Below are 115343 nucleotides of genomic sequence, written 5' to 3'. Positions count from 1 at the left end.
GCAGGCGCTCCACGCTGGTGGCGACGGCTGCCAACATGTTTGGTCTCGGGCTGGGGCCTTTGCTGGCGGGTCTGACGTCTCAGCATTTACCGCATCCACTGCAACTGGTGTTCTGGCTGCACCTGGGGTTTCTGGCGATTGCCCTGGTGGGCGTTATGGTTGCCCGGGAAACGGTCAAGCGTCCGGAGGTGCCACGCTTGCGGGTCATGCGGCCTTCGATTCCCGCCGAAGTGCGCGGCCTGTTCATTCCGGCAGCCATCGCCGGGCTGGCAGGCTTTAGCGTTGCCGGGCTGTTCACCAGCATGGTGCCGTCGATCATGCGTCAGGTCATGGAGCAATCCAGCGGCATCGTGATCGGTGCTGTGGTCGGCTCGTTCTTCGCCGCATCGGTAGTCGGTCAGGCACTGTTGCAATGGTTGCCGTCCCGCCAGCACATGACCCTGGGTTGCGTTGCGCTGATTCTCGGCATGCTGACCCTTGGCCTGAGTATCGCGACCGAGCAGATGCTGTTGCTGATCGTCGCCGGCATCACCGCAGGTATCGGCCAGGGCATGGTGTTCCGCGCCGGTATGGGCGCGGTGACTGCCGCCAGTCCTGCGCATCAGAAAGCGGCGGTCGCGTCAGCGCTGTTTGTGGTGCTGTACCTGTCCATGTCATTGCCGGTGATCGCCGTCGGGGTCAGCGTGCCGGTGTTTGGTCTGCGTCATGTGGGTGAGTTATTCAGCGCCATTGTTGCGTTGATCGCTGTGGTTGCGATGTGGAGCATGAGAAGGGCGCAGGCTGCGGCGGTCTAGCCTTGACGATGATGCCTTGTGGTTGTGGTTGTGGGAGCTGAGCTTGCTCGCGATGAGGCTGGACACAATCTAACGTAAACCGCGTCAACCTATCGCGAGCAAGCTCTGCTCCCACAAGGTTCTCCACTAGCCGGTCAAATACCATCACCGCCCCAAGGCACATTTCTTGCTTTGCTAACAATAAAACTATTGATAGCTAGCAAAAATAGAGAGCCTTTGATCATGATCGCCACCTCAACTCGCGCCGTCATCTGTACGCCTCACGCCGAAGCCAGCGCCGCCGGGCTGCGCATTCTCGATGCCGGGGGCACGGCCATCGATGCGATGCTGGCCGCCAGCGCGATGCTTGCAGCGGTGTTTCCGCACATGACCGGGCTGGGCGGCGATGCGCTATGGATGATCCACGACAGCAAGGTGCGCACCATCGTGGGGATCGGTCGGGCCGGTCAGCATATGCCTCAGGGCGGGAAGATAACCGTGCGCGGTCCGGCCTCGGTAGCGAGCACTGCGGGCGCCCTGGCCAGTTGGCAGACCGCAGCGAACATCAGTCGCCATGAATGGGGGTCGACGCTGGGTTGGGGTGACTTGCTCGGAGACGCTGCCACGATGGCGGATCAAGGCACGCTTGTTTCACAATCACAATTGTTCTGGCAGACCTTGCGTCAACCCCTCATCGAGCAGCTACCGGACCTGCATCGCCTGTGCAAGACCGATGGCCGCTGGATGGGCGAGGGCGACACCCTGCGCCAGCCGGAACTGGCCAATACCCTGCGTCACCTGGCCAGGCATGGCGTCGAGGACTTCTATCGAGGGGAGTTGGCCGAGGCATTCGGTACGGCGTTTGACCGGCTTGGTTGTGGCCTGACGGCGGCGGATCTGGCGGCCACCCGGGCGCCTGAAGTTGCGCCGATTTCGGTGCGTTATCGTCAGGGTCGACTCTATAACGTGGCGCCGCCGTGTCAGGGGCTCTACACCTTGCAGGCGGTGGCCGCACTGCAACACAAGCCATTGGCGCACGTGGACAACGGCAGCGCGCAGTATTACCACTATCTGGTGGAAGCCATTAAGCAGGGGTTGCTGCGGCGTAATGCACAGCTGTGCGATCCGTTGAGCACCGCGTGGGATTTCGCTGCAAGCCTTGAGGATGCGCAAATCAAGGCCTACGCAGACGCCATCGACGATCAGCGTGCCGCACCCTGGAATGAACCGGGTCGACCTGCCGATACCATCTGGATGGCTGCCACCGACGCTCAGGGGCGAACCGCATGCCTGATCCAGAGCCTGTTTCACGATTTCGGTTCGGGCTGCATCCTCGGTGATACCGGCGTGCTGTGGCAGAACCGCGCTGCCGGTTTCAACGCTGATGCCAACCATGTCAACGGCTGGGCACCGGGCAAGCGTCCGGCGCACACGTTGAACCCGTCCTGCTATCTGGCCGATGACGGTCGCCGCTGGTTCTTCGGCACCCAAGGCGGCGACGGTCAGCCGCAGACGCAAATGGTTCTGGCCACGCAATTGGTCGACTATCAGCAACCGATTGATCTGGCGCTGGAGACGCCGCGCTTCCTGCTGGGGCGCAGCTTCTTCGACAGCACTGACAATCTGAAGCTGGAAGGCGACATGAGTGCCGCGACGGTCGAGGGGCTTGGCGCGCTGGGTCATGAAGTGGAAATCATCCCGGCACGCAGCCCCATGACCGGTCACGCCGGGATCATCGCGATTGATGAAACGGGACGTCGCAGCGCCATGCATGATCCGCGTGGCGAAGGCCTCGCGCTGGGGCAGCCCAACTGATCGCCCGACCCGTTGCACACGGGGTTTGCCGGTGTCGTGCGGCTGGCGGATAATGCCGCAGATTGCCCGCCACTGGCAGACCTGCTGCGATGGCGCCAAGCGTTTTGAAAATAGAGGAAAGGATGGGCCTGAGCACTGTCACTGCCAAACAGCTTGAGGTGCAACGTATCGTCGATGCGTTGTTCAAGGCTATCGCCCAACATCGTCTGCCACCCGGCACGCGACTGATCGAAGCGCAAATCGTCGAGACCTTGCAAGCCAACCGCAACCATGTGCAGGTGGCGCTGCAGCGTCTGGCGATGCAGAAGGTGGTGACCATCGAGGCCAACCGTGGCGCCATGGTTGCCCAGCCTACTGCCAAGGAAGCCCGGGATATTTTCAGTGCGCGTCGCGCCATTGAACGTGCGATTGTGGAGGGCATCACTCCAGCAATCATGCGCAAGCAGCGTCAGCGGATTGCGACGCACATGAACAATGAACGCAAGGCCACCAACGATACGGACCGTCGGGCTATCGTGCGGGAGTTGAGCGAGTTTCACTTGATGCTCGGCGAGATCAGCGGCAACACCGTGCTGAGTGACATCCTCGCCAACCTTATGGTGCGCAGCTCACTGATCGTGGCGCTTTATCAGCGTAATGACGTGCCGTCCTGCGCGTCGGACGAGCATCAGGAAATCATCACCGCGCTGGAAAACGGCGATAACGAGCGCGCCGTGGCGGTCATGCTTGAACACCTGGACGAGCTGGAGGGGCAGCTTGCTCTGGAGGAAAGCGCGCCGGAGGAATTCAACCTGCGGCAGGCGTTGAGTGATTGAGAAGATCAGTCCAACGTCATCGCGAAAAGATCCTGCGTGGCGCAGAACCTGTGGGAGCAGAGCTTGCTCGCGATAAGACTGAACGCGATCTAAAGTGAACCTCGTCCAGCCTTGTCGCGAGCAAGCTCTGCTCCTATCAAACAAGAAATAACTACATGATTTGGAATGCATTTTCTGTAGGAGTGACCGGGGTGGCGATCCACATTGCTCGCGATAGCTTCAGCACAGGCAATATATTCATCGACCAACAGATCGAATCGCGAGCAAGCTCACTCCTACAGGTCCCGTGTTTGCTGCGCGACAGCGTGGTGTCATGGACACCGGGGTATCTCCCACAGGGTTATGCGTACAGCATGCCTAATTATCCGGCTTCAGCAACACCCCAACCGGTCGGCTAAACGTCCGTCGCCCACCCTTGAAACCCATCAACGGCGCGCTGATCTCGGCAACCACTGCCGCAGGCGAGGGGGCGTCGAAGACGATGAAGTCGGCTCGGCATCCGGGTAGCAAACCGTAATCGGTCAAACGCAGCATGCGTGCTGATTCGCTGGACACCCACGCCAGGCATTGCAGCAATTGCGGCACGGTGCCCATCTGGCTGACGTTGGCGAACAGGTTGGCCTGACGGATCAGCGAGGCGTCGCCGTACGGCGTAAACGGGTTGCCGATGTTGTTGGTGGATACCGAGCACGTCACGCCGCAGGCGTGCAGATGTTCCAGCGGCGCGAGCCCGCGAGGCTTGTTGTGAAACGACTCACGGCCCATCAGAAACAGATCGGTGGACGGCAGACAGGTCACTTGCACGCCGACCTTGGCCAGGTGCAGGCCCAGCACGGTCATTTGCTCTTTGGGGAGTGTCGACAGCTTGGTCACATGGCCGATGGTCACGCGTCCTGCCCAGCCATGCAGTTGCGTGCAGCGCGCGACTTCCATGACCGTCATGCCTTCCGGATTCAGATCGAAATCCAGGTGCAGGTCAAGATCGCAGTCGTATTTGACTGCCAGTTCGAACAGACGCTGGATCTGCCCGTCCGGGTCGCTGTCCATGTACGGGCAGCCGCCGAGCACCGTCGCGCCTTTCTCCAGCGCCTCGCACAACAATGCTTCCGTGCCCGGATTATTCAGCAGGCCTTCTTGGGGGAACACACAGATTTCCAGGCTGATCGCCCAGGCGTAGTCAGCCTGCAAGCGGCGAATGGCATTGAAGCCGGTCAGGCCTATTTGCGGATCAAGCTCCACGTGGGTGCGCATGTGAGTGGTGCCTTGCAGGATCGCCTTATCCAGCACCTGCGCACCGCGTTGGTACACGTCTTCTTCAGTGAATTCCGCCTTGGCGGAACGGGTTTGCGCCACTGCCTCGGCAAGGGTGCCTTCGTGCAAATGACAGCGCTGCATGATGCAGGCTTTATCCAGATGGATATGGGTTTCGATCAGGCCTGGCATCAGCAGGCGACCCTGTAAATCGAGTGTCTCCCAGTCGATGATTGATGGGCTGAATGCCTCAACGTAATGGCCATTCTCCACATAGAGCACGGTATCAGTGTCGGCTTCACCCAGCCGCACATTGATGATCTTCAGTGCGGTCATACACTCACTCCTCGAACGCTATTGGCACTGGCGCTATCAGCACTTTCACCCAGATACGCCGCAGCCAGCTCCTTGTCGTCACGCAACTCGGCGGCGCTGGCGGATTTTATGATGCGGCCGGTTTCAAGCACGTAAGCGCGGTCAGCAACCTGCAGCGCGAGGTTGGCCATTTGATCTACCAGCAGGATAGTGACGCCTTCATCGCGCAGGGCGGCGAGTGCGTCGTACAGCTCGCCGATCATGGCCGGTGACAAGCCCAGAGACGGCTCGTCCAGCAGCAGGATTTTCGGTTTGGCCATCAGCCCGCGTCCCACTGCGACCATCTGTTGTTCGCCACCGGACAGCATGCCCGCCGGGTTATCGATACGGTCGCGCAAACGCGGGAAGCGTTTGAGGATCGCTTCGATTTCAGCTTCGGCATCAAACGCTTCTCGTCGGGAGTAACCGCCTAGCAACAGGTTGTCGCGCACGCTCAGATACGGGAACACCTGACGACCTTCCGGCACCAAGGCCAGACCTTTGCCAGCGATGCTGCTGGCGCTGGCCTGTTCGATGCTTTCGTTGTCCAGCAAAATGCTGCCCTCGGTCGCCCGATGCAGGCCCGCCAGACATTGCAGGATGCTGGATTTGCCCGCACCGTTGGCACCCAGAATCGCCACAAGCTCGCCGGGGTTGACCAGTAAATTGACTTTGTTGACCACTGCCGCGGCGCCGTAGTCGATGACCAGATCTTTGACGTAAAGCCGCGCATCGCGACTGCCATCCCAGGCCTGATCCCGTGGCGTTGCCTGATAATCGGTGCCGCCCAGATACGCGGCGATCACCTGCTGGTTCTGGCGAATTTCGGCGGGAGGCCCCGACGCGATGGGCTTGCCGGCATCCAGCACCAATAGGTGCTCGGACACTGCCATCACCAGCGACATGTCGTGCTCGACGAGGATTACCGTCAGGCCAAAATCCGCAAGCTTGCGCAGCAGCGCCGCCAGGTCGTCGGTGTCGCGGCGGCTCAGGCCCGCAGCCGGTTCATCCAGCAACAGCACCGCAGGCGCGGTCGCCAGCGCCCGGGCGATTTCTACCAGACGACGGTCGACGTGGGGCAAGTCCTCGGCAGCTATGTTCACTTCGCCGCGATAACCCACCAGCGCCAGCAGGTCCAGCGCGAGGCTGCGTTGCTCGGCGGTCGACAGGCTGAAGGGCAGGCCGAGGCGACCTTTCTGCATCGCCACCAAGAGGTTATCCAGCACCGACATCTCGCCGAACAGCAGGGTGGTCTGATAGGTGCGGGCGATACCGGCTCGGGCGCTTTTCCAGGCAGGTAAACCGGCCAGTGGCTGTTGCAGTTCGATCTGCCCGCTGTCCGGGGCATAGAACCCGCTGATCATGTTCAGCACGGTGGTTTTGCCCGCGCCATTGGGGCCAATGATGCTGGTGATGCTTCCGGCAGGCGCATGCAGGCTGACGTGTTGCGCCGCCTGTACACCGCCGAAGCGAATGCCGATATCGGTCACCCGCAAACCGGTTGACGGACCGCGGCTTTGCAGATGCGCGGCAATGCGTTGGGTGTTGATCGTGGTGGGCGGTAACAACCGGGTCGGCTTGATCCAGCGACGGGCGAGGGCACCCAGCAAGCCGTTCGGCGCGACCCACAGCACCAGCAGCAACAGCACCGAGAAAATCAGCAGGCGGTATTCGGCGAAGTCCGACAGTAGTTCCGGCACCAGCACGATCAGCAAAGCACCAATCAATGGGCCGAACAGCATACCGCTGCCACCGACGATCACCGCCAGGACGAACAGGATCGATTGGGAAAACGGAAAGGATTCCGGGTTGATGAACATCAGCAGGGGCGCAAGCAGGCCACCTGCCAAACCGGTCAACGCGGCGGAAACGGCGAAGGCCAGGGTTTTGCTCAGAACCGGATTGAAACCCAGCGAGCGCGCGGCAATTTCAGACGCCTTCACGGCGCGCATGGCCTTGCCCCAGGTGCTGTGACTCAGGCGCTGATAGAACAGCAATGCGCCGATCATCAACGCCCCAGCCAACAGCGCGAGCAGTATCGCTGGATCGAGACCGGCAAATTCCGGCAGCGGAATACCCATCAGACCATTCGAACCACCGGTCACGTCACGCCATTCGATCAGGCTGTGATGCACCACGAACGCAAAGGCAATGGTGATCATCGCCAGATAGGGACCACTGACCCGCAGTGCCGGGATCGCCAACAGGGCGCCAATCAAGCCAGCCACGATGCCCGCCAGCGGCAACGCCAGCCATAGCGGCCAACCGGCCATGGTCAGCAATGCCGACACGTACGCGCCAATGGCATAGAACGCGATGTGGCCGAATGAAATTTGCCCGCTCAGGCCAATCAGAATATTCAGGCCGACACCCACTACGGCCGCCAGAGCGCAGAGGGTAAAGACCAGCAGGGAATAGCTGTCCAGTGTGAACGCCATAACGCCACATACGACCGCGAGTAGCCCGATGAAAACCGGAGCTGCGAGGGTTTTGATATCTCTCATACTTTCACCAGAGCCTTGCTGCCGAACAGGCCGTTGGGACGAATCGCCAGGGCAACAATGACCAGCGCGAACGTGAATATCTGGGTGAAGGCGGAGCCGAAATACAGGGTGATCAAGGCTTCAGCCAGACCGAACAGCAGACCGGCTGCAAACACACCACCGGCGCTTCCGATGCCGCCCAGAATCGCCACCGCAAAAGCTTTCAGTCCGAACAGCATGCCCATCTCGGCGTTGACGCTGAACAGCGGCGCAATCAACAAACCTGCTACCGCGGCGAATACGGTAGAAACAGCAAACGCGATCGCCACCACCCGATTGACATTGATGCCCATCAACATCGCTGCCCGCGGGTTTTGCACGCAGGCTTCCAGTACCTTGCCCAGTCGGGTGTAGCGCCGCACCAGATAGAGAGCAAGGGCAATTGTTGCCCCCGCCAGAGGAATCAGTAGCTGCAACGCACCGACGCTGCTGCCGAACAGTTCGACGTTGAGGTTGACCAGACTGCTCTCGAACTGACGAGGCTCTTTGCCGAAGGTAAACAGCGCCAGGTTGTCCACCAGAATGCCGCCTGCCACCGTCGCCATCAGCCAGGCCTGTGAGCCACGGCTGTGGAACGGCCGCACCAGCCAGCGCTCTATCACCAGGCCATACAGCGCACAGAGAATCAGCGTCAGTGGCAGGGCCAGCCACAGAGACCAGCCCCAGGTGATGCAGAAGGTGTAACCCAGCACCGCGCCGACCATCATGGCGCTGCCCTGGGCAAAATTGACGGTGCGCGAGACGACGTAGGTCAGGTGAAAACCTAACGCCAGCAGCGCGTACATGCTGCCCAGGCCGAGGCCGGTGACAATGGCGGCGGTGAACATGGCGACTCCTTAAGGCTTCAACGGTACGATCTGGTCGTTGACGAAGTGCGTGAACAGATAGTCGTCCGGACCCAGTGCGTCGTGTTTCTGCACCGTGAACGGCTGCTTGTAGTGCTTGATCAGGCCGTCGTATTCGCTAATGGCGTAAAAGCCATCGCGCACGGCTTTGCCATCGGTGTTGCCTGCTTTTTCGATGGCCAGCGTAGCCAGATGCAGCGCGTCATAGGCGTTGGCGATGCCCACCGCAGGCGTCACGTCGGCCAGGGTTTTGATTTGTGGGTAAGCGGTTTTCAGCGCTGCGAGCAAAGCATCGCCTTTAGGGCTGTTGTGCTCGGTGAACACGTAGGTCTGGATGAAATGCACGCGGGAGGCATTCGGGCCAGCCAGTTCTCCGAAACGACCACCGGCCGGACCCCAGTGGGAAACCACCGGCACGTCCCAGCCCATGCGATCCAGCGATTTGACCACTTGCGCCGATGGGCCAACGTTACCGACCATCAGCAAGGTGTCGGCACCGGCGTTTTTCAGGCGGGTCAGTTGCGGTACTACGTCCAGATCGCTGTCCTGAATGCGTTCAACACCGGCGTTGGCCATGCCGCGTTTTTCCAGGGCGCGCTTGAAGCCGGCCTCGTTGGACTCGCCCCACGGGTTGTTGATGAGGATCATGCCGGGCTTTTTCATGCCGTTATCGACGCCGTATTTCACCAGCGCTTCGTCTACCAGCTCGTCGACTGCCGAAACCCGGAACACGTAGTTATCAGCAGCGCCGTTTTCGGTGATCTTCGTACCGGCTGCCCAGATGCCCATGAACGGCACTTTCATCTGGTTGGCCAGTGGCACAATTGCAAGAGACACCGGCGTATCGAGACCACCAAACAATACGGTGACTTTTTCCCGCTGGACCAGCTCACGTGCCGCCAGCATGCCTTTGGACGGGTTGCTTTCGTCGTCGCGGCGCACCAGCTCCAGTTGACGACCCAATACGCCGCCTTTGGCGTTTACTTCATTGATCGCCATGGTCAGGCCACGGCTCAGGGCTTCGCCGGATTTGGCTGACTGGCCGGACAGGGCAGCCACCAGGCCAACCTTGATCGGCGGTTCAGCGGCTTGCGCGCCACCGAACATAGCCATATTGAGTGTGACTGCCGCAGCCACGGGAAACAGCAGACGTTGCAGGTTTGGAAGCCGGATGGCCATAGTGTGTTCTCCTGATTGCTAGCAGTTGCATATTTATTGCTAGCAAGTAGGATGCCAGTCATAACGGCCTTCGAAACGCCGGTTTTTATTTGGAGCGCCCCGTATTTACGCGCCAAATTAAGGCGATCTGCACCATGTCGAGGCGTTCAGGCCATTTACTTAACCCGTGAGTCAGGAGATTCAGTGATGTCGGAAATAAACAGAGACGTACAGATTGTTAGCAATTTCCTTGAGGCGTCCATGGCCCCGGATCCGGTTCGGGCTGCGACCTTCATGAGTGACGACGTGAAAATCACCTTCACCGGCGGGCGTGTCATGCCTAGTCCGCAGGCCATTACCGCGTTCAACGGCTCGCGTTATGCGTGGGTCAAGAAGGCCTTGGGCAATTTCGACTGGATGGATCGCGGTGACCACACTGTGGTGTATTCCAACGGCACGTTGTACGGCGAATGGCCGGATGGCAGCAGCTTTTCCGGCAATCGTTATCTGGACCGCTTTGAAGTGCGCGACGGCAAGATCACTCATATGGACGTCTGGAATGACAGCGCCGAGTGGTTGCTGGCGCCGGAGATTGCCAAGGCTTGATTGGCTGGATCAATCCGCAGTTGAAATGCGTTTCTGTTGGGGATGTTTTACCTTTAGACCAAAATCCTGTGGGACCGAATTCATTCGGGAAGACGGCATTTCTAAGCACGCAACTCCTGCGGATGTACCTGCCTCTTCGCGAATGAATTCGCTCCCACGGGATTGTGCCCATCTCAGGTTCAACGTGATCCTGTGGGACCGAATTCATTCGGGAAGACGGCATTCCTGATCACGCAACTCCTGCGGATATGCCGGCCTTTTCGCGAATGAATTCGCTCCCACGGGAATTATGTTTGCAGGTGAACATAGAGTTTTCCATAAGGATCCTGCTTCCAACCACACTGGCCTTTCAGAAGAACGTCGCGGTATCGTGGCGTTTTACTCGTATTCGAGAGGCCGTGGTATGCGTTTTTCCCCGTTTGTTGAACGGATAGCCGGGCAGGGCGCTGCCGCCTGGGACATTCACTTCGCCGCCTGGCAGGCTCATTGCCAAGGGGAAGATGTCATTATCCTCAGCATTGGCGATCCCGATTTCGCTACCCCGGATTTCATCACTGAAGCGGCGGTCGGCGCACTGAGAGCAGGGGATACCCATTACACCGAAATTCCCGGAAGGCCTGCGCTAAGGGAAGCTATCGCCGAGCGTTACGCCAAGCGTCTGGGGCGGCCGGTAGCGGCCGCCAATGTGATCACCCTCGCCGGTGCGCAGAATGCTTTGTTCGCGAGCGCCCTTTGCCTGTTGCAAGCCGGTGATGAGGTCCTGGCTCTGGACCCGATGTATGTGACTTATGAGGCTACGCTCAGGGCAAGCGGCGCGACGCTGGTGCGCGTAAGTTGCGACGCCGATGCCGGTTTTCGTCCTGACATTGCCCGTATCAGCGCCGCCATTACCCCGCGCACGCGGGCCATTTTCCTCTCCAACCCGAACAACCCGACTGGCGTAATGCTCAGTGCCAAGGAGCTGCAAGGGATTGCCGAACTGGCCATCGCCCATGATCTGTGGGTGGTCGTCGATGAGGTTTACGAAAGCCTTTGCTACCAACGGGAGCACGTCAGTCTGGCCAGCTTGCCGGGCATGGCCGAGCGTTGCGTGATCGTCGGCAGTTTGTCCAAATCCCACGCCATGACCGGTTGGCGAGTCGGCTGGATCATTGCCGATGCGCAGTTGGTCAGGCATGTAGAAAACCTGTCGTTGAGCATGCTTTACGGATTGCCCGGCTTCGTCATGGCGGGCGCGATGGCTGCGGTGCATGCTCATGATGAAGTGACGTTGGGCATGCTCGATATTTATCAACGCAGACGCGATCTCGTGTTGTCTGGATTGAGTGACTGTCCGGGCATTGAAGTGCGCAGCCCGGATGCAGGGATGTTCGTCCTGCTCGACGTGCGCGGCACCGGATTGAGCTCGCTGGATTTCGCCTGGCGACTGTTTCGGGAAGCGGGTGTGTCGGTGCTTGACGCAGCAGCCTTCGGTGAGCCTGCCCAGGGTTTTGTGCGGCTTTCATTTACCGTAAGCGATGAGCAACTGGCGCGAGCATGTGTGCGAATCAAGTCGTTCGTCAGCACGCTCGCCACGTCTCGAGAGGTATTTTTGTGAACCAATTTATTGCCCCGGTGGACCCGGCCAAGGCCTATCGCTTGCTCAACCACGGTCCGACAGTTCTGGTTTCGGCCCGGCACGAAGGGGTCGACAATGTCATGGCCGCTGCCTGGGCCTGCGCGCTGGATTTCATGCCGGCAAAACTCACTGTGGTCCTCGACAAAATCGCCAAGACCCGTGAGCTGGTTGAGCAAAGCGGAGTGTTCGTGATTCAGGTGCCAACCGCAGCGCAGCTGCAACTCACCCACGAGGTGGGCACGCGCAGTCTGTTCAACGAAGCGGACAAACTGCAGCGTTCAGGCGTGAAGTTGTTCCGCATCCCCGATCATGATCTGCCGTTCGTGGCCGGTTGCTCCGCCTGGCTGGCGTGTCGCCTGATACCCGAGCCGCACAATCAGTCGACCTATGATCTGTTCATCGGCGAAGTCATTGGTGCCTGGGCTGATACGCGAGTGTTCAAGGACGGGCACTGGAACTTTGAGACGGCCGACCCGGCGTGGCGCAGCTTGCACTACATCGCGGGTGGACACTTTTATGCGATTGGTGAAGCGCTGGATGCTGGCGACGAAAAGTGATGCGGGCGTCACGCCATTCTGAAAAACGAATGGCGTGATTTACAACGGTCCACAGCGACTGCCGGTTGTTACTTCTTCACGACGTGGCTGGTGGAAAGACTGGTGTAGGTGACCTTCCCGCCTTCAGTGGGGTAGCCGACGTTGTCCAGGGTGTACACCCCGGCCTTGAAGTAAAAGGCGTAGCCATACCAGGCAGGGTTGAGAGTGGTCTGCGCCGCCACGTTATTGATCATCACGGTGAGTTTGCCGGTGGGTGCCATCTGAATCGAATAGGTGAAGGGCTTGTTCAGGGCCATGGGGGTGCTGTACATCACCGGGCTTTTAGCGTCGGCTGGCTTCACGCGATATTCGAGGTCTATGAAGCCGCCTTTGGCGGTATAGCGGTACACCATCTTCAGCAAAGGCGTCGGCGCATTTTTGGCGTGGATTTGCGCCACCACAATTTTGCCCGTCGACGGTACCTGATTGACCATCAGCGCACCGATCATGGTGTTGGTGCCGCTGTTATACAACCAGTTCATGGCGTTGCCATTGGAGAGGGTTTCGCGTAACTCCGTGCGAGGGTAGTCACTGGTGCCAGAGTGCGAGCCGGTCACGGGAGCCCACATCACAATGCCGTTGCTGCTGACTTTGAAGTAAGGACTGTTGAGGCTGCTGACACGTGCAGTCGCCACGGTGACGGCTGGCGTTTCAATGGGCAGGGTAAGGTTCCAGACACTGAGGTCGATCATGGGGCTCTCGCACGGGGGATGCGCCCGACCAGTCCCGGGACGCTGAGTGCTTTAACGGCAAGCCAGGCATTTGGTTGAGAGCCGTCTGGCTGCCGGCGAGTAGGCAGGCGACGGACGGCAAATGTCCCGCAGACCCATGCAATCCATGGGGCCGGATTTATTCAGGAAAGCGGTGTTACAGGTTGACCGAGTCGCCCTTATCGCGGGCAAGCCCGGCTCCTATCAAACAAAATATAACTATCTGATTTGGAATGCTTTTTACTGTAGGAGTGAGCTTGCTCGCGATAGCTCCAGTACAGGCGATATATTCATCGACTGACAGGCCGAATCGCGGGCAAGCGCGCTCCTACAGGGTCCGTGTTTGCTGCGCGACAGCGGTGTCAGGGACACCGACTCCCACAGAATCGCATTTATCCAGAGGTATGCTGGGTAAAGGACGTCCAGCAAAGGGCACGGCCCAGTGGGAGCCGAGCTTGCTCGCGATGAACGATAACGCGGTATACCTGCCTGCTGCGTCGCCCTTATCGCGGGCAAGCCCGGCTCCCACAGAATCGCATTTATCCAGAGGTATGCTGGGCAAAGGACGTCCAACGGAGGGCACGGTCTTGTGGGAGCCGAGCTTGCTCGCGATGAACGATAACGCGGTATACCCGCCTGCTGGGTCCCCCTTATCGCGGGCAAGCTCGGCTCCCACAGAATCGCATTTATCCAGACAGGCATGCGGGGCAAAGGACACTCAGCGGGTTTGCACCAGCTCCAGGATCACATTCCCGGCCGCTTGCGGCTCGACCAGCAGGCGCTGTGAACCCGCTAGATGCGGCACTTTGTTGCTTTCGATAATGGCTCGCGCCGCATCCAGGTTTTTAGTGTTGATGCGCAGCGCTATCGCATGGGGGCGTTGACTGGCCGCCTCAGGCAAGTTGACTCCGGCAAACTCGGTTTGCGCGGTAGTCAGGGACATGGCGCGTAGCAAACCGCAGCCAGTATCAGCTTCCAGCACATCGCCGTGGTAGCGAACCGCATCGCCGTACAACGCTTTCCACCGGCTTTCGAGCTGGGCAGGGTCCGCCAGGTATGTCACCGCGAGGATGCCGTCAGCGCCGTTTGGGTGGTTTTGCCATCCTGGCACCCAGATCAATTCCGGGCGGTGCTGATGGCAAATGAAGTTGGAAACATCCGGGTGCTCTTCATCCATGAACAGTCCCAGCGACACGACGGCTTCGTCCGGACGGCCATCGGGCAGGGTCATTTTGCGCCGGAAATCAATACGGCCCTGACTGGCCAGCCCGGCGTTGGTCAGGCGTGCATAGTCTGCATCTGCGTCTTTGCTGTGCAATGCCACCAGCGAGATGCCCTCTTCACCGCGATCCAGAAATGTGCCCAACTGACGGCCGAAACAGAAGCCATCGACCGAGTTAGTGCCAAACTTCGAGGCATCATCCACTGCGATGATTTCGATGAAATTGCTCGGGAACATCACCAGTGTCGTGACTGTGCCCCACGGGTGATAACTGATCGGCGAGGGTTCAAAGCCCATTTTTCGATACAGTGCCAGTGTCTGCGGATGGTCGCGTACGGTTACCAGCGGGTGGTCAATACCTTGAGTGGATTGGGCGGCTGCGGCCATGTTCATTGCTCCCGTTGGGTAAGGGTTTTCGAGGTCAGGGTGGCCAGCGACTGCGGTGCGCTACCGACAATTTTTGCCGGAGTGCCTGCAACGACAGCGCCCGCCGGTACGGGTTTGAGCACCACTGCGTTGGCCGCCACGATGGCTTTGGCACCGACTTCGATGTTGCCCAGTACGCTGGCGCCTGCGCAGATCAATGCGCCGCGGCGAATCTTCGGATGACGGTCGCCGACTTCAGCCAGAGTGCTGCCCAGCGTCACGCCGTGCCAAAGACTGACTTCATCTTCTACGACGGCGGTTTCGCCAATCACCAGGCCAATCCCGTGATCAACAAACAGTGCTTTGCCCAGTCGCGCTGCCGGGTGGATATCGATGCTCCAGGTGTTGGCTGCCCAGTTCTGCAAGAGCACTGCGCTCTGAATATCGCCATCGTTCCACAAGGCATGGCCAATGCGGTAAGCCTGAACGGCCTGAATGCCGCGGAACGTCAGGAAAGCGGTGAGGTGATCGGGACAGGCCGGGTTGACGATAACCAGGTGGTTGATGTCAGCCGCTGCGTTGGAGGCGATGTCAGAGTTACCCCGGATGATTTCCGTAAACCAGCCGGTCAGATCGGTAGTCCCAGCCTGCTCCTTGAGTTGCCGAGCCAGGTTTGTTGCCAGGGCGGCGGCGAAGGAGGGCTGTGACAGAATTCCAAACTGCACGTAATGACTCATTACGGGGTTACGCTCTGCGAGCTGATGAGCCTGTTCTTGCAGACGCTGCCAAAGGGAATCCATGACCTGCTCCTTTTTGGGGGGGGGCGAGTATGAGCAGGCAAAGGCGGCGGTATCAATCCTTGCAGGAAGGCAGCTTTGTTGCTTTTTGCGCAACGCAGGAGGGTGGTTGATTGTGGTGCTGCTCCGCAAGCTTGCTACTGCGCTGTTTAATCTCGTAGGGCCGGCTTTAGACGGGAGAGCGGTCTGTTTGCCGAAGCAAATCATGCGCCTGTCTTGACGCTCTCCCGGCTGAAGCCGGTTCTACAGAATGAACTGCCAGGTCCAGCCGTTTGAGTGGTGAGATTTCTGCCAGGCATCAAACCAGATACTTGTTGAACCACTCCAGGGTCCTGTCCCATGCGAGCTTCGCCGCCGCTTCGTCGTAGCGCGGGGTGGAGTCGTTGTGAAAGCCATGGTTGGCACCGGGATAGACATATGCCTGGTAGGTTTTGCCTGCGGCCTTCAATGCCTGTTCGTAGGCGGCAGCGCCTTCGTTGATGCGGGTGTCCAGTTCGCCGTAGTGGATCAGCAGCGGTGCCTTGATTCTTGGCACATCTTCAGCTTTGGCCTGACGTCCGTAAAACGGCACGGCGGCGGCCAGTTCGGGGTAGGCAACCGCTGCTGCGTTGGCAACTCCACCTCCATAGCAGAAGCCGGTGATGCCGACTTTCCCGGTCGTTGCGTCGTGCTTCATCATCCACTCGATGGCGGCGAAGAAGTCGTTCATGAGCTTTTCCGGGTCGACGGTCTGTTGCAGTTCGCGGCCTTTGTCGTCGTTGCCGGGATAGCCACCGACTGACGTCAGACCGTCGGGGGCGAGGGCGATGAAACCGGCTTTTGCCACGCGGCGGGCAACGTCTTCGATATAAGGATTAAGCCCACGATTTTCATGCGCCACGACCACAGCGGGCAACTTGCCGGTGGCTTTTGCCGGACGTACCAGATAGCCGCGCACCTGACCGTGGCCCTTGGGCGAAGGATAGTTGACGTACTCGGCGACGATATCCGGGTCAGTGAACTCCACTTGCTGTGCCATCGCGTAGTTGGGGCTCAGCGAAGCAAGGACGGCACTGGCGGTCAGTCCAAAGACAGTGAAAGCTGCCGCGCGGTCAAGAAATTCGCGCCTGTTGATCTTGCCGTGGGCGTAGTAGTCGTACAGCTCAAGCAGTTCAGGGGAAAAATCTTTCGCGGTGAGACGTTCCATCTGTTCGCTCCTTCTTCGGTGAGTTGGCTGATTAAAGCAGTCTTTGCCATCGAGGCAAATGGGCCTCGCTGTAAGTCTGGGGTATGATGGCGCCCCTTCGTACCGAGCATGCCGGTCCGGGGATGCCTTAAAGTCTGGAGTCACCATCTCGATGTTCACCGTCACCCGCTTCGAAAGCCCGCCCCCCGAGTTGATCAAAAGCCAGATCATGCAGATGGTGGTCGATTACATCACCGATATCAGCATGGTCAATATTGCGCCCAGTAATCCGCTCTACAGCCTTTATCAATATGGCGTCGGTTTCGAAGTTCATCTCTACATCGAGGCCATGGATGGATCAAAAGGGATTCCCGTTGAATTGATTGTCGCGCTGGATGCTGACGAACCGGACACGGTGATCGGCTTCTTGCTGTATTTGCCGGTCAAGGACGATCCCGAAGCCTGCGCGGTAGCGTTTATGGCCGTGCAGGCCAGCAAACGTCGCAAAGGCGTGGCGCGCGCAATGCTGGCGCAGATGACCGAACGCTACCCACATGCCGAACTGGCCTGTCGCGCCGCCGCGGTTCCGCGTTTCGAAGCAATGGGTTTTCAGGTGTTGGCCGCTCGCGGTCCGCAGGTATTGATGAATACGCGGGATCACGGCATTGACGGTCTGGTGGCAGTACTGGATGTAGCGCCGATCTACAATTCGCTGGAGATTCGGCAAATTCATGCTTATTTACTTCAGCAGCACGGAAAGCGGCCGATGATAGAAGCCGAGAAGCAGCGTGATCGGCATCTGGATCAATTAACCCGGCAAGCCAAAGCACTGGTTGATGCGCGCCAGAGGCCCGCGTCGAACGAGACTATCGACTAAGCGCACACGCTAATATCGGTAAAAGTTCGCTCCGCAACCTGTATCCGATTACAATTACCGTTTGCGGTTCCCGATACACGTGTACATAGATGCTTTACCACGCATGACTTTTTGTTAAGCAAGTAGCAGATGTTGTTCCGTGAAAGACCTGGGTGCTGGTTGTAACGAGGTTGTCGGAGCCGTTTTGTTCTGACGATGTACCAAGAGATTCAATGTCACTCAGCAGCTGAAAACAATGGCAAACAAGAAGTCAGCTCAGGAGAGACAAGAGAGTGAGGTTGATAGCAGTGCATCAGCCTTGAATGTCCAGCCGTCGGTCCTGCCGATTGCCGCTGTTCACGATATGCCTGCAAGCATGCGTGGAACCGGTCATCAGATGCGTAGATTGACGGAGGGATGACGTTCTATCCTGGAAAAATCACAGTATGTTAAAAAAAGTGAACACAGCCCTCCTGGGCCTGGCGCTGTCGATGGGACTGACGCCTTTGCATGCAGAAGAAACCAAGAAAGTCGATGTGTTGCTTATCGGTGGCGGCATCATGAGCGCTACCCTTGGCACGTGGCTGAACGAGCTTGAGCCGACCTGGACCATGGAAATGGTCGAGCGTCTCGACAAAGTTGCCGAAGAAAGCTCCAACGGCTGGAACAACGCCGGTACCGGTCACTCTGCCCTGGCCGAGTCCAACTACACCCCGTACGGCAAAGACGGCAAGATCGAGATTGCCAAGGCAATCGAAATCAACGAAGCGTTTCAGGTCACCCGCCAGTTCATGGCGTGGCAGGTCAAGAATGGCGTCCTGAAAAACCCGCATTCGTTCATCAACTCGACGCCACACATGAGCTTCATGTGGGGCGACGATAACGTCAAGTTCCTGAAGGCCCGCTACGAAGCGCTGAAAACCAGCCCGTTGTTCGCTGGCATGCAGTACAGCGAAGATCAGGCTCAGATCAAGCAGTGGGTTCCACTGATGATGGAAGGGCGTGATCCAAACCAGAAAATCGCTGCTACCTGGACGCCACTGGGTACCGATGCGAACTGGGGTGAAGTCACTCGCCAATACGTTGCCAACCTGCAGACCAAGCCTAACTTCGACCTGAAGTTGTCGAGCGAAGTCAACGAAATCACTCGCAACAAGGACGGCAGCTGGCACGTCGAGTACAAAAACCTGAAAGACGGTACTACCCACGGCACCGACGCGAAATTCGTGTTTGTCGGCGCTGGCGGCGGTGCGTTGAAGCTGCTGCAAATCGCTGACATCCCCGAGGCTCGCGAATACGGCGGCTTCCCGGTTGGCGGCTCGTTCCTGGTAACTGAAAACCAGGATCTGGCCATGCAGCACATGGCCAAGGCCTACGGTATCGCGTCGACTGGCGCGCCACCCATGTCCGTACCGCACCTGGACACCCGTGTTCTGGACGGCAAGCGCATGATTCTGTTTGGCCCGTTCGCTACCTTCTCCACCAAGTTCCTGAAGGAAGGTTCGTACCTTGACCTGCTGTCGACCACCACGACCCATAACGTGTGGCCGATGACCAAGGTTGGCGTCGAGCAGTATCCGCTGATCGAGTACCTGGCAGGCCAATTGATGATGTCGGATGACGACCGCTTCAACGCGCTGAAAGAGTACTTCCCGCACGCCAAGAAAGAAGACTGGCGCTTGTGGCAAGCCGGTCAGCGCGTTCAGATCATCAAGCGCGATGCCGAGAAAGGCGGTGTGTTGAAGCTGGGTACTGAGGTTGTTTTCTCTCAGGACCGTTCTATCGCTGGCCTGCTGGGCGCGTCCCCGGGTGCCTCGACTGCACCTCCGATCATGATCGACGTGCTGGAAAAAGCCTTCAAGGACAAGGTTGCTACTCCAGAGTGGCAAGCCAAGATGCGTCAGATCGTTCCGAGCTATGGCACCAAGCTCAACGGTTCTCCTGAGCGCGTTCAGCAGTCGTGGGATTACACCGCTGAAGTCCTGCAACTGACCAAGCCACCGGTAATCGACCCTGCAGCTTACCCGGCTGCCAGCGCTGCACCGGCCAAGCCTGCGAAGCCACAGCCAAGCAATCCTGCTTCGGATATGGCTCTGTAACACGCTTATCGTCAGACGCACGGGGCTCATGTGGTCAATAATGACCACTTGAAACCCGAACAAGAAACCCGGCCCTGCTTAAACGCAGTGCCGGGTTTCTGCGTTTCAGGTCGGTGAATATTTATAGGCGAGTGCTAAAGCCACTATTATTTATAGGTTTAAGGAGTTAATACCGCTGGCGTGAAAATCTCGTTTGCCTGTTTTGATAAATAAGCTATGTTGTAAGACGTCGTATAAGACAGCTCGGTCTTTTGCGCGTTTTCCTCCATTACCAATAAACAATAACAAGGAATAAACATGAACAAGCGTTTCAAGCTGCTCGTTGCGTTTCTCTGCCTGTTCGGCGGTTACACGGCTACGGCTCATGCCTCAGATCAAGCCGATGTTGAAAAGGCTGTCGACAAATTGACGCAAGCCATGTGGCACAAGGATATTGCGCAACTGCAGGCACTGACTGCCGACAACCTCACTTGTGGGCACTCCAGCGGCAACATTCAGGACAAGAAAGCCTTTATCGCAGATATCGAAACGGGCAAAAGCGCGTTCAACAGGCTTGAAATGCAGAAGCAGCAGATCACTCTGTCGGGTGATACCGCGCTGGTTCGCAACCACTTTTCCGCCGAGGCCGTAAACAGTGGCAAGGTTGTCCCGACTGAAATCGAAAACTTCCAGATCTGGCAGAAGCAGGACGGCAAGTGGCTGCTGATCGGGCGTCAGGCGTTCAAGTTCTGATGTGAGGGTAAGCACCGCTCTCATGACTGCACTGTCCGTTGGAGCGAGGCTTGCCCGCGAAGAACGATGACGCGATCTGCCTGACAGACCTCATCGAACGCTTCGCGGGCAAGCCTCGCTCCAACAGGGCAATTGGCTTCGTAGCCTGCGGCAACTTCTATAACGTTTGCGTGCTAGCCACAATTCGACTTGCTCCCCACACTGGACTCAGCCCACAGCTCATCCAGGTTACTGAATCCCCATTCCTTCGCTGACTCACGACCCACGATGCGATCCTGGCCCACCAGTGCGGCGAGGTTGAGGGTGGTGTGCGCAATGTGCTGATTGCTGTTGGCGCAGAAGAACACCCGGACCTTGGGCGTGAGCAGTGATTTTTCATGCTGTTCGATCACTACACCAATCCGTCCGCTTTGCAGGCGGACCAGTGCGCCGACCGGGTAAATGCCTACGCATTTGACGAAGGCCTGAAAGACCTTTTCGTCAAAATGTCCCTGCCACTGGGCCATGCGGTGGATGGCTTCAGCCGGGCCCCAGGCTTCTTTATAGGGGCGGTCCGAAGTTACCGCGTCATACACGTCACACACCGCGCCCATCCGTGCAAACAGGCTGATCTGGCTTCCCGCCAGCCTGTGTGGATAGCCGGTGCCGTCGATTTTTTCATGGTGATGCAGGCAAACGTCCATGACCCTGGGGCTGAAATGGTGGCTTTGCCTCAGCATATCGGCTCCCGACTGCGAGTGGCTGCGCATGGTTGCGAACTCCTCATCGCTAAGCGCGCCCGGCTTGTTGAGGATGGTCAGCGGGATCACGACCTTACCGACATCATGCATCAGGCCTGCGACACCCGCTTCGTGAACCAAAGCAGGCGGAAGTCCAAGCTGGCGGGCGAGGGCGACCATCAGTGCGCAGACTGCGACCGAATGCATGTAGGTGTATTCATCACAGGTCTTCAGTCGAGCAAGGCTGATCAAGGCATCGGGATGCCGGGACAGCGAGTCGGAGATTTCCTCGACCAGTTCGCTGACCTTCTCCATTTCAATGACCTGACCCATGCGTAAATCACTGAACATCTTCTCGACAGCCGCTCTGGAATGAGCACACAGCTTGAGGGATCGGGAAATTTCCTGATTCAGTGCAACACGATGGGGAACAGGTTTGTTGGCGATGTTTTGCAGGCAGGTCGGCAGTGCTGGATCTGATTGAACAGGCGCGGCGGGTACAGGGCTGACACCGCGGCTGTCATCGATCCAGAGCTCTGCGACTTTTGCGTCGAGGATGCGTTGCAGATCATGCTCATTCGAAAGCATGAATCCGTTTTTCCAGAATGACTGCTCTATCCCTGAGCCACAGAATTCGTGTACGTACATGCCGAGGCGTAGCTCGGCCACAGAGATATGTTTCAGCACGATAATGACTCGCTTTTTGTTATGGCTGAAGTTCGCAATCAGGCATTCGGAACTGATCGCGCTTTTCCCGCAGTTGCTATACCGAAAACCTCGCTACCAGACGATTAAGGCCTACGGCCAGTTGCGACAGCTCATTGCTGGCCAGTGAGGTCTGACTGGCTGCGGATGAGCTTTGTGAGGAAAGGTCGCGAATACTCATCAGGTTCTGGTCAACCGAACGGGCGACTTGCGCCTGCTGTTCTGACGCGGTGGCAATCAGCATATTCCTCTCGTTGATGTGGGAAATTGCTGCGGTAATCTCTTTGATTGCGACACCGGCTTCATGGGCGATCTGCAAGGTCGAGCCGGCTTCAAGCGTGCTTTGTTTCATGGACTGCACTGCCAGGGTCGAGTCTTTTTGAATGCCCTGGATCATCTGCTCGATTTCCCGGGTAGACGTTTGCGTTCTGTGGGCCAGTGCGCGGACTTCATCCGCCACCACGGCAAACCCGCGGCCTTGCTCGCCCGCCCGGGCGGCTTCGATAGCGGCGTTCAAGGCCAGCAGGTTGGTTTGTTCGGCGATGGAGCCAATCACGTCCAGTACTTTGGCGATGTGCTGTGCCTGGTTCGCCAGGCCTTCGACTTCAAGGCCGGTACGTTCGACTGTAGTACTGAGTTTTTCCAGCGAGGCGATGGTCTGGCTGACGCGCTCCTGCCCTGTCTGTGCCGAGCGTTCTGATGCCTGGGTTGACTGAGAGGCAGCGACCGCGTTGCGGGCGACTTCCTCGACGGCGGCAGTCATCTGGTTGACTGCGGTGGCCGCCTGCTCGGTTTCCATGCTTTGCCGTTGGATACCGGCATTGGACTCTTTGGTGATCGAGCTCATTTCTTCCGCCGCTGAGGCGAGTTGTCCCGAGGAGTCGGAGATATGCTGAATCGTCCCTTTGAGATTCGCCAGCATGGTCGCAGTAGCGGTCTGCAACTCGGTCATCTCATCCGCGCCGCTGATTTCAACCGTAGTGCGTAAATCGCCGTCGGCAATTTTCCGGGTGGTGATCAGCAGGGTTTGAATAGGCTGGGTAATACTTCGGGTAAAGGCCACGGCTACAACTACAGTAACGATGACGGCGATAACAATGAATATCATTGAGATATAACGGCCGCTGATAAAACTTTCATCCGCGATCGATCCGGATTGCTCCGCCCCTTTTTCGTTAACGCCAATCAGCTCTTCAATAGCGCTTTGCAGCGCCACTGCCTGAGGCTTGGAGGTGTCCTGGATGAATACCGCCATTTCCTGATAAGTGCGAGTTTTACTTAACTCCATCAGTTCGTCGATTTTGCCCTGATAGGCACTGACGTTGGCCGAGACCTTATTGAACAGTTCTCGCTCGGCGGCGTCGCCGACCATAGGCGCATAGTCCTGTGTGGCTTTGCTCAAGTTGGCTTTGAGTTGATTGATTTTCTTGATCGACGCTTCGCCCAGGCGTGCGTCGTCCATGACAAATCGTCTGGCGTCCAGACGATACAGAAGCATCGCGGTCTCGATCCGACCGGCCTGTCTGACGCTGGGCAGCCAGTTTTTCTGGAGGTCGGAGGCTGAGTCGTGAATGTCATCCATCTTGAACAGCGAGGCGGCGCCAAGGCCGATCAAGAGAAGACAGATGATGCCGAAGCTGAACAGGGCTCTGGTGGTCAGTTTTATATTTCTTGTTTTCATACCGAGATACCTCGAATCGCCACGCTGCGATAGCTGAGATTCAACTGATCTATCTGCTGGCGACTTGACATCACTGTAGGCGCCAATGTGTGAAAAAACCATCACCTGTGTAGAAAAGTTTTGTTGTTTACACAGGTCTGGTTATTCAAGTCCATCGGCGTTTAAAACTGAAACTTTAAGGGCGTAAACAGTTGGTTATTTGACGCCATTAAACATTGACCGAATCCTTTTTGCTGCGCTTAACGTTGTAAAGCTAACTAATTAATAAAAAGTTATCTTATATCTCTGCAGTTTCAGACACGTCCGTAAAGAGCAGTGCCTTTAATCCACCTTCGACCTCAGCGTCAGGGAACTCCGGTGGATTGTTTAGACGTTGTTCGAAACGCAGGTTTGGCGCTTCAACGGCGGTGTGGTGGATCAGGAAACTGGAGCCCAGGCTTGGTTCATTCATGCAGGCCAGCACCTGACCGCCCGGCACCAGCAGTTCGGGCATGCGTCGCAGTACTTTCTGGTAATCCTTGTCGAGCAGGAAGCTGCCGCGCTGGAAGGAGGGCGGGTCAATAATAACCAGGTCATAAGGCCCGGATTTTTTCACCTTGCCCCATGACTTGAACAGTTCGTGATCCAGAAAGCTGACTTTGCGCAAGTCGTGTTGATTGAGGCGGTGGTTCTCACGCCCGCGGGTGAGTGCGGCCCGGGACATGTCGAGATTGACCACTTGTTCGGCACCGCCTGCGATGGCCGCGACGGAAAAGCCACAGGTGTAGGCAAACAGATTCAGTATCCGTTTGCCCTGCGCGTTGGCACGCACCCAGTCGCGCCCGTAACGCATGTCCAGAAACAGGCCGCAGTTCTGCTTCCTGCCCAGATCTACTTTGAAGTGCAGGCCGCTTTCAGTGATCTGCCATTCTTCCACCCGCTCACCCAGCAGCCACTCAGTGGTGCTTTCCGGCAAGTAGCGGTGTTGCAGCAATAAGGTATGTGCCTGGCTGTTCAGCCATTGCGGTGTGCGGGTCAGTTCCAGCAGCAGACGGGTCAGCGCTTCAAGCTCGGTCTTTGCGGGCTCACGGAACAGCGAGACCAGCACCACGCCTTGCATCCAGTCGACCGTCACCTGCTCAAGTCCTGGCCAGACACGGCCTCGGCCATGAAACAGACGGCGGGTTTCATCGGGCGCGGTTTGCAGGGCATCCAGCAGATGCTGGTTGAGGATGGCGAGTGCTTCTGGGGTCATGACGGCAATCAGTGGCGAAAGGGCGCGACATGTTAAACGTTATCGACGCCTGACGGGCAGCGACGTCACCCCGGATGACTGATCACGTACAGGCAGATCGACAGCGTCACGAGCGAACCCAGGGTCGACACCAGAATCGTGCTCGATACCAGTGACGCTTCGCGCTTGTAGTACTCAGCCAGCATGAACGGGCCTGTGCCGGTGGGCAGTGCGCTGAGCAGCAGGGCGGCATTGGCCCATAGCAGCGGCACATCGAATACATGGAACACCAGCACCCAGGTCAGCAGCGGGTGGCCGATCAGCTTGATCAGGACCAGCAGCGACGTTCCTTCACGTGTGCCTTGCTGTTTTTCGGCGAGGAACAAACCAAGCGCGACCAGTGCGCAGGGGCTGGTCGCCGCACCCAGGAGGCTGAGCAGTTTTTCCAGTGCCCCGGGTAAGGGCGCGCCGCTGCTGGCCCATAACGCGCCGAGGATCGGAGACACCACAAGAGGGTTTTTCGCCAGCGCCAGAAACACTTTCAAGGCAATGCGGTGCGGCTTGCGCTCGGTTTGCAGTCCGACTTCCACACAGACCAGCGCCAGGCCAAATAACACGCAGACCACCAGAAGTGCCCCGACCAGCGCCGGTTGCAGTCCTTCCTGGCCGAGCACCATCACGCACAGCGGGATACCGATATAACCCGCATTGGCATAGGAGCCACCGAGTGCGTCGATGCTCGCATCGGCCAGATGGGTGCCTTTCTTCCAGCGCAGCAGGAGGGTGATGACGAACACCGACAGGGTGCTCAACGTAAAGCCGATGACGAAGCCCGGATGCCAGATCTGCTCCCAGGTCGATGTTGCCGTAACGCTGAAGAGCAGTGCCGGTAGACACAGCCAGACCACCATCCGGTTGATTTCCGACGCGGCGTTCGGGCCAAGGCGGTTCGTGCGGCGGCAGATGAACCCCAACAGGATCAGGGCGAAAATCGGTAGCAATATATTGAGAACAGCAAACATTGAGGGCCGTCCGTTGCGCGCAAACAGGCGGGCAAGGTTAAGCACGAAAATCGTTAGCGTCCAATCTATTTTCCTGAGTGCTCGGGCCGTCCATCTGCTCGCTGTCCGCAGTAAGCAGATCGTCACAATCGGGCTTTAGCCTTTAAGTCCGCACATTGCGCTGGTCCAGGTGCTTGTCTGACGGACCGCAATGGTCTCCATTCGAAGCGAGTGCCCGCCATGACAATCATAGAAACCGACTTCAACGTATTGGATGAGCAGCAAATACGAGCTGCGCTAAAGCGTCTGTCTTTTTTGCGAGTCAAGATGGAGGCCGCTGCCCGGACGCCCATCGAAAGCATGCAAGTGCACCCTGATTATCTGGACAGTGCCCGCAACTTGCTGGGCTACCTCGCGTTGCGCCGCCATGATATTCGCCCTCTGCAACAGCAGTTGTCCGGGCTTGGCCTTTCTTCCCTGGGACGCTGTGAAGCCAATGCGCTCGCATCGGTCGACAGGGTCATTGATGTCCTTAAGCGCTTGCTTCCCGGCGCTGAACTTGAAGAGAGTTCCGGCAGCCTGGTGAACCGGACCGGGGAAAACCTCCTGAACCTGCATGCAGACCAGTTGTTTGGCGGGTCAGCGCCAGAGCGCGGCGTACGCATCATGGTGACCATGCCTCAGGAGGCCGCGAGCAATCCTTCCATGGTCCGTGAACTGGTGCAGGCAGGCATGGATTGTCAACGTATCAACTGCGCACACGATGACCCGGCGACCTGGCTGAAAATGATTGAGCATGGCCGCAGCGCCGCTGCCAAGGTCGGCAGAACCTGCCAGGTGATGATGGACCTTGCGGGGCCGAAGTTGCGTACGGGGCAGATACAGCCGGGCCCGGCAGTGTTGAAAATCCGCCCGCAACGCGATGATTTCGGACGCATCGTGACCGCCGCTCAAGTCTGGCTTGCCGAAGAGCCGGAGGCCTTTTCGGACGATGACTATTGTTTGCAGATGCCGGGAAAATGGTTAAAGCAGTTGCAGGTCGGTGATGAGCTTGCGTTCAGGGACGCAAGAGATTCAAGTCGCTCACTGTCGATCGTTGAAGTCACTGAACAAGGCTGTCGGGCGGAGTTGCGCAAGACGGCCTACATGATTCCCGGCATAGAGCTGCACTTGAAAAAGCATCGGGGTCGCCCGAAATCAGAACGCATTACCGGCGTGCCGCCTCGGGAGCAAAGCATTGTCCTCAACGAGGGCGATGCTTTACTGCTGAGCGCTGACGCCAGTCATGGTCATCCCGCAGTGGTCGACAGCACCGGTAAGGTCCTGACCCCGGCGCGTATCGGGTGTACGTTGCCTGAGGTGTTCAAGGACCTGCGCGCCAACGAACCGGTATGGTTTGACGATGGCAAAATCGGTGGGCGTATCCAGTCAGTGCAGGCTGACGTGGTTACCGTCCGTATTACCCATGCGCCGGGCGGAGCCAAACTGAAAAGCGACAAGGGCATCAATCTGCCCGACAGCGAGCTGCAACTCGACGCACTGTCATCAGAGGATCTGGAGGCACTTGCGTTCGCCGCCCAGCATGCGGACGTGGTGGAGTTGTCGTTCGTTAACAGTCCTGAGGACGTCAAATCACTTCTGGTGCATTTGAAGCGCCTCAACGCCGAGCATCTTGGCGTCGTGTTGAAAATCGAGACACGACGCGGATTCGAAAGTCTGGCGGCCTTACTACTGGCGGGCATGCAGAATCCGCGACTGGGTGTGATGATTGCCCGGGGAGATCTGGCGGTAGAAAACGGTTTCGAACGAACTGCAGAGTTGCAGGAGGAGATCCTGTGTATTTGCGAGGCGGCCCATGTCCCTGTGATCTGGGCGACTCAAGTGCTGGATACGCTGGCCAAGACCGGCGCGGCAACCCGTGCCGAAATTACCGACGCAGCGATGGGCGTACGAGCTGAATGTGTGATGCTCAACAAAGGTCCGCATATCCTGGAGGCCATGGGGACGCTGGATGACTTGTTGGTGCGTATGCAGGGGCATCGCAGCAAAAAGCGCGACCTGTTGCGCAAGCTGAGTGTGGCCGAGCTGAACGCCTAAGACCCCCAGCGCCTGGACTCTGGTTCCAGGCGCTCGTCGGGCTGTGTTAATAAATTTGCGGGATGATCAGGTCACTCGGCGTCGGCACGCGGCTGTAATCCTCACGGCGCTGACGCTCCGGCAGTTCAATCGCCGGTTGCTCGACTTCTTCGTAGGGCATCTGGCCCAGCAAATGGTGGATGCAGTTCAGGCGCGCGGTCTTCTTGTCGTCCGCCTGCACCACCCACCACGGCGCTTCGGCGATGTGAGTTCGCTCCAGCATGATTTCCTTGGCCTTGGTGTAGTCCTCCCAGCGACGACGGGATTCCAGATCCATCGGGCTGAGCTTCCATTGCTTGAGCGGATCATGGATGCGGCTGAGAAAGCGCAAGTGCTGTTCCTGATCGGAGATCGAAAACCAGTACTTGATTAACTGAATGCCAGAGCGGGCGAGCATGCGCTCGAACTCGGGCACGGTCCGGAAAAACTCTTCGTACTGATCGTCGTCGCAAAAGCCCATGACCTTTTCCACGCCCGCGCGGTTATACCAACTGCGGTCGAACAGGACGATCTCACCGGCCGCGGGCAGGTGCGAAACGTAGCGCTGGAAATACCATTGAGTGCGTTCACGGTCGTTGGGGGCAGGGAGAGCGGCTACACGACAGACCCGCGGGTTGAGGCGTTGGGTGATACGCTTGATCACACCGCCTTTACCGGCTGCATCGCGACCCTCGAAAAGGATCACGACCTTATGCCCGGTTTTCACCACCCAGCTTTGCAGTTTGACGAGCTCGCCCTGAAGGCGGAACAGTTCGCTGAAATAAAGGCGGCGGGCCTGTTTTTCATCGCTGTCGCTGATATCGTTTTCAAACAGTTTGTCGAGGCTGTACTCGTCTTCTGCCAGCTCGAGCTCCAGCTCTTCATCATTATGATCAAGCAGCTCGCGATGAATACGCCGCGCGATATTTTCGTGCTCAGGAGACATGTCGGGCACTCATCTGTAGGAAAAGTCCTCAGATAGTAATCAGCCCATATGAAGAAAAGGTGACGGTTTGAAGGCTCAGCGTGGTATGTAGCGACGCTGCCAGCGATAGGGGATAAACAGGGTCAATATCCCCAGCACTGCGGCAAATGCGCCGCTGATCAACAGCGCATTGGGTCCCAGCCGGTTTTCCAGCAGTGCGCCGATAATTGCCCCTATGAACATGCCGGCCCAAGGGACCAACTGTATGCGCCAGCCATCACGGCGCTCGCCAAGCATCCAGCGTCCCATACCGCGCCCGAATCGGGAAAGTGCTCCCGTCACATATGTCAGCCCCACCGGCAGGCCGTTGACCTGTTCAACGGCGGCATTGAGCATGCCCATGGCCAGAATCGCCGCCACGACGGTAATAATCTGCGAAGCCATTGGCCAGGCTGCGGCAGCGCACAGCAGCATACCGATACTTAATAACAAGGGCAGGGCGCGTCGGCCACTTACCCGGGCAACGATCACCCCCAGCGCATTGCCGATTACGAAGGTGATGATTGCCAACAGCAGGCGAGAGGTGGTGTTCAGGTCACCATCGCTGATCGCCACCGCCAGACGGGTGGTATTGCCGCTCATGAAGGAAACGAAGTCGCCCGTCGCCATGAACCCGATGGCATCGGTCATGCCTGCCAGAACCGAAAGGCTTGCCGCCAACCCCATACCCACACGCCCGCGCAATTTCTGCATGTGCAGATGCTTCAAACTAGCGCTGGCATTGGCGGTGGAAGGCAGCATCGCAGGTCCTTGCATTGATCACTGATTCAGACGCGAACATTGCAACGCTTGATTAAAGAGCCTTGGCGCGAACGATCCGTTTAGCCTTGATCTCGTCGGCGTAGGCTTTGAGCTGATCGGCATCTCCATACAGCCGGTTGACCAATTGCAGAATGGCCGTGACGTCGACATCAGTCATTTGTTCGGCGAGCTTGAGTATTTCATTGGCAGTGCTTTCAAGGTTCTCGGCAGTTCCCTTGAGGTGACGCTTGAGTTCCTGGGTCGGCTTGTTGAGGGCCATGATGTTTCCTTCTTATAAGTACCGCGATTTCTATGCGGTGGAGCATCGCTTTTTCTGGGGGAACAAGCAATCAGACCTGATGATGAGCGTTGTAGAAGTGGCCCCAGTGTGCATGACACCGCGCTGTCTCGCGGCAAACCAACGACCTGTAGGAGCTGCCGAAGGCTGCGATAGCGGTGTATCAGGAGAAATACTTCGCAGCCTTCGGCAGCTCCTGCAGAAAATGCATTTCAATCCAGTAATTTGCATGTTGTTTGATGAGAGAGGGCGGAACGCATAAGGCATGGTTGCCTGGATGCTGACGCACGAAGTACTCCACCTATCTGCAGGGCTGGCTTTCGCCCGGGAGATGCCGGCCTCGTCAGGTTTCAGCATTCAAACTGTGCAATGCGCATATGCCCATGTGAAATGAAACCAGATTGTGGGAGCTGAGCTTGCTCGCTATAAGGCTGGACGCAATTCACTTCTGATCGTATCCAGCCTTATCGCGAGCAAGCTCGGCTCCCACAGGTCCTGCGTCTTCATCAAACTGGGAGTATCCACTGGGGTGGGCTTTAGCCGAGAGGCGGTCCTGATGCCTGATCAATCATCCCGAGTCAAAACCTCCAGCAATTCGATCTCAAAATGCAGATCAGCCCCCGGCTTGATATGCGCGCCCATCTGCCGGTCGCCGTAGGCCAGATGTGCAGGCACAAACAGGGCGCGGATGCCGCCGACTTTCATGCCCATAAGGCCCTGATCCCAGCCCTTGATCACGCGCCCGGTGCCGATCACGCACTGGAAAGGCTTGCCGCGATCATGGGAGGAGTCGAACACGGTGCCGTCTTCCAGTTTGCCGGTGTACTGGGTGGTAATCAGCGCGCCCTTGACGACTTCCTTGCCGTCACCGGTGCGGATGTCTGTGACCAGCAATTCGTTGCTCATGGTGCTTTCTCTAATAAGGCGACAAAGGCGGCTTTTTCTCAGGAAAGCGTCAGTGGTGCAAGGGGTTTGATGAGTCGATCGACTTTGAATGCCACCCCCTCTAAAGCACGGTTGACTGTAGGAGCGCGCTTGCCCGCGATTCGATTTTAGAGTCGACAGATTTTTCATTCGTGGCAAGAGCATCGCGGGCAAGCGCGCTCCTACAGTCGACTTTGGTTGCAACTCGATAGCGCGGAGTTGGCAAGGCCGGGTAATCTCCTGTGCTATTCCGTACTTTTCCGAATCAGAAAGGAGTAACAGAATGACCAATAACACCGCATCAAAAGTCGCACTTGTCACGGGCGCAGGCAGTGGCATTGGTCGTGCTGTTGCGTTGGGCTTGCTGGAGGATGGCTACCGCCTGGTGCTGGCGGGACGTCGTCAGGAGCCTCTGGATGAGTTGGCGGCGGTTATTGGCGAGGCGGGTGGCGAGGCCATTGCAGTGTCCACCGATGTCCGCGATCCGGCGAGTGTCGATGCGCTGTTTGCGAGGATTGAAGACGCTTATGGTCGTCTGGATGTTTTGTTCAATAACGCCGGCGTTGGCGCCCCGGCCGTTCCGGTGGACGAACTGGACGTCGAGAAGTGGCTGAACGTGATCAACACCAACGTGACTGGAGTATTTCTCTGCGCTCGCGCCGCGTTTGGGCTGATGCGCAGGCAGGTACCGCAGGGTGGACGGATCATCAATAACGGATCGATTTCCGCCCACACGCCGCGGCCGTTCAGTTCACCTTACACCGCGAGCAAGCATGCCGTGCTTGGGTTGACCAAGACGTTTGCCCTGGACGGGCGTGAGTTCAACATTGCCTGCGGTCAGATCGATATCGGCAATGCTTTGACCGAGCTCGCGGCACGCATGACTACCGGGGTTCGGCAGGCCAATGGGCAGACCGCCGTGGAGCCGATGATGGATGTCAAAGAGGTCGCCAATGCGGTGCGCTATATGGCGAGCCTGCCGCTGTCGACCAACGTGCTAAACATGACCGTTATGGCCACTAACATGCCGTTCGTTGGTCGCGGCTAGATCAAAGGTTTAGTTCATGTTCTGGCTGGCAACGACCATGGCCTGGGCGATGTTGTTTTTTTCGGCTTCGGTGAAACCGTCCCAGACGTGGACCTTGGCGTAGTAGCCCAGGCCAGCCAGCGAATAAAGGCTCAGGGTGAACACGATGAAAATGGTCACGAACGTCCAGCGGCCGCCGTCACTCTCTTCACGGGACGAGAAGTTCTCGGTGTAGGTGTCGTTACCGTTACGTGATACGGCATTGGACGCCAGGCGTTTGAACCATTGGAGCAGGTAGATGATGACGAGTCGCAGCATGGGATTAGCCTCAAGTTTAAAAGTGTGCAGTAGGGCGCCCAGTGGGCTGACCCGAAATCGTCGTTTGCGCTCAGGGCGCGCTCGGCCACAAATGCCGAAAACGAAAAAAGCCCGTCTATGACGGGCTTTTCTTTTTATAAATCTGGTCAAGTCGCCGGGCTTCCAAGTCGACGACTGTTGATGTCGTTGAGGTTCGATTCCGCGTCCGCTTGCCGGTATTGCAACATTTTAGAACAATTGGTTTTCTCCATCTAGGACCGTTCGGCGGTTGTCAGACAACTGGTTGAATTTCTGGTGTGACATTTTGTCACGCGCGGCCGGGCGCTGTGAGGCAATTGTCTGCCCGATATCCATTACGGACTAATTAGCCAACAACTCCGCGTAACGCTGCAAATCGACGTTGCCGCCACTGATCAGGATCCCGACTTTCTGTCCTTTGAGCTGGTCCTTGATCTGCAGTGCGGCGGCGAAGCTCAGGCAGCCCGTTGGTTCGACGACCATCTTCATTCGTTCGGCATAGAAGCGCATGGCGTCGATGAGTTGCGCGTCAGACACGGTGAGAATGTCGTCCACGTCACGGCGAATGATCGGGAAGGTGTGGTTACCCAGGTACTGGGTTTGTGCGCCATCAGCGATGGTGTGCGGAACAGCGATACGGACGATTTCGCCCGAGCGAAAGGAGCGCTGCCCATCGTTGCCCGCTTCAGGTTCGACGCCATACAGCTTGCAAGCGGGCGACAGGGCACGGGTTGAAAGTGCTGAACCGGCGAGCAATCCACCGCCGCCCAGGCAGACCAGCAATGTATCCAGCGGTCCGACTTCTTCGAGCAGTTCTTTGGCGGCCGTGCCTTGTCCGGCTATCACGTCGGGGTGGTCGTAGGGGGGAATCAGGGTCATGCCCAGGCGCTCGGAATGTTCGCGGCCGATGGCTTCGCGATCTTCGGTCTGACGGTTGTAGATCACCACGTTTGCGCCATATTCGCGTGTCGCCGCAATCTTCGCAGGTGGCGCGTCGTGAGGCATGACGATGGTAGCGGGGATGCCCAGGAGACGGGCGGCGAGGGCGATACCCTGCGCATGATTCCCTGAAGAGAATGCTACCACGCCATGTTTACGCTGCTGCTCGTCAAATTTCGCCAGGGCGTTGAAGGCACCGCGAAACTTGAATGCACCGACCCGCTGCAGGTTCTCGCATTTGAAAAATATCTGGGCGTCGAACAGGCTGTCGACGGTGCGCGAGGTGATTACCGGCGTGCGATTGGCTTGGCCTACAAGACGCTGGGCAGCGGCTTCCACGTCTTGATAGGTGGGGAGTGTCAGAGTGTTCGTGTTCACGATGATAGTCACCTTCTCAACTGAAAATATCAGGCCGCTACGGCCATGGCTTCAACTTCCACGGCGCAGCCGTAGTGCAATTGTGCGACGCCCGCGACGGCTCTTGCGGGACGGTGATCCCCCAGCCATTGGCTGTAGAGTTGATTGAATAGCGGCCACTGCCCAATATCAGTGACATACACCCGCACCTGCACCAACTGCTCTCTGCTGATGCCAGCAGTCTGAAGACAGCTGTCCAGATTGAGCAGCACTTGTCGGGTCTGATCTTCAAACGAAGCATTGGCCAGATGTGCACCGTCGGCAGTGATGGGTAACTGGCCGCTGATCATCACGAAGCCATTGGCGATGGACAGGTGCGAGTAGTGCCCGGCAGGTGGACTGATGGTTGTGCTGTTCTTGCAGAGAATGGGTTCGGGCATGGGGTTCTCTCGTTGAAATTCAAATTTCAGAAGCGGCAGTGGGCCTACTTCAGGTAGCTGTAAGCGGCAGCGCGGGAGACCCCCAGGTGTTGCGCGACCACGTCCATGGATTTGCGCACTTCCAGTGCGCCCGATGCTTTCAGCTCTCGAAGCAAGGTGCGGCGTTCATCGGCCTTGAGCGAGCGGGGCGTGCTTGCCGAGCGACCCGCGAACTCATCAATCCGTTTGCGAATACTGTGTGCGCTATCCACTTCCAGGGACTCATCCACCGCGCAATCCACTCGGGTGAATTGAGCCATGGCCGTCTGTACGCCCTGGAAAAGAGTCAGATCAACATTCATGCACAGCGCCGCGACGTATTGCCCATCGACGTTGCGGATACCGATCGAGGTGCTTTTGGCCTGACGTCCATCGGGGAACCGGTTGGCGTAATTGGCGATGACTTGCGGATAGGCCGGGTCGGCGATTCGCGCGAGGCCCAGCTCGGTAGCCGGGTCACCAACAGAGCGACCTGACAGATTGTTGTGGATTGCGTAAATGGCGTGATCGGGAGATCGAAGGTCATGCACCACCACTTCGCAAAACGGCCCGAAGGTCTCGCCCAGGCCTTGAGCAACGTGTTTGAGTTGTTCGAGCAGGTTGCGGGGTTCTGCAGAAGAGTCGGACATGTGGATGGGTATCTGGATAAATGTTTAAGACAAAATATCCAGTAATTGACGTTTAGTAAAGGTCACTGGTGCTATGACCTGTGCAGGAGCTGCCGAAGTGCCCCTGATAACACCGATCTGTAGGAGCGAGGCTTGCCCGCGAACCAGACGACTTGGTAGGCCAGACGAACCGCATTATCGCTCTTCGCGGGCAAGCCTCGCTCCAACAGACGTGTTTGCCGCAAACAGCGCTGTGTCAAAAACTCCGGGCCATCTCTACAGGAAATTTGCATGTATCCCGCTATGAGCTCAACGCCAGGGGTGCTGCGGACTATCAATCGGCCGTACGCCATGTTGCCTGAATAATGCGCCGTACCCGTCCACCAGAAACTGGCCACTGCGCTGCAGCCAGTCTTCACGACGCTCTGCGTAAACCCGGGGCAGGTAATACCAGGGCAAGCCCGGAAGATCGTGATGAATCAGATGCAGGTTCAGGTTCAGAAACAACCAGCGCCAAGGCCAACCCGCTTCATTGATGACCGAGCGATGTTGCGGCGATGCCGCAGGCCGGTGCTCATAGAACGAGCGGACCATGGATAACGCCAGAGCCAGTACGCTGGCCAGCAGGTATTCGAAGATGCCGATTCCGCCTTGTACCTGAACAAACCACAACACTGCCACCACGCAGGCACCGTGAGTCAGCCACATCAGCCAGGCTTGCAACACGCCTTGCCGTAGCCTTCGCAGTTCTACTGACAGCAGGCCAATCAGCGCAATCGCCGGGCCGACCAGCAATCGGCCATAAAGAGTTTTGTTCAACCAGTGCAGGCTGCGCGACACGATGCTATTGCGCTGCCAATGCTGTTCGCTCAGGTAGCGGCTCTCGGGATCATGATGTGGCAGGGTCAGCTCTTCGTCGCGGTGATGCAGTAGATGGCTGTCGCGATACAGCGTGTAGGGATACCAGATCGCGAGCGGCGCGTAGCCTAGTAGCTTGTTCACTGACCGCCAGCGGGTCGGATGGCCGTGGAGTAATTCGTGCTGCACCGACATCCAGAACGTGATGACCGGCACCAGCAACATCAAGGTCAATCCGCGGCCCAGTAGTGCCGAGTATTGGATCAGGCTGAACCAGGCCGCGTAAGTCCCGATCAGCAATAACCAGGTTGGCCAGTCGGTGCGGGCGGTCCAGGTTTTGCGCAGTTGGGCGATGCGCTGTTGGTGCGTGGCGTCGAGGTAGTTGGGCATGCGCATCACCGGCAGATAGGCATTAAGGCAAGTGGCCTGAAGCTGCACCTTAGCAATTCCGGTTATGCGTGAATAATCACATTTAGCAGTGTTTATATAATCTATTGGACTAAGCGTGGGTGCAAAAATGGGGGCAACCCAGGCCCCCATTCTTCAGTTACCTGATTGTTCAGTTACTTGCCGAATAACCGCTCATGTACCCAGCCGTTATTGGTCAGGATCATGCCGCGTGTTTCTTTGATCGGCGTTTTTTCAGCGGCGACTATTGCAGGCAAGTCCCGGATGGCAGCTTGCACGGACTCTTCGTACGCCCATTTCGGCAAGTCGCTGGTCTTGTAGCTGTACGTCACGCGTGAAACCTTCTGGCCCATCATGTCGCCAGGCTCACTGAACTGGTCGACGCTGACGATTTTGGCTTTGCCAACACACAGGGCGCCAACAGTGGTCCCGTTCATAAGTTTCCGGGCGTCATTCTTGTAGAACTTTCGACCTTCATCGGTAAGGTCGAAGGCATAGCGGATATCGGTGCGAGCAGGTTGAGCAAAGCTCTTCGGGATCTCTTTACGAGATAGCTCAGTTTCTTTAACTACCCCCACTTGAGCCAAGGTATGCAAGACCTTGTCTGTACCGCTGTAGTCGAACTCCTGACTCTCGGTAGGAAAGTTAGCGGCCACCAGACATCTCGGATACAGAGTGTCGAGGTAAGCTTGTGCAGCTTTTTCGAAATTTTCTTCACTGGCCTTTTTCGGGTCGGAGCAGCCCGCGAGCACGGTGAGCAAAACGGCCAGCGATAAAATCTTCCTGTCTTTCATGTTGCGTCCTTGATTACGGGGGGAAGTTTCAGCCAATGAAATACGTCATTAATCTGAACCCAATCAAGACCTGTGAACGGGGCGGAAGTTTCCGGGTATCTAATGGCATCTGTTGATTTTGTGGAATGCCTCGACCTATCCGAAATCACTCCAGCCAATAGATAAAACGGCAAAAGACCTAAGGTTATTCCGCAGAGGAATTTGGCTTTTTCCATTGTCTTGTTCACATTGTGCGCACACGACGAATTTGAAGGTCCGGTAGCACGCAGCGCGTGATAAGGCGAAACTCATGACAACACTCTCCGTGACACCCGCAGACGGTTTGCTGGACGAGCCTCGACGCATCTCCATAAAAGGTCTGGAGCCCTCGCAAAAGGTTGAGCTTTCCACGCGCACCTTGCGTGGCAACGGGCAGTATTGGGTCAGCTCTGCGACGTATATCGCCGATGCATCCGGGCAGGTTGATCTGGAACGCGACGCGCCTGTATCCGGCAGCTATGAAGGCGTCTCTGCGTCAGGCCTGCTCTGGAGTCAGCGACCAGAAGCGTCTGGTGCTGCTGATGTTTTTCCAGACGACGTGCTGCAACCCTTGGTGACTCAAATATCCCTTGAGGGGAGTGAGCAATCCGTCACCTTGATTCAGCGACTCGCATCTGGAGGCGTAACTCGCCGTGAGGTTCGCGAGGACGGTCTGGTCGGAACCCTGTTCACGCCGCCTGGCGTCGGGTCGCATCCCGCTGTGATTGTGCTCAACGGTTCAGGGGGCGGGATCAACGAACCCCGAGCCGCGCTTTATGCCTCGCGAGGTTACGCCGCGTTGGCGCTGGGCTATTTCAAGGCACCGGGCTTATCGCCTTACATTTCAAATACGCCCTTGGAGTACTTCGTCGCGGGCTTGGCCTGGGTGCGACGTGAGGTTCGGCCTGCCCATGATTTCGTTGCGCTGAGCGGGCAGTCTCGGGGCGGTGAGTTGGTGTTGCTGCTGGGCAGTATGTTTCCTGAGGCGGTGTCGGCGGTCATCGGTTATGTGCCAAGCGCCCTGGTGCATGGTGGGCAAGCGGCGGCTGATCCGGCAGTAGGCCGGGACGGACCGGCATGGCTCTATCGGGGACAGCCACTGGTGCACCTCTGGAACAACAATAAAACCGCTTCATGGGCGGCCAGGGATGCCGGTTTGCGTAATGCCGAATCCATCAGCACAGCGCTGCTGGATCACGATGCCGTGCGCCGGGTCGCCATCGAGGTAGAGAAAATTCGTGGGCCCGTCCTGTTGCTGTCTGCGGGGGATGATGCGGCCTGGCCTTCAGCGCTTTTTTCCAGAATGGCGTACTCGCGGCTGAAAGAGGCGGGACATCCATGGCCCGTGCAACACCTGAGTTTTGAACACGCTGGCCATACGATTCTGTTGCCGAACATACCGTCCACCTACAGCGTTGACGGCACGCCTGCGGCCAACGCTGAAGCCAATGAACAATCGTGGCTGGCGGTGAAGGCGTTTCTCGACGATGCGGTCAACGCTCGTGCTGCAGAGGGGGCTTGATCAGATCTTGATGGGTTGTGGCGCCTTGACCGTGGTCCGGCGCCCGAGTACCACCGTGCCTACGACTCCTGCAGCAAATACCCAGGTCAACGGGTCAATGTGCTCACCAAACCACAGCGCAGAAAAGGCGATGGTAAAGAAAATCTGCAGCAACTGAACTTGCCCGACGCGTGCAATGCCGCCCATGGCCAGCCCGGCATACCAGGCGAAGAAGCCGATGAATTGCGAGAACAGCGTGACGTAGCCGAAGGCCCATAACGTCGGGGCGCTGATTGCTCCTTGATGCTGTGATGCCAGGTAAAGCACCGGCCCCAGCAGCAAAGGGAAGGCCAGCACCAATGCCCAGCAGATGACTTGCCATCCGCCCATTTCCCTGGCCAGACGTCCACCTTCGGCATAACCCAGACCGCCCAGTGCGATGGCCGCCAGCATCAGCAGATCGCCACTGCTGATACTGCCAGCGCCTTGAATCATCGCGTAAGTCAGCACCAGCGCACTGCCCAGTGCGGCGCATGCCCAGAATGCTTTGGAAGGCCGCTCATGGTGCAGCCACGCCGCGTACATGGCGACGATCAGCGGTTGCAGGCCGTTAACCAACGCGCCATGGGAAGAGGGCAGGGTTTGCATGGCCCACGATGAAAGCACCGGAAAGCCGACGATCACTCCGAGGATGACGAAGCACAGGCCTTTGAGTTGTTGCCGGGTTGGCCAGCGTTCCCGGCGCCAGAGCAACAGTGCTGCCGCCGGAATCGCCGCGACAAGTGCGCGACCGAGGCCGTTGAGCAGCGGGTGAATTTCCTCGACCACAATGCGGGTCATGGGCAGGGTCAGGCTGAAAATTATAACGCCGAGCAAACCGAGGGCCATGCCGGTGTTATCGCGGGAAGTCATAAACGGTTCATCGTCAGAGAGTGTGGGCCGGTATTTAGCCATAGAGGCGAAATCTCCCTGCGCTACAGAGAGCGACAGAGTGGGCAGTACACTTTGTCCTGTGGCTGTTTTTATTTTGAACAGATCACGAAGGTGCTCTTTGAGCTCCTCTGGCAGGTCGTAATCTCTGTTGGAGCGAGGCTTGCCCGCGAATCAGGCGATGAGGTAGCTCAGTTACTCCGCGTTATCCTCTTCGCGGGCAAGCCTCGCTCCAACAGGAAACGCGATTTACTATTCAGTCCAGCTTCGCAGGATCGTGCAACGAACAGCGCTGATCGGGCAAACCATGCCGCCCCAGGCGGCAGTACAATTTCAGGGCGCTGAAGCTGCAGGCAGGCATGCAGCGATGGATACACGACGCTTATTGCAGTAGACCTCATCAAGGTGCATCGACATAATGTCGGCCGCTGTTTGCCTATAACAATTCCTTCCCGCTTTGATTGCCCGGTCGACGAGCGATCAGCGCCAAGTCATATCAGCTTGACCATACCTTTTAAAAACCAGCTCGGGGTTCCTCCGTCTGGCGCTTCGCTATTGGAGTTCGAATGCTGTTACCCATTCTGCTGCTGTCGGCCGCAGGCTTTACTGTGCTGACGACCGAATTTGTCATTGTTGGCCTGCTGCCGGGTATCGCCCGGGACCTTGAGGTGAGCATCCCGCAAGCCGGGTTGCTGGTGACGTTGTTCGCCTTCACCGTGGCCTGTTTTGGTCCATTCCTGACGGCGTATTTCGCGCGCTTTGAACGCAAGAAGCTCTTCGTCACCGTGATGGTGTTGTTTGCACTTGCCAATACCCTTGCGGCGCTGAGTCCCAATATCGCTGTAATGGGAATTGCACGACTCATACCTGCACTCGGGTTGCCAGTGTTCTGGGCGTTGGCCAGCGAGACTGCGGTCGATCTGGTTGGACCTGAGCATGCAGGGCGGGCCATGGCAAAAATCACTTTCGGTATCGTCTGCGCCACGGTGTTTGGCATCCCGGTGGGCACGCTGGTCGCCGATGCCGTGGGCTGGCGTATGGCGTTCGGCATGCTCGCGGTACTGGCGCTGGCCAAAGCGTTGCTGCTGTTCGTGTACCTGCCCACCATTCACGTCAACCGTCAGGACGTTTCGTTGCGCGAGCAAATGAAAGTTCTGCGCAGCCCGGTCCTGCAAGGCCACGTGTTGCTTTCCGTACTGGTGTTCTCCGGGATGTTCACGGCTTACACCTACCTCGCCGACATCCTCGAACGGCTGGCCGGTTTCAACGGCACCGTAGTGGGTTGGTGCCTCATGGCGTTTGGCGCCGTGGGCCTGATCGGCAACTCATTGGGCGGGCGAGCGGTGGACAAGCATCCGCTGATGGCCTCGATTGTGTTCTGCGCGTTCATGGTGGCGGGCATGGTCGCTTTGATCCCGAGCATTCATTCGCCGGTTTTTCTGGCGATGGCTTTGGCGACCTGGGGGATTACTCAGGCGGCGTTGTTTCTGGTCAGCCATGTGCGGGTCATGAAAGCCGCTGAGGGCGCGACGGCTTTTGGCGCGTCACTGAACATTTCGGGTGCCAATCTGGGCATCGGCCTGGGCGCGATAGTGGGCGGCCGAATGATTGATTCGTTCGGCCTGCAGAGTCTTGGCTACGCCGCCGCAGGCTTTGTCGGGCTTTCCATTCTGCTCGCTGTTCTGTTGATGGGGCGTCCGGTTTCACAGCCGCTGCCGGAGTAAATCGCAAAGGCCTCCACACCCTTGGTCGGCCCTCAGTAGATATCGCGCAACGGCGATAGCAACCGAACCTGCGCACCGCTAGAATCGCCGCCTGAATGAGCTTCGCCACTGCTGCTGGCGAAGTATTGCCTGTTTGGGGAATGTGATGGCGGTAGCCCGCGCGAAGTTTACTGAAGGGCTTATAGCGCGCCATATCCTGGTGATGACCAGCACCGGCGCCCTGAGCCTGTTCGCAGTGTTTCTGGTAGACATCCTGACGCTGGTCTATGTCTCCGTGCTGCACCAGCCCTTGCTGCTGGCTGCGGTCGGCATCGCCAAGGTATTGATCTTTCTCAACAGTGCTTTGGCCAACGGTTTGATTATCGCGGCGGCGACGGTGTTGTCCGAGCGTATCGGGCATCGTGCGACCAAGGCCGTCTCGCGCTTCACCGCCAGCCTGATGGTGATGGTGCTTATCGTGTGCGGACTATCAGCTGCCTTGCAACTGGCGTTGATCGTTCCGGTGACTCATCTGTTAGGTGCGGATGCTGCGACTTATGAAGCAGCACGGGTGTTTATCTGGCTGACGTTGCCGTTCAGTGTGCTGCAGTCGTTGATGCAGATGACGGCGCAAATCCTGCGCACGGCCGGGGATAGTCGTCGGGCGCTGTGGGTGGTGCTATCGGGTGCTGCCACACTGGCTATTGCTGATCCATTGCTGATTTTCGTCTTTGGTCTGGGGCTGGAAGGCGCAGGCCTTTCCTATGCCTTGTCTGCGTTAATGTCTGCCTGCCTGGGGCTGTATTGGGTACGTCGCCATGTCGGGCTGACGATGTCCATCAAGCTCAAACTGCTGCGCATGCATGTCAGGCGCACGTTCAGGGTTGCCTTGCCTGCCATGGTGGGCAATTTGGCGACCCCGGTGGGGGTGGCGTATCTTGTCTCGAGCGTGGCTACTTTCGGTACCTCGGCCCTGGCGGCAATGGCGGTCCTTGATCGGGTCTTGCAGTTTTCCTACTGCGCTTTTTTTGCCTTGCCGAGTGCATTGGCACCGGTGCTGGGACAGAATATCGGCGCTCATCTGGATCAGCGGACCCATTCGGCAATTGCCTTTACCCGCAAACTGGTCATTGTCTATGGCCTGGTTGTCTGGGGATTGTTGCTGTTGGCAAGCGGGCCTGTTGCGGACTTCTACGACCTGGAAGGTGAAGGCCGAGTGCTGTTTCTTGCGTTCTGCCAGTTTGGCGGTGGTTTGTGGGTGCTCATTGGCCTGGATTTCGTCTCGATTGCGGTGTTCGTGACGATGCAGCGGCCATGGCTGGTCGCTGTGTTTGCCTGGCTTCGGTCAACGATCGGTACAGTGCCGTTCATATTCGCGGGCACGCACCTGTTCGGAAGCAGCGGGTTGATGCCGGGTACGTTTACCGGTAACGCGTTGATCGCATTGACGTCGACCTGGGTCGCGTCCATCACCGCCAGGCGATTCTTTATACGTCGGGCCCAGCCAGCGAGCGTCGGGAAAATTTGAATGCAGTTGTTATCGGATTTTTATGTCAGTTGACGAATCAGGGAATGAATCAGGCGAAGAGCTTTCGCCAAAGCGTCGCAGAGCGCCCAAAGGGGAAATGCGCAGAACTGCGTTGCTGGACGCGGCCACGGTTATTTTCGCCCGGGACGGCTATACCAGTGCTTCGATGCGCGACGTCGCGGCGCTTGCCGGTATTACCACCGTAGGTCTGCTGCATCACTTCCCGAATAAAGAGGCGTTGCTGGCTGCACTGCTGGAGCGCCGAGATCAGCGGGTGACTTCGAGGTTTCGCGATCTCACGACCGAGCTGACACTGACCGGCTTTCTCAAGTTCTTGAGGTTGAGCATGGGGTTCAGTATCGAGGACGCTGCCGAATGTCAGGCGTCAATGGTGATGAATACCGAAAGCCTGTCTGACGCACACCCGGCATTTTCCTGGCACAAGGAACGCTTTCATCTCACCCATGATCATGCTCGCGGTCATTTGACGGCGTTGATAGAGGCTGGGGAAATTCGCGCGGACATTGACATCAAGGCCATGGCCCAGGAAATTTTCTCGGTCATGGATGGCTTGCAGATTCAGTGGCTGAGAAGCCCTGAAGAGGTGGACGTGATGGCGGTGTTCGACATCTATTTGCGGCGCTTGGGGAAGGACATTCAGGCTCATCCCTGAGCCTGAATGCTGACGCTTAGTAGGCCTGTGCGGCGTTAACCTGCACGGCCTTGCGCAGCGGCAATGGCAGTGGGTTGCTGTCGCGGGTGGTCAGGTGTTCCGGGAACAGCGTGGTCAAAGTGCGGTTCAGGGTCAGGTTCTCTGAGTCGGAACCCACGAGAATCTTGAACTTGCCTGCATCCACATCCCAGCTCGCGGTCTTGTCGACGTAGTAGGCCAGGGAGCGCGAGTCAATCGGGATGCTGACGGTCTTGCTCTCGCCCGGTTGCAGGTACACCTTGGTGAAGCCTTTGAGTTCTTTCTCCGGACGATCAACCGCAGGTTTCACCGGTTGCACATACAGCTGCGCCACTTCGAAGCCAGCCTTGTCGCCGGTGTTGGTCAGCGTGAACTTCACGTCGATGGTAGCGCCAGGACTCAGCACGTTGGTCGACAGTTTCAGATCGCTATAACCGAACGTGGTGTACGACAGACCGTAGCCAAACGGATAGAGCGGTTTTGCGTGTTTCTTGTCATAACCGCGATAGCCCATGTACAGGCCTTCGCTGTAGGTCATCTCGGTCAGGGCATTGTTGCCACGGTAAGCAGCCGGGTCCGGATAGGACGCATAGCTCGGGTTATCTTCTATTTTCTTGTCGATGGTGATCGGCAGTTTGCCCGATGGGTTGACCTTGCCATACAGGATTTCGGCCAGTGCCTGACCGCCTTGCTGACCCGGGAACCAGGCTTGCAGGGTAGCGCCGACTTTGCTTGCCCAAGGCTGCATGTCTGCAACACCGCCGCCGTGCATCACCACGATGGTGTTGGGGTTGGCGCGGGTCACAAAGCTGATCAGCTCAGCCTGTTGGTCGGGCAGTTCGAAACCGTGGTCGGAACCTTCGCCTTCATGCTCGTAGTTGGAGCCAGTGGCGACGACTACCGCGTCGTATTTCGACAGATCCTTGGGCGGACGCAGGGAAGCCCAGCTCATCTGTACGCCAGTAACACCGCCCAGTGCCGGGATGAAGTTGCCCTGCACGCGCTGGTATTCAAGCTTCACGGAGTACGACTTGCCTGCCACCAGCGCCGGGGTTTTGCCAGAGGTGGTCATGGCGTTCACGACGTCGGCGGAGTACGGCACGCCGTCGCTCTGCAACACCAGCTCATCGTTGACCCACAGTTTGTAAGGACCGTCTGCACGCACTTTGAACACGTGAGCGCCGGAAACCGTCGGCTTGATGTTCGCCGTAAAACGAGCCGAGAACGCACCCGCTGACGGGCTGAAACCGGATACGGCGGTGGTGCCTGCGTTGGTTTCGTTGGTGCCGGTGGTCCAGTTGAGGTTCACACCCGGCTCGACGCGGGTCACGCTCGGGCTGCCCGAAAAGCTGGTGTTGGAGAAGTACTCGGCTTTCACGCCAGAGTTGTTCACACCGTTGCTACCCGTGGCAGGCTGGTACCAGGCTGCGGATTTCGGGTTAAGGCTCAGCTCGGACAGATAAGTGACATTCGAGCTGCTCGACGCCAGTTGCTGCAAACCGCTTAGCTCGGTGACGTAGCTGTTGGGCGGCGAGTTGGCCGTGCCGAATGGCGATGCCGGTGCTTCGTGTGCCCAGTCGCCGATCACTGCGATTTTGGCAGTCTTGGCCAGTGGCAGCAGCGGTTTGCCTTCAGTGGTGTTTTCGTTGCGCAACAGCACGATGGATTCACGCGCGGTGTTCAATGCTGCGCGTGCGCCGTACTCCGGATGGTCCAGCGTCTTCGCAGTGTTGAGGTTTTCCTGGAAGTCGTAGCTGACGATGGCGCGCAGGTTGCGCTTGACCTTGTCATCGATGACGTTCTGGGTCAGCTGACCGCTCCAGAGATACGGCAGCAGGTTGGCTTCGGTAAATTGCAGACCCGACGGCATGTCGATATCGGTCCCTGCCCAGGCACCCTTGAACGCATCGTGAATGGCGTTGAAGTCACTGATTACAGTGCCCTGATAACCCCATTCGCCCTTGAGCACTTCAGTGATCAGGTGGTGGTTTTCGCAGGCGTAGTCACCGTTGATTTTGTTAAAGCCGCACATGATCGAGGCGACGTTCGAGTTTTTCACCATCGACTCGAAGCCTGGCAGATACAGCTCGCGCAGGGTGCGTTCGTCAGCGATGACGTTGACCGCCTGACGATTGGCTTCCTGTTCGTTGGCCAGGTAGTGCTTGCCGCTGGCCTGGATGCCTTGCGCCTGAATGGCGTTGACCACCGCCGGAGCCAGAACCGCACCGAGGAATGGATCTTCACCGCTCATGTACTCGGCAGAACGACCGTTGTAGGGCGTGCGGTACAGGTTGACGCCCGGTGACAGCATTTGCTGGCCGCCCGAGATGCGGGTTTCGTAGGCGATGGCCAGGCCGAACTCTTTGGCGCGGTTGATGCTCCAGGTCGCCGCGAGGGCTGACTGTGACGGGTACTGCGCACCAAAAGTGGCGTTGTTGACGTGCACGCCCATGGACGAGTCATACGCCGTGGTGCCCTTGATGCCCCACTTGAGCAGCGGCGGAATCATGTGTCCGTCGTTGACGCGAGTGAAGTTGATCTTCTCGGACTGGTTCATGTTGTCGAGGATCGAGCTGACACGGGCTTCAACCTCGTTGCCGGTGGCTGGCGTCACCGCTGCGAGTGCCATGTTGGCTTGCAGAATGCCGAAGGTCAGCAGGCTCAGGCCGAGGGTGTGTTTGAAGGCTGACAAGGCGGGCGTCCTTTTTGCGTAGGCAATCGACTGATAGTTGGAAGGGGTCATGGACGTTGCGCCTGCGCTGGAGCGTCATCGGTGACCACCGGTGCGTCGAGCACGGCAGAAGGGCCTTTTGCCGTTGCTGTGCTGACATTGGCAACGCCAGTCAGTTGGTCGCGCTTGGCCTCGACCTGCACGCGAATCTGTTCCGTGGAAGTTGCAGTGTTGGTTGCAGAGCTGGAGTCGGCCGCCAGGGCAGACAAACTATGGGCGCAGAGTAGCACTGCGCTGAAAACAGACAGCATGGGTCTGGTCATCGACTAAATCTCGATTAATGGTTCGGGGAAATAAATAAACGCGGTTGCGGCCATCAGCCGAACGTTAAGTCCAGCGCCAGGATTAAAAGTTCACTGACCAATAGAGTATTTATCTAAATGTTTTTATTAAATGGTGGCACTTGGCCTTAACCGCTGTTTTTTCCTGTTTTTCCGAGCTTTTGTCGGCTGTTAATAACGGTTTTAACGTGATTTCTTGGTGAAAAATGCTAACAAAAATAGATTTAATTGATTTTAAATTCAGTTTTATGGTGGTAAATCAGTTAAAAATTGCTATTTAGTAAACCTAATTGCAGTTAGGTTTAGCGTTCTGGTAAGCTTTGATCACTGTGGATAGTTGGTGTTTTTATTGGTGAGCTTCTTCTGTTTAATGTTTTTTTATAAACAGGTTATCGCTGTTTTCAGGCGCTTTGTGAATTAAAGAGTTTTTTGTCCAGCTGCGATAATTAATATCTAAAGTCTCGGTTTGCCACGCGGGCATGTGATCGTGCGCATGCGATGTAAAAGTCTGCGCATTATTATGATTTTTGTTTGTGGCAGAAGAGCATCTTCTCTTCGACTTATTCTTCAGATGCCTTCGCTTATGCCGTCCCCCCTTGCTGATTCTCCCCGACTGATAACCGTCGATGACCGATACAGGGTTGACCTCGCGGTATTGACTGCCGTCCGGGCGCTCAATCTTGCAGGCTCCAGAAAGCTTACGTTCGGCCAGATTTACACCCGACTGATTCGCTCCCAGGCACGCGTTCCAACCATCACGGAGTGCGTAGTGGCTGTGGATGTATTGGTAAAGGAGGGGCTGCTGGTGTCGGAGCGGGTGCTGGATGAAGATCCGGCGTTTCCGTACACCCAGCACATCATCAGTGGGCTGACCGAGATTGGCGCAGCCCTGCTGATTTAGGAGAGGTCAACAAAGGAGTGTCAGCGACGGCCTGCGCTGCTCAAGACGTCGTGCAGCTTGTTTCTCAGCTCGATCTCGTTAAACGGCTTTTGTACCACCGCGGAGCCAGTGAGGCCCAACACGTCGGTATCGGCGTAGCCGGTGACAAACAGCACGGGCAGGGTGGGATACTTTTTATGGATCAGGCTGGCCAGCTCGCCACCGGTCATGCCCGGCATTGCGAAATCAGTCAGCACCAGATCAACGCTCGGGTCCAGCATCGACAGCGCCATCGCACCGTCCTTGGCCTGTTTGACCTTGTACTCCATGGACTCGAGCATCTGTACGGTCACGGCCCGAACCTCAGGGTCATCATCTACCAGCAAAATCGTGTGTGAACCACCCACCCGCGCCGGAGCCTGATTCGGATTCTTTTCTTCCGGCAGGACAGCAGGTTTATCCACGCTGGGCAGATAGACCAGAACTCGGGTGCCGACGCCCAGTTCACTTTCAATCATCACGCCGCCGCCTGACTGCTTGGCAAAACCAAACACCTGAGCCAGGCCCAGACCTGAACCCTTGCCGACATCTTTAGTGGTGTAGAACGGCTCGAACGCGCGCAGCAAGGTTTCGGGGCTCATGCCACTGCCCGAGTCACGGATGGCCAGCACCACATATTTGCCGGGCTCCGGGTCCTCGGGACGGACCGCAGGTTGAGTGATTTCCGCGTTGAACGTGGAAAAGCACAGCGACCCACCCATGGACATGGCGTCTCGCGCATTGATCGCGAGATTGAGAATAATCATCTCGGTCTGGGTCGGATCGCCCATGGCGTACCACAGATCACTGGCCAGATCGGTCTCGATCCAGATGCTGCCGCCCAGTGCGCGACCGAGAAGGGTGCCCATGCCGCGAATAGTGTCGTTGAGATTGATCGCTGTGGGTTGCAAGCGTTGGCGTCGAGAGAACGACAGCAATTGGGCAGTGAGTCTGGCACCGCGCTCGCCAGCATCCTTGACGTTCTGCAAGCGCTTGACGGTCTTGTCCAGCGTGCCGCGTTCGATATCCCTGATCGCGAAAGTGGTACTGGTCAGAATCACGGTCAGCAGGTTGTTGAAGTCATGCGCCACACCGGCGGTCAATTGGCCCACCACTTCGAGACGCTGCATTTGTTGCAGGTCGGCTTCGATGCGTTCCCGCTCACTGATCTGCGAACGCAGGCGCTGGTTGGCTGCAGCCAGCTCATCAATGACCGCACGCTCCTCAGTGATGTCGCGAACGGCGGCATACATCAAGCCGTCCTCGGGCACGATGGTCCAGGACAGCCAGCGGTAATCACCTGATTTATGCTTCATCCGGTTGACGAAACGTGTCGATACATTGCCCTGAGCGATGCTTTCCAGCTCGTGGAGAGTGGTGTCGAAGTCTTCCGGATGGATCAACTCCCACAAGCGCATCTGGCTGATTTGTTCATGGGACCAGCCTAATGTCGCTTCCCAGGCCGGGTTGAACGATATCGGGGTCATGTCCAGTTGCAACACGGCCAGCAGCTCTCTGGACAACTCCCAGATTCGATCCCGCTCACGGGTACGCTGCTCAATACGGGCGCCCAGCACCTCGTTCAGTTCAACGAGCTCCCGGGTCGCCTGCTTGCGCTCGGTGATGTCTTGCATGACGCCAGTGATGCGCACACATTGGCCGTCTTCGAACACGGAGCGGCCACTGGAGAACAGCCAGCGTGATCGGCCACCCGGCATCAGCGCGCGATATTCGATCTGGTAGTCGGATTCCCTGGCGATGGCCGCACTGATCTTTGAGTCCAGGAGCGCGCGATCATCCGGATGGCAGCGCTCCAGAAGAAAAGGCAGGTTGACCACGGTGTTGGGCAGGATTTCATACAAGGCGTTACAGCGCTCATCCCAAAGCATACGGCCGGTGGATGGCTGAATTTCCCAGACGCCCATCATTGCTGCTTCGATGGCGAGTCTGGCCCGCACTTCGACGTCCTGAAGGGCGGTTTCCGCTGCACGGCGCTGAGTCCTTTCGCGTACTTCCGATACCGCTCGCCTGACGGCCTTGGGCAGCATCTTGAAGTTTTGCTTAAGGACGTAATCGACCGCACCCAGGCGCATCATTTCCACGGCCTGTTGCTCGCCGAAAATGCCTGAGAGAAAAATGAAGGGGGTTTCTGGCGCTAGTTGCTGGGCAATTTTCAGGACTTCTGCGCCGGAAGAACCCGGCAGCAGGAAGTCACACAGCACCACATCAAATACCTCCTGGCCCAGCGCCTGGGAGGCACCCTGGTGATTGTGCACCAGGGTCGAGTCAACTTTGATACCACTGGCCTCCAGGGACAAAAGGGTCAATTCCGCATCCTGCGGACTGTCTTCGATGAGGAGGATCTTTAATTCGTTCAGTGGCATTAAGTCTGACTGCGCTTAATCAATTTAGGGTCAGGAACTGGTACGACGCTGAGCTCTGACAGAACCTGGTGGTGGTTCGTTCAGAACGGCCCAGAAAATACCCAGATCGGAGATGGCACTGACGAACTCCTTGAATTCGACAGGCTTGACCACGTATGCGTTAACACCCAGTTCATAGGCGCGTGAAAGGTCCATTTCCTCGCGGGAGGAGGTGAGCATGACTACCGGAATGCTGCGCAAATCATCGGAATGGCGAATGGCGTCCAGTACCTGCAACCCGTCGACCTTGGGCAGTTTCAGGTCCAGAAGCAGGACCGCCGGATTACCGTCCACGCGATCGGCGTAAGCATTGCGGCGGAACAGGTAGTCAAGGGCTTCCGCGCCGTCGCGCAGAACGATCACTTCGTTGGCCAGTTGGCTGCGTTCGAGCGCAACCAGGGTCAGTTCCAGATCGTTGGGGTTGTCTTCAACCAGCAGAATTGGCTTGAGCATTATTTTTCCTTCGTACTCAGACGACTGGGTTCAGGTGTTTTGTAAGGAAGGGTGAAAGAGAACGTTGCTCCTTCGCCCAGAACGCCTTGCGCGTGAACGGTGCCGCCATGGCGCTCGATGATTCGTCGGACATTGGCCAGGCCAATTCCGGTGCCTTCGAACTCTTCCATCCGGTGCAAGCGCTGGAAGACCCCAAACAATTTGTCGGCGTATTGCATATCGAAGCCCACGCCGTTATCACGAACGCTGACGACAACACCTTGAGACTCCTGAACCGCAGTTATTTCAATGACAGCAATGGTTTCATTGCGGGTGTATTTGATTGCGTTGGCGAGCAGGTTGCGCATCGCCAGGTGTAAAAAGGCCGGGTCGGCAATGATGATTGGCAAATTGCCAACCCGCCACTCGATGGTCCGGCCTTCGTAATCGGGCTGCATTTCTCGCTGGATCGATTCGACCATGGCCGTCAGGTTGACCTCTGACTGGCGCATGGCAGAGCGCCCCATCTGAGAGAAACTCAGCAGATTGTCCACCAGCGTACCGGCAAACTTGGCTGATTCGCCGATGGTGTCGAGGAAGCGCTGGCCGCGGTGGGAGAGGTTGACCTCTTCCATGTCCTTGAGTAGTTCGGCATAACCTGCGATATGCCGAAGAGGCGCCCGCAAGTCGTGGGAAACGCTGTAGGAAAATGCTTCTAGTTCTTTATTGCTGCGCTTGAGCTCCATGGCCAGTTGCGCCATTTCTTCGGCTTTGCGTAACACGATGCCAAGAACGGCAAGACGCAGTTCCGCCACTCCTTCCAGCTCGGCGTCTTCCCAGGGAGACGAATATCCTTCGACATTCTGCTTCCACAGCTCAAAGCTCAGGCGGGGGCTCAGTGCGCCGTTTTTATCGACGGCTTTCTCGGGTTTTCCTGCCCAGTGAACAACTCGCGCCTGTTCTGGTTTGAACCAGATCAGGTAGTTCGAATGCAGCTCGGAAATCGACACTGCCAGCACACCACTCACTGACTTGGCCAGGCCCGGGATTGGTGCGATATCGAGGCTGACGTTGTTGGTATGAAAGACATTGGGCCCACCACGTTCGGCCAGCCACTCGGCAAGTGCCTGAACATGGCGCTCTGCAGGCGTCTGACCGAACAAGTGGCACTCTTCCTCGGAAACCACGGCTGCGCCGCAGGCACCCACGAACCTGATGAATGTGTCTGACAGGGATTGCAGGCCCTTGAACACGCTGTCTTGGTCGGCCATTGCCGCCAGCATGTGAACGATGTCCTTGCGCAGGCTCAGCATGCGATGGCTACGCAGGTGAGCCTCTTTGGTTTCCACTTGCAACGACAAGACCCGGCCAAGCAGCTCGCAGGCTGAGCGTGTCTGGAAACTGACAGGGTGCGGCGTGGGGTTGTGGCAGGAAATCAGGCCCCACAATTTACCATCAACCACAATCGAGATGGACATGGAGGCGCCGGTGCCCATATTGCGCATGTACTGCAAGTGGACCGGAGATACACTGCGCAGTGTCGCGTAACTCAGGTCGAGAGGGCGCCGGGTTTTTGGGTTGGTGCCAGGAATGATCGCTGACGGGGTGTAGTTCGAATCGGCAATAATCCGGATGCGGTTGAGGCAATACAGTTCACGTGCCTGAGCCGGAATATCCGACGCCGGGAAACACAGGCCCAGATAGCTGGGCATGTCCGCGTCAGCCAGCTCGGCATTGACCACACCGTTACCGGCCTCATCGAAACGGTAAGAGTTAACACGTCCGAAGCCGGTGATGCGCTTGATAAAACGGACCGAGCGTTCACACAGCTCGTCGACGCTTTCTTCTTCACGCATCTGGCTGATGAACGCACGCACCAGTGGATACAACTTGCCATGCGCCGTTACGGTGTCACCTGCCGGTTCGAACTCGGCAATCAGCACGCCTTCGTGACGGTGCAACATCATGGCAACGTGTTGACCGGCACGATCACCCTTGAGAAAGGTGACGTCACCCACGTGGTAAGGCTGCGCTTCATCTTCGTCCAGTTCACCCAACTGCCCGACGAATGCCGAGCCATCTTTGACCAGGGAATCAAGGTGGCTGCCCAGCAACACGTCATGATCGAGATTCAGCCACTGGGCAATGTTTTCGCTGATCTGAACGATCGTCATCCCGGGTTCATCAATAACGATGAGGAACCCTTGAGGCTGAATGCTACCCGGCGTGCGAATGGGTTCGCGCGCGCAGTTATCAATTGCAGCCTGCAGAGATGCATGAGTGTCGATCGCGGTCAAAACTTTCCCCTTTGAAGGCTTTTGAGACGGTACGCACAGGCTCAGGTGATGAGCTGAAGAAGGCCGAATAGCATTCGTCCCGAAAAATCCGATGACACAGTATCAAATTATGACGACTTCATTGCTGTGATTAGCGCTTTGGTAAACGGTTAGAGGCGTTTTTTTTGTTAATACCCCAGTTTTTACATCCATTCGTCTGAATACCCCTGTTCGAATAGCTGCTATAGCATTTTTTTTACAGGCTGGTCGCTTTTTTACGTTCCCTCCAGGTGGCACACCTCTATGACTAAATGACCATGAGCGGTTGTTATTCAGGCAATAATATTCTTCTGAAGCCCGGCCATCACTCAGGGAAGGCGACGATGAATATTCATGCTCACATAGAAGATCTGGAGCATCGTTTGCTCCAACAGGACGTGCGTGCTGACGAGGCAACCGTACTGGCCTTGATCGCGGATGACTTCATGGAGTTTAGTGCGAGTGGCAGGGTGTGGACCAAGGACGATGTGATTACGGGTTTAAAGTCCGAGGCCTTTGTTTCGCGGTCCATGAGTGACGTTCAGGTGCGGGCATTGGCGGCTGATGTCGTACTCATCACTTATGTGTGCCAAAGCACAGTGAACTCTTTGCGTAGCTCGATCTGGCGTAAGCATCGGGACATCTGGCAGATGACCTTTCACCAGGGCACGAAGGTTGAATAGCGCCGTTACGCCAGTGCTGACTTGTTGCTAAACAATCCGCAGCCAAGGCCAGCGACATTGATAGCTGGCCGCCTTTTTCAGAAACATTTCGGGATGAGCGTAATTCGGGTTGATTCGTAGAATGCCTTGCTCCAGTTCGGCAAGTCCATGCGGGGCATAGACTTCCAGGGTATCGATATCCAGACCAATACACGTCGCAGCAACAAGAAATCGGTCAATGCCCTGTCTGGCTGAGTGGAGTTGTGCATAGGGATGCCCGAATCGCTCACTGAACCAGAGATGCACGCGCGCCTGATTCCTGAGTTCGACGTTTACACCCAGATCCTGAAACAGTTGTGCGGCGGCTTCGATGACTTCGTTTTCTGCCTCCCAAGACAGGTCTTCATCAAAGTAAAACACGTCGTAATCATTCACGCCCCACGCAGGCGGCTGACCTGATTGTTGATTCCATACCGCCTGAAAAATGCATCCCGCGGTGAGCATGCATTGGCTGAGGCCCAGAGACGGCAGCCGGTTGACTATTTCAGCGTTCAGCGGGTTAGACATCGCGATGTCGATCAGGCGGTTTGCGGTCAGTGTCATGGTATTCCTTACGCTCAATTACAACGATGTCGCTCAATCCCCACCGTTCATACGGCGCGCAATCAGGTAGACACCCAGACCGGCCAAGGCCGTGGCGGCACCGATATACCCGGTGCTCGTCCAGCCGAGCCCGGCGGTGATAGCCATCCCGCCAAACCATGGGCCCAGCGCATTGGCCAGGTTGAACGCGGCATGGTTGGACGCTGCCGCCAGGCTGGGTGCCTCGTGGGCAATGTCCATCAAGCGGATCTGCAGTGGTGCCGCCAGTGCGACCATCGTTCCGACAAGGGCGATACCCAGCATGACGCCCCACAACGAGCCCGCTGCGAATGGGAAAAACAGCAGCACTGCCATCGACCAGACCAGCAGCACACCCACGGCGCGAAATTGCATGCGGTCGAACAGTTTGCCGCCGACGATATTGCCAATGATGCCGCCGACCCCGAATGCTGCCAGACCAAAGGGAATCCACTGCGGCGTAACCCGGGTCACCTCCAGCATCGTCGGTGCCAGATAGCTGAACACGCAGAACATTCCGGCAAAACCAATCGCCCCAATCGCAAGGGCCATCCAGACCTGCGGTTTCTTGAACGCGAGGAGCTCCTTGCGAGGATCGCTGCGCGGTTCATCGCGGCGATCAGGCACGAAGCGCCAGACCAACCCAATCGTGCAAAGCGCGATAGCCCCTACCAGGGCAAATGCAGATCGCCAGCCGAAGAATTGACCGAGAAAAGTAGCGATCGGGTTACCCAGCAACATCGCCAGGGTCAGGCCCATCATTACCCTTGCTACCGCGCCCGCACGTTTATTGGAGGGCACCATGCTCGAAGCCACCACCGCAGCAATGCCGAAATAGGCGCCATGGGGCAGGCCGCTGATAAAACGAAAGGCAATCAGGCTGCCAAATGTAGGAGTAAACGCAGTCGCCAGGTTGCCCAGAGCGTACAGCGCCATCAGCAATAACAGCAGATGTTTGCGGAGCAGTTTGGCGCCCAGAATCGCCAGCAACGGCGCTCCAACCATCACCCCTAGCGCATAGGCACTGATAGCGTGGCCCACCTGCGGTTCGCTCAATTGCAGGTTGTTGGCGATATCGGGCATCAGCCCCATGATCGCGAACTCGCCAGTACCGATAGCAAAAGCGCCAACGGCCATGGCGGCTTCCATTTTGGCTGCGGAGCGCGCGGGCAAAACGTGCCCGGATGGTTGCTGAATAGACATGCGTGTTCAAATCTCAAAAGGTGACAGGAGTTGCATCGTCGATGCCAGGCAAATATCGGCGAGAGGGTCTAGAGCGTTGTCTGGCGGGAGAGTTCAGCGTTCGTGCTGTTTTGGCGACAATAACGTACGATCTGCGGTACAGAGTTATTTCGCTCCTTCCTGCTTACACAAGTCCATGTGGCGCACGTAAGTTTATACCGTTGTTGGCATTAATACGGACATGCAGATGCGTCATCTTCAGGATTTGACCCGCGGACTTCTCAGTCAGAATATTCATGGCCTGACCTTCCATTTCGAACCCCGCTATCGAGATGAATTGGCTGCGCTGGTACGGCAGCTCATCATCGCACCGGAGCAGCATGCCACGCTGGACGTGCCCGAGCCGAACCGCGGGGTTTTTCTGCTGGAGGGGGAGCGCAAGTGGGTACTGAAATACAACCGACTGCCGCATTGGAAAAAGCAGTTGCAGAACTACCTCGGCCTGAAACGGGTTAGCGGACTGCATGACTTGACCAACGAATTCATCAATCTCTCAGCGGTATCTTCTCGTTCGATCAACGTTCCACGCGTAGCAGGCTTTGGGTATAGGGCGCGTTTTCCGTTTATCAAGGAGGAATATTTACTGCTGGGTTTTTTCGATCAGCATTGCAGCGTTGATGATCGACTCATCGCGTGTCCTGAAGATTCCAGGAACCTGCTGCCACAGGTATTCCGGTTATTCGAGCAGATGCTCAGCGAGGGTTATGTACACATGGACCCTCATCCTAAAAATATTCTGATCGGGCCGGATGGAAGTTTGCGCCTGATCGATTTCGAATGCTGCGCCCACTCGGTGATTGATCACGACTTCAGTCTTGGCTTTTTGATGGGGTACTTCTATCACTACTGGATCAAACGTTTCATTGCTCTTGAAGACTACCGGACACTCTGCGAGCGTTATTTGCGCGATGAACAGCCAAATCTGGAGCGTGCCGTTTTCGACCCAGTGTTCGAGCGCTTTCTGACAAAGAAGGTTTCGCGTACCACTCGCTATAGCATATTGACCAGTGCCAGGCATCAGGCGAAGTTCAGGAGGGCACCTGATACTCATCCTTGATGTGGGGTGCGTGCGGTTCTTGAAAACTCAGGAACTTGCGTGCTCACCCACGACAGCAGTCTGACAGGTGTGTATAAGGCCAAGGGACGAGTCCCATTATAGCGCTGGGCTCCAGCGCTTGATGGGATAAAGCGGCTTTACGCGACATGAATATTAACTTGCGTCACTGATCGACGCAGGCCAGTTCACCAGGCCGAAGGCACATCCCAGGCGACCAGTCCGTTATTACAACTTCCCCAAAGACGCTCCCCGGATGGGCTCCATTGCAGTTGCTCAAACTCCTTGCATCCTGAGGCTTCAGTTCCGAGGGTGAGTGAGCGACCGGTTTCCAGGTTCCATAGCACAGCAGAGTTTTTGCCACCGCTGCCGAGTGCCAGAAGACGGCCGTTGGGCGAACCCACCGCAGTTTTGAGCGAGTCCCGTCCGGGCAAGGTCAGTGAATAGCGCACCTTGCCACTGGCAATGTCGACAACGTGCATACCGGGATTGACCTGCTTCCCTTCATCCAATACAAAGCCGACCGCGATCCATCCACCTTTGACGGAACCAAAAGACGCAGGGTCCCAGGGTGCCATGCCAGTGTCATCGTTGCGGTCCACATCGCCCAATCGGCGCGGCAACTTCACCACGCGCAACACCTTGCCGGTTTTTCCATCGAGTTCGGCAAGGCCGTAAACGTCTTCGACCCATGTGTTGGGCATGAAGCCGTCCCAGCTTACAGGCTTGATCAGGCTATTGCCGCGCAGGGAACCTTTCATCATGTCCTGGCGCGGGGAGGCAAAGCGCAACGTGTAATTCCAGGGCGTACCGTCGCCAGCGGGTTGCGCGTTGGCTTGCCAGACATTGAGCGTGTCGCGCCCCCCGCTAAGGCTGTGGTCATAGGGTAACGGCACGCCGTTTCCATCGTGGAAATACTTTATGTAGTCGTCCGGTTTGGTCGTTTTTTCGAAGGCCATGGGGTGCTTGAACAGAGAACCGGTCTTAGCGTCAAAGCGCACAATGAGCCCGTCCGTCGTCAGATACCCCGATTGCCCAGTCGCATCGCGCGACAGCTGCCACTGGTGCGACTTTTCCTCCGTCGAGGTCCATAGTTCCCGCAGCTCACCGCCGGCGTCAGGCGACCAGCGCATCAATGCGCGCGGGTAGCTACGGATGATCAGAACACTGCCATCGCCCAGGACGATGAAGTTGTCCGGGGACTTAATGGACATGACCGCTTTCGCCTCGAGTACCTTCGCTTTGGTGTCCGGCAGGGTGAGCTTCGGCTCGGTTACAAAAGAGATTGGCCTGGAGGGCGCGCGCCATTGGTCCGGGCTTGCACCCAGTTCCACGTTAGCTTTGGGCAGCTTGCTCAACGCATCGAATACCGGGCTGAACACCTCACCTGGCACGATGCTGCGATGCAGGGTTTTGGGCGCGGAGGGGTGAAAAATGTCGAGCTCGGCCAGCTCGCGCATCCGGCCGAAGAACCCGGCGTCGGGGTTCGGATACTCATCGTTTCGCGTCAAATAGACCACTGTTGCGGGGCGACCCAAAACAGGGTCAAGCTGCATCACGCGCGCAATGACACGACCGCTGCTGCGGCCTGTTGCTCCATGCTTATGCTCAGCGCTGCCGATCCAGGATTTATACTGCTCGGTCAGCGGGGCCATGCGCTTGCTGTCTGATTGAAAGCGTATAGTCCGTTCAATAAGGGCTATACGCTCGGGTATCTCTGATTCAGCCAGAGCGCCGTCGCGTACGTCTTGTTGCAGCTTGGGTAGATCGAACTGTCGGACCAGTTCCCGTACAAGATCAGGACGGCGCGTCAACAGCACATTGCCCCATTCTTCCTCCAGTTTGGACAACGGCTCCACACCGGACCGCTCGTCCAGGCGCCCCAGGGGTCGCAACGCAGAGATGACTTGCGGCAGTACCTGGTTGTAGGGCAGGGCCACGACGATGTGCACCTCAGCAAGCCTGCGCCCATCTTTCGCCAGCTCCGACGATTGCAAAGCCGATGGAAGCCCTTTGTCGACGTCCTCGGCAGCGCTTGGCTGGATTTGCCAGCCCTGGGGTAACGCTGCGGCATTATTCATACCGCTATAACCGATCGCCGCAGCCCATAACGCATACTTCCAGAATCCTGCGCATTTCATGTGTTGTACTTCCCTGGTATTCCGGCGTTGTTGCCAGCTTCGGACACTGCTATTCAGTTAAAAATATATTCGGGTTCGTGAGCAGAAAAATCGGCAGTCAATACGGCAAGCGCTGTCAGGCATCATGCGGAGTGACTTCCTTGATTGGTCAGGACTTAGTTTGTCGGCACGTGGGAAAGTGCCGCAGTCTGGATTATCCTTCGCGATTTGAAATGAGTTTACAAGGACGTCCATGATCCCGATTAATCCCCTGGCCATGATGATCGGTTCCATGATCTTCATCTTTTCCCAGGTTTTTCTCTGGCTATTTTTAGCCTGCCTGCTGGCTTTTCTTATCCCTCGTTACAGACGCTCCATGCTGGCGCGGCCCTGGCTGTTCGGCTTGATGTTCGTAGTGCTGGCGGCCGCCAGCGTGCCCTACGTCAATATCGGGGTTACCCAATGGCTTGACTGGCGCGCACATAACCCGCGCCTGGAGCGTGAAGAAGTGCTGGGCGATCTGGTGCTGCCGGCCGGCACGCAGGTCCAGCTGGAAGACGTCAAACCCTTTAACGACCTGAGCGGTACTCCGCAGCCTTACGGCATGCAGAGCCTCAAGCACGCTGACTTCGAACGTACGCCCGGTAACATCATGGGCATACCTGTGCGTTGGCTCGAACTGTGGCAGGGCCATGGTTCGGCGATAGTGGAAATATTGGCGGCTACCGACTTGCAAGGCTGGAGGTGTGAGCCGGGCAAGGTCGAGTTCCGCTTTCCATCCGGCGCTCATTTCAAGTTCTCCGAATGGCGTTTCAACCGCTGCACGCTGGCGCCAGGCAGCAAGCAGGGAGGCATTGTCTGGCCGGGATCGTTGACGGTCTCTTCCGACTCGGGCGATAGCTGGGAGCTGAGGACGGACACGCCGACGCGCCTGCTGGGACTGGAACTGAGATGGCTGAGCATGCTCGTGAACAAGCCTGACGGTGATGTGCTCAAGTGGAGCGGTGAGTTGAACAGTGCAGCCGATTTCGGCCCTGTTCACTATCCTGTCGGCGCTCAAGTCAGCAGTTTTCAAGGCTACCTGCTCTTCAGCCCGCCACCTGAGGCGCAGGCCCTGGATCGGCGTACGGGAAAGCCCATCGAGTCTGATCATTCGGTTATGCAGAGTGCTGATGGGAAGGTTCTGGATGTGCGCCCGAATGGCGAAGTGGGTGTGTGGTTTTATGATGAGATTGTGGTTCCTTGATTCAGGGGGGGGGCATGGCCGTCGAAGGCTCTATCAAGTTCGGATCGGTTATGGAGAACGCATAATGTTCGCGACAGGAATTGCGCTATTCGCAGTAGGTTTGGGCACTGGAAATCCCGGCTTATCAGACTGTGTGAAAACGTAGCGAGCGACGGTAAGACAAGGCAAAAACAGCCGAAAAAGCGGAGTCTAGGTATTCTAAATGAGCATTTTTCGGCTGTTTTTAACGCCGTATTGCCGAGCGCAGTAGTTTTCACACAGTCTGTTATGGATACCGGGCTGTGCCTTGATGGCAGCAGGGTGTTTTAAAACAATCAATTGTTGGGACCGGCGGGAAGGAACATCGGTTAAAGCTTCCGGGCGAGGTCAACCAGACTGAGAGTGGCTGGCGCCAAAAAACATTGGCGCTTGGCTTTTCAGGCGAATTCAGTAAGATTGCGTTTTTTGGATCCAATAAGGATCTATTACCTACTCAAGCAAGCCATTGCCAGCAGCGATAGCTCACCCATTCGGGCAAAGTGCTGAAAGGAAGTCCACCAGTATGATGCCCGACGAAGCTTTACGTGTTACCCGCTGGATGCCCTGCCTCTCGATCACTACTGTGATTCTGGGTTCGATATTCGCACTCTATTTGCTGCAAAAGCCTAGCTCCTCCTTCGTCTCATCGTATTTGTTCTCGTTCGCCGTGATGTGGTTCACCAATCTGGTTTCAATGGCGCTGAACGTTATTTACTGGTCTGTCCGCCGAGGACCGAAATGGCTTTCGGTCACGCTGCTGATTCAAGCAGGGGTGTGTTTAGCCACTTTTGTTGTATCCCTCTTCGGGGGGTATTTCTTCGGCTGAGCGGTTGCAATCCGGAACGGGTAAGTAGCAGTCACACTGCCATGAACGCAAAGGCTATGAACATCCAGGTTGCTGCAAGTGAAAGCTTTATCTATTGCGGCAATTGACTTTAGTGGCGTGAACCACGCCGCAGCGATGATTCGTTGTTTGGGCAAAGCTAATTGGAAAGGATATACATCGGTATGATATCCCACGGCGTTTTACGTTTTACCCGCTGGATTGCCTGCCTCTCGATCACTACTGTGATTCTGGGTACGATATTCGCACTCTATGTACTGCAATTGCCTAGCTCTGCCTTCGTCCCGTCGTCTCTCTTCTCGTTCGCCGTCATGTGGCTCACCAACCTGATTTCAATGGCGATGAACGCTATTTACTGGTTTGTCCGCCGAGGGCCGAAAGGGCTCTCGGTGACGCTGCTGATTCAAGCAGGGCTAACGGTAGCCGGGTTTCTTGCACTGAGGTATCCGAATTATTTATTCGGCTGACCGGTTTCACTCCGGCTCGGGCGATTAGCAGTCAAGAAACACAGCGTCGTGCGACGGGGATTGATATTGATGAAAAATTTCTGATCCAGGGATCACGTCGCTAAAGAATACCCTTCACGATAATCAGAAAGTCATCAGGGAAAATATGAAATCTTTATCGGTTTTTACGCTGGTTATGGTGGCGATCCTTTCAGGCTGTGACAAAAAATTAGAAGACTTTAACCACCTTCCTGCCTCGTATGGCAGTTCAGACCAGTTGTCAGTTAATAAACAGTTACTGGCGGAGTTTAAAGATAAGAATTTTGTTTGCCGCAGTGAGACGGATTTTTTGCCGAAAGAGTCCACCGCGGCTGCGCAGGCTTTCAGGAAACTCGTGGAGTACGCCTCGCTAGGGGACCAAACCGAAAACTTCTGGATGGATAAAGAGCATAAAGAAAAGCGTGAGAGTTTACTCGCTGCTGCCGTGAAAGAGGGGAGCTGGAAGGCCACATATCTCGACAGTGTCTGGACGCTTCGTTATCCGGCCAGCCCCGAAAAAGCTGCCGCAGCGTCAGATACAATCAACGAATTTGTTCAACAGGGTGTACCAATTGTAGTCGCTGGCTATGGAGCCTCTCTTTATGGCCGGGACTACGACGCCATGTACAAGCTGCTTTCTGACGCCGTTGATCGCGGCAGCCCGCAGGCGATGGCATCAGTCGGGGGAAATATCGTCCCGCAGGCGAAAGAGCTTCATCCTGTTGGCAAACAGATGCTTGAGTGCGCGGTAAAACAGGGTTATGCCCCGGCCTACGCGAGTCTGGGGCAGTTGGCCTGGATGGAAGGGCGTCGTCTGGATGCCTACCGCTTGTGGGAAAAGGGCGTTAATGAAGGATGTGCGGATTGCAGCGAGAGACTTGAGTACATTGGACGAGTACGACCGGGCTATACGTATGCAACGCCGATGCTGGATTTGGTTCCGGAGCTCGCAGCAATTAACGCATTCTACGAGCACAATCTTTTCTACGAACTGAGTGGGCTCAGGGACTTCGAACGCCCGCTTCCTGAAGCACTCGCCTTTCATCTGGATGACAAAGAACTCCTTAAATTGCTGGAATTAGAGCAACGTACTCAGCAGTGAACTGATTACCCATTGACAGGGGCGAAAAACATATTTTCTGCAGCTGTATCAACGCGTTGCAAATAGCTTCATCCCAACATTCACGAATGTAATCATCGGCCTAATGCAGGCAGTGACGATCACATTTAAAGCGATGATGGCTTTTTGTCATTCTCCGGTGGAACCTGGCCGATATATTCCAGTCTGACTGCCAGATCTGTAACTCTCTGACTTCAAGGACGACCCCCGTTATGCCTCTCTCAGCTTTTGATCGTTTCAATAAACTTGCTGCTGTGTGTGTTCTGCTTGGCGCAATACTGGCTCTCCCAGGCTGTGATAATTCCAACTCGACCGGCAACTCTCAGACTCCTGCAACCACTCAGGCGGAATCGGCTCAAGCTGTAGAACAGCAAAAATTCAACCTGTATGTGAAAGCTTATAACCGCTTGCTGGACGACACCTTTGGACTGCTTGGAACTATCAGGTTATACGGTGAGATGAAACTTGATCGCGCCAAGCCGACTGATATGTTCCATGCTCCGTCGGCCGGCAGCTATTACACTGATGCCATCAATGACCTGAAGCAGGGCCGTGATCTTTCTGCCACAGGATCGGAAGATGCGGACGCGGCCGCTGACGCTTTACTGAAAACATTGCCTGTTGTCGTTGCACGCATCAACGAGATCGCGCCTTACTTTAACGGTGGCGCCTATCGAGAGGATAAGCTGGCAAAGGGCAAAGCCCAGGATACGGCGACTCGAGCAGCGTTCGAGGACGCCATGGAAAGCCTGGGACAGATGGATCAAGCGCTGTCGAGTCATCAACGGCGAGTTCAGGCAGAAGAGGCTGAAGCTCTTCGCAAAGAAGGCAACATGCCGGCTTACTACACGCTCAATAGCCTGATGCTCGGGACCGACATGGTAAATGCCATGAGTCAAAAGGACGTGGCGAAGGCCGACACCATCGTGCCGAACCTGGAGGCTTCACTGGAAGAACTGCGCAAGTCGCTGATCGACTACAAGGACCCTGTGACCAAGAGCAGCATGAGCATTGTGCAAAGTGCGTTGACCAACTCCATCGGTTTCATGCGGCAATACAAAGAGCTTAAACATGACTCTTCTATCAAAGCGATGATGGACTCCTACAACGCAGCAGTGGGGGCGGCAAACAATCTGCGATAGTTCCAGTCCACGGCAGCAGGAGGGCGCGCTTTGATTTTTGGAGTGGCGCTTCTGAATAATGGGCTGGGCGGGGTGCCCTCAGCTCAGCTTCGGTATTCTCATAATAGAACTGCGCTGAAGAGTCTCTTCAGCGCAGTTCATCCAACTTATGCATTTCAGGCGCTGCCGTCGAGGCCATGCATATGAGCAACAACCTGCATAAAGACCCAGGCATCACCTTTTTCGTAGGTCTCCAGCGCTTCGCTGCCGCCGAGAAACGGGTAGGGCTTCGGGATGTAGACCTGATCTTCAGCAAGGGGGCCCAGATGCTGGAATAATTCGGCGACGTGATCCGACCTCAGGACGTGCAGATCGAACCCCGGTTCTTTCAGTATCTCGGTTTCAAACTCTTCGACTGACTCAAAGCTTCCATACGACTTTGCTGCGCGCTTGAAAGGGTGCAGGACGATATAGTCCTGGTCGTCCGGGCTGCGAAGGAAGAAATGACCGAGGCTTGAGTAACCGACAACCTCAGTGTGGTCCGGGAAGCTGGGTGCCCATGCACCCAGATCGCTTGAGGGTCGAGCCGAAAAGAGTGTGTAGAGAACTGGTCCAGATGGCTTTCCGAATATTTTAGAGAAAAGTCCCAAGGGGAAACCTCAAGTCGGGCGCATCATCTCAAGAACGCGCCTGTGAATTTTTGTGGTCGTCACTATTGAGAGCCACACTCGATTTAGCGGATTACTTCAGATCTCATGTCTCGCGTGATGACTTTCACACCGTTCCAGTCGGAGCCGGAACCGTTCCGTTCAATGATAAAAGACAGTCCTTAATATGCTGACCGCCTATACCAAGTATATGCCTGGCGAAGTTACCATAGTGTGTAGGGCAGTGGAATCAATGTGTGGTGACGTGTTGAATACGGTCGCGGCACCTACCCAATGATGAGAGGGTGGAGTTCTTTCAGTAGGCTGATGAGGTGTGCATGAAGGCAGTCAGGGTGTTGATACGAGTTTTTCTGTATGGAATTTTTGTCTTTTGCCTACTCACCTATACGTTTATGCAAGGGTCAGAGTATGACTGGATGGGGCCCGATTACGTTATAGAGGATAATTCTAATGACAGGGGGCCTATAAGATTTCTAGCGGTGGCAATTGCCTTATTCACTCAGTTTTTGATTTATGTGAGCTGTTCCAGGAAAGAAGCCGCAATGACTGTTGTATTGCTTGCGGTTGTGGTTGGTGTTTATTGGTGATCGGTATGCCCGCCTGATAGGTAGGCGGATTTGCAGTCCCTTTCCATCCTCCTGAAACTATCCCGCACTCCCTCCGCCAGCATGGGGTAGCAGCCCCATGCAAATCGTGCAGACCTGTCTCTCTGACTAGTACAGCCACGTGCGGTGCTCCGGCAGTTTAAGACAATTATTCAGCCGTGCCCTGGCGCCATTCCACCTCAAAGCGATAGTTGACATCCACCTTACTGGCATCTACCGGCAGCTCGGTCTTGGTCAGCACAAACTCGAAGGCTGGCTCGAAGTATCCATCGCGCAGGATTTCGCCCGCCAGTATCTCGACTTCATACCAGCCATTCTCGACTTCAATCGTCGGTCTGTTGGGTTGCTGATAGCGCTCGAGCAACTCATCGAGGTTGTCCTCCGTGAACGCCTGCAGAATGCGCCACGTATACAGATGGATGCGGCCGTGCTCCACACGCAACGAATAACCGCCGCGCCGATGCTGGATGCGGTCTTCGTACCGTGGCATTTCTGGTTCGGTACCTGCTAACGTGAAGACAATCGTGTACGGATGGTTTTCCACTCCGATGAGCGGGATGAGGACACCTTCAAGAACGGCCGCGTCGCCGCTTTCATTGGAAACAAACTCGCTAGCCAGGTCATCGGGAAGTTGATGCTCTTGCTTGAAACGTTTGAGCAGTTGCAAGTCACTGAGCAGGAAGTAGTCAATCAGGTCATTAAGGACTTCGGAAAATATATATTGCATGAGGAGGTATCCTTGGCGTCACGGCGCGAAATGAAAAATTAGCATGGCATTGGCGAGTACGTTTCTCTCATTGCCCTCATCTAACCTTTTCTACGCTGAGTCCACCGGTCAGATGATTTGGAGCCTGGTTGTGGTGGGGGCGTGGTTGGGCGCAATCACCCGGAGATCGCATTCATTGATCATAACCTGCTGTGGTGCGGGCTTCCTGAGGTAATGATCCAGGGAGTCGCAGACCGAGTAGCCTCCACTCATGGTGTCACCCGTCGCAATGTCCTGCACATGAGATTGACTGCACGTCGCCAAGATCGTTACTGTATGCATGTACAGTTATTCTCCGCAGGGTCATTTTCATGAGCATTACCATCCTTGGTCCGATATCAGCCGGGGGCGAAAAGCTTCCGCTCTATTCCTTTCAGGCACCTGAGGGCTTGCCGTCGCTGGCCGCCGAGCACATCGAAAAGCACATCTCACTGGATGAATTGTTCGACATCCCGACACCCGATCTGTACATGGTGAAAATTGAGGAGGACAGCATGCAGGGGGTGGGGATTTTCTCCGGGGATCTTCTGATCGTAGATCGCAGCCTTTACGCGGAACATGGCGACATCGTCATCGCAGCCCTCAATGCTGAACCCGTCTGCAAGCGGCTGCACATGCGTGAGAACACATGCATGCTCACCTCGGAAAACAGCAAATATCCACCACGGCACGTGATGGAATGCGACGACCTGGTGATCTGGGGGGTGGTGAAGCACAGCGTGCGCGTTCATGGCAAATTGTGAGTTTGTCTTTGCACTGACGGCTGCTTTTGAGACAAGCTCGAAACCCAGCTTGAGAAAGGGCACGGCGACAAAAACGAAAATTGCGCCTGGCTGCCAGCGCATGAATTTTATTTCCAAGCGAACCTGAGAGCGCCTCTCTGAAATCGATGCGTTCAGCCGGATTTTTACGTGCTGAAGGTCAGCTTTGGTCGCGAGCTTTTCCACGTTTGTCTCTCATGCATCCACCACAGCTTTAGCCTTGTCGGCCGGTAAGTTGGCGGAAGTCAGTGCGTCATATCGCGCAAGCGATATTTTCATGGCGTCTCCAGATTTGACGAGGAGACACCGCCTGACGGAGGGGATTTGTTAATGGCTTTGGGGGAGGGGGCAATCCTCCAAAATAGACCAGCGACACTCACCAAAAAGGCGCTTTGATTACTCCAGTTTTAATCATGCCGTGTGCACAAAAAACAACCCATTGCCTGAGCCGTCTTTTTTCAAAAGAAGACACCCAACAGCATCGGTCAAATAAAATATATCTTTAAATGGCTCTGGAAAGTCTGACGAGTAAAGCTGCATAACAAATTCGTATTCCTCCAGCAAATCCAGGGGCAGCTTTACTCCATTAGGTGGGGTGTTCGTAAGCATGGAGAATACGGGGTACTCATCTTCCTGTACCGCTTTGTTGTTAAATTTTGTATTCGTTTTCGGGATTATATTGTATGGGCTGTTAATTTCCGACTCTGAGTCTTTCATGGCTACTAAAGTGTAACCACTCGATATCGACTCCAGCTCGGAAGTGTCGCCGCTGTAAGTGATATTGTCGAGAAAATAATCAGAGCTGCTGTAGGTTGAAAAAATATACAGCACGCCCTCTTGGGGGATCGACTTGTAATCGTGTATTTTCTTCAGGCTGGCGCACTCTATCGTTGCAATGAGCACTAAAGCTTCTCCATCAGGGTTCATCGGCCAAGCTTTTAAATTTACTGAGCCGCCGCCTATGATAATGCCAGAGTCCTTAGGGTCATCAGATAGTATAATTTCTTTAACCAGAATCATATATTTACCCACCTCCGTTAAGACTGCTATGTAGTTTCTGAGTCATTCGGCCCGAGGTTTGGCAGGCTTCGGACTCTATGCGCCTATGACTACCCGGGCAGGGTGATCGTGACGGCAACATGCCTGGATAACCAGGGAGACGCAGGGAGAATCTGCACACACTTCCCGAGGCTGAGCGTGCTTGGGTTGCTCGCTACTGATGACCGTCAGTAGCCAACGGGTGTGATCCGTGACGCGTTCAAATTCTTGCACATGCCGATGTCCGTGGGAATGTCGTAAATAAGCTTAGGTGCCGACAGATTTAGTGGGATCGGTCGGTAGGAAATTTTACTTATTCCGGTTTTTTCTTCGCGGGGCTCTCCTAAGTAAGCGTACTCCCCACGATTCCCCCCATGCTATCGCTCTTCATAAACATCGATAACGTGATTTGGCAGAAAGCAGACCTCCATCCCAGCCTGAATCTCGTCAGTACAATAAGGGTCGTTATCGAGCTGCCCTATATACAGATCTCCCACTCGATCCTTGACGATAACCCACATGCGCTCGATGCTGACCTCTTCTGCTCCACGCTCATCGGTAGTAACGATTCTAAAAACCAACTTAACAAGCTGTTGTGCTTGAAGGCTATTTCTAGCATCTCTCGGAGGAAGCCAGAAGCTTGTAGGGTGTTCATTGTGGATGGCTTCGGCGTCGTCCAACTCCCAGCCATCTCTATCGATGTTAGCTAACGTTGCTTCCATAATCCCTCAAAAAGCTCATGTGTTGACCATGACTCCGCTGGAGTAATGCCATATTTCTCGTCGTTCTGCCAGCGATCCCCTGCGCAAGCTACATTCTTCGCACGTTTACTGCTGAACTGAGTTGTGAGGTAAAGTTGAAAGACGCATCCAGTGAACCTGAAAGATAGAAAGCATGCATACCTACTACTTCCGGCTGAGTCGTACCGAGGATGTGGCGGATTTATGCTGTATCTCGGCAGAGGCTCGTCTGCGTTACAGGACATTTCCATCTCTAGCCCATATCGCTGACGCGCCTGCGTTGACCCCTGCGAGATTTGAGGCCTGTCGTGTCGTGGTGGCGCTCGATAGCGATAGCCATAAAATAATGGGCTTTGCGGCAATGCGACCGCTGGACGGGCTTTTGTATTTAGACAATATTTCCGTTCGCCCAATTGCTTCAGGGATTGGGATAGGAGTAAAACTGCTTTCGGCAGCCGTAGAGCATGCTGAAAGCCTTGGGGTCCAAGCGGTGAGCTTGACAACTTTTCGTGAGCCTCCTTGGAATGGCCCATGGTTCCGCAAGCACGGCTTCCTTACGATGCCGGGTGCATATATAGGTGAAGGATTGAAACAGGTAATGGATCGCCAATGGCTTACGCTGGATGCCACAACTCGTGAAACATTGTGGCGTGTCCTACACGATTAATAAGCAATCCAGGCCATTCTAGTTAGGGCGTGTTTGCCATCCGCTGACCTTCAAAGGAAAGCTATGAAAACTTTAATCTTCGACCTGGACGGCACTCTCGTTGATTCAGCACCAGGTATCGTCGCCAGTCTGACGCACGCCGTTCGGGCTCTAGGTCACGACTTCACGCCCTCTGCCGGAATCACGCACCTTTTGGGGCCGCCGATGACTCAGGTAATGGCACAACTGCTGATGCCTTATGGAGATGACCGCATCGACCAAGGCGTCGAGTTGTACCGGACTCATTATGGGCGGTACGGCATCTCTGGATCATTGGCTTATCCGGGAATTAGACAAGTTATTGATTCGCTGACTACACAAGGATACGCGTTATATGTCGCTACCTCTAAGCGCCAGGAGTTTGCCGAGCGCATTCTGAGTGAGACGGGGCTGAGAGGTCATTTCCAAAGCATTTTCGGCACTTCACCGGATGGTAAACTGGACGACAAATCCCGCTTGCTGGATACATTGCTGGCGGTAGAGGCGATCCATCCTGGATCCGCCTGCATGATCGGCGACAAGCGCGATGATATTGTCGCCGCCCATCAAAACGGATTACTTGCCATTGGCGTTCTATGGGGTTACGGCACCCGCGCAGAGTTGATCGAGTGCGGTGCCGACAAGCTAGTCGAGCAACCGACTCATTTGCTGGGTGCACTCGTAAAAGACTGAGGTGTATGACAGCTTCGGCACCTGGCTGGCTGCACAGGCGCTGCGCTACATTGACAGTTGAGATAAATCCCCAGACTATAAATCAATGACTATTACCTACCGACTGAACATGATGCGCACCTTGATGACCGCCTTGGGCGGGCCATGAGGTTATGCGCGCGTAGGTAGTAGCGCATTGACTAAAGCCCCGCCAGGAATGGACGGGGCTTTTTCATTCTCCGTCCAGAATGGCCAATCTCAGGAGTGTGAAGATGTTGCAGATTCGTCGAGCTGAGCGTTGTGATGCTGAGGCAGCATTCGATATCCGCTTTCAGGCAATTCAGAACCAATGCAGCACCGTTTACACGAATGCTCAAGTGATGGCTTGGACTTGCGTTCCGCTAACGGATAACTACAGATCCTGGGTGGAAAAAGATTATCACTTGGCGTGCGTCAATGGACTTCCTGTGGCTACAGGACTGATAAATCTCCAGAGCGGGGAACTGGAGGCAATCTTCGTCTTACCAGAGTTCATGGGCCAAGGCATAGGTAAAAAGATGGTCATTCATCTTGAGCGTCTAGCACGAAAGGCGGGTCTTGCTGAGATCCACCTTGAAGCCACACTGAATGCTGAAAGTTTTTATCAGCGCTGTGGCTTCACCGCAGGCGTCCAGGCTATTTACAACTCTCCCTCCGGGATCCAATTGGCATGCGTGCCTATGCGCAAGCAGTTGGTATATCTGACCGAACTCAAAGATCTTGAGTGACGTGCGCTTCGCTAGCTGCATCTGCGAAAGTCGACCCTTGGCGATTGGTGGTCCAGTCGCCTTCGGACGACAGATGACGCACTTATTTAGCCAGGCACTTATGTCTGCTACGCAGGCGTTGGGAAGGTGACTTCGCTGGATGCTTACTTTGAACGGGATATTGCGATGCTCTCAGGTTGAAAAGCATTAAGTTTCCCAGCCGTGGGTCGCCGCCGTATACCAAGGAGTTGAGCTTAAGTAAGTGCGATCATGTACTGCTCTGCATTCGTTGACCAATGAGCCCCGACCTAGGCATATTGGCCGCCCGCAGCGTAGAGCTGTTCAAAGGATGAGAGTCGCCGTAATGGATTTATCACTGAGCAAGAAAGGATGGTCAGCACTGGCTTTGACTGGGCTGATTTATTTGGCGGCAGGCAACTCCTATGCAGCGGATGGCGAAGCCTTCTCTCCATCCACTGCATGCAGCGTGTTGGCACGAACTCCCGGCTTCAAACCCAATCCCAGCGGCTACAGTGAGTTGTACGACGGTGTCTATTCTTGCGGCACTCCGTACAAATATCTGGGGTCGCAGGAGCTACCCAACAACGTAGCGTTGTACGGCCGTGGCACTGCTGACGAGGTTACGCGGGTCAAGCTGATGCTGAATGTGAACGTGGCAAGCCGAGCTGTTGCGGATACTAAAGCGCTTGCGGCTCTATGTACAAAAATGATCGGAGATCTGGCGGGTACCGTTCCTGTTGGATTTGGCAAGAAAGCCAGCTTGGGTAAGCCATTCGAGGAGCAGTTTCAGGGCTACAAGATTTTCCTGACTAAAGAAGTTTGGCCGACCGGCAAGGGATTTGAGCTCAACTGCGGTATCGCAATCTTGAGTCATGAGGAGTAGCGCTATAGGCGTCATCAGAGTGTGTATAAGCATCCGGAGCCTACAAGTGGATGCTGATGACGAATCAGTAGGTCGCCTCGCTCGGATCCGAAAAAAATCAGTCTCACAAGTGGCAACCGATTTAATTACGCAGAATCTAATGGCCGCCGTATGCAAAGCTTCAATTAACCAAACCTACTAACTGAATAGGCTTTCGGGTTCTACGGTCGGCAGTTTCAGAAGTGCGCGACACTTCATGACAGCGTCAACTATTGCCAATTTAAAGCTGTCGGCGTCGTGAACAACTGCGGATAGTATTGCTGCCCGAGACTGAAGATTTACCTGCCATGCAGTCCGGCACCCCTGGTTTAAGATTTGGGAGAATTGCTCTTCTGCAAACTTGAGGTCGCCTGCTAACCCGGCTGCGACCGCGCTATTGAACACTACCCAATCACTCTTGCGTGCCTGAACACGGAGATGCTTCGCACAAGCATGAATTGAAGGATATTTGAGTCGAAGATTGAGGACTTCTTTCTTCGCTTTCATGGCCAGAGACTGTGCGACCTCGCAGAATTGTTGAGAGTCCAAGTACTCCTCAAACGGTTCAATTCTGTAGCCATCGTCGAATGAAAAACTATCTTTTTCATGCCAAAGCCAACATGCACCCACATTCAAGTAGCTTCCCTTTGCCCCTGAGTGAGGTTGAAACTCCACCACTCCAACCCACCAGTTGTGATCGTCGAGCCATATTCTTGACTGGCCCTTTTGCACACAACCTATAGGGTTCAATTCAGTCCTTGCGGCTTGCTTGATCAAGCGGTTGTGGTCGTTGAGCTTCATCATCCAGCCTCTTGGTGATCACACTTTTCGTGAAGATCGAATGGTAGTTTCTGGTCTATTCGGCTTCAAGCCTAGATCAGAGCCTAGAGACCGTCGTGGGGGCTTTTGAATACAACAGCTGGGTCTCTCCGCAGCGGAAATCATGCAGAGTGCGTTCACCATGTGCCGCAGAAGACTTGATCACACTACTGACGCTTGCGAGTTAGACCTAAGAGTTACCACTGCTTGGCCCAGCCGGCCGCGAGAGTGGTGGCACGCTACCTACATGGGGAGTCAATGGCGGGAAATTACGGTTCGGTCTCGATAGCTCAGGCACCTAACGGCGTTATCTGTGCTCCTGCGACCATTCGTCCTTCAGATGTTCACGCCCACCATTTACATTTGCGTTTTCCGGCAGATCAACACGCAGTAGCCTGAGGGGGCTGGCAATTCTTCGTCGGCCAATTCCATTTGGACCAACGCCTCAAGCAGCGAGGTGGCTGGCCAATTAGACTATCGAACGGCCGTTGGCGTGCCTGCGGTCTGATACTTTGGTGGCGCCAATTCCGCTCATGTCTTTTTAATTCGATATGCGCTATAGAGCACGTTCGGTCATGCAAAAAGCCCGTGGTTAATGCGGCCCAGCACTTCTTCAGCAGCCACATATCCAGGCGTGGTGCCGGCCGCCTCCAGTGCGGTCAGGCCTCCGAATGCCTTTTGAGCTTTGTTCAGCCAGTGGGTTGCCTTGTCCTTGTCGCCGAACACTTGCTCGGCAAGTACCACCAGTTTGCTCACGCGATACAGGCGATCGCCTTCTTCGGGGGAGAGTCGTTCGCCCTTGGTTCGACGGTGAAGGAGGGTGCGTGCGTCGATGATGCCGACGCTCACTGCGTTGACACCGTGTTGCGACAGATTGTCGATTGCTTCCAGCGATACACCGCTGCGAATGAGCAAATTCATCGGTTGCCCGGGAATGCCCGCCATGAGCTCCAGTACCTGAAAGTCCGGATGGGTGATCATGCCTGTCTCCACTATTCGGCGATTTGGCTGTGATGATAGGGCAAGATGTCGGGCGTGGGGAAATGGATGATTCCACTGGCATCATGCTGTCGTTCCGTTATTGCGAGCTACCGAGCCAGTTCGACGTTGAATACCGTCAGGCGACAAAAACAGGAATGCGAAGATAGATGTCGATATAGGGGGAGAGGGCACTGGACAATGATCAGAAATCTGTGATTGCTGCAGTCTCGCGAAGGCCGCCTTTGGGCTGAACGGAGGAGGGAATTTTCATCATGCTTGACTCTAGATGCAGCACTTAGACTGCGCAACGAGCGATAAAGGCTGCGCTTCAAAGTTCAGCAGGCAACAAAAAGGGCGGTTTTTCGAGAGTTCTGCTTCTCAATGACTAAATCATCGAATTCACAAAGCCCTACAAAAACCGCCCAATCGCTTGTATCTATATGGCTCCACGACCTGGACTCGAACCAGGGACCCAGTGATTAACAGTCACTTGCTCTACCAACTGAGCTATCGCGGAATGAGCGCTATGTTACTGTTTCAATTGGATTAGTCAAGTGTGTGCCGAAAATATTTTTACTATTCAGTAGCTTGGAGAGGTGGGTTTCCAAAGGTGGGGGGCTTTGGCGTAGTGTAGTTGGCTTGCTCCTTATGACTGATTTCCAGTGAGGTGAAAGAAGTGACTGCCAGCAATCGTCTTGAAACACTATTTCCAACCCTTGAGCAAATCCCTGAGCAGTATCGTCCCGAGAAGGCCATTGAGCAGCGGGAGTATCTGGTCAACGGTACGTTGCAGCTCTGGCAGGGGCCGCTCGCGCCGGTGCGCAGTCCGGTGTGTCTCAGCGCTGTTGATGGTATCCAGTCGGTGATTCTTGGCAGTACGCCGTTGCTTGACTCGGCAACCGCGATGACTGCACTGGAGGCGGCTGTTCAGGCTTATGACCGAGGGCAGGGTGCATGGCCGACGATGCGGGTGGTCGAGCGCATTCAGCACGTCGAGGCATTTCTCAAGCGCATGCGAGAGCAGCGTGAGGCGGTGGTCAATTTGCTGATGTGGGAGATTGGCAAGAACCTCAAGGATTCCGAGAAAGAGTTTGACCGTACCTGCGACTACATCGTCGACACCATCAATGCCCTCAAGGAACTGGATCGTCGCTCCAGTCGTTTTGAGCTGGAGCAGGACACACTCGGTCAGATTCGACGCGTGCCTTTAGGCGTAACGCTGTGCATGGGACCTTACAATTATCCGCTGAACGAAACCTTCACCACGCTCATCCCGGCTCTGATCATGGGTAACACCGTCGTCTTCAAACCCGCCAAGTTTGGTGTGTTGCTGATTCGGCCATTGCTGGAGGCGTTCCGGGACAGTTTCCCGCCGGGCGTCATCAATGTGATCTACGGCAGCGGTCGAGAAACGGTCAGCGCGTTGATGGCCAGTGGCAAGATAGATGTGTTTGCGTTTATCGGGACCAATAAGGCAGCCAGTGATCTCAAGAAGCTGCACCCCAAGCCACATCGCTTGCGTGCTGCGCTGGGTCTGGATGCGAAGAATCCGGGCATCGTGTTGCCGGATGTGGATCTGGATAACGCTGTAAATGAGTCGATCACCGGATCGCTTTCCTTCAACGGGCAGCGCTGCACGGCGCTGAAGATTCTGTTTGTGCATGAGAGCCTGGTCGATAGCTTCCTGGAGAAGTTCCAGCAGAAACTTGCTCAACTGAAAGCTGGTATGCCGTGGGAGCCAGGTGTATCGCTGACTCCATTACCTGAGCCGGGCAAGACCGATTACTTGAAAGGTTTGCTTGACGATGCGGTAAGCAAGGGCGCTCGCGTCGTCAATGAGGGTGGCGGGGAGGTCAATGAAACGTTCTTCTATCCGGCAGTGCTGTATCCCGTGACGTCGGCAATGCGGGTTTACCACGAAGAACAGTTCGGTCCGGTGGTTCCTGTTGTGCCGTATCGGGAAATTGAGTCGGTCATTGATTACGTACTGGACTCGGATTTCGGTCAGCAACTGAGCATCTTTGGGAATGACTCTGCTCAGGTTGGGCGGCTAGTCGATGCTTTTGCCAATCAGGTAGGGCGTATCAACATCAACGCACAGTGTCAGCGCGGACCGGATCAATTCCCTTTCAACGGTCGCAAGAATTCGGCGGAAGGTACCTTGTCGGTTCACGACGCACTTCGGGTTTTCTCGATCCGTACGCTGGTCGCGACCAAATTCCAGGACACGAACAAAGCGCTGATCAGCGACATCATCCGCAATCGCGAATCCAGTTTTCTCACCACTGACTATATTTTCTGACGGGTTGTTAGTGAGCTCGTCGGGAGCGATAAACGTAACGGCCTGACGAGCTCATGGTGAGTGACTGATCAAGAGCAGCTTTAATCGTTACACCAAAAAATTGACTTGATATGATTCGCTGCGTCAGGTCGATGCTGTAAAGTGCCCGGCGTTTTGATAGAGCGAACATGCTTGTCCGGCACTGGGAAATATAACGGTGCGTCGAACTCGTTCGTGTGCCATGGTGACTAGTGCTGATTTTTGTTCAAAGAAAATCTCTCCATACGGCAGTCAACACCCTCATGTGCGGGCATTTCGCAGACTTTTCTGGCTCAGCGCAGGGGCGGTCCACATTAGCGTCCACTTCAACGCTCAGATTTTTGAACATGTCATCGAGGCTCTGTAAAAATTACAGCCGTCCGTATTGCAGTAATCACACGTCAGTGGAAAAACATTCATCGAGCATGAAAAGTGGATCCAGTGATGAATGTTGGAAGGTGTGGCTTGTCGGGTCTGATTAATTACCGGTCGGCATCAAGAGCGAAAAGCTAATTTCTACACGACGTTCATATTAAGATCAGGCGGGCCGATAACGCCGTATTTGCTACCTTTGTTCATGTTGCTTGCGTGTGAGGCGGGCGGAGATTTTGTGATGATTGTTGACGACGGTGATGTCTTTGATCGGTTGCTGGCCAACTGTGATCATGAGCCTATCCAGATTCCGGGGGCTATTCAGCCTCACGGTGTGTTTCTGGCTGTCAATGAGAGCACCTGGATCGTGCAGCAAATCAGTGCAAATGCTGATGTGCTTTTCGGTCGTGCCGCATCGGAACTGGCCGGTCAGGAACTCGACGTCGTATTGGGCAATGAGCAGGCGCAGGAAATACGCAGTGCAGCGGCTGCCAGCTCGCTGGATGAGGTGAACCCACTCTCTCTGGCCTATGGCGGAAAGTGGGTGGATTGCACCATGCATCGTCACGATGGGGTGTTGATGCTGGAGATTGAAAATCCCGGCGAGCTCACCTCGGCCAGCATGCAACATCTGGATCGCGGCCTGGGCAGGACCTTGCGTCGTTTGCAAGGCGCAAAGTCTCTCGCAGAACTTTACGAAATAAGTGTCCGCGAGATTCAGGCGATGACCGGCTATGAGCGGGTGCTGATTTATCGTTTCGAGGAGGAAGGGCACGGTCAGGTCATTGCCGAAGCTTCAAGTCCGGGAATGGACACCTACAACGGTCTGTTTTTTCCGGCGTCCGACATTCCGAGCCAGGCCCGGGAGTTATACCGTCTCAACTGGCTACGCATCATTCCTGACGCTCAATATATGCCCGTGCCACTGGTCCCGTTACTGCGCCCGGACACATTACTGCCACTGGACATGACTCATTCGTTGCTGCGCAGTGTTTCGCCGATTCATTGCCAATACATGAAGAACATGGGCGTGCAGTCCTCAATGAGTATTTCGCTGCTCAAGGACGATCGCCTGTGGGGCTTGATCAGTTGCGGAAATCGTACGCCCCTGCTGGTGCCGCACGGCCTGCGTGCAGCTTGCCAGAGTATTGGTCAGGTACTGTCGATGCAGATCAGCGCGCTTGAGGAAGCCGGAATTGCCCAGCAGCGGCAGAAGAAAGAGGTCATGCTCGCTGAGCTTGTACAAACCATGCGCCTGGCACCGCAGCAGGATGTGTTGGAGGCGTTGGCACAAAATCCTGAACGGTTGATGGCGCTGACCGGCGCATCAGGCATTGCGGTACTGGTTGAAGATCGCTTGCATACCTGGGGGGCGTGCCCGGGCGATGAACAAATCCAGACGCTTTACGCTTGGGTTAAACAGCAGCCTGTCGGCATTTATGAGTCAGCCAGCCTGAGTGCAGACTTTCCCGATGCGCATGAATATCAGGATGTCGCGAGTGGGTTGCTGAGTTTCACTTTACCCAAGCCGGTGGACAATGCGGTGCTTTGGTTTCGTCCCGAGGTCAAGGAAAGTGTCAACTGGAGCGGTGACCCCAGCAAGCCTATGGAGCTTTCGCAAACCGAAGGCGGCAACCGACTCCAGCCGCGCAAGTCGTTTGAAATCTGGAAAGAACAGGTCAATGGCAAGGCGCATCGATGGAGCGCTGGCGACCTGTTCGCCGCAGCCGATTTGCGGCGCTCAGCGCTGGAAACGGACCTGGCTCGTCAAGTGTTGCGAGAGCAGGACGCGGTTCGCGCGCGGGACGAGCTGGTTGCGGTGGTCTCTCATGACCTGCGTAGCCCGATGACGGTCATTGTCATGCAGTGCGGCATGATGCAGCGATTGATAGGTGCCGATAGTGGCCCCTCGTCCAAGCGTGTCAACTCCGCTATCGATACCATGCAGCGGGCGACGACGCGGATGACGAATTTGTTGGAGGACTTGCTGGATACGTCGAAGATCGAAGCGGGTCGCTACTCCATCGCGTCTCAGCCGATGGATGTCAGCCAGATACTCGAAGAGGGATATTCACTTCTCGCGCCGTTGGCGCTGAACAAGTTTATCGAGCTGAGCTTTGTCTCTGAGCCAGACCTGCAGATTTCTGCCGATCCGGAGCGGTTATTTCAGGTGTTGTCCAATCTGGTTGGCAATGCCATCAAGTTCACCCCAAGGGAAGGCCGCGTCGGGGTCAGCGCCGTAAAAGAGGGGGGGTACGTCAGGTTCTGCGTCGCTGATACGGGGGCGGGTATTGCTCAGGAGCACCTGCCTCATGTCTTTGAGCGTTATTGGCGAACCAGGCAAGGCAATCCGAGTGGTACTGGCTTGGGGCTGTACATCTCGATGGGCATTGTCAAAGCCCATGGTGGAGATCTTTGGGTTCACAGTGAGCTGGGCCAGGGAAGCGAGTTCAGCTTCACGGTGCCATTGGTTGCCTCTCAAACATGTCCGCTTGTCTGACGCTGGCAATATCGGTGATCGGCAGGAGTCGACATGGATTATCCCATCCGGCAAGGAGCAGCCATCATGGTTTCACGCGCACCCGAGCAGCTGTTTTTTGAAGAGGACCGAGAGGTCCCTAACAGTCGATTGCCGGTGTTGGTGTACCGGGGAGTATCGTTTGAGAGCGCCGACACGGCTGCCGGGTTCGAACGTCTCTTTACCCATAATCATTGGCCAGCGTTATGGCGTGACGTGATTTTTGATTATCACCACTATCATTCCACGGCCCATGAAGTGCTCGGGGTTGCCAGCGGCGCGGCGCGGGTGATGCTTGGTGGCAAGCGCGGGCAGGAAGTCACGATAGCGTCAGGAGATGTTCTGGTATTGCCTGCTGGCACCGGTCACTGTTGCCTGGAGCGAAGTGACGATTTTCTGGTAGTGGGCGGCTACCCGTCCAATCAGAGCCAGTACGACATCCAGCGCGCCGACCACGCTGCATTGAGTGCATCCCGGCAGCGTATTTCCGAGGTTCCTTTGCCTGCGGCCGATCCGCTTTCCGGAGCGAAAGGCGCCTTGTTACGGATCTGGACTTGAGTGTCCCGATCGGACCGGCCAGTCAGTTAATTTCGTTATTAGCCGCGGCATTGTTTGGATTACCGGGGCGGCTTCTATATTCTTTCCTTCATACGCTATTCAGGGATATCGGATGCGCTGTCGTTCGGCATCTGAATAGGCGACTGTTTTCTGCCATGCCAAGGAAACTAGATGAGTACCGTCAGCACGCCACTATCCGGCGTCAACCAGCCACTCAAGGGCATCGCGCTCATTGTTCTGGCCACATTTCTGTTTTCAAGTCACGACACCATTTCCAAATACCTGTCCGGGTTTTATCCGATCTTCATGGTCGTTTGGGTCCGCTATGTAGTGCATACGCTACTGATGGCCGGGATTTTCATGCCTTCGGCAGGCCTGCGGGTGCTGCGTACCAAGCGCTTGAAGCTGCAAATAATGCGTGCGCTGTGCCTGTTGGGCACCAGTTTGTTGTTCACCACCGGATTGATGTACATCCCGCTGGCTGAGGCAACCGCCGTCAACTTTCTTGCACCCCTGTTGATTACCGCCCTGTCAGTGCCGCTGCTGGGAGAGCATGTCACGCGTAAACAATGGGCAGCAGTGCTTGTGGGCTTTGTTGGCGTACTGATTATTGTGCACCCCGGCGGAGAGCTGTTTACTCCAGCCAGCCTGCTACCTCTGGGATCTGCGACGTTATTTGCTTCCTATCAACTGCTCACCCGAATGGTCAGCGCGCATGACAGCCCGACCACCAGCAATTTCTTTGCAGGGTTGTTCAACAGCCTGGTCATGACCGCACTCCTGCCGTTTTTCTGGACTGCGCCGGAACTCAAGCATCTGCCGTTCATGCTGGCGCTGGGAGCGTGCGGGATGGTTGCTCACTTGCTGCTGACTCAGGCTTTTCGTTATGCCGCGCCCGCGATGCTGGCGCCGTTCAGCTACTGCCAGATCGTGTTTGCAGGTTTGTTGGGTTACCTGGTGTTTGGTCATGCGCCCTCGTTGACTGCGCAACTGGGCATCGCCGTCATCTGCCTGAGTGGGCTTGCTGCGGCCTGGCAGCAACGAACCAGGGCTTGATGGATTCGGACTCTTCCGAAAAGCGATGGGGTGAAATGCCTTGATATACACCATCGCGCCCCCATTGAACTCGTAGCGCTTTTGAAAAGCACATTTCTTGTCTTGCGAATGCAACTGGAGAATCGCTATGTATCCTGATGTTCAGCTCTTTATCGACGGTCAATGGCGTGCAGGCCAGGATGGTCGCACCCAGCCAGTCATTGATCCCGCTACCGGCCAGCAACTGGGCACTGTTGCACACGCCAGCATTGCTGACCTCGATGAAGCACTGGCGGCCACCGAGCGTGGTTTCGCGACATGGCGCAAGACCTCCGCCTACGATCGCTACAAAACGATGCAAAAAGCCGCGCATTTATTGCGTGAGCGCGCAGATTCCATTGCCCGGATCATGACGCAGGAGCAGGGTAAACCGTTGGCCGAAGCCCGCGCTGAAGTACTGTCGGGTGCGGACGTAATCGAGTGGCTGGCCGAGGAGGGGCGTCGCAGTTATGGCCGTCTGGTTCCTTCCCGCGGCGCAGACGTCGAGCAGAAAGTCGTCAAAGAACCTGTAGGACCAGTCGCGGCGTTCACGCCGTGGAATTTCCCGATCAACCAGATCGTGCGCAAATTGTCTTCCGCGCTGGCGGCAGGCTGCTCGATCATCATCAAGGCTCCGGAAGAAACCCCGGCATCACCTGCTGAATTGATCCGCGCTTTCGCAGATGCCGGCGTGCCAGCCGGTGTCATTGGTCTGGTGTACGGAAACCCCGCAGAAATTTCCTCATACCTGATTGCTCACCCGGTCATTCGCAAAGTGACATTCACCGGCTCGACTCCGGTTGGCAAGCAGCTCGCCGCGCTTGCCGGGCAGCACATGAAGCGCGCAACGATGGAGTTGGGCGGTCATGCACCGGCGCTGGTTTTTGACGATGCGGATGTCGACCTCGCCGCGCGCGTGCTGGCAACTGCCAAGTTCCGCAACGCCGGTCAGGTCTGTGTGTCGCCGACCCGTATTCTGGTTCAGCGCAGTGTATACGAAGCGTTTATCGAGAAATTCGTTGGGCTGACCCGGGAAATCAAGGTCGGTAACGGCCTCGATTCGACGGTAACCATGGGGCCGGTCGCCAATGATCGTCGTATTCCGGCGCTGGTTGCATTGGTCGATGACGCTAAAGCTTCAGGTGCAACGCTTAACGCAGGCGGGAAAGCTATCGAGGGGCCTGGCTACTTCTTCGAACCGACTGTGCTCAGTGGTCTGACCCCTGAAATGCGCATCATGAACGAAGAGCCGTTTGGTCCTGTTGCCCTGGTGGTGCCGTTCGATACCGTGGAGGAGGCGATTGCCGAATCCAATCGAGTGCCATTTGGTCTGGCTTCGTATGCCTTTACCACATCGATGAAGACTGCTCACGCGCTGAGCACTGGCATTGAAGCGGGCATGCTTTCAATCAACCATCAGGGCATCGGCTTGCCGGAAGTCCCGTTCGGTGGCATCAAGGATTCAGGTTACGGCTCTGAGGGTGGTACCGAGGCAATCGAGGCTTACCTGAACACCAAGCTGGTGACTCAGTTCAACCTCTAAGCGCTTGGCTACAACAAAAAGGCCGCCAGTTCCATGAGGAGCTGGCGGCCTTTTTACGTGTGATTTCGACGGGTCACTCGGTAGCTTGTAGCCCTTGCTGCTTCATCACCAGATTCTTTTCTTTCTTGTACTGCAACGCCACGGCGGGCGGCGGATTGCTTTTGCCTGTCTCCATCCATTGGCGTATGCGGCTTGCATCTGCAAAGTGAGTGTATTTGCCGAATGCATCAAGGATCACCATCGCGACAGGGCGATTAGCCATGCTGGTCAGCAGGACCAGGCAGTGCCCAGCCTGATTGGTAAAGCCGGTCTTGGTCAGCTTGATATCCCAGTTGGATTTACGAACCAGGTGGTCAGTGTTACTAAAGCCCAGGCTGTAGGTTGGCTTGCGGAATGTGACGGTTTTTTCCGGCGTGGTGCTCAGCTCGCTGAGGGCCGGATATTTACGCGACGCGAGCAGCAGTTTGGTCAGGTCGCGCGCTGTCGAGACGTTGTAGATCGAGAGACCGGTCGGCTCGACATACACCGTATGTTTCATGCCCAGTGCCTTGGCTTTGGCATTCATTGCCAGAATAAACGCTGCATAGCCGCCCGGATAACTATGGGCCAGACTTGCAGCCGCGCGGTTCTCGGAAGACATCAAGGTGATCAGTAGCATTTCACGGCGGGGTAGTTCGCTGCCCAGTTTGACTCGCGAGAACACGCCTTTCATTTCTGGCGTTTGCGAGATATTGACCGGGATGACTTCATCCATGGACTGTTTGGCGTCCAGTACAACCATTGCCGTCATGAGCTTGGTCACAGAGGCGATGGGTACGATGACGTCTGGATTGCTGGAATACAAAACTTTATCGGTCTGCAGGTCAACGAGCATTGCGCTGCCGGATGCCAGATGAAGTAGAGAAGGATCACGATTAAGTGGGGCAGGGTCGTTCGCGGAGACACTGGTAGAAAGTGCCGGGCCTGCAAGTGCAAATAAAAGGCCCAAAATATGAAGACGAATTTTCAAGAGCGAGGCTCACTAAGAGTGGAGTGTGGCATTCACACGGGGTAGAGAAACTGCTCGGCATTTTATGAGTAGGCCTGACCACTGTCGATGGTTGTTGTAGGGAGTTTCACTAATAAATGTAAGATTTAAGTTTTGCCCCAACGGTTGAAAAATCGTCCTCGGTAACAATAGTCATGGTATCCAGCGCCCGCACCGATTAGCATTCCATGCCATCGATAGCTGCCAATACAGGCCGAAGGAGTCGCGTAATGCCCAAAGGGTTTATCAGCAAGGATTACGTTGTTTTAGTGATAGTTGCCGGTGCAATAGCGGTTCTGTTGATGGGTGCAGGTTTCTTCTCGCGGCCCGCAGACTGGGTGGGCTGGGTCCAGGCAACAGGCTTGATTATTGGCATGATGGTCGCCGTTGCCGTTCCTGGCATCCAGCGTAGTCAGGAAGCTGCAGTGCAGCGCAAAGCCATGCGCGACGGGCAGATTGGGTACGCCAGACGCATGCAGTATCTGTGTGGAGAGCTCAGCGAGTTGCTGGGCAAAATCAATCTGAGCCTGAATCACCTGCGTGCTACCGACCGGCATCGCATGAAGTATGTTCTGGAGAACTATCTGCACCGCCTGTTCGAGTCCCACAAGCATGACCTCAATGACGACCGCGTGGTGATTGCCTACGAGTTGCGTCAGGTCGCGAGTGACCTTATCGACGAGCTGGAAAGTGGTCGTTCGGATCGGGTGGTGTTCATGAGTATGGAAAAGCGCCTGCAGAAACTGGCCCACCGTTGTCAGGTCAATGCTGCAATGGCTGAGCGTCTCTGATATCGGCAGGATATAGAGACGTAAAAAAAGCCCGCATCAGGGGACCAATGCGGGCAAGAGGGTGTGCGGAGCAACGCACAATTCAGAGAGTTTCAGCCGGTCTAACTACCAGCCTGGCGCCGGGCCGGGCTGTGATGAGGATGTCTGTTAGCTGTTTAGCTGGCGGTCTTCGAACAGTTCAGAGCGTGCCTGGGCAGCATTCAACGATGCAAACGGGCCGCTGACGGGCTCACCGTTGTGCACCAGATACCAACAGGCCAGCAGACCTTGGGCTCTAAGCGCCTGGGGAACTGCGCTGCCTACCACGGACATGATTTTGAGTGTGCTCATAAGTGCCTCCAACAATCTATGGCGCTACTCTACGGGGTCACTGGACACAGCAGAAATCAACGCTCTCGATAGTGGACATTGATGAACAGAAGGCCGACGCAATGTTTGCCAATACGGTTCAGTCGACGACCTGATCCAGTATGGCGATCACTTCTTCATCAGACAGCATGCCTTTTTCAACCAGATTCTGCGCCATCAGCGCAACAAACTTCGCGGTGCGGTGGCCTTCCAGGCTCTTGAGTTCAGTCAAAGCGCTGTAGACCTTGTTCGACGTACAGAGTCCGAATGTTCGGTGTGGGTTCTGTGTCGGCATATTGAATTCCTTATTGTTATGACGAACTGAGCGGTGAGGTCGGTGAAGCGTTATACGCTGGCTCGTGGTTAGAGAATGGACTGTTAGCAGGCTATCGTCTTTGATCAACCAAACTTGAGTTTTACTGAAGTCGTTACCTTTCCACTGGCGAAAAAAAGCCCCGCCGGGTGAGGGCGGGGCTGTTTATCAATGATTACCAGCGACCGCGGTCGTAATAGCCGCGCGGTGGGCCGTAATAAACGGGTGGAGGGCCGTAATAGCCAGGCGGTGGACCATATACGCGCACTGGTGGTGGCGCTACAACCTGATAGGCCGGCTGATAATAGACTGGCTGCGGCGGAGCCTGAACATACACGGGTTGTTGAACATAGACCGGCTGCTGCTCGACATAGACCGTTCTGTCGCGACCGGACGATACCGCAGCGCCGACCACGCCACCTACGATTGCACCCACAACTGCCGGGCCCGCCCAGCCACGGCCGCCGCCATGGGCATTCGCCTGGCCGGCCATGGCCAGAGCAGCTAACAACAAGGCAACCTTGGGGATTTGACGAATCATGACTGTTCCTCACTTTCAACCCGTTGTCGCGAGCCTGCGTCACTCTCAAGCACTGCCACGGGATAACTCTTAAGACAGCGCTTTGCGGAAAAACTGCGAAGCCGCTGAGTAAATTTTGTGTAAGGTACTTACGCATAAAGAACCGGGCGACTTTCATCGCGTCGCGTTACGGTGCAGATATTACGCCTTCCCGCGAGGCTTTTACTAATACCGTTCAGGAGAAAAGCATGCCTGTCATCCCTGACAAGGAAACTGTTTTGTGTATGTCCCTCGCCGCAAGACCAGGCAACTTCGGCGTTCGTTTTCATAACTACCTTTATCAGCAGTTGGGTCTGAATTTCTATTACAAGGCTTTCAGCCCTTCGGACCTGCCGGCTGCAATCGCAGGAATGCGCTCACTGGGAATTCGCGGCTGCGCCGTCTCTATGCCGTTCAAGGAAGCAAGCATCCCGTTGATTGACGAAATGGATCCCTCTGCGGCTGCCATTGCATCGGTCAATACCATTGTTAATACCGCGGGCCATTTGAAGGCCTACAACACTGACTATATTGCCGTTGCTCAATTGATGGACAGCCGAGCCGTTCCACGCACTGCGTTCGCCTTGCGTGGCAGTGGCGGCATGGCCAAAGCTGTAGCGTTCGCCATGCGTGAATCGGGCTTTACTGATGGCGTCATTATTGCCCGCAACGAAGAAGCCGGTCGGGCGTTGGCGCAATCCTGCGGCCTGCGTTGGCAGGCAGCTCTGGGGGATGAACGGCCGCCATTACTGGTCAATGTCACGCCGTTAGGCATGATCGGTGCTCAGGCCGATGAGCTTGCGTTCAGCCTTGAAGCCATCGACGCGGCAGATACGGTGTTCGACGTCGTGGCCAACCCGGTGAATACACCGCTAGTCGAAGCTGCGCGCGCCAGAAAAAAGCGAGTCATCAGCGGCGATGAAGTGGCGGCGATTCAGGCGCTGGAGCAATTTGTGCTGTACACCGGGGTGCGTCCAGGTGACGAGTTGTTTCAGCAAGCTGCCGCGTTCGCCCGGGCGGGATGAGGGTAATATCCTGCCCGGGTGGGGCACTGGCGGGGAGGGGTTATTCGAGCTTCGCCAGACGCTCTTCGAGTGCCGCAACGCGCGCCTCAAGTTCATCCAGGCGCTCGGTGCTAGCGTTGCTAGCTGAAGAGGCGCGTTCTGGCTGGCTTTGCCGGGCTGCGAGGATTTCCTGCAGATCATCAGCATTGCCCAGCGTATGCATGTAACGGTCTTCGCGCTGTCCTGACTGGCGTGGCAGCAGAATCGCCAGCCCTCTGGCAATCAGTCGTTCCAATTGATGGACGACTTGCTCGTTGTCTTCGAAGTCATGCATCCGGTTGCTACGGGTCAGCAGTTCGTTGACCGTCTGTGGGCCGCGCAACAGCAAAAGCCCGGTCAGAATCACTTGGGCGGGGACCAACTCCAGGGTTTTATCGACGCGCTGTTCCCAGCGATCGGCACGACTGCCCATGACCAGCCGAACCAGACCGCGGCCTTCCAGTGCGCGCAGGCTTTGGCCAACCGGGCCGGGGTTAAGGTTCATTACAGGATCGCGGCTGGTTTTCTGGTTGCAGGCAGTGACCAGCGCGTTGAGGGTAAGCGGATAGGTCTCCGGGCTGGTAGCCTGCTTTTCGATCAGACAGCCCAGAATGCGCACCTCGGTGCTGCTCAGATTTAGCGCATCGGGTTGTTCGGCAGGACTGTTCGAGGACTGTTCTGTGGACATGGCTCTTTCCGTAGGCGATGGCGGGAAGACAGCCTAGGGTGTGCGGGGGATTATTTCCAGCGCAACGATCAGTCGGCGGATGTCAGTTGAAAACAGCCACAGCGCGCTTGGCCACACATGCCTATAATCAGGCACTTTCTTATAAGGAACTGTCATGACTATTTCTCTGTACTCCGCTTCTGTCCCGGTTTTCCAGCAGATGCTTAACGCGTTGAGCCAGATCCTGACTAAAGCCGAAGCGCACGCCACGCAGAAAAATATCCAGCCTGAAGCGCTGCTGCAGGCACGTCTGTATCCAGACATGCTGAACTTCACTCGTCAGATTCAGATCGCTGTGGATTTCGCCAAAGGCGCATCGGCACGTCTGGCTCAGGTCGAGATGCCCAAGTACGACGACACTGAAACCAGCTTCGCCGAACTTCAGGCGTTACTGGCCAAGACTCTGGACTTCATCGGCAGCATCAAGCCAGAGCAGATCGACGGTAACGAAGAAATTGAAATCGTTCTTCGCCCGGGCACCCCTAAAGAGAAGCGCTTTACCGGCCAGACTTACCTGTTGAGCTACAGCCTGCCGCAGTTCTTCTTCCACGTGACCACCGCCTACGACCTGCTGCGCCACAATGGCATTGAAATCGGCAAGCGCGATTTCATGGGCACTGTTTAAGTCTTTACGTCCTAGACCGCGTCGGTGAACAGCTTCTGTCGGGCGCCCTCGGTAATCGCAACGATGCCGGGGTGCTTGACCTTTCGCTCCACCGAAATGGCATAAAACGACTCGGTCACGGCATCTGTCTGGCCGAGTAGCTGCACGCCATACTGCGCCTGCACTTCATCGGCAATGACGCTCGGGGCGACGAATATCCCGCTGCCGGATTTGCCGAAGGCTTTCATCAGTGCGCTGTCGTCGAATTCTCCAACTATTCTCGGCTGAACCTTCAACTCAGCAAACCAGCGCATGAGTCGACTGCGCACTACGGTTTCCTGCCCGGGAATCAGCAGCGGTGCCCCCTGCATGCCAAAGGGGAAGTCTTGCCCATAGCGCTCAAAAAGCTCCTCAGTGGCGAAAAAGCTGATCCCGCATTCGCCCAGCTTCTGGCTGTAGCCTTTGATGTCCAGATGAGGAGGCATCGGACTGTCAGAGATCACCAGGTCCAGTCGCTGAATCGCCAGGTCTGCCAACAACCGCTCTAGTTTGTCTTCCCGGCAGGTGATGCGCATCGGTTCGCTCAGCTCCATGGTCGGTGCGATCAGCCGGTACACGATGGACTTTGGTACCACGTCGGCGACGCCAACGCGGAACAATATCTGCGGCTCATCCGGCTGCGCTCGCAAGATAGACTCCAGCTCGTTACCAAGCTGAAACATCTGTTCGGCATAGGGTAGGGTGAGGCGACCGGCTTCGGTGAGCTCCAGCTGTCGACCTACACGCTGAAACAGGTCAACGCCCAAGGACTGTTCCAGCAGGCTGATCTGACCGCTGATAGTCTGGGCCGTCAGGTTTAACTGGTCGCAGGCGCGCACGATGCTGCCGGTTTTAGCGACCACCCAGAAATAATGCAGCTGTCGGTAGTTGAGCATTGAAATTTCTCAGTTCGGTATTGCCGAAGTATACCGCTTAAAAATACGAATTTTCCTGATGGTTCGATCTCTCTAGAATGCTGGCCTATCGCCGGAGCAGTAAAAACCGGTTAAATTTTCGAGGCTTCAGATGATTAAACCTCTCTATGCTGCATTACTGGCTGTACCGTTGTTAGTGTTGGCGGGCTGTGACCAGATTGAAAGTTCCAGTAAACAACTGCTGAACACTGCAACTGATTCAGCCAAACAGGCCATCGACGATACTCACAAAGCCGCAACAAAAGCTCTGGATGATGCCAAGCAGGACTTGTCCATGGCTGAGCCCAAGGCAGAGCAGAAAGACGAAGAAAGCAAGAAAGAAATCTGACCTTTATCACTGACTGAATCAGGGCAATACATATGGAATACCTGTTAGAACTCGCTTCAAGCCCCGCTGCATGGATTGCCTTGGCCACTCTGGTTGTCATGGAAGTCGTACTGGGCATCGATAACCTGATTTTCATCTCTATCCTGACCAACAAGCTACCGGCCCATCAGCAACTGAAGGCACGACGCCTGGGTATCGGTATGGCGCTGTTCCTGCGGTTGGGCTTGCTCAGCACCGTCGCGTGGATTGTGCAGCTCACCGAGCCGGTGATTGAAATTCTGGGGCAGGTGTTCTCCTGGAAAGACATGATCCTGATTGCAGGTGGTCTGTTTCTGGTCTGGAAAGCCACGACCGAGATTCACCATAGCGTCGATATCAAGACTGAAGAAGAAAAGAAGCTGGACACCACTATTACCCTCAGCATGGGGGCCGCGATCAGTCAGATTCTGATCCTGGACCTGGTGTTCTCCATCGACAGTATCATCACCGCTGTCGGCATGACCGAACACTTGCCGATCATGATTATCGCTGTGGTATCCGCCGTGATCGTGATGTTGGTGGCCGCTGAGCCTTTGGCCAAGTTCATCAATGACAACCCGAGCGTCGTGATGCTGGCGCTGGGCTTCCTGATCATGATCGGTATGACGTTGATCGCAGAAGGCTTCGGTGCTCACGTACCTAAAGGCTACATCTACGCGGCCATGGCGTTCTCTGCCTTTATCGAGATCCTGAACATGATGTCCCGCAAGTCGAAGCTCAAGAAAGAGGCGGCTGCACAGGCATCCAAAGCCTGATCGCTGACGGCGATGCCTGATAGCTGAAAAACAAACGGCCGGTATGAAGACTATTCATACCGGCCGTTTTTTGCATGCTCAGTGGGCCGGTGCGTGTGGGCGGCCCTTGATCGACTTCAGCGGTTTCGTTAAAACGGCTGGTGCGGTCGGCGCGCTGCGTTGATGGTGACGACGGGCAATCCTCATCACACCCCATAGCATGGCAGTGGCCACGGCCAGCCATGCGGAGATCAGCATCACGATTGTCATTTCCAGGCTCATACGTCCTCCACGGACCCTGCTTTTTCATCTACGGTCCTGATAATCGACAGTCTAGTCCGCGGCATGTTTCCGTTAGTTGACCAGTGGTCGAACTTAATGACTAATTTGATCTATGCACGCCTTTGCATTGTGCATCGAGGCTATACCCCGACCCCGGCGCGTCCTATTATCTTGTCCGAGCCGGACCGTGGGTTGTCCGGCGCTTGTTGAAGTGAGTGAAAATGTCGCCGGTTTCTCTTTTTTTTCGTACAGCTGGCCTTAAGCGTCTCGGAATACTCGTTGCCGTTGTATTGACTCTTGGCGGTTGTGCTTCGGCTTTAGCGCCTGAAATCAAACGCCTGCCGGATCGCGTAGAACTCAATAATGTGCCGTTCTTCCGCGGTAATGCCTATCAAAGTGGGCCCGGTGCGCTGGCGAGCATGTTGTCCTATCAACGCGTGCAGATAACCCCTGGGTTACTGGATAAATCGTTGCAGTTGCCCGGTGGCGAAGCCGGACTTGAGCAGAACATGCAGCAAGTCGCGCGACAGTACGGCTTTCTGGTTTACCCGCTGGACTCGGGTCTTGCGTCGTTACTGACTCAGGTGTCAGCCGGCTACCCGGTCATGGTGCGTTTCGCAGAAGGCGCGGTGTTTACCGAGCCCCGTTACGGCGTGCTGGTGGGCTACAACCGGATCAAGCAGACCGTCCTGCTCCACGCGGGCATGAATCGACACTTGCTGATGAGTTTCAGCAGTTTTACGTCGGCTTGGGAAAAGGCGGGCAGTTGGGCTGTGCTGATTCAAAGTCCGCGTCAATTGCCCGCCAATCTGGATGAGCAACGCTGGTCGAAGGCAGCCAATGATCTGGCCCAGGCGGGGCAGGAGCAAGCGGCTGGTGAAGCGCTGAAGACGCTCAAAGCCCGTTGAGTCCGCAGGGCGGCGCCTCGTCTGGCGCCGCCCTTGCAATCAAAAGCCGAATTTGTCTCTGAGGCTGTAGTACCAGGCACCCAATGCGGTGAGCGGCGTGCGCAGCAGTTGTCCGCCGGGGAAGGGGTAGTGCGGCAGTCCGGCAAAAGCGTCAAAACGCTCGGCCTGTCCACGTAAGGCCTCGGCGAGGACTTTGCCAGCGAGGTGGGTGTACGTCACACCGTGGCCGCTGCAGCCTTGAGAGTAATAGATGTTGTCACCCAAACGTCCTACCTGTGGCAGTCGCGACAGGGTCAGCAGAAAATTGCCTGTCCACGCGTAATCAATCTTCACATCCTTGAGCTGCGGGAATGCCTTGAGCATTTTCGGACGAATGATTGCTTCGATGTTCGCCGGATCGCGCGCGCCATATACCACGCCGCCGCCGAAGATCAGGCGTTTGTCCGCAGACAGTCGGTAGTAGTCCAGCAAGTAGTTGCAGTCTTCGACGCAGTAATCCTGAGGTAGCAGCGTTCTGGCCAGCTCTTCATTCAGTGGCTCGGTGGTAATCACCTGAGTGCCGCAAGGCATCGACTTGGCGGCCAACTCCGGCACCAGATTGCCCAGATAGGCATTCCCCGCGACGATCACAAAGCGTGCTTTGACCCTGCCTGATTCCGTATGAACAACCGGATTGGCGCCACGATCAATTCGTACGGCAGCAGACTGTTCGTAGATAACGCCACCCAGCGATTCCACGGCAGCCGCTTCGCCCAATGCCAGATTAAGCGGGTGAATATGGCCGCCGGTCATGTCGAGCATGCCGCCAATGTACTGATCAGAAGCAACCACTTCGCCCATACGACGCTTGTCCAGCAACTCAAGCTGGGTGTGACCATAGCGTTCCCATAGACGTTTCTGGGCTTCCAGATGACCCATCTGCTTGTCGGTGATGGCGGCAAATACTCCGCCGTCCTTCAGGTCGCACTGGATATGATATTTAGCGATACGCTCGCGGATGATTGCACCGCCCTCGAACGCCATTTGCCCAAGCAACTGGGCCTGCCGAGGGTCGACAGTGCGTTCAATGACATCAATATCGCGGCTATAGCTGTTGACGATCTGCCCGCCATTACGGCCTGAAGCCCCAAAGCCGACTTTCGCGGCTTCCAGTACCGTCACCTTAAAGCCGTGCTCAAGCAGAAACAGGGCGCTGGACAGGCCTGTATAGCCTGCACCAATGATACAAACGTCAGTTTCCACATCACCCTGCAACTGCGGGCGTTCCGGAACTGGATTCGCCGAAGCCGCGTAATAGGACTGCGGATAAGGAGTGTTCGCCATCCTACAACCTCCGTTTAATATTTTTTACGAATGTCCCGATCCTACCCGAGATCAAATATCTCCACCAGCCAGCGGCCAAACAAAGAAGGGAAAACAGGGAAGGAAAAAAAATTCGCATATTCATGGAGTTAGCGCGAAAAAAGGTGTTGACACACATTTGAATATCCGTAGAATGCCGACCCACAGCAGGCGCGTAGCTCAGTTGGTTAGAGCACCACCTTGACATGGTGGGGGTCGCTGGTTCGAGTCCAGTCGCGCCTACCAAACAAAATCCGGTACTGCTGCCGGTCTAGAAGGGTCTACAGAGATGTAGACCCTTTTTTGTTGCCCGTTTCAAAAATGGATTTGCAAAACTTTTGCAAAACCCCCACTCAGAATGCCAATTCGGCACCCACCTCGACGTACTCGATTTTCTTCTCGTCATGCCCCTCCTGATAATGTCGCGTCATCTTCTCGTCCGCATGCCCCAGCAGTGCCTGAATGTACTCTTGCGGAATTTCTGCTGCTCGTATAGCCAGGCACCCAAAGCGCGGATTTCGTGAAAAGTGGGGCGCTCACCACCTGCGATATGGTCGTATGCGTGCGCTGCGTCCCTGGCCTTGCTGAATTCCTTGGTCAGGTAGTCAGGCGTCACCGACGTCCAGTGGTGCTTTGCTTCAAACTGCTCGCGCCTGCGGGAACGTGGCTTGTAGTGGATCAGGTAAGGCGAAGCTATCGGTGAACGTAAACATTCCCCGAATGGACTTTCGGAAGTCAACGGGCTTGGGGTACAGATACACTTTTTCGACTTTGGCATCGGGTCGCATCATGGCGAGCTGGCTCCTGAGGAAATAGGGAGCAAAGCATCAGGGGTCAGAGGGCGGCTTTGAATGTGGGCTTCATGGAGTGCTTACAATTGACGGGCAAGGGCGATTATTTCGGAATACACACGATGTGACAGCCGAACAGCTATGACAGAGACTTCAGGTGGTTATTCTGTAAGCGCTCCATGAACCCCACCTAGCCAAAGATGGGCGCCGCGTTTACGAATGCAATTGAGGCGTGCAGTTCCACGGCAGCAACGCTTCGTGATCTTCAACCGACGTCGCCAGTGGCAGCCGTTCTAATGCGTGGAGCAGCCATGCATAGGGCTCTTGGCCGTTGGCTTTAGCCATATCGGCCTTTGTGCTGGTCGAAGATTGAGCAAATTCTGGTCTTCAGTACCGCGTATTTATCAATGGATTGCTGCACTTTTTGTTGATAGTAAAACGTGCTTCGGGCCAGGCCCGCCACTTTCAGAAGGCGTTCCAGAGGGTGCTCCCGCTTCAGTTCGATCACGATTTTGCTTTTTTCGCTGCGCTGCGCGTTACTTCGCTTGAACCACGGCATCGAGCTTTTTTAAATAAGCGATCTCCATCCGCAACTCGTTTAACTCACTCAGCGAATCATCTCGCGTACGGCTTCGTCACCCGAAGATTCAAGCGGAATGGATGGCACGGTGTTAGTCATTTTTTTATGAAGTCCGCTTCCTGGCTGCCCGGACAAGGCCTCCAAACCGCCTTCATCATACCGACGTTTGCACTGGCCAAGAATATCGAATCTCGGGATATTAAACAGGGCAGCGGCTTGGCGATAAGACAGTTTGTCCTCGCGCATGCGTTGCAAAACACTCAACTTGAACGCAGCGCTGTTATGGATCTTCTTCTTAGCCGTGATGCACGTGATACCTAGCGTCTGGTAACCCAAAACCCATTGGCGAAGCGATGAAAAATTTACGTTATGACGACGCGCCACATCTCTCAGCCCCCCGTTGTCGGAGCAATAGTCCTATACTGCCGCGAGCTTCGCTGCTCTGTGTATTTTCTCATACCCCCCCTTATGTTGATGTCCAACATTTGGGGGCAGATCAATTTAAGTGCACACCATGTCTGGGCTTTGCGGTGCTGAGTAGATGACTTGGCCGGATGGTTACGCTCAATGCATCATAAACTCTTTCCATACCTCAGTGCGTGCTAAACTTTGCTCTTGCAATTGCCTATATTTCCGTTAAGGAGTGTGAATTTATCCTTCCCGCGTGAGAGTGTGTTATATGAGAGTGTGGACGGTATTAATGCTTGTGGTTTTTTCAGGTGAGCTTTCAGCAATGGACTTGTCGAGCTCGCTGGAGGACTTCAATCATATGCCACCTTGGAACCAGACCATCCATAGTGATGATCCTGATTTGACCAGTCGCTTCACAGGCAAAAAGTTCATCTGTACTAAGGTCGAAGATCATACTCCGCAAGAAAACGAGATGGCTGCTCGTGCCTTTGATGAATTCATGACGTACTCCCTGATCGGGGAGAAGGACGAGAATTTCTGGTCAGAGACTGCTCATCGTCAGCTCCGGGTAAAGTTGCTCGAAGCCGCTGTCAAGGCGGGCAGTTGGCGGGGTGAGTATGTCGATGCCCTTTGGTCATCAAAGTTTGAAAGAAAGCCTGAAGTGCTTGCGGAACTCTCCGAACGGGTGCGCCATTTGGCAGCCACGGTACCCATGGCCATGTATCGATACGGTAAGTCTCTCTGGCCTTACCAGAACAGCGACATGTACTACCTTATGGATGCGGCGATTGACCGGGGCAGTCCTCATGCAATGACCTACGTGAGCGGTAACATTCTCGTTCGCTCCAATGAGTTGCGTCCGCTCGCAAAGGCTATGCTGGAGTGTGCTGCCAGCCAAGGGTATACAGAAGCTTATGATGGGCTTGGGACGTTGGCGGATATGGAGGGCCGCCGACTGGATGCTTATCGTTTATGGGCAAAAGGCGTCAATGAAGGATGCGAAAAATGTATTGCGAAAATGGAAATGCTCAAGCTAGCACGCGCCAATACTCCTGCGAAGCTAGAGGCTAAGAGGCAGTTGCTTGAAAAATTACAGTTGGCGGATCCGTCCAGTGCTGAAAAGTATAGAGAGGAATTGCAGTATCTAAATTTTCAGGATATTCAGATGCAAATTCCAGAACTTGAGCAACTGAAAAAATTCTATTCAGATAATTTTCTATATCAAGTAACTGAGCTTCCCGAGTCGAGGCTGCGTCCTTCAGGTGATCTGATTTTTTATCCGAGCGACGCTGAGTTGCTATTGTTATTGCAGGTGGAAGCAGGGCTCGTTGGCGAGCGCTAACACGCCTTGACGATGGTTTTCAAGGCGCTTGACCCAGCAGACGCACATCCAACGGTTGTCACAACATGGGCGTCTGCACTGCCTTCATCCGCTGCTTTGCGGAAGTACGCTGAGATATGCTTTCATCCTGCTGCAGCCCAGCCGCACCGTGTTCAAGGTAGGCTGCGATGATTTAGCAACCCGCCGCCACCTTTGCATCGATAAGTTGCTGGCTGAGGCGCAATCGCTGGTCACCACTCAGCTTGAACTGACCACGCATGGCACCGTTCTGTAGGTTGATGTTGGTTATTCTGAAATCTGACGGCGGAGCTCGTCGCCTTCCTGCCTGAGATAGTCGTTTTGGGCGGAAATGCGCTGAAGGGTGTTGATCTTTGCCCAATCCTCTCCCGCTTGGCGGAGGCAATCGGATATATTCGCGTATTCGCTGCGTTCAACTGTACCCGCAACGTATCTCGTTCGCGGGAAACCTCGGCGTGCATCTCAACAAGTGTTGCGACGTGCTCTCTGCTGAGATCAAGCATGCGCTGGACCTCGGCGATCTGACCACAAAGCATGTAGGACTGATGTATCCAGCTCTTCAAGATAGTGCTCAGCCATTTTCTCAGTTGCTTAATAGCAGTTGGGCGTCTTTTTTCGTAGGCATAACGAATCCTCGCTCGTCGATCGCCGGCAGGCTGTGAACACCTTAGTGGGACAGTGGGCGCGCTTAACATCTCGAGCCGGATTTATATTTTTACCGTTCGTCAGAACCCCTGCACTATCAAGGAGATGGCTAGTCGATTGAAAGCCAATAATTAAAAGGGATTTTATGAACGCCAATTATTTCGATACGACCAACGCACATGACTTGGTTTGCGAGCTCGACAAAGCCACTGAAATAATGATGGCTCTGCACGTCGGGCAGGTTGGTGGTGAGCAGTGGAGGGATGCATGCTCGCGTCAGCAGAGCGCTTTTCGGGTATGGCGTGAATATCTCTACCGGAAGGCTGAAGAGAAGCCGCCAGCGCGGTTGCTTAGCATAGGCTGAGGTCGTTGATGGACGCACTGTCATAGTGCTCGCCAGGCTGACATGGCATCATCGTTTTGAGCTCGACGACCGAGAACCATGGACTGGAATTCCAGGCATCGACGCTCTTTATCGAATCCCACAATTCCTCGAAAGCTTTGGCTGCAGACTTTTTACAGACTTACCTTCGTCTGAACCCGCCATATGGCCGGCACATCCCCATCTGAGCTAGAGCCTCAAAAATCACGCAACTCGTCAAACAAGTCCAGTAGGCCGTCCATGTCGACCAGCGCCCCATGCTCGCCCATTTGCACCACCAGTGCGTTCAGGCACCCTGCCAGTGCTTCATGGATCTCTTCGCATTCGATCGTGCCTATGACGCTGCCGCGCTGGTCGATCTGGTTGAAGGTCGCTACATAGGCGGTGACCATGTCGGACAAGGCGAGCTGCACGGCATCGGCTATCATGCTGGCGTTGACGCTGCGCGTGGCGGAGAGCAACGCTTTGTAGGCGGTGGTCGCCTTTTTTGCCTTGGCGGGAGTAATCTCCTCGCGGCCATCCCAGTCACGAAACGGGTTGTCCAGGTTTTCGGCCAGCCATTCGCTCTTGCGCGGCTGGGTCACCGAAAGGTCCAGGCCCAGCGCAGCGGCTTGTTTATAGCCCTTCTTGACGGTCTGCGCCACGTCGAACGGCACACTGCTGAGCCACAAGGTCGACAGGCGAGGCAGTTGCTGCGGCGCCGGAAACTGTTCTGCCGTGTAGCCAAACAGGTCGTGCAAACTCAGCATTTGCAACTGCGCCAGCGCAGCGATGGCAGACAGGTTTGACACTATGCCCGGCTTGCCTCTCAGATCCAGAAACCACAGATCAGGGAAACGCGCTACCACCGTCTCCAGGTCGATCTCCTTGGCCGCATAGAGCGTGAGGCCGCCCAGATGATCGAGGCCGCCGAAGGGTTTCACGTCGCCCTTACAGGTCAGATACAACGCGCGTCCTTCGTCGCTGCAGTGCAGTTGCAACTGTGGCGATGGCTCGCCACGCAGTATCAGATGCATCAAATCGTCATTAAGGTGCACCTTGCTCACGCCGGTCACATCAATGCTCAGGCGTCTCATGCGGCTGTCGCGCAGATCAAGCTCCGTCACCTGCGGCGAACGCCACAGCAGCTCAGTGATAAAGGGATGCTGATTCACATAGTCGAGCAGGGCCTGTGAACCATGCTCAGTGTGAATTTTGGTCAGGCATGGCAGTTGATCGAGTTCAGCAAGATCAGTGACTGACTGCAAGACGTTGTCTTCGATGCGATTAGTATCCTGACGCAGCACATGACCGCCAATCGTCACCTCGACGTCGCCTGAAGCAGCCTTGAAACGCTGGCGCCGGGCGACATCGATTTGCTCCCATTGCTGCTGGTGGTACACGGTTTCGCCGGTATTCCAGTGGCCATACGTGGTGGTGTCGTCAAGCACCAGCGGCGCGATATTGCCCACCAAGGTGTAAGCGGCGGGCACCTCGGCGATGACATAAACGTGTTCATGCTTGTCACGCCGAAAGAAGAAATCGACCAACAGCGGGTGCATGGCCGCCAGGTCGCTCGCCTGCGGCAAGGCGTCGCCACTCCAGTCCAGCTCAAGCACAGCCGCCATCTGCTGGCCCTTGCGCTCGATGTTCTCTTTGAGCGCTGTCACCTGACAGGCAACATACTTCCGCAGTTTTGGCGAATAAACGCTATAGATATCTCCAATGCCTGGCGCCACAGACTGTCCTTTCAAAGTTCACCTCATGTCGGTAGGACCGTAATCTAGCATGAGGGCAGGCTTCAGGCCTTGCAGGCCTCTCAATAGATGGGTGCTGGATCGGTCCCTTAAGGGCGACGAATGGTTACCGCTGGTCAGGCCTTTATGGCGAATTGGAATAAAGCAGCAATGACGGGGTCACATCTATCCCTTAGTAACGAGCAAAAATATGCTTGCCTCAGAGATGGACTCAGAAGACAGCGAGTACCTGTTGAATGAGCTTAACCAGGCTACAGAGGAGCTGATGTCGATGAACAGTGCTGTGTTTGGGGGCGAGCAGTGGCAAACAGCGCATCGTCGCCAGCAATCTGCATTTGCAAACTGGCTCCTCTACATCAGAAAAGATCCTGTATTTCAGAGCAGATCAAAAACATTGCTGCTTGATGCAGGGCAGGCATCCAAGGGCTAACAGGCTACTGACGGCATCTCCTGCCTGCCAGGATGGCGCGTGCCATCGTTGCGCAGGGCAGGGTGGGCGCTCTCTGGATGAGGTGATGGCTTCTTCACTCTTCGCGCCCACAACAGACTGGCCGTTGGGGTGCCCAGATCGAAACTGATCCTCGAATTGCCTGACATAGATGCATTGATAGCGATCATGCACACAGCATGAGCTATTCAGAAGCGCGTATAAGATCTACGCGCATTCTGATCAGCTATTCTTCAGGTTTTAAATTTGTTAACCAGCACGCCAAATGAGGCGGCCAATCGAGACAGCTCGGCACTTGAAGCATTAGTTTGATGTGCGCCCGTTGCCGTTTGAGTGGAGATGTCTTGAATGTTAATCAAGTTCCGGTCAACTTCACGAGCTACATGAGCTTGTTCTTCAGCAGCACTGGCGATGACGAGATTCTTCTCGTTAATTATAGAAACACCTTCGGTGATTCTGTCTAACGCGTGGCCTGCTTCAATGGCTTGATCCCGGGTTTCTCCCGCAAGGCTTCTACTGTTATTCATAGCGATCACGGCCTCGTCCGCACCTACGCGCACTTGAGCCATCATCGCTTCGATATCTGCAGTCGATGCCTGAGTTCGGTGCGCAAGTGCACGTACTTCATCGGCGACCACCGCGAAGCCACGACCCTGCTCGCCAGCTCTGGCTGCTTCAATTGCGGCATTCAATGCCAAGAGGTTGGTTTGCTGAGCGATGGACTGAATGACCGCGAGAACCCCGGTTATCTCGTTGACTCTAGAGGCGAGTACCGTAACCTTTTCGGTCGATTGCGAAATCTGCTCTGCCATTGTATTAACCGATCCAACGGCACTCTTTACCTGGTCACGCCCTTGAATAGCACTGCGGCTGGTTTCTTCGGAGGACTCAGACGCCCCTGACGCATTGCGCGCGACTTCCTCTACCGCTGCCGTCATCTCGTTGACCGCCGTAGCGGCTTGCTGGATTTCGTCGTTTTGGCGTATCAGTGCTCTAGAGCTTTCTTCCGTAACTGCATTTAACTCTTCGGACGCAGAGGCAAGCTGATCAGCCGCATTCGCGATTTCTTTGATCGTACCTCTCAGATTGATTTGCATCGTGCTGAGCGCGGTTTGAAGGGTGCTAATCTCGTCCCTTCCGGTTACATCGATTTTTTGAGAAAGGTCGCCGTCAGCCACCTGTTTTGCGGTCCGTAGCGCTGTCGAAAGCGGCCGCGTGATGGAGCGTGTTACCAACAGTCCCAAAATGATTGCGGCAATAAATGCGACAACCACGCCTACCGCTAATGACCAGTAGGCGGTGCTTGAAGTTTTCGCTGCGTCTACCGCCACGTCGTCACTCTGGCGCTTATTGGAAGCGACCATTATCTTGAGCTCATCGTTTGCTTTTTTGTATTCAGGATCCACTTCTTGTTCGAATAGCCTCGTCGCGCCTTCAAGGTCTCCTTTCTCCGCTAACTCGATCACGTGAGAGGAGGCATTGATATACGCTGGCCAGGATTTTTCAAATTGGTCCCCTGCGACTCTTTCATCATCTTCCAGAGGCGTTTGCCGATATTTATTAAAAAGTTGCTCTACCTCTCTTTGGTTGTCTGCCAAGGATTTCAAAACATCGTCATATTTGGCCTGGTCTGCCTTTGCAAATTTAAACAGCAGTGCACGGTGTAAGTCGCGATAATGTGCTATCGCATTTGAGCGGGCGTTACTCGTGTTGTACACAGAGACAAGATTGTTGCTTACGATTCCATCTACGCTGTTCTTCAGCCCCGTGATTCCTGTGTAGCCAACCAAGCCAACACCTAGGGTGATAACTGCGCATGCTACAAACGCAGAAATCAGACGTGTTGAGAGCAGGGTACCGCGTAAAAGATTCATCGTATTGTGGCCTTCCTTGTTTTCCCTATCCGAACCAGAAGGGTAATGCGCTCTTTATCGGCCAGGGACTGTCGTTCCCGCAGTAGGTGGCGACAAGCGGTGTAGGCTGATACCAACCCAGGTCGCAAAGTGGTTCAGCGCTGTTGTCTTTATAGGGCTGTCAAGCTAATCACCTGATTCGGTCAGGTACTGCTCGCATTAGCGCTTGCCCTTGGCACATTCCTGGAGCTGCCTCGTTCAAGCTTTGCGATAGGGATAGGCAGCCATCGCCGGACGCGACGATCGTGGTGATACCTTTGATGTTAGCGCTGGCCGGTCCAGCGGGTGACCGCTTTGCTGTTACCGATTGCCTTACATCGCGGCCCGTCCAGGCGTAAACCAGGATATCTGCCGCAACGTGTGCTGCGAGCTCATGCCCCCGCGCAAGCTTCTGCGAATCGCTAAACCTGTCACATAATGCAGGCGGCCATGATTGAGTTTTTGGGTAAGGGGGGATTTGATGGGGGCCTGACGCGCTGCGCGCGTCAGACCTAAGCGCCACGCCGCGAGAACTATTGTCTTTTTGCGCTCGCTTCTGCGGCAAGGCACTCAAGAGCAAACTGTTCCGTGTACGTCATCTGAATTGGTGTGGTTTCTCCCTTGACGGTTCTTTCACCCTCAAGAATGTAGCGAATCCGCTTGTCCGTTACACCAATGCGTTTTGCGATCCAGGACGGGGTTTGTCCGATGCGTGAAATCAACTTGTCGGCGTATTCGGTGGAGGGGTTATAGAGTTCTGCATTGGGTGTCATGTGAGGTCCAGATATAGGTTAATACGTGCTGCATACAGCAAGTATGCAACACGATCAGCCGAAGCGTCCCGTTCGACGCCCTAAGGTCACCGACTGCAGTCATGCGCCTCCATCCGCTCAAATACTCATCGCATGCGCTGAGATGCTGTTATTTATTGCCGAAATGGTATGAGGCGGCACTTGCTGCGCTTTATCAGTCGCCGCTTCGCCAGCGGGTTGCGTCGGGGAGCACAGTGCCTTCAACATGGCCGACTCTGCATCCAGTGTTTTAATTGCTTTCGCATGGTTCGCTGCGATTTCACTGAGAGTTGACACGGTACGTCTCCTGGTTATATCCGGCGCATCGCTGCGTCCTTGAGCTTGAGTGAATGGTTTGTCGCGTCAACATTAAGTCTTTTCAGTGCCGCTACTAGCGTCTGTAGCAAACGCTACGCCAGTCAGCGGTCTCCTGTGCCGTCATGGGGGCTATAAATGCATCCGTCCATCGGATAACGGTGCGGTAGCAATCAAATGAATCTGGCAAGCGGTTGTGAGGCGACAAGCAGGTAAGTCCTTGACCGCTCTGGCTTGCTTAACCACGAGATTCCGAGCGGGCTGTCTTGGTCTTGGGTCCTGCGACCACCCAGGCGATCAGTCCCAAAACAGGAACGAACACCAGTGCCAGAATCCACAGGCATTTGCTCTCGCGGCTGCCTTCGCTTTTGACGATTCGCATCACTACCAGGAATTCGATCACGACCAGAATGGTTGCGAATACGATCCACAGCACCGGCATATTCATGATTGATGCTAATACGTTCCAGCTCTCTGAGTTACCCATCGTCATACACTCCCTTGGTCGTTACTGTTTAGTCACGACGACGCTGCAAGGGTTCAATCGACCTCAATCGTGGTGCTGCTATTAGCGCGTCGCGATCCTGGCTCAGAGATCGTTTTCCGGGTTATTCAGCGTCGCGGCTGCTGCATTGAACTGATCGAGTGAGTTTTTACGCCAGTTCTGCGGATCGCGCAGGTAGTGATTAAGCAGCCAGTGAATAGTTGCGGCCTGTTCGGCTTCAGTTCGCTCCGCGATCTCATGGCCCAGTTTGCGAAGCACTTGCGCTGTGGGTTGGCAGCCGAAGCCAGGCCTGCTCAGTATGAATTGCAGGTCGGTCGTAAACGGAAGCTCCGTGGCTTCACTGAGCAGCTCTCGGAGCTCCAGTTTCGCTTGTGAAATATCAATTGCTTCGAAATCAATGCTCACTGACAGGCGCTCAAGCAATGGCGCGGGAACGATTGCATACTTTTTCTTTTTCATTATTTCCCCCTCGCGACGTCAATCTGGTGAGTGCAGTCATAGTGCCATTGGTAAGTAGGGGCAGGGAAGTAGCTGTTAGTTAAGTGCTCGTCATACAAAGGCGCACTATCTATCCGTATGAATAGATTTAAATAAATTGCAATTCAGTTGCAGACAATTTGGTTTTATAAAAGGGAGGCATTCAGCTTTTGGCCGGGGATTAAGGGATTGGTCGCCATGATGAGTTAAGTTATTTCACAGCACGTGGCTAAGGTTGATGCACTCAAACCTTTATTCTCTTTCAGGGTTCGGCCACGCTTGATACATGACCGTGGATACGTAATATGGCAGGTGTCTAAGGGGAGGAGCCTGGAGAAGCAACGACGTTTCAGAACGCAAAGCGAGGCTCGAAATAGTGTGGTGCAGCCTTGCTAGCCAGTGACGAATTTGCCTTTCCAGAATATCTCGCGGCGGTCCTTGCGGCCAATTCTCTCGTGCTTGCTAAGCCCGTAAATGCTTTCAAAAGCTTCGCTGTCCACGGCTTTATACATTTCCAGTTCTTCAGCGACCAATTGGTCGTATCGTGCTTCGGTAATAAAGCGATAAATATCTCGCTGGTAGAAAAAGCCGAATTGGAACGCCAGGGTTTCACTGAAGTATTGAGAAGTTGTCGGGAAGCAATTTTCCAGGTCTATAGCCATCGGGATATCTTGCGGTGCCAGATTAACCATCACATTGTTGGCCCAGAAGTCCATATGAGTAATCTGTTTGTTGTGCAGCACGCGCAGCAGGCGGAAAGAAAGCTGGATAAAAGTTTCGATTTCCCCAGGGGTCGATTCGATCCACGTCATGCCGTTGATATGCTCGCTGAGCAACTCAGTGAATATAAAATATTCCTGTGTAATTCCGAGGGGCGATTTGCTGAAGCCGAAACCAGCAAGAGGAGCAATCGGTGCGCCGCGACGATGAGCTTCAGCCGTATTCAGCACTTCTTCCACCGGCCAATCATACATGCCATTACGCTTGGCCCGACCCAGGGTCACCCGGATTTTTGCCTTGAGGCTGTCGAGTGGCTGGGCTTTGGCAAAAAGTTCGTCTTCTACACCTTTGAGAGGAGCGCTTACTCGTTCAAGGCCCGCAGCTCGCCTGCCTTCAACCAGATGCCGCAGCGCATCACGCTTCGCATCCGAGGGCGCTTTGACTAGGAACAGCGTGGAATCAAGATGTTTGAAGGTGTGTGGAAACTGCTGATAAATCTCTTTGACCGCGGACATAAATCCTTCTTTATTCAGGCTAACTGCTATTCCATGCCGCATCTTAACAGTGGCGATAAGCTATATACAAACTGACTAATTCTAATTCGCGCGACGTCTGCGTGCAGATTTGTGCTGTGAAGCCATCAGGGTCGAGATGGCGGGTTCTTGGCAGTAGACAGTGATCGGAAGGTTATGGCCTGAACGGTCAAACCACAGGTTTCGTTTTTCACAAATCTGGGCTATAGCTAAAGCTCATTATCTTGTAAGGCAAGGAGCAGTCGATGTCGGAAGTAGAGCAGAGCCTCAAAGCCACGTCCCAGGACGTGAAATATGATGAGCTGATCGCGCATCTGAAGGATCAAGGCAAGCAAATCGACTGGTTATTGCAGTTTCTGGTCAAGTTTGTCGTCACCACACCTGTAGAAATTGGCATAACGCTATCTGTTGGCGGCAATCTCGTCTCGGGTCAGCTGATTTCGCACGACACGTACTTCAAGCAGCTTGCTGAGGATATGGCGGCGCCACTGGCTCAATTCGACGGCGGCGTTGACGAGTCTATGAAGCAGATTATTTTGTCCTTCACTCCCGGTGAGTCAGCGGACGAGACCACCGCATTTCATTTCATCCATTTGAAAGACTGCAAAACCTATTCGAGCGACCAGAGCCCTATTTGCTCAGAGGGCGTGCTGTGGCGTGGCAAGATTGCCTCGGTGGACGGTTTCACCATGGGACTGCTGGTCAGAACCTGAAGCGTCCATGCTTGATCAGGCCCTGGCACTTGCCGGGGTTTTTTAGCTCTGTAATCCACTGACCTGATAACGCTTCACACAACCGTGCCAACGCTGGCAAATAGGGGCGGGGGTTAAACCGCTTGTTTGGCAAACGATTTAACGATGGATTTGGTTGCCGCACTGGCATTAAGGTCGCTGACGTTTTTGACGTGCGACCATTTGCACTCGGCAATCTCATTCTGCGGCGCGGGTTTGGCCGATGATGAAAGTACAGCCATGAAGATGTAGTGCGTGACGTTATCTTTCTCGTACTCAGCCAGATAGACCAGATCGAGATTTTCCAGTCCTGTTTCTTCGTTCAGCTCACGAACTGCTGCCTGCTCTGGCGTCTCACCGACTTCAATTTTGCCGCCCGGCAGAGCCCATTTTGACTTTGGCTTGCGCACGTACAGTATCCTGCCGTCGCGTTTGCAAATCACTGTTGCCCGTTCTTTCATCATGTACTCACCTCGTATGTAATCGCCGCAAAACAGCAGGCGGACGCATTACTTCAAAATTGCGAAGGTGATTAAGATGTCTGATGCGGTAATCATAATGTCACAAAACCTTCATAAATATGACTTAAGCAGGATTGATGCCATTTCTGGCATCCCTTGCTTACTTGTTTCGGTATGAGCTGCAAAAAACTTGAGGGTCGAATCCTGGTTTCGGGCTGGATAAGGCGATTCAGGGCCTCGGCCAGTAAAGTATTGCTGTCCACGAGGGGAGCAGTTTGCAGGCCTTTTCCATCGCCAGGTCGGTACATATATATGCTTTGGCTGAATGACGGTCTGGCGCCCTCAAAAGGTGCAAGCAGCATTGCAGGCCGGGTCTGCACTCGAACATCGGCTGCGACCCGTAAAATAGAAAACGTTTATTAAGGACCGCTCATCGGAAGCTCACCGCTATATACGCGTATGCAGTGTCCTATGACGTGCAAGGAGGTGTTTGTCCAAACGCCTCCATCGCTAAAAAGGCTTAACCCATGACTATGCACATCGATTTCAGCACTCAAGCAAACGTACTGATGTTTGAATTGAACGACGCAACCACAGCCATGATGGGAATGGTTGGTACACACCAGACCACAGGTCCTGTGTGGATCGCTGCCACTGCGCGTCAAAGTCTGTCTTTTGGTCGTTGGAGCGCCTTCATCAAGAAATCCGAAATGTACGGCCATGCGTTGAGCTGACACAGGCAAATGGGCATGACTTATCGTTACTGCATTTCCTACCGGTTCAAAGAGCAAATGCGCGAACATTTGCTTGAGCTTGAGCAATCGTCGCTGCCTGCTCACATCGCCGCTCTGCATTTGCTGCAGTTGCACTTCGGCGATGCAGAGAACAGCCTGATCATGCCCACGGCCGATGCCCCCCCTGCATCGGTGCTGGATCAGGCTCAGCTGCTAGGTATTACCGATGTGACCTCCCGTCTTATTACCTGAACGTTACCCAATCACCTTTCTGGCTGCTTGATTAACGTTATCCTGCCGCGTCCAAAGAGTTTTCCCGAGATTCAAACCTGTTTGTATTCAAGGCTGGAATTCGCATGCCGATACTTCTGGCGGCTTTCTTGCGCCTGATATGAATATGCCACTTGCACGGTTTTGCACGCGCCCCGAATATAAGCGCCTGCTGTCTCTGGTTTTGGAGCTTTCATGAGTGTTCCTCCCTTGGCCTCTGACCGAGCTCAATCAAGTGTTGCCGATGATCCTGCCAGCAGATACCTGGCCGACGCAGCGCCGGGTGCTGTAGAGAACTTCGGGGGTGAACCCATCGAAGTGGTACTTGCCGCGATCAAGGATCGGATGGGGGATGTGCCGTGGGCGGTGTATGCCGTCGGTGACCCTATGCATCTGTTGGGGCATGGCGAAAGCCCGATGCGCTGGTCTGTGAGCGTTGCCAACGACCGGTTTGATGATTTCTGTCGCGAATACAGGTTACAGCGTTGGGCTGCCGGTAAAGGCGAGGGCGTGCTGGCGTGGCTGGTCGCGCCGCAAAACGAGGCCTGCGATACAGATCTACCCGGGCTGGCATTACGTCTGGGTCACCGCTTGCAGACCGATGCCCTGGCTCGGGCCCAGATTACCCAGCGGGTGCTGTATGAAATCACCTATCTGGCTAGTTCTACCCGGGATCGTGGCGCTTTTCTGGAGGGGGTGCATCATCAGCTTGCCTCGCTGATTGATGCGGAGAACCTGTATCTCGCGCTTTACGATTCTGACACCGACAAGATTACCTACCCGTATTACGTCGACATCACAGATCTCGACGCGCTGGAGTCGGACGCGTCCGAATATCTGGATCGCTCACGGCTGTCGATGACCGGCTATGTCTTGAATAGCGCACAACCGCTGTTTGTCGACGCGGCAGGTATCGAACGGGCTCAGCTGCAAAAGCGGTTCTATTGCGTAGGTCATCGCCCGGAGTTCTGGATGGGCGCACCGCTGAAGAATGCTTCGGACGAAGTATTCGGCATGCTGGCCATGCAGGTATACGACGTTTCCCGGGTTTACAGTGCCGAGGACCGAGCCTTGTTTCTGGTTGTGGTTCGCCACGTGGCCATGGCACTGGATCGTATCCTGCATCGCGCCGATCTTGAACGAACCGTCATGTTGCGCACCCAGGAGCTCTCGGCCCTCAATAACGCCCTGCGTCAGGAAGTGGCCGAACGTGAGCGTGCCGAGCATCTGCAAAGTGCGCTGTTTCAGATAGCCGAATTGTCCAGTCAGCCTGGTGACATGGCTGAGCTGTTTCACAGCCTGCATCTGATCGTAGGTGAGTTGCTGGTCGCCCTGAACTTCTACATTGCACTGTTTGACAATTCCACGGGAGAAGTGACCTTTCCTTACTACGTCGATGAGCGCCAGGCTACTCGTCCGCAGGCCAGGCGTGGTCAGCGTGGCCTAACCGAGTATGTGATTCGTCAGCGTCGTGCCTGCCTTATCGACCAGGATGAAACCCTCAGGCTTGAAGCCAGCGGCGAGATTGATGTGGTGAGGGAGGGGATCCGTTCCTCGTCATGGCTCGGGATTCCGCTGTTCGACGGCAATGATGTGCGGGGTGTGCTTGCCGTTCAAAGTTATTCGCCGCTGGTACGCTACTCGTTACGCGACCAGGAGCTCCTGACTTTCGTTTCCAGGCATATCGACACTGCGCTCTCCCGGCGCAGCGCTGCCGAAGCGGTACACACCGCCAACCTGCGGCTTGAGGCGCGTGTTCAGGACCGGACCCGAGAGCTGGATTACGCCAACGCCAAACTTCAGCACGAGAACTCGCATGACTCGCTCACCGGCTTGCCAAACCGTAGCCATTTGCAGCAGCGACTGCATGCGGAATGGCTCGAGTTTCGCACCACCGGTCGTGATCTGGGTGTGATGTTCATCGACCTGGATCGCTTCAAGCTGGTCAACGACAGTCTGGGTCATCATTTTGGTGATCAGTTGCTGACTCAGGCCGCTGATCGCTTGCGTGGCTGCATGCGCGATTCTGATCTACTGGCACGACTGGGTGGCGATGAGTTTGCTGTACTGGCCGCTGGCGCTTCGCTGGATATGGCCATCGGGATTGCCGAACGGATACTCGCAGCCTTTGATCTGCCGTTCTTCATTGACGGCCATGCGGTGTTTTCGTCCTGCAGCATTGGCGTAGTCGGGGCTGACAGTCAGTTTCATGAGATGCCTGCTGATTTGCTGCGTGATGCTGATATGGCCATGTATCGGGTCAAGAACGGTGGCCGGGACAGTTATGCGGTGTTCAACCAGGAGTTGCGCCGCGAGGTGTCGGACCAGGTCGAGCGCGAGGGTGCATTGCGCAATGCCCTCAAGCGCAAGGACGAGCTGATTCCGTATTTTCAGCCGATCATCGATGTGAACAGCGGCAAGCTGTTGGCTTTGGAGGCGTTGATCCGCTGGCGCCAACCCGACGGCAGGATTCTGGCTCCCGGTCAGTTCCTGCCCGCGCTGGAAGGCTTGCGTCTGATAGGGCGGCTGGACTTGTACATGTTGCGGCGTGTCGTGGAGATACTTGCACGGCCGGGCAACGAGCATTGGCCTACGGTACATGTGAACTGCTCCAGCTACAGCATTACCCGCCCTGAGTTTGCCGGTGAAGTGCTGACACTGCTGGCAAATTACGAAATGGCGCCTTCACGAATTTGTCTGGAGCTTACTGAAGGCGCATTGGTTGCGGAGCCGGAATTGGCCCGGCAATCGATGAAGCAGCTCGCTGACCATGGCATGTCAGTGGTGCTGGATGATTTTGGCGCGGGTTTCTCGTCCCTCAGTTACGTCCATCAGTATCACTTCAGCGGTCTGAAGATCGACAAGTCGTTCACCCTTGAACTGACCACCAGCGCCCGCAGCCGGGCGATCGTGCGTGCAATTGTAAGGATGGCCGAGTCTCTTGATCTGACCGTTGTAGCGGAGGGCGTAGAAGATCAGGCCACCCTTGACCTGTTACGGGAGATCGGTGCGGGTCAGGCCCAGGGCTACTTCTTTGCTGTGCCGCTGCCGGAGGACAAACTGCTGTTGCGTGACAGGTAGTAGACCGGCAATCCTTGGCCACAATTGGCCGGCGATTGCCGTACCTCTTCTCGCGACCTTCGAGGTGCACGTCTGGACATCAGGCGTTCCGAGCGCTCCAGAGCAACGAGTCAAATGGCATCAGTCTTGCTACTCAGGTTGTGCATCACAACAGGCAGCAGGAGGTAAGCATGATTACCGCTAGTATCAGTGCGCTCCATCACCTGGTTTCTCAGGCGGTGGCTCGCAAGACTCAAGACGATGTGGCAACCGATGCGTTCTCCGTCCCAACCGGTGCTACCAGCCCGGTCCCGGCCGTGGATCCCGTCGCGCAAAACAGTGGCAGTCAGCAGAATGAGGCCTATGACGAAGCGTTTGCCAAAATGCTCCTCAGCCTGAAGACGGCTACGCAAAATACTGACAATGAGGCTGCACCTTCATTTGTATCTGCAGCCAGTGACAACAGCATTGCAGCCCGCGATTCTGCGGTAACCAGCGAAGCTGATGTGGCCGACGCGGCATCGAAGTTCACCTCTGCTCAGCAGGAGTTCTCGGATTACATGAACTTGACGCCCGCGGAGAAGATGCGCGAGCAACTGACTGGTGTCAGCAAGGAGGAATACGATTCCATGTCGCCTGAACAGAAGCTGGACGTCGACACTAAACTTCAGGCAGCCCTGAAAGAGCAGCAGCAACAGACTACCGCTGATGTAAACGGAAAAATCCTGGCGGCCCGGTTGGCGCTGGTTTAAGGCATTACTGGCAAGAGCAACGCAGATCTGTGGGATTGCCATAGGACCTGTGGGAGCTGAGCTTGCTCGCGATAAACGATAACGCGGTATGTCTTCAAGCTGCGTCTCATGCATCGCGAGCAAGCTCAGCTCCCACAAGTTTCTGTGTTTGCCTTTCAAAAGGGTAGGCTACTACCCCAACTGATTCCGATACGGCAAATCCGGTCCGACCTTGGTGCAGGTCAGCGCTGCTGCCTGTACGGCGAACCCGAGCATTTCATCCACCGTTTCCTTGCGCAGGGTTGGCAAGCTGAGCGGGTCATCCAGATGGCGCTCGGTCAGGAAGGTAATCAACGCGGCCTGGAAAGTGTCGCCTGCGCCAACCGTGTCGGCAGTCACGACCTTCTGCGCAGCAACTGACCAGCTTCCGTGCTGGCGAGTAAAGACCGTTGCTCCCTCAGTACCCTGAGTCAACACCACCAACTGACAACGCTTGCTCAGCCAGCTCTGGGCGACGACCTGTGGGTCTTTGTCCGGGTAGAGCAGGCTCAAGTCTTCGTCGCTGACCTTGATAATGTGCGCGTGCTCGGCAAAGGCGCTGATCTGCTCGCGCCAGCGGTTGATATCCGGTGCCGGGTTGAGGCGTACATTCGGATCCAGGGTGATCAGCCGTTTGCCGCTTTCTCTCGCCACCAAAGCCAGCAGCGTGTCGGCGATGGGCTGGACCACCAGTGAGAACGAGCCGACATGAATCCCGCGTACCTGTTCATCCAGCTCCGGCAGGTGTTCAAGGCGCAGTTGTCGATCCGCGCAGCCTTCGCCACGAAAGCTGTAGTGCGGTGAACCGTCTGCCCCGACTGCCACCATGGCAAGGGTCGTCGGGGCGTCGAAGTCGATCAGGTAGTCGGGCCTGACGCCTTCTTTATCCAGCACGCTGCGCAAGCGCTGACCCAGATAGTCACTGGACAGCCCGGCAAACAGTCCCGCATCGATGCCAAGGCGGCGAAGGCCCACGGCTACGTTGAAAGGTGAACCGCCCGCAATTGCCTGAAAGCCCAGTTTGTTGAGCTGCCCGCTGTTGTCGGGCTGGCTGAAAAAGTCGAACAGTGCTTCGCCACAAACGAGAAACATAGGTGCTCCTGAAATAAATACGTCAGTCGGGCGAGGAACGCGAGCTCACAGCGCCTGCAACTGATTGCGATACCGCTCATAGACCTGCTGATAGTCGGCGACGTTCTGCGGGACGGGACGGGTTTCACTGCTGTTATCAAGGCTCACGCAGCGGGCACATAGAATATCCAGCATTTCGCCTGTCTCTTGCCGATTGGCGTGACACCAGGCGGCTTGAATGGCAGCGCCCAGCGCCGCCGCTTCGGCCTGCTCGGTGCAGATCACCGGCGTATCCATGATATCGGCGACTATCTGCCGCCAGATGGCGCTCTTGGCACCGCCGCCGATCAGCCGAATGTTAGCGCTTTTGATGCCGTTGGCGCGCAACAGATCCAGGCCGTAACGCAAACCGAACGTGGTGCCCTCTACTACCGCCCGACACAGGTTGGCCTGGGTCAGATTGGTAGCATCCAGACCCAGAATGCTGCCAGTGGCATGGGGCAGGGCAGGCACGCGTTCGCCATTGAGAAACGGCAGCATCGACACGCCCTCGGCACCAATCGGGGCCTGACCGACGGCGTTGTTGAAGGCTGCGATATCCAGCCCCAACAGCTCACGAATAACGCCTGTGGCATTGGTCAGGTTCATGGTGCAGATCAAGGGCAGCCAGCCGCCGGAGGATGAGCAGAACGTCGCCACCGAAGCCTGTTCACTCACGCGTGCCTGATCGGCAAAGGCATAGACGGTGCCCGACGAACCGAGGCTCATGGTGATTGCACCGGGATGAATATTGCCTGTGCCGATGGCCCCCATCATGTTGTCGCCGCCGCCACTGGAAATCACCGCGGCGGGGTTGATGCCCAGACGTTGGGCAATCTCCGGCAAGACAGTGCCAACCGGCTCGTGCGCTTCCAGCAATTGGGGCAGTGCCCGGCTCAGGTTGCCGCTGGGATCTATGTGCTCAAGGATCGCCATATCCCACTGCCGGGTGCGCACATTGAAATACCCGGTGCCTGACGCATCGCCATATTCGCTGGCGCAACGTCCGGTCAGCCAGTAATTGAGGTAGTCATGGGGCAGCAGAATCTTGTCGATGCGGGCAAAGAGTTCGGGGTGCTGCTCCTTGGTCCAGAGCAGTTTGGATACGGTGTAGCCCGGTGCAATGGCAACGCCAAGGCGCTGCAGCGAACCCTTTTCGCCACCGAGATACTCCAGCAACTGGTCATTTTGCGGGGTGCTTTCGGTGTCGCACCACAGTTTGGCCGGGCGTAGCACCTGGCCGTCGGCATCAAGGAGTACAAGGCCGTGTTGCTGGCCCGAGACGCCGATGCCGAGTATCTGCTGTCCGGAAATGCCCGCTTCAAGCAGCGCTCCGGCAGTCGCCTGTTCGAAGGCCGTCAGCCATTGCTGCACATCCTGTTCACGGCGACCGTTATGGCCACTGATCATGCTGTGCGGCGCAGAGCCCTGGCCCAGCACCTGACCGGTGCGGGCGTCGAGGACAATGGCCTTGGTGCCTTGGGTGCCGCAATCGATTCCGAGAAACATAGGCACCTCAGGCTGTTTTGGCCAACAGGTTTTCCAGAGTTTTGCTGACGCCCAATTGCTTGAGGCTGTTCAGGTTCTTTTCAAAGGCAGCGACAAATTCAGCTGACTGTGGAATGGCGGTGCCGAATATCTCCTCGACGTCCAGCAGCCGTTGCACGATCAAGACATCGTCGGCCACCAGCGCCTTACAGAACTCCGCACGAGGGTCGACGATCTTGTAGGTCACGCCGTTTTCGCCTTCGCTGCCTTGCAGGTACAACGCCCAGGCCGCCACCACTAACGAGGCGCGCTCCAGGTTGCCATGATCAAGAATCAACTGATTGATGGTGGGGACGGTAAATTTTGGAAACTTCGACGACCCGTCCGAGCACACGCGCTCCAGCTGATCCGCAATCGCCTGATTGGAAAACCGCTCGATCAGCGTGTCCTTGTAGCCTTCCAGATCGATGCCCGGCACCGAAGCCAGTTGCGGTGTGACATCCAGATCCATGTACGCGCGGATATAGGCAACGAACAATGGATCATTCATGGTTTCGTGAACGAAGCGATAGCCCTTGAGTGCGCCCAGATAGGTCAGCGCCAGGTGGCTGCCATTAAGCAGCTTGATCTTCATCTCTTCGTAGGGCGTGACGTCGTCGGTGAATTGCACGCCGACTTTTTCCCAGGCCGGACGACCATCGACAAATTTGTCTTCCAGCACCCATTGCACAAAAGGCTCGCAGACCACCGGCCAGGCATCATCAATGCCTTTTTCGTCGGCAAGCTTCAAGCGGTGGGATGTGCTGGTCATCGGTGTGATGCGGTCGACCATGGCATTGGGAAAACTGACCTGTTCGGCGATCCAGTCATGCAGATCCGGGTTTCCCTGGGCAGCGAACGCCAGCAGCGCCTTGCGTGCGACGGCGCCGTTGTGCGGCAGGTTATCGCAGGACATCACGGTAAAAGCCGGTGTGCCCGCAGCGCGCCGTTTTGCCAAAGCTGCGCATAGCAATCCGAAGACAGTGCGCGGTGCGTCTGGATACGCCAGATCATGCTGGATCTGCGGCAAGTGAGTCATGAACTGGCCGTTGCTGTCATCAATGCAGTAACCGCCTTCGGTAATGGTCAGAGAAACAATGCGAATCTGCGGGCTGGCCAGCTTGTCTATGACGGTCCGGATATCGTCTTCGGCCAGCAGCATGCCGCTGATGGACGCGATGATCCGGGTTTCGGTGTCGGGTGTATCGCCTAGTTCATAGAGGGTGTAGAGGTAATCCTGACCCGCGAGGGCATCACGCACGCCACGGTCCTCCGGGCGCAAACCAATGCCGCAAATGCTCCAGTCCAGGCCCTCGCCGCTGTTCATCAGCGCGTCGGTGTAAACCGCCTGATGCGCACGATGGAAGCCACCCACGCCAATGTGGGCAATACCTTGTGTAGTACTTTCCGGGCTGTAGCCGGGCAGGGCGATGCTGTGCTCTAACCGGGACATATTCTGTTTGTTCAATTTCATGGCGATGATCCCTGAGTATCAGGCGGCGACCGGCAGGGATTTGGCAATCACCAGACCCTGAGCGTCGAACAAGTGGCAGTGAGCGCTATCCAGATGCAGATTGAGCGTGTCGCCATACTGGCTGGCCAGATCCCCGCGTATACGCATGGTCAAGGCTTCCCCGGAGCGGGTGCGCACGTGGCAATAAGTGTCGCTGCCCAAACGCTCACTGACGTCGGCAATGACCTGCATCTGGCAGTCGCCTTCTTTGGCAAGGTTCAGGTGCTCCGGTCGGATGCCGAGGGTGACCGGATCGCCGACGCTCTGTTGTGCACTGCCGAACGGCAAGTTAATGACTGCGCCCGCATCGAGCGTCACTTCGCAGCCGCCTGCATCGACGCGGCTGATCATGCCTTTGAGAAAGCCCATTTTCGGTGTGCCGAGGAAACCCGCGACAAACAGATTGGCCGGATGGTGATAAAGCTCAAGCGGGGAGCCCACCTGCTCGACCTTGCCGCCATTGAGCACCACGACTTTGTCGGCCAGGGTCATGGCTTCGACCTGATCGTGGGTCACGTAAATCATCGTCGCTTGCAGTTCTTTGTGCAGGCGCGACAACTCAAGACGGGTTTGCACGCGCAGGGCGGCGTCAAGGTTCGACAAGGGCTCATCGAACAGGAAGATTTTCGGGTTGCGCACGATGGCGCGACCAATGGCTACCCGCTGGCGCTGACCGCCGGACAGCTGTTTGGGTTTGCGCTCCAGCAGTGGACCCAGCTCAAGGATGCGCGCTGCCTCATCGACTTTCTTTTTGATCACGGCTTTGTCGCCACCGGCCAGATCCAGAGCAAAAGACAGGTTCTTGCCCACGGTCATGTGCGGGTACAGGGCGTAGGTCTGGAAGACCATGGCCAGGTCACGCTTGGCAGGCGTCACTTGGGTGATGTCCCGGCCATCCAGCTCAATGGTACCGGAGGTGACATCCTCCAGCCCGGCGATCAATCGCAGCAGGGTGGATTTGCCGCAGCCCGACGGCCCCACGAAGACCACGAACTCGCGGTCTTTCACGTCCAGATCGATACCTTTGATGATCTGGTGACCGTCGAAGCCTTTTTGCAGATTTCTGATGCTGAGGTTAGCCATGGTGGCCTCCGTTCTTATTCTTGAATATTTCAGAAATGGTTGACCCTATTCTTGTAGGAGCGACCGGGTTGCGCGCCTATCAAACAAAATGCAATTACCTGATCTGGAATGCTTTTTACCTGTAGGAGCGCGCTTGCCCGCGATTACGTCAGCACAGGCGGTAGATTCATAAACTCACAGACCGAATCGCGGGCAAGCGCGCTCCTACAGGTCCGGTAGCCGCGCGACAGCGCGGTGTCAGGGACATCAGGGCAGCTCCTACAGGTAAAGTGTCTTCTGGATTAATCATTTAACAGCCCCGAACGACAGGCCGCGCACCAGTTGCTTCTGGCTGATCCAGCCGAAGATCAGGATCGGCGCGCAGGCCAGGGTCGAGACAGCGGAGAGCTTGGCCCAGAACAACCCTTCGGGGCTGGAGTAGGAGGCGATCAGCGCAGTCAGTGGCGCAGCGTTGGACGAGGTGAGGTTCAGCGACCAGAACGCCTCGTTCCAGCACAGGATCAGCGACAACAGCGCAGTGGATGCCAGGCCGCCTTTGCAGATCGGGATCAGCACCTTGAAGATTTCCTGGCGAGTGCTGGCACCGTCCAGTCGCGATGCCTCGAGGATTTCACCGGGGATATCCTTGAAATAGGTGTAAATCATCCAGACCACGATGGGCAGGTTGATCAGCGTGTAGATCACAATCAGCGCAATGCGGCTGTCCAGCAGGCCGAAGGTCTTGGCCAGCAGGTAGATCGGCATCAGCACGCCCACCGGGGGCAGCATCTTCGTCGAGAGCATCCACAACAGCGTGTTCTTGGTCCGTTTGGTCTCGAAAAAAGCCATGGAGTAGGCTGCAGGTACCGCGATCAGCATGCACAGAATCGTTGCGCTGAACGAGATCACCACCGAGTTCCAGGCGAAGTGGAAGTAGTCACTACGCTCCTGGATGTGCAGGTAGTTTTCCAAGGTCGGCGTAAAGATAAATTGCGGCGGCGTGGCGAACGCGTCGATTTCGGTCTTGAAGCTGGTCAGGACCATCCAGAAGATCGGGAAAAAGATCAGCGCGGCGATCACCCAGCACAAGGTGCCGAGCAGCACGCTCTGCAGGCGTCGGGATTGTTTGAGCGTCATCATGATTCGGCCCTCAGGACTTGTCAGTGAGGTTTTTGCCGATCATCCGGATCAGGATGATTGCAGCAATGTTGGCAATGACCACGGCAATCAAACCGCCAGCGGACGCCATGCCCACGTCGAATTGCAGCAAGGCCTGGTTGTAGATCAGGTACGCCAGGTTGGTCGAGGCGAAGCCCGGACCGCCATTGGTGGTGGTGAAGATTTCCGCGAATACCGAGAGCAGGAAGATGGTTTCGATCATCACCACCACGGCGATCGGCCGGGCCAGATGCGGCAGCGTCAAATGCCAGAAAATAGCGATAGGCCCGGCGCCATCAAGCCGTGCGGCTTCTTTCTGCTCCTGATCCAGCGATTGCATGGCGGTCATCAGGATCAGGATGGCGAACGGCAGCCACTGCCACGAGACAATAATGATGATCGACAGCAGTGGGTAATTGGCCAGCCAGTCAATCGGCTGGGCACCAAACAGCTTCCAGACCCAGGCGAGGATGCCGGACACCGGATGGAAAATCAGATTCTTCCAGATCAGCGCGCCCACGGTGGGCATGATGAAGAATGGCGAAATCAACAATACCCGCACGATGCCGCGCCCGAGAAACTCGCTCGCTTCCAGCAGGGCAGAAATCAGCACCCCCAACACCACGCTGATCAACAGCACACTGCCGACCAGCAACAGCGTATTGGTCGCGCCAGGAAGAAATCCGCTGTCGGTGACGAAGTATTCGAAGTTTTCGAGACCGACGAATTCGTTCTCGCCGGGGTTGAGCAGGTTGTAACGAATCAGCGAGAAGTAGATGGTCATGCCTAGCGGGACGATCATCCACACCAGCAACAGCAGGACCGATGGGCTGACCAGAAACCAGCCGGGTTTGGTCACGCTGCCTTTAACTGACGGGTTATCGTCAGGCGTGAGGGCCTGAGGCTTGATAGTTGAGGTTGTCATGATGGCGATCCTGGGTGCAAAAGGAGAGCAGGGTGTCGGGGGGGGCGGGGGCCCCCAAAAATTGACGGTCTCAGTATTTTTTTTTTATTAAAAAAGAGATAGAGTTATAGAGGGGG

The 115343-nt window shown here is 55.8% G+C and carries 107 protein-coding genes, 2 tRNA genes and 5 pseudogenes (1 of these 114 cut by a window edge); 48 read left to right on the top strand and 66 right to left on the bottom strand.

Annotation, left to right across the window (positions count from 1 at the left end):
- The 3 genes from RX972_RS05600 to RX972_RS05590 form a co-directional block, all read left to right on the top strand.
- On the top strand, positions 1-794 hold the 3' portion of the coding sequence (locus RX972_RS05600; protein ID WP_316873217.1) for an MFS transporter. It extends 394 nt beyond the left edge of the window; only the last 794 of its 1188 coding nucleotides appear in the window; its start codon lies beyond the left edge, outside the window; the stop codon is at positions 792-794.
- Positions 795-1016: 222 nt separating this feature from the next.
- Positions 1017-2588, top strand: a complete 1572-nt coding sequence (locus RX972_RS05595) for a gamma-glutamyltransferase family protein (protein WP_316873214.1) — start codon at positions 1017-1019, stop codon at positions 2586-2588.
- 122 nt (positions 2589-2710) lie between these two features.
- The gene (locus RX972_RS05590; RefSeq protein ID WP_122703801.1) at positions 2711-3403 is read left to right on the top strand and encodes a GntR family transcriptional regulator; all 693 of its coding nucleotides are present in this window, start codon (positions 2711-2713) and stop codon (positions 3401-3403) included.
- A gap of 357 nt (positions 3404-3760) precedes the next feature.
- Here the strand turns inward: RX972_RS05590 and RX972_RS05585 are convergent, their stop codons facing one another.
- The 4 genes from RX972_RS05585 to RX972_RS05570 form a co-directional block, all read right to left on the bottom strand.
- The gene (locus RX972_RS05585; protein ID WP_316873210.1) at positions 3761-4990 is read right to left on the bottom strand and encodes an amidohydrolase family protein; all 1230 of its coding nucleotides are present in this window, start codon (positions 4988-4990) and stop codon (positions 3761-3763) included.
- Positions 4987-7446 carry an ATP-binding cassette domain-containing protein gene (locus tag RX972_RS05580; protein ID WP_410478200.1) on the bottom strand — a complete coding sequence of 820 codons (2460 nt, stop codon included), beginning with the start codon at positions 7444-7446 and terminating at the stop codon, positions 4987-4989. Before RX972_RS05580 ends, RX972_RS05585 begins: the two co-directional genes overlap by 4 nt.
- Before the next feature lie 62 nt (positions 7447-7508).
- The gene (locus RX972_RS05575; protein ID WP_316873207.1) at positions 7509-8378 is read right to left on the bottom strand and encodes a branched-chain amino acid ABC transporter permease; all 870 of its coding nucleotides are present in this window, start codon (positions 8376-8378) and stop codon (positions 7509-7511) included.
- Between the two features lie 9 nt (positions 8379-8387).
- Positions 8388-9575 carry an ABC transporter substrate-binding protein gene (locus RX972_RS05570; RefSeq protein ID WP_410478199.1) on the bottom strand — a complete coding sequence of 396 codons (1188 nt, stop codon included), beginning with the start codon at positions 9573-9575 and terminating at the stop codon, positions 8388-8390.
- Positions 9576-9761: 186 nt separating this feature from the next.
- On the opposite strand from RX972_RS05570, the gene RX972_RS05565 reads away from it, so the two are divergent.
- The 3 genes and pseudogenes from RX972_RS05565 to RX972_RS05555 all read left to right on the top strand — a co-directional run bounded on the left by RX972_RS05565 (position 9762) and on the right by RX972_RS05555 (position 12335).
- Positions 9762-10160 carry a nuclear transport factor 2 family protein gene (locus RX972_RS05565; protein WP_316873205.1) on the top strand — a complete coding sequence of 133 codons (399 nt, stop codon included), beginning with the start codon at positions 9762-9764 and terminating at the stop codon, positions 10158-10160.
- A 403-nt stretch (positions 10161-10563) separates the two neighbouring features.
- Positions 10564-11730, top strand: a pseudogene (locus RX972_RS05560) (pyridoxal phosphate-dependent aminotransferase); the annotation flags it as partial.
- A gap of 23 nt (positions 11731-11753) precedes the next feature.
- On the top strand, positions 11754-12335 hold the full coding sequence (locus tag RX972_RS05555) for a flavin reductase family protein (protein ID WP_316873203.1): 582 nt from the start codon (positions 11754-11756) through the stop codon (positions 12333-12335).
- Between the two features lie 68 nt (positions 12336-12403).
- Here RX972_RS05555 and RX972_RS05550 read toward each other — a convergent pair whose 3' ends face one another.
- From RX972_RS05550 to yghX, 4 genes are all read right to left on the bottom strand, one after another.
- Positions 12404-13066 carry a polysaccharide lyase family 7 protein gene (locus RX972_RS05550; RefSeq protein WP_099268753.1) on the bottom strand — a complete coding sequence of 221 codons (663 nt, stop codon included), beginning with the start codon at positions 13064-13066 and terminating at the stop codon, positions 12404-12406.
- 736 nt (positions 13067-13802) lie between these two features.
- Entirely contained in the window at positions 13803-14693 is an 891-nt protein-coding gene (locus tag RX972_RS05545; protein WP_316873200.1) for a VOC family protein, read from the bottom strand.
- Positions 14694-14695: 2 nt separating this feature from the next.
- A complete protein-coding gene (gene epsC, locus RX972_RS05540; RefSeq protein ID WP_316873198.1) occupies positions 14696-15472 on the bottom strand; it encodes a serine O-acetyltransferase EpsC in 777 nt (258 codons plus the stop codon).
- A gap of 295 nt (positions 15473-15767) precedes the next feature.
- Entirely contained in the window at positions 15768-16655 is an 888-nt protein-coding gene (gene yghX / locus RX972_RS05535; protein WP_027900193.1) for a YghX family hydrolase, read from the bottom strand.
- A 151-nt stretch (positions 16656-16806) separates the two neighbouring features.
- Here yghX and RX972_RS05530 point away from each other — a divergent pair, with 151 nt between their 5' ends.
- From RX972_RS05530 to RX972_RS05520, 3 genes are all read left to right on the top strand, one after another.
- A complete protein-coding gene (locus RX972_RS05530; RefSeq protein WP_316873195.1) occupies positions 16807-17511 on the top strand; it encodes a GNAT family N-acetyltransferase in 705 nt (234 codons plus the stop codon).
- Between the two features lie 425 nt (positions 17512-17936).
- Positions 17937-19589: a malate dehydrogenase (quinone) gene (mqo, locus tag RX972_RS05525; protein ID WP_231666000.1), complete on the top strand. Its 1653-nt coding sequence runs from the start codon at positions 17937-17939 to the stop codon at positions 19587-19589.
- 297 nt (positions 19590-19886) lie between these two features.
- Positions 19887-20321 (top strand): nuclear transport factor 2 family protein, encoded by a 435-nt coding sequence (locus RX972_RS05520; protein WP_316873191.1) that lies wholly within the window; start codon positions 19887-19889, stop codon positions 20319-20321.
- Between the two features lie 173 nt (positions 20322-20494).
- Here the strand turns inward: RX972_RS05520 and RX972_RS05515 are convergent, their stop codons facing one another.
- The 4 genes from RX972_RS05515 to RX972_RS05500 form a co-directional block, all read right to left on the bottom strand.
- Positions 20495-21727 carry an HD-GYP domain-containing protein gene (locus tag RX972_RS05515; RefSeq protein ID WP_316873189.1) on the bottom strand — a complete coding sequence of 411 codons (1233 nt, stop codon included), beginning with the start codon at positions 21725-21727 and terminating at the stop codon, positions 20495-20497.
- A 76-nt stretch (positions 21728-21803) separates the two neighbouring features.
- Positions 21804-23426, bottom strand: a complete 1623-nt coding sequence (locus RX972_RS05510; RefSeq protein ID WP_122395199.1) for a methyl-accepting chemotaxis protein — start codon at positions 23424-23426, stop codon at positions 21804-21806.
- Positions 23427-23703: 277 nt separating this feature from the next.
- A complete protein-coding gene (locus RX972_RS05505) occupies positions 23704-24660 on the bottom strand; it encodes a class I SAM-dependent methyltransferase (protein WP_316873186.1) in 957 nt (318 codons plus the stop codon).
- A gap of 65 nt (positions 24661-24725) precedes the next feature.
- On the bottom strand, positions 24726-25661 hold the full coding sequence (locus RX972_RS05500) for an AEC family transporter (RefSeq protein ID WP_027900186.1): 936 nt from the start codon (positions 25659-25661) through the stop codon (positions 24726-24728).
- 219 nt (positions 25662-25880) lie between these two features.
- Here RX972_RS05500 and RX972_RS05495 point away from each other — a divergent pair, with 219 nt between their 5' ends.
- A complete protein-coding gene (locus RX972_RS05495) occupies positions 25881-27737 on the top strand; it encodes a pyruvate kinase (protein ID WP_316873185.1) in 1857 nt (618 codons plus the stop codon).
- Positions 27738-27783: 46 nt separating this feature from the next.
- On the opposite strand, the gene ppk2 is transcribed toward RX972_RS05495, so the two are convergent.
- The 4 genes from ppk2 to RX972_RS05475 all read right to left on the bottom strand — a co-directional run bounded on the left by ppk2 (position 27784) and on the right by RX972_RS05475 (position 30685).
- Positions 27784-28701, bottom strand: coding sequence for a polyphosphate kinase 2 (ppk2, locus tag RX972_RS05490; RefSeq protein ID WP_027900184.1), 918 nt, complete (start codon positions 28699-28701; stop codon positions 27784-27786).
- A gap of 75 nt (positions 28702-28776) precedes the next feature.
- Positions 28777-29481, bottom strand: a complete 705-nt coding sequence (locus RX972_RS05485) for a YoaK family protein (RefSeq protein ID WP_316873182.1) — start codon at positions 29479-29481, stop codon at positions 28777-28779.
- A gap of 52 nt (positions 29482-29533) precedes the next feature.
- Positions 29534-29761 (bottom strand): hypothetical protein, encoded by a 228-nt coding sequence (locus tag RX972_RS05480; protein ID WP_027900182.1) that lies wholly within the window; start codon positions 29759-29761, stop codon positions 29534-29536.
- Between the two features lie 582 nt (positions 29762-30343).
- On the bottom strand, positions 30344-30685 hold the full coding sequence (locus tag RX972_RS05475) for an FKBP-type peptidyl-prolyl cis-trans isomerase (protein ID WP_316873180.1): 342 nt from the start codon (positions 30683-30685) through the stop codon (positions 30344-30346).
- Positions 30686-30986: 301 nt separating this feature from the next.
- Between RX972_RS05475 and RX972_RS05470 the strand changes: the two genes are divergently transcribed.
- Positions 30987-31751, top strand: coding sequence for an SDR family oxidoreductase (locus RX972_RS05470; RefSeq protein ID WP_316873178.1), 765 nt, complete (start codon positions 30987-30989; stop codon positions 31749-31751).
- A gap of 9 nt (positions 31752-31760) precedes the next feature.
- Here RX972_RS05470 and RX972_RS05465 read toward each other — a convergent pair whose 3' ends face one another.
- The 6 genes from RX972_RS05465 to RX972_RS05440 form a co-directional block, all read right to left on the bottom strand.
- Complete coding sequence (locus RX972_RS05465) at positions 31761-32048, bottom strand: hypothetical protein (RefSeq protein WP_099268766.1); 288 nt, start codon at positions 32046-32048, stop codon at positions 31761-31763.
- 360 nt (positions 32049-32408) lie between these two features.
- Positions 32409-33368, bottom strand: a complete 960-nt coding sequence (locus tag RX972_RS05460) for a threo-3-hydroxy-L-aspartate ammonia-lyase (protein ID WP_316873258.1) — start codon at positions 33366-33368, stop codon at positions 32409-32411.
- Positions 33369-33412: 44 nt separating this feature from the next.
- Positions 33413-33802: a RidA family protein gene (locus RX972_RS05455; protein WP_122703751.1), complete on the bottom strand. Its 390-nt coding sequence runs from the start codon at positions 33800-33802 to the stop codon at positions 33413-33415.
- A gap of 44 nt (positions 33803-33846) precedes the next feature.
- Positions 33847-34470, bottom strand: a complete 624-nt coding sequence (locus tag RX972_RS05450) for a helix-turn-helix transcriptional regulator (protein WP_316873174.1) — start codon at positions 34468-34470, stop codon at positions 33847-33849.
- A 288-nt stretch (positions 34471-34758) separates the two neighbouring features.
- The gene (locus RX972_RS05445) at positions 34759-35697 is read right to left on the bottom strand and encodes a fatty acid desaturase (RefSeq protein ID WP_255877213.1); all 939 of its coding nucleotides are present in this window, start codon (positions 35695-35697) and stop codon (positions 34759-34761) included.
- Positions 35698-35870: 173 nt separating this feature from the next.
- Positions 35871-36509 carry a hypothetical protein gene (locus tag RX972_RS05440; RefSeq protein WP_027898975.1) on the bottom strand — a complete coding sequence of 213 codons (639 nt, stop codon included), beginning with the start codon at positions 36507-36509 and terminating at the stop codon, positions 35871-35873.
- Between the two features lie 289 nt (positions 36510-36798).
- On the opposite strand from RX972_RS05440, the gene RX972_RS05435 reads away from it, so the two are divergent.
- Positions 36799-38049, top strand: coding sequence for an acyl-CoA thioesterase/bile acid-CoA:amino acid N-acyltransferase family protein (locus RX972_RS05435; protein ID WP_316873171.1), 1251 nt, complete (start codon positions 36799-36801; stop codon positions 38047-38049).
- Here RX972_RS05435 and RX972_RS05430 read toward each other — a convergent pair whose 3' ends face one another.
- Complete coding sequence (locus RX972_RS05430) at positions 38050-38940, bottom strand: DMT family transporter (protein WP_316873170.1); 891 nt, start codon at positions 38938-38940, stop codon at positions 38050-38052.
- Between the two features lie 584 nt (positions 38941-39524).
- Here RX972_RS05430 and RX972_RS05425 point away from each other — a divergent pair.
- From RX972_RS05425 to RX972_RS05415, 3 genes are all read left to right on the top strand, one after another.
- Positions 39525-40682: an MFS transporter gene (locus RX972_RS05425; RefSeq protein ID WP_027898978.1), complete on the top strand. Its 1158-nt coding sequence runs from the start codon at positions 39525-39527 to the stop codon at positions 40680-40682.
- A 145-nt stretch (positions 40683-40827) separates the two neighbouring features.
- The gene (locus RX972_RS05420; protein WP_316873167.1) at positions 40828-42189 is read left to right on the top strand and encodes an MATE family efflux transporter; all 1362 of its coding nucleotides are present in this window, start codon (positions 40828-40830) and stop codon (positions 42187-42189) included.
- A 22-nt stretch (positions 42190-42211) separates the two neighbouring features.
- Positions 42212-42862 (top strand): TetR/AcrR family transcriptional regulator, encoded by a 651-nt coding sequence (locus RX972_RS05415; RefSeq protein WP_316873165.1) that lies wholly within the window; start codon positions 42212-42214, stop codon positions 42860-42862.
- A gap of 16 nt (positions 42863-42878) precedes the next feature.
- On the opposite strand, the gene RX972_RS05410 is transcribed toward RX972_RS05415, so the two are convergent.
- Together RX972_RS05410 and RX972_RS05405 are read right to left on the bottom strand one after the other, a co-directional pair.
- Positions 42879-45623, bottom strand: coding sequence for a beta-glucosidase (locus tag RX972_RS05410; protein WP_316873162.1), 2745 nt, complete (start codon positions 45621-45623; stop codon positions 42879-42881).
- A complete protein-coding gene (locus tag RX972_RS05405; protein ID WP_122703741.1) occupies positions 45620-45862 on the bottom strand; it encodes a hypothetical protein in 243 nt (80 codons plus the stop codon). Before RX972_RS05405 ends, RX972_RS05410 begins: the two co-directional genes overlap by 4 nt.
- A 613-nt stretch (positions 45863-46475) precedes the next feature.
- Between RX972_RS05405 and RX972_RS05400 the strand changes: the two genes are divergently transcribed.
- Positions 46476-46793, top strand: a complete 318-nt coding sequence (locus RX972_RS05400; RefSeq protein ID WP_231674759.1) for a hypothetical protein — start codon at positions 46476-46478, stop codon at positions 46791-46793.
- 20 nt (positions 46794-46813) lie between these two features.
- On the opposite strand, the gene RX972_RS05395 is transcribed toward RX972_RS05400, so the two are convergent.
- From RX972_RS05395 to RX972_RS05385, 3 genes are read right to left on the bottom strand one after another with little or no spacing between them, the layout of a single operon-like run.
- Positions 46814-49195, bottom strand: coding sequence for a hybrid sensor histidine kinase/response regulator (locus tag RX972_RS05395; protein WP_122703739.1), 2382 nt, complete (start codon positions 49193-49195; stop codon positions 46814-46816).
- 30 nt (positions 49196-49225) lie between these two features.
- A complete protein-coding gene (locus RX972_RS05390; RefSeq protein ID WP_027898985.1) occupies positions 49226-49687 on the bottom strand; it encodes a response regulator in 462 nt (153 codons plus the stop codon).
- Positions 49687-51963, bottom strand: coding sequence for an ATP-binding protein (locus RX972_RS05385; protein WP_316873157.1), 2277 nt, complete (start codon positions 51961-51963; stop codon positions 49687-49689). Before RX972_RS05385 ends, RX972_RS05390 begins: the two co-directional genes overlap by 1 nt.
- 362 nt (positions 51964-52325) lie before the next feature.
- Here RX972_RS05385 and RX972_RS05380 point away from each other — a divergent pair, with 362 nt between their 5' ends.
- Positions 52326-52664, top strand: a complete 339-nt coding sequence (locus RX972_RS05380) for a DUF4440 domain-containing protein (protein WP_027898987.1) — start codon at positions 52326-52328, stop codon at positions 52662-52664.
- Positions 52665-52691: 27 nt separating this feature from the next.
- Here RX972_RS05380 and RX972_RS05375 read toward each other — a convergent pair whose 3' ends face one another.
- Both RX972_RS05375 and RX972_RS05370 read right to left on the bottom strand, forming a co-directional pair.
- Complete coding sequence (locus tag RX972_RS05375) at positions 52692-53246, bottom strand: nucleotidyltransferase family protein (RefSeq protein ID WP_316873154.1); 555 nt, start codon at positions 53244-53246, stop codon at positions 52692-52694.
- 33 nt (positions 53247-53279) lie between these two features.
- On the bottom strand, positions 53280-54467 hold the full coding sequence (locus RX972_RS05370) for an MFS transporter (RefSeq protein WP_027898989.1): 1188 nt from the start codon (positions 54465-54467) through the stop codon (positions 53280-53282).
- A gap of 226 nt (positions 54468-54693) precedes the next feature.
- On the opposite strand from RX972_RS05370, the gene RX972_RS05365 reads away from it, so the two are divergent.
- Complete coding sequence (locus RX972_RS05365; RefSeq protein ID WP_316873150.1) at positions 54694-55563, top strand: lipopolysaccharide kinase InaA family protein; 870 nt, start codon at positions 54694-54696, stop codon at positions 55561-55563.
- A 185-nt stretch (positions 55564-55748) separates the two neighbouring features.
- On the opposite strand, the gene RX972_RS05360 is transcribed toward RX972_RS05365, so the two are convergent.
- On the bottom strand, positions 55749-57641 hold the full coding sequence (locus RX972_RS05360; RefSeq protein WP_316873149.1) for a WD40 repeat domain-containing protein: 1893 nt from the start codon (positions 57639-57641) through the stop codon (positions 55749-55751).
- A gap of 292 nt (positions 57642-57933) precedes the next feature.
- Between RX972_RS05360 and RX972_RS05355 the strand changes: the two genes are divergently transcribed.
- The 5 genes from RX972_RS05355 (at position 57934) to RX972_RS05335 (ending at position 62535) form a co-directional block, all read left to right on the top strand.
- Complete coding sequence (locus RX972_RS05355) at positions 57934-58926, top strand: hypothetical protein (protein ID WP_316873148.1); 993 nt, start codon at positions 57934-57936, stop codon at positions 58924-58926.
- A gap of 541 nt (positions 58927-59467) precedes the next feature.
- Positions 59468-59770, top strand: a complete 303-nt coding sequence (locus RX972_RS05350; protein WP_122808697.1) for a hypothetical protein — start codon at positions 59468-59470, stop codon at positions 59768-59770.
- 182 nt (positions 59771-59952) lie between these two features.
- Positions 59953-60255, top strand: a complete 303-nt coding sequence (locus RX972_RS05345) for a hypothetical protein (protein ID WP_027898995.1) — start codon at positions 59953-59955, stop codon at positions 60253-60255.
- A 145-nt stretch (positions 60256-60400) separates the two neighbouring features.
- A complete protein-coding gene (locus RX972_RS05340; RefSeq protein ID WP_316873143.1) occupies positions 60401-61375 on the top strand; it encodes a hypothetical protein in 975 nt (324 codons plus the stop codon).
- Positions 61376-61605: 230 nt separating this feature from the next.
- Complete coding sequence (locus tag RX972_RS05335; protein WP_316873141.1) at positions 61606-62535, top strand: DUF3829 domain-containing protein; 930 nt, start codon at positions 61606-61608, stop codon at positions 62533-62535.
- Between the two features lie 155 nt (positions 62536-62690).
- On the opposite strand, the gene RX972_RS05330 is transcribed toward RX972_RS05335, so the two are convergent.
- Both RX972_RS05330 and RX972_RS05325 read right to left on the bottom strand, forming a co-directional pair.
- Positions 62691-63164, bottom strand: a complete 474-nt coding sequence (locus RX972_RS05330) for a T6SS immunity protein Tdi1 domain-containing protein (protein ID WP_316873140.1) — start codon at positions 63162-63164, stop codon at positions 62691-62693.
- Positions 63165-63935: 771 nt separating this feature from the next.
- Positions 63936-64514, bottom strand: coding sequence for a hypothetical protein (locus RX972_RS05325; protein WP_316873138.1), 579 nt, complete (start codon positions 64512-64514; stop codon positions 63936-63938).
- 350 nt (positions 64515-64864) lie between these two features.
- Between RX972_RS05325 and RX972_RS05320 the strand changes: the two genes are divergently transcribed.
- Positions 64865-65296 (top strand): LexA family protein, encoded by a 432-nt coding sequence (locus RX972_RS05320; protein WP_263271905.1) that lies wholly within the window; start codon positions 64865-64867, stop codon positions 65294-65296.
- A gap of 429 nt (positions 65297-65725) precedes the next feature.
- Here RX972_RS05320 and RX972_RS05315 read toward each other — a convergent pair whose 3' ends face one another.
- Together RX972_RS05315 and RX972_RS05310 are read right to left on the bottom strand one after the other, a co-directional pair.
- Positions 65726-66334 carry a DUF1963 domain-containing protein gene (locus RX972_RS05315; protein ID WP_316873136.1) on the bottom strand — a complete coding sequence of 203 codons (609 nt, stop codon included), beginning with the start codon at positions 66332-66334 and terminating at the stop codon, positions 65726-65728.
- A 395-nt stretch (positions 66335-66729) separates the two neighbouring features.
- Complete coding sequence (locus tag RX972_RS05310; RefSeq protein WP_316873135.1) at positions 66730-67074, bottom strand: DUF2314 domain-containing protein; 345 nt, start codon at positions 67072-67074, stop codon at positions 66730-66732.
- Positions 67075-67246: 172 nt separating this feature from the next.
- Here RX972_RS05310 and RX972_RS05305 point away from each other — a divergent pair, with 172 nt between their 5' ends.
- The 4 genes from RX972_RS05305 to RX972_RS05290 all read left to right on the top strand — a co-directional run bounded on the left by RX972_RS05305 (position 67247) and on the right by RX972_RS05290 (position 70099).
- A complete protein-coding gene (locus tag RX972_RS05305; protein ID WP_316873132.1) occupies positions 67247-67759 on the top strand; it encodes a GNAT family N-acetyltransferase in 513 nt (170 codons plus the stop codon).
- A gap of 63 nt (positions 67760-67822) precedes the next feature.
- Entirely contained in the window at positions 67823-68470 is a 648-nt protein-coding gene (locus RX972_RS05300) for an HAD hydrolase-like protein (RefSeq protein ID WP_316873130.1), read from the top strand.
- Between the two features lie 251 nt (positions 68471-68721).
- Complete coding sequence (locus RX972_RS05295; RefSeq protein ID WP_316873128.1) at positions 68722-69216, top strand: GNAT family N-acetyltransferase; 495 nt, start codon at positions 68722-68724, stop codon at positions 69214-69216.
- A 343-nt stretch (positions 69217-69559) separates the two neighbouring features.
- Positions 69560-70099: a hypothetical protein gene (locus RX972_RS05290; protein ID WP_316873126.1), complete on the top strand. Its 540-nt coding sequence runs from the start codon at positions 69560-69562 to the stop codon at positions 70097-70099.
- Between the two features lie 177 nt (positions 70100-70276).
- Here the strand turns inward: RX972_RS05290 and RX972_RS05285 are convergent, their stop codons facing one another.
- The 3 genes from RX972_RS05285 to RX972_RS05275 form a co-directional block, all read right to left on the bottom strand.
- Complete coding sequence (locus RX972_RS05285) at positions 70277-70921, bottom strand: hypothetical protein (protein ID WP_316873124.1); 645 nt, start codon at positions 70919-70921, stop codon at positions 70277-70279.
- Positions 70922-71509: 588 nt separating this feature from the next.
- Positions 71510-71917 carry an antitoxin Xre/MbcA/ParS toxin-binding domain-containing protein gene (locus RX972_RS05280; RefSeq protein WP_316873122.1) on the bottom strand — a complete coding sequence of 136 codons (408 nt, stop codon included), beginning with the start codon at positions 71915-71917 and terminating at the stop codon, positions 71510-71512.
- Between the two features lie 441 nt (positions 71918-72358).
- Positions 72359-72434: transfer RNA gene (locus tag RX972_RS05275), tRNA-Asn, on the bottom strand.
- Between the two features lie 159 nt (positions 72435-72593).
- Here RX972_RS05275 and RX972_RS05270 point away from each other — a divergent pair.
- The 5 genes from RX972_RS05270 (at position 72594) to RX972_RS05250 (ending at position 80302) form a co-directional block, all read left to right on the top strand.
- Positions 72594-74219: an NADP-dependent glyceraldehyde-3-phosphate dehydrogenase gene (locus tag RX972_RS05270; protein WP_316873120.1), complete on the top strand. Its 1626-nt coding sequence runs from the start codon at positions 72594-72596 to the stop codon at positions 74217-74219.
- 631 nt (positions 74220-74850) lie between these two features.
- Complete coding sequence (locus tag RX972_RS05265; RefSeq protein ID WP_316873118.1) at positions 74851-77109, top strand: ATP-binding protein; 2259 nt, start codon at positions 74851-74853, stop codon at positions 77107-77109.
- A 33-nt stretch (positions 77110-77142) separates the two neighbouring features.
- Positions 77143-77685: a cupin domain-containing protein gene (locus RX972_RS05260; RefSeq protein WP_410478198.1), complete on the top strand. Its 543-nt coding sequence runs from the start codon at positions 77143-77145 to the stop codon at positions 77683-77685.
- A 171-nt stretch (positions 77686-77856) separates the two neighbouring features.
- Positions 77857-78741: a DMT family transporter gene (locus RX972_RS05255; RefSeq protein WP_027899063.1), complete on the top strand. Its 885-nt coding sequence runs from the start codon at positions 77857-77859 to the stop codon at positions 78739-78741.
- A 127-nt stretch (positions 78742-78868) separates the two neighbouring features.
- The gene (locus RX972_RS05250) at positions 78869-80302 is read left to right on the top strand and encodes an NAD-dependent succinate-semialdehyde dehydrogenase (protein ID WP_316873115.1); all 1434 of its coding nucleotides are present in this window, start codon (positions 78869-78871) and stop codon (positions 80300-80302) included.
- A gap of 73 nt (positions 80303-80375) precedes the next feature.
- On the opposite strand, the gene pbpG is transcribed toward RX972_RS05250, so the two are convergent.
- Positions 80376-81311 (bottom strand): D-alanyl-D-alanine endopeptidase, encoded by a 936-nt coding sequence (pbpG, locus tag RX972_RS05245; protein WP_099268792.1) that lies wholly within the window; start codon positions 81309-81311, stop codon positions 80376-80378.
- Positions 81312-81559: 248 nt separating this feature from the next.
- Between pbpG and RX972_RS05240 the strand changes: the two genes are divergently transcribed.
- Complete coding sequence (locus tag RX972_RS05240) at positions 81560-82120, top strand: hypothetical protein (RefSeq protein ID WP_027899066.1); 561 nt, start codon at positions 81560-81562, stop codon at positions 82118-82120.
- A 147-nt stretch (positions 82121-82267) separates the two neighbouring features.
- On the opposite strand, the gene RX972_RS05235 is transcribed toward RX972_RS05240, so the two are convergent.
- The 3 genes from RX972_RS05235 to RX972_RS05225 form a co-directional block, all read right to left on the bottom strand.
- Positions 82268-82450 (bottom strand): hypothetical protein, encoded by a 183-nt coding sequence (locus RX972_RS05235; RefSeq protein ID WP_027899067.1) that lies wholly within the window; start codon positions 82448-82450, stop codon positions 82268-82270.
- 118 nt (positions 82451-82568) lie between these two features.
- Positions 82569-82763: a hypothetical protein gene (locus RX972_RS05230; RefSeq protein ID WP_027899068.1), complete on the bottom strand. Its 195-nt coding sequence runs from the start codon at positions 82761-82763 to the stop codon at positions 82569-82571.
- Positions 82764-82956: 193 nt separating this feature from the next.
- Complete coding sequence (locus RX972_RS05225) at positions 82957-83322, bottom strand: hypothetical protein (RefSeq protein ID WP_027899069.1); 366 nt, start codon at positions 83320-83322, stop codon at positions 82957-82959.
- A gap of 227 nt (positions 83323-83549) precedes the next feature.
- Between RX972_RS05225 and RX972_RS05220 the strand changes: the two genes are divergently transcribed.
- Complete coding sequence (locus RX972_RS05220) at positions 83550-84365, top strand: shikimate 5-dehydrogenase (RefSeq protein ID WP_316873110.1); 816 nt, start codon at positions 83550-83552, stop codon at positions 84363-84365.
- Between the two features lie 40 nt (positions 84366-84405).
- Here RX972_RS05220 and RX972_RS05215 read toward each other — a convergent pair whose 3' ends face one another.
- Positions 84406-85071, bottom strand: coding sequence for a YceH family protein (locus tag RX972_RS05215; protein WP_027899071.1), 666 nt, complete (start codon positions 85069-85071; stop codon positions 84406-84408).
- A 154-nt stretch (positions 85072-85225) separates the two neighbouring features.
- On the opposite strand from RX972_RS05215, the gene RX972_RS05210 reads away from it, so the two are divergent.
- Complete coding sequence (locus RX972_RS05210; RefSeq protein ID WP_099268795.1) at positions 85226-85735, top strand: DUF1993 family protein; 510 nt, start codon at positions 85226-85228, stop codon at positions 85733-85735.
- Positions 85736-85746: 11 nt separating this feature from the next.
- On the opposite strand, the gene nhaR is transcribed toward RX972_RS05210, so the two are convergent.
- Positions 85747-86649 (bottom strand): transcriptional activator NhaR, encoded by a 903-nt coding sequence (nhaR, locus tag RX972_RS05205; protein ID WP_027899073.1) that lies wholly within the window; start codon positions 86647-86649, stop codon positions 85747-85749.
- Between the two features lie 130 nt (positions 86650-86779).
- Here nhaR and RX972_RS05200 point away from each other — a divergent pair, with 130 nt between their 5' ends.
- On the top strand, positions 86780-87016 hold the full coding sequence (locus RX972_RS05200) for a hypothetical protein (protein WP_027899074.1): 237 nt from the start codon (positions 86780-86782) through the stop codon (positions 87014-87016).
- A gap of 32 nt (positions 87017-87048) precedes the next feature.
- The gene (locus RX972_RS05195) at positions 87049-87810 is read left to right on the top strand and encodes a TerC family protein (protein ID WP_027899075.1); all 762 of its coding nucleotides are present in this window, start codon (positions 87049-87051) and stop codon (positions 87808-87810) included.
- Positions 87811-87888: 78 nt separating this feature from the next.
- On the opposite strand, the gene RX972_RS05190 is transcribed toward RX972_RS05195, so the two are convergent.
- Positions 87889-88071 carry a hypothetical protein gene (locus RX972_RS05190; RefSeq protein ID WP_122394724.1) on the bottom strand — a complete coding sequence of 61 codons (183 nt, stop codon included), beginning with the start codon at positions 88069-88071 and terminating at the stop codon, positions 87889-87891.
- Positions 88072-88292: 221 nt separating this feature from the next.
- On the opposite strand from RX972_RS05190, the gene RX972_RS05185 reads away from it, so the two are divergent.
- Positions 88293-88979, top strand: a complete 687-nt coding sequence (locus RX972_RS05185; RefSeq protein ID WP_231671009.1) for a peptidase C39 family protein — start codon at positions 88293-88295, stop codon at positions 88977-88979.
- Positions 88980-89018: 39 nt separating this feature from the next.
- Here RX972_RS05185 and RX972_RS05180 read toward each other — a convergent pair whose 3' ends face one another.
- Positions 89019-90302, bottom strand: a complete 1284-nt coding sequence (locus tag RX972_RS05180) for an FAD-binding oxidoreductase (RefSeq protein ID WP_316873103.1) — start codon at positions 90300-90302, stop codon at positions 89019-89021.
- Positions 90303-90489: 187 nt separating this feature from the next.
- On the opposite strand from RX972_RS05180, the gene RX972_RS05175 reads away from it, so the two are divergent.
- A tRNA-Val gene (locus RX972_RS05175) sits at positions 90490-90566 on the top strand.
- Positions 90567-91324: 758 nt separating this feature from the next.
- Here RX972_RS05175 and RX972_RS05170 read toward each other — a convergent pair.
- The 3 genes and pseudogenes from RX972_RS05170 to RX972_RS05160 form a co-directional block, all read right to left on the bottom strand.
- Positions 91325-91453, bottom strand: a pseudogene (locus tag RX972_RS05170) (transposase domain-containing protein); the annotation flags it as partial.
- The gene (locus RX972_RS05165; protein WP_316873102.1) at positions 91449-91670 is read right to left on the bottom strand and encodes a hypothetical protein; all 222 of its coding nucleotides are present in this window, start codon (positions 91668-91670) and stop codon (positions 91449-91451) included. The gene RX972_RS05165 and the pseudogene RX972_RS05170, both read right to left, overlap by 5 nt.
- A gap of 48 nt (positions 91671-91718) precedes the next feature.
- Positions 91719-92075: a helix-turn-helix domain-containing protein gene (locus RX972_RS05160; protein WP_316873100.1), complete on the bottom strand. Its 357-nt coding sequence runs from the start codon at positions 92073-92075 to the stop codon at positions 91719-91721.
- A 316-nt stretch (positions 92076-92391) separates the two neighbouring features.
- On the opposite strand from RX972_RS05160, the gene RX972_RS05155 reads away from it, so the two are divergent.
- Positions 92392-93444: a hypothetical protein gene (locus RX972_RS05155; RefSeq protein WP_316873099.1), complete on the top strand. Its 1053-nt coding sequence runs from the start codon at positions 92392-92394 to the stop codon at positions 93442-93444.
- A 68-nt stretch (positions 93445-93512) separates the two neighbouring features.
- Here RX972_RS05155 and RX972_RS05150 read toward each other — a convergent pair.
- Positions 93513-93727: pseudogene (locus RX972_RS05150) on the bottom strand (sel1 repeat family protein); the annotation flags it as partial.
- Between the two features lie 525 nt (positions 93728-94252).
- On the opposite strand from RX972_RS05150, the gene RX972_RS05145 reads away from it, so the two are divergent.
- The gene (locus RX972_RS05145; protein ID WP_027899079.1) at positions 94253-94471 is read left to right on the top strand and encodes a hypothetical protein; all 219 of its coding nucleotides are present in this window, start codon (positions 94253-94255) and stop codon (positions 94469-94471) included.
- A 215-nt stretch (positions 94472-94686) separates the two neighbouring features.
- On the opposite strand, the gene RX972_RS05140 is transcribed toward RX972_RS05145, so the two are convergent.
- On the bottom strand, positions 94687-96222 hold the full coding sequence (locus RX972_RS05140; RefSeq protein WP_316873098.1) for a hypothetical protein: 1536 nt from the start codon (positions 96220-96222) through the stop codon (positions 94687-94689).
- Positions 96223-96415: 193 nt separating this feature from the next.
- Here RX972_RS05140 and RX972_RS05135 point away from each other — a divergent pair, with 193 nt between their 5' ends.
- Positions 96416-96655 carry a hypothetical protein gene (locus tag RX972_RS05135; protein ID WP_231674664.1) on the top strand — a complete coding sequence of 80 codons (240 nt, stop codon included), beginning with the start codon at positions 96416-96418 and terminating at the stop codon, positions 96653-96655.
- A 251-nt stretch (positions 96656-96906) separates the two neighbouring features.
- Here RX972_RS05135 and RX972_RS29425 read toward each other — a convergent pair.
- From RX972_RS29425 to RX972_RS05105, 7 genes and pseudogenes are all read right to left on the bottom strand, one after another.
- Positions 96907-97506 (bottom strand): annotated as a pseudogene (locus RX972_RS29425) (methyl-accepting chemotaxis protein); the annotation flags it as partial.
- A gap of 99 nt (positions 97507-97605) precedes the next feature.
- Positions 97606-98547, bottom strand: a pseudogene (locus RX972_RS29420) (methyl-accepting chemotaxis protein); the annotation flags it as partial.
- Between the two features lie 551 nt (positions 98548-99098).
- Positions 99099-99338, bottom strand: a complete 240-nt coding sequence (locus RX972_RS05125) for a hypothetical protein (protein ID WP_099268806.1) — start codon at positions 99336-99338, stop codon at positions 99099-99101.
- A gap of 117 nt (positions 99339-99455) precedes the next feature.
- Positions 99456-99653: a hypothetical protein gene (locus tag RX972_RS05120; RefSeq protein ID WP_099268807.1), complete on the bottom strand. Its 198-nt coding sequence runs from the start codon at positions 99651-99653 to the stop codon at positions 99456-99458.
- A gap of 256 nt (positions 99654-99909) precedes the next feature.
- Positions 99910-100158, bottom strand: a complete 249-nt coding sequence (locus RX972_RS05115) for a PLD nuclease N-terminal domain-containing protein (RefSeq protein ID WP_231674661.1) — start codon at positions 100156-100158, stop codon at positions 99910-99912.
- A 102-nt stretch (positions 100159-100260) separates the two neighbouring features.
- Positions 100261-100635 carry a hypothetical protein gene (locus RX972_RS05110; protein WP_316873093.1) on the bottom strand — a complete coding sequence of 125 codons (375 nt, stop codon included), beginning with the start codon at positions 100633-100635 and terminating at the stop codon, positions 100261-100263.
- Positions 100636-101045: 410 nt separating this feature from the next.
- Entirely contained in the window at positions 101046-101888 is an 843-nt protein-coding gene (locus tag RX972_RS05105; RefSeq protein ID WP_122394711.1) for a hypothetical protein, read from the bottom strand.
- 263 nt (positions 101889-102151) lie between these two features.
- Between RX972_RS05105 and gvpU the strand changes: the two genes are divergently transcribed.
- Positions 102152-102619 (top strand): gas vesicle accessory protein GvpU, encoded by a 468-nt coding sequence (gene gvpU / locus RX972_RS05100; protein WP_099268809.1) that lies wholly within the window; start codon positions 102152-102154, stop codon positions 102617-102619.
- A gap of 113 nt (positions 102620-102732) precedes the next feature.
- Here the strand turns inward: gvpU and RX972_RS05095 are convergent, their stop codons facing one another.
- Positions 102733-103098: an NUDIX hydrolase gene (locus RX972_RS05095; protein WP_099268963.1), complete on the bottom strand. Its 366-nt coding sequence runs from the start codon at positions 103096-103098 to the stop codon at positions 102733-102735.
- 527 nt (positions 103099-103625) lie between these two features.
- Between RX972_RS05095 and RX972_RS05090 the strand changes: the two genes are divergently transcribed.
- Both RX972_RS05090 and RX972_RS05085 read left to right on the top strand, forming a co-directional pair.
- Positions 103626-103832, top strand: a complete 207-nt coding sequence (locus RX972_RS05090) for a hypothetical protein (protein WP_049826797.1) — start codon at positions 103626-103628, stop codon at positions 103830-103832.
- Positions 103833-103847: 15 nt separating this feature from the next.
- The gene (locus tag RX972_RS05085) at positions 103848-104084 is read left to right on the top strand and encodes a hypothetical protein (RefSeq protein WP_099268811.1); all 237 of its coding nucleotides are present in this window, start codon (positions 103848-103850) and stop codon (positions 104082-104084) included.
- A 71-nt stretch (positions 104085-104155) separates the two neighbouring features.
- On the opposite strand, the gene RX972_RS05080 is transcribed toward RX972_RS05085, so the two are convergent.
- Entirely contained in the window at positions 104156-104299 is a 144-nt protein-coding gene (locus tag RX972_RS05080; RefSeq protein ID WP_161628566.1) for a hypothetical protein, read from the bottom strand.
- On the opposite strand from RX972_RS05080, the gene RX972_RS05075 reads away from it, so the two are divergent.
- Positions 104298-107183, top strand: coding sequence for an EAL domain-containing protein (locus RX972_RS05075; protein ID WP_410478197.1), 2886 nt, complete (start codon positions 104298-104300; stop codon positions 107181-107183). The genes RX972_RS05080 and RX972_RS05075 overlap by 2 nt on opposite strands.
- A gap of 170 nt (positions 107184-107353) precedes the next feature.
- On the top strand, positions 107354-107914 hold the full coding sequence (locus RX972_RS05070) for a hypothetical protein (RefSeq protein ID WP_316873088.1): 561 nt from the start codon (positions 107354-107356) through the stop codon (positions 107912-107914).
- A gap of 171 nt (positions 107915-108085) precedes the next feature.
- Here the strand turns inward: RX972_RS05070 and RX972_RS05065 are convergent, their stop codons facing one another.
- The 6 genes from RX972_RS05065 to RX972_RS05040 all read right to left on the bottom strand — a co-directional run bounded on the left by RX972_RS05065 (position 108086) and on the right by RX972_RS05040 (position 115227).
- A complete protein-coding gene (locus RX972_RS05065; RefSeq protein ID WP_122394708.1) occupies positions 108086-109024 on the bottom strand; it encodes a carbohydrate kinase family protein in 939 nt (312 codons plus the stop codon).
- Between the two features lie 45 nt (positions 109025-109069).
- Positions 109070-110551: a xylulokinase gene (gene xylB, locus RX972_RS05060; RefSeq protein ID WP_316873085.1), complete on the bottom strand. Its 1482-nt coding sequence runs from the start codon at positions 110549-110551 to the stop codon at positions 109070-109072.
- Positions 110552-110558: 7 nt separating this feature from the next.
- Entirely contained in the window at positions 110559-112043 is a 1485-nt protein-coding gene (locus tag RX972_RS05055) for a mannitol dehydrogenase family protein (RefSeq protein WP_316873083.1), read from the bottom strand.
- Between the two features lie 18 nt (positions 112044-112061).
- Positions 112062-113165: a sn-glycerol-3-phosphate ABC transporter ATP-binding protein UgpC gene (locus RX972_RS05050; RefSeq protein ID WP_316873080.1), complete on the bottom strand. Its 1104-nt coding sequence runs from the start codon at positions 113163-113165 to the stop codon at positions 112062-112064.
- 285 nt (positions 113166-113450) lie between these two features.
- On the bottom strand, positions 113451-114284 hold the full coding sequence (locus RX972_RS05045; RefSeq protein ID WP_316873079.1) for a carbohydrate ABC transporter permease: 834 nt from the start codon (positions 114282-114284) through the stop codon (positions 113451-113453).
- 10 nt (positions 114285-114294) lie between these two features.
- The gene (locus tag RX972_RS05040; RefSeq protein ID WP_231665907.1) at positions 114295-115227 is read right to left on the bottom strand and encodes a carbohydrate ABC transporter permease; all 933 of its coding nucleotides are present in this window, start codon (positions 115225-115227) and stop codon (positions 114295-114297) included.
- Positions 115228-115343: the final 116 nt, after the last annotated feature.

Source organism: Pseudomonas syringae group sp. J309-1 (assembly GCF_032582135.1).
Lineage (GTDB): Bacteria > Pseudomonadota > Gammaproteobacteria > Pseudomonadales > Pseudomonadaceae > Aquipseudomonas > Aquipseudomonas quasicaspiana.
This window is presented reverse-complemented; position numbering and strand designations above follow the sequence as displayed.

Coding starts and splice junctions, on each gene's coding strand:
- RX972_RS05595 (WP_316873214.1), top strand. CDS start 1,017: ATGATCGCCACCTCAACTCGCGCCGTCATCTGTACGCCTCACGCCGAA.
- RX972_RS05590 (WP_122703801.1), top strand. CDS start 2,711: ATGGGCCTGAGCACTGTCACTGCCAAACAGCTTGAGGTGCAACGTATC.
- RX972_RS05585 (WP_316873210.1), bottom strand. CDS start 4,990: ATGACCGCACTGAAGATCATCAATGTGCGGCTGGGTGAAGCCGACACT.
- RX972_RS05580 (WP_410478200.1), bottom strand. CDS start 7,446: ATGGCGTTCACACTGGACAGCTATTCCCTGCTGGTCTTTACCCTCTGC.
- RX972_RS05575 (WP_316873207.1), bottom strand. CDS start 8,378: ATGTTCACCGCCGCCATTGTCACCGGCCTCGGCCTGGGCAGCATGTAC.
- RX972_RS05570 (WP_410478199.1), bottom strand. CDS start 9,575: ATGGCCATCCGGCTTCCAAACCTGCAACGTCTGCTGTTTCCCGTGGCT.
- RX972_RS05565 (WP_316873205.1), top strand. CDS start 9,762: ATGTCGGAAATAAACAGAGACGTACAGATTGTTAGCAATTTCCTTGAG.
- RX972_RS05550 (WP_099268753.1), bottom strand. CDS start 13,066: ATGATCGACCTCAGTGTCTGGAACCTTACCCTGCCCATTGAAACGCCA.
- RX972_RS05545 (WP_316873200.1), bottom strand. CDS start 14,693: ATGGCCGCAGCCGCCCAATCCACTCAAGGTATTGACCACCCGCTGGTA.
- epsC (WP_316873198.1), bottom strand. CDS start 15,472: ATGGATTCCCTTTGGCAGCGTCTGCAAGAACAGGCTCATCAGCTCGCA.
- yghX (WP_027900193.1), bottom strand. CDS start 16,655: ATGGAACGTCTCACCGCGAAAGATTTTTCCCCTGAACTGCTTGAGCTG.
- RX972_RS05530 (WP_316873195.1), top strand. CDS start 16,807: ATGTTCACCGTCACCCGCTTCGAAAGCCCGCCCCCCGAGTTGATCAAA.
- mqo (WP_231666000.1), top strand. CDS start 17,937: ATGTTAAAAAAAGTGAACACAGCCCTCCTGGGCCTGGCGCTGTCGATG.
- RX972_RS05520 (WP_316873191.1), top strand. CDS start 19,887: ATGAACAAGCGTTTCAAGCTGCTCGTTGCGTTTCTCTGCCTGTTCGGC.
- RX972_RS05510 (WP_122395199.1), bottom strand. CDS start 23,426: ATGAAAACAAGAAATATAAAACTGACCACCAGAGCCCTGTTCAGCTTC.
- RX972_RS05505 (WP_316873186.1), bottom strand. CDS start 24,660: ATGACCCCAGAAGCACTCGCCATCCTCAACCAGCATCTGCTGGATGCC.
- RX972_RS05500 (WP_027900186.1), bottom strand. CDS start 25,661: ATGTTTGCTGTTCTCAATATATTGCTACCGATTTTCGCCCTGATCCTG.
- RX972_RS05495 (WP_316873185.1), top strand. CDS start 25,881: ATGACAATCATAGAAACCGACTTCAACGTATTGGATGAGCAGCAAATA.
- ppk2 (WP_027900184.1), bottom strand. CDS start 28,701: ATGTCTCCTGAGCACGAAAATATCGCGCGGCGTATTCATCGCGAGCTG.
- RX972_RS05485 (WP_316873182.1), bottom strand. CDS start 29,481: ATGCTGCCTTCCACCGCCAATGCCAGCGCTAGTTTGAAGCATCTGCAC.
- RX972_RS05480 (WP_027900182.1), bottom strand. CDS start 29,761: ATGGCCCTCAACAAGCCGACCCAGGAACTCAAGCGTCACCTCAAGGGA.
- RX972_RS05475 (WP_316873180.1), bottom strand. CDS start 30,685: ATGAGCAACGAATTGCTGGTCACAGACATCCGCACCGGTGACGGCAAG.
- RX972_RS05470 (WP_316873178.1), top strand. CDS start 30,987: ATGACCAATAACACCGCATCAAAAGTCGCACTTGTCACGGGCGCAGGC.
- RX972_RS05465 (WP_099268766.1), bottom strand. CDS start 32,048: ATGCTGCGACTCGTCATCATCTACCTGCTCCAATGGTTCAAACGCCTG.
- RX972_RS05455 (WP_122703751.1), bottom strand. CDS start 33,802: ATGCCCGAACCCATTCTCTGCAAGAACAGCACAACCATCAGTCCACCT.
- RX972_RS05450 (WP_316873174.1), bottom strand. CDS start 34,470: ATGTCCGACTCTTCTGCAGAACCCCGCAACCTGCTCGAACAACTCAAA.
- RX972_RS05445 (WP_255877213.1), bottom strand. CDS start 35,697: ATGCCCAACTACCTCGACGCCACGCACCAACAGCGCATCGCCCAACTG.
- RX972_RS05440 (WP_027898975.1), bottom strand. CDS start 36,509: ATGAAAGACAGGAAGATTTTATCGCTGGCCGTTTTGCTCACCGTGCTC.
- RX972_RS05435 (WP_316873171.1), top strand. CDS start 36,799: ATGACAACACTCTCCGTGACACCCGCAGACGGTTTGCTGGACGAGCCT.
- RX972_RS05430 (WP_316873170.1), bottom strand. CDS start 38,940: ATGACTTCCCGCGATAACACCGGCATGGCCCTCGGTTTGCTCGGCGTT.
- RX972_RS05425 (WP_027898978.1), top strand. CDS start 39,525: ATGCTGTTACCCATTCTGCTGCTGTCGGCCGCAGGCTTTACTGTGCTG.
- RX972_RS05420 (WP_316873167.1), top strand. CDS start 40,828: ATGGCGGTAGCCCGCGCGAAGTTTACTGAAGGGCTTATAGCGCGCCAT.
- RX972_RS05415 (WP_316873165.1), top strand. CDS start 42,212: ATGTCAGTTGACGAATCAGGGAATGAATCAGGCGAAGAGCTTTCGCCA.
- RX972_RS05410 (WP_316873162.1), bottom strand. CDS start 45,623: ATGACCCCTTCCAACTATCAGTCGATTGCCTACGCAAAAAGGACGCCC.
- RX972_RS05405 (WP_122703741.1), bottom strand. CDS start 45,862: ATGCTGTCTGTTTTCAGCGCAGTGCTACTCTGCGCCCATAGTTTGTCT.
- RX972_RS05400 (WP_231674759.1), top strand. CDS start 46,476: ATGCCGTCCCCCCTTGCTGATTCTCCCCGACTGATAACCGTCGATGAC.
- RX972_RS05395 (WP_122703739.1), bottom strand. CDS start 49,195: ATGCCACTGAACGAATTAAAGATCCTCCTCATCGAAGACAGTCCGCAG.
- RX972_RS05390 (WP_027898985.1), bottom strand. CDS start 49,687: ATGCTCAAGCCAATTCTGCTGGTTGAAGACAACCCCAACGATCTGGAA.
- RX972_RS05380 (WP_027898987.1), top strand. CDS start 52,326: ATGAATATTCATGCTCACATAGAAGATCTGGAGCATCGTTTGCTCCAA.
- RX972_RS05375 (WP_316873154.1), bottom strand. CDS start 53,246: ATGACACTGACCGCAAACCGCCTGATCGACATCGCGATGTCTAACCCG.
- RX972_RS05370 (WP_027898989.1), bottom strand. CDS start 54,467: ATGTCTATTCAGCAACCATCCGGGCACGTTTTGCCCGCGCGCTCCGCA.
- RX972_RS05365 (WP_316873150.1), top strand. CDS start 54,694: ATGCGTCATCTTCAGGATTTGACCCGCGGACTTCTCAGTCAGAATATT.
- RX972_RS05360 (WP_316873149.1), bottom strand. CDS start 57,641: ATGAATAATGCCGCAGCGTTACCCCAGGGCTGGCAAATCCAGCCAAGC.
- RX972_RS05355 (WP_316873148.1), top strand. CDS start 57,934: ATGATCCCGATTAATCCCCTGGCCATGATGATCGGTTCCATGATCTTC.
- RX972_RS05350 (WP_122808697.1), top strand. CDS start 59,468: ATGATGCCCGACGAAGCTTTACGTGTTACCCGCTGGATGCCCTGCCTC.
- RX972_RS05345 (WP_027898995.1), top strand. CDS start 59,953: ATGATATCCCACGGCGTTTTACGTTTTACCCGCTGGATTGCCTGCCTC.
- RX972_RS05340 (WP_316873143.1), top strand. CDS start 60,401: ATGAAATCTTTATCGGTTTTTACGCTGGTTATGGTGGCGATCCTTTCA.
- RX972_RS05335 (WP_316873141.1), top strand. CDS start 61,606: ATGCCTCTCTCAGCTTTTGATCGTTTCAATAAACTTGCTGCTGTGTGT.
- RX972_RS05325 (WP_316873138.1), bottom strand. CDS start 64,514: ATGCAATATATATTTTCCGAAGTCCTTAATGACCTGATTGACTACTTC.
- RX972_RS05320 (WP_263271905.1), top strand. CDS start 64,865: ATGAGCATTACCATCCTTGGTCCGATATCAGCCGGGGGCGAAAAGCTT.
- RX972_RS05315 (WP_316873136.1), bottom strand. CDS start 66,334: ATGATTCTGGTTAAAGAAATTATACTATCTGATGACCCTAAGGACTCT.
- RX972_RS05310 (WP_316873135.1), bottom strand. CDS start 67,074: ATGGAAGCAACGTTAGCTAACATCGATAGAGATGGCTGGGAGTTGGAC.
- RX972_RS05305 (WP_316873132.1), top strand. CDS start 67,247: ATGCATACCTACTACTTCCGGCTGAGTCGTACCGAGGATGTGGCGGAT.
- RX972_RS05300 (WP_316873130.1), top strand. CDS start 67,823: ATGAAAACTTTAATCTTCGACCTGGACGGCACTCTCGTTGATTCAGCA.
- RX972_RS05295 (WP_316873128.1), top strand. CDS start 68,722: ATGTTGCAGATTCGTCGAGCTGAGCGTTGTGATGCTGAGGCAGCATTC.
- RX972_RS05290 (WP_316873126.1), top strand. CDS start 69,560: ATGGATTTATCACTGAGCAAGAAAGGATGGTCAGCACTGGCTTTGACT.
- RX972_RS05285 (WP_316873124.1), bottom strand. CDS start 70,921: ATGATGAAGCTCAACGACCACAACCGCTTGATCAAGCAAGCCGCAAGG.
- RX972_RS05280 (WP_316873122.1), bottom strand. CDS start 71,917: ATGATCACCCATCCGGACTTTCAGGTACTGGAGCTCATGGCGGGCATT.
- RX972_RS05265 (WP_316873118.1), top strand. CDS start 74,851: ATGATTGTTGACGACGGTGATGTCTTTGATCGGTTGCTGGCCAACTGT.
- RX972_RS05260 (WP_410478198.1), top strand. CDS start 77,143: ATGGATTATCCCATCCGGCAAGGAGCAGCCATCATGGTTTCACGCGCA.
- RX972_RS05255 (WP_027899063.1), top strand. CDS start 77,857: ATGAGTACCGTCAGCACGCCACTATCCGGCGTCAACCAGCCACTCAAG.
- RX972_RS05250 (WP_316873115.1), top strand. CDS start 78,869: ATGTATCCTGATGTTCAGCTCTTTATCGACGGTCAATGGCGTGCAGGC.
- RX972_RS05240 (WP_027899066.1), top strand. CDS start 81,560: ATGCCCAAAGGGTTTATCAGCAAGGATTACGTTGTTTTAGTGATAGTT.
- RX972_RS05235 (WP_027899067.1), bottom strand. CDS start 82,450: ATGAGCACACTCAAAATCATGTCCGTGGTAGGCAGCGCAGTTCCCCAG.
- RX972_RS05230 (WP_027899068.1), bottom strand. CDS start 82,763: ATGCCGACACAGAACCCACACCGAACATTCGGACTCTGTACGTCGAAC.
- RX972_RS05225 (WP_027899069.1), bottom strand. CDS start 83,322: ATGATTCGTCAAATCCCCAAGGTTGCCTTGTTGTTAGCTGCTCTGGCC.
- RX972_RS05220 (WP_316873110.1), top strand. CDS start 83,550: ATGCCTGTCATCCCTGACAAGGAAACTGTTTTGTGTATGTCCCTCGCC.
- RX972_RS05215 (WP_027899071.1), bottom strand. CDS start 85,071: ATGTCCACAGAACAGTCCTCGAACAGTCCTGCCGAACAACCCGATGCG.
- RX972_RS05210 (WP_099268795.1), top strand. CDS start 85,226: ATGACTATTTCTCTGTACTCCGCTTCTGTCCCGGTTTTCCAGCAGATG.
- nhaR (WP_027899073.1), bottom strand. CDS start 86,649: ATGCTCAACTACCGACAGCTGCATTATTTCTGGGTGGTCGCTAAAACC.
- RX972_RS05200 (WP_027899074.1), top strand. CDS start 86,780: ATGATTAAACCTCTCTATGCTGCATTACTGGCTGTACCGTTGTTAGTG.
- RX972_RS05195 (WP_027899075.1), top strand. CDS start 87,049: ATGGAATACCTGTTAGAACTCGCTTCAAGCCCCGCTGCATGGATTGCC.
- RX972_RS05190 (WP_122394724.1), bottom strand. CDS start 88,071: ATGAGCCTGGAAATGACAATCGTGATGCTGATCTCCGCATGGCTGGCC.
- RX972_RS05185 (WP_231671009.1), top strand. CDS start 88,293: ATGTCGCCGGTTTCTCTTTTTTTTCGTACAGCTGGCCTTAAGCGTCTC.
- RX972_RS05180 (WP_316873103.1), bottom strand. CDS start 90,302: ATGGCGAACACTCCTTATCCGCAGTCCTATTACGCGGCTTCGGCGAAT.
- RX972_RS05165 (WP_316873102.1), bottom strand. CDS start 91,670: ATGCCGTGGTTCAAGCGAAGTAACGCGCAGCGCAGCGAAAAAAGCAAA.
- RX972_RS05155 (WP_316873099.1), top strand. CDS start 92,392: ATGCTTGTGGTTTTTTCAGGTGAGCTTTCAGCAATGGACTTGTCGAGC.
- RX972_RS05145 (WP_027899079.1), top strand. CDS start 94,253: ATGAACGCCAATTATTTCGATACGACCAACGCACATGACTTGGTTTGC.
- RX972_RS05135 (WP_231674664.1), top strand. CDS start 96,416: ATGCTTGCCTCAGAGATGGACTCAGAAGACAGCGAGTACCTGTTGAAT.
- RX972_RS05125 (WP_099268806.1), bottom strand. CDS start 99,338: ATGACACCCAATGCAGAACTCTATAACCCCTCCACCGAATACGCCGAC.
- RX972_RS05115 (WP_231674661.1), bottom strand. CDS start 100,158: ATGGGTAACTCAGAGAGCTGGAACGTATTAGCATCAATCATGAATATG.
- RX972_RS05110 (WP_316873093.1), bottom strand. CDS start 100,635: ATGAAAAAGAAAAAGTATGCAATCGTTCCCGCGCCATTGCTTGAGCGC.
- RX972_RS05105 (WP_122394711.1), bottom strand. CDS start 101,888: ATGTCCGCGGTCAAAGAGATTTATCAGCAGTTTCCACACACCTTCAAA.
- gvpU (WP_099268809.1), top strand. CDS start 102,152: ATGTCGGAAGTAGAGCAGAGCCTCAAAGCCACGTCCCAGGACGTGAAA.
- RX972_RS05095 (WP_099268963.1), bottom strand. CDS start 103,098: ATGAAAGAACGGGCAACAGTGATTTGCAAACGCGACGGCAGGATACTG.
- RX972_RS05090 (WP_049826797.1), top strand. CDS start 103,626: ATGACTATGCACATCGATTTCAGCACTCAAGCAAACGTACTGATGTTT.
- RX972_RS05085 (WP_099268811.1), top strand. CDS start 103,848: ATGACTTATCGTTACTGCATTTCCTACCGGTTCAAAGAGCAAATGCGC.
- RX972_RS05075 (WP_410478197.1), top strand. CDS start 104,298: ATGAGTGTTCCTCCCTTGGCCTCTGACCGAGCTCAATCAAGTGTTGCC.
- RX972_RS05080 (WP_161628566.1), bottom strand. CDS start 104,299: ATGAAAGCTCCAAAACCAGAGACAGCAGGCGCTTATATTCGGGGCGCG.
- RX972_RS05070 (WP_316873088.1), top strand. CDS start 107,354: ATGATTACCGCTAGTATCAGTGCGCTCCATCACCTGGTTTCTCAGGCG.
- RX972_RS05065 (WP_122394708.1), bottom strand. CDS start 109,024: ATGTTTCTCGTTTGTGGCGAAGCACTGTTCGACTTTTTCAGCCAGCCC.
- xylB (WP_316873085.1), bottom strand. CDS start 110,551: ATGTTTCTCGGAATCGATTGCGGCACCCAAGGCACCAAGGCCATTGTC.
- RX972_RS05055 (WP_316873083.1), bottom strand. CDS start 112,043: ATGAAATTGAACAAACAGAATATGTCCCGGTTAGAGCACAGCATCGCC.
- RX972_RS05050 (WP_316873080.1), bottom strand. CDS start 113,165: ATGGCTAACCTCAGCATCAGAAATCTGCAAAAAGGCTTCGACGGTCAC.
- RX972_RS05045 (WP_316873079.1), bottom strand. CDS start 114,284: ATGATGACGCTCAAACAATCCCGACGCCTGCAGAGCGTGCTGCTCGGC.
- RX972_RS05040 (WP_231665907.1), bottom strand. CDS start 115,227: ATGACAACCTCAACTATCAAGCCTCAGGCCCTCACGCCTGACGATAAC.